The following is a 115,343-nucleotide window of genomic DNA, read 5'->3' on the forward strand; positions in this document are numbered from 1 at the left end:
AGCTTATTGTTGTGGACCCTCGTGTTATTCCACTGGCTCGCACCGCTGATCTGCATTTGGATATTAAACCAGGCACGGATTCAGCTTTGTATGGCACCATTCTTAAATACATGGCTGATCACGATATGTTGAATCAGGAATTTATTCGTGAACATACAAGTGGATTTGAACAAACACTGGAAGCGGTAAAAGACTACACATTAGAATGGGGTGAAAAAGTTACAGGAATTGATAAAGAAAAAATCCGGACCGCTGCTGAATGGTGGGGATCGGCTGCTACCAGCTTTTTATTACACGCCCGAGGCATTGAACATCACTCAAAAGGTGTGGATAATGTTGTTGGCTGTATTAACCTGGTACTGGCAACCGGAAGAATTGGTAAACCGTATTGTGGTTATGCGACCATAACTGGACAAGGAAACGGACAAGGTGGTCGTGAACACGGACATAAATGTGATCAATTGCCAGGAAATCGCGATATCAGTAACCCTGAACATCGTAAATACATATCTGAAGTCTGGGGAATTGATGAAAAAGAGCTTCCTGGAGTGGGTTATACTGCCTATGAGTTGATTGAAGCTATTCATCGCGGTGAGGTGAAAGGCTTGCTTTCCATTTGCTTTAATCCGCTGGTTTCACTGCCCAACAATAATTTCGTACGTGAGGCGCTTGAAAAACTTGAATTTTATGTAGTGATCGACTTCTTCTTAAATGAAACTGCTCGCCATGCTGATGTTATTCTGGCAGGCTCTTTACACGAAGAAGAAGAAGGAACCGTTACTACAGCTGAAGGTCGTGTAACAAGAATTCGTCAGGCGGTTACGCCTCCGGGTAATTCAAGACAGGATACTGCCATTTTATTGGAAATAGCTGATCGATTAGGTGCCGGTGATAAATTCAGGTATAACTCTAGTGAAGATATTTTTAATGAACTGCGTGTGGCCTCAAAAGGTGGAACGGCAGATTATTATGGAATTACCTATGAAAAAATTGAACAGAACATGGGTATTTTCTGGCCTTGCCCTACATTAGATCACCCGGGTACACCACGCCTATGGGAAGATTACAAGTTCAAAACGAATGATGGCAAAGCTCACTTTAATCCCGCACCTTACCGTGATCCGGGAGAAGTAACGGACGATGAATATCCAATTGTTTTAACAACAGGGCGTGTGGTATCTCAATACTTAAGTGGCACACAAACCCGAAGAATTGGAAAACTGGTAAATCAGTACCCTGAGCCATTGGTAGAAATCCATCCTGAGCTTGCTGCTAAGTACGGCATAAAAGAACGTGATTTGGTAAAAGTGGTAACACGTCGAGGTGAAGGACTTTTTCCGGCAAATATTGTTGAGACTATTCGGAAAGACACTGTTTTCATTCCATATCACTGGCCTGGAAAAAAATCCGCAAATCAGTTAACTCCAGGCACATTAGACCCAATTTCCAAAATACCTGAGTTTAAGGTATGTGCTTGTAAATTAATTCCAATGGGCGTAAAAGCTCCTTCATCTGAAGAAGCAGCGGCGTTCGCAAGTGAGTAATGATTTTAATTTGATTAACAAAGCAAGATAATTAAATGGAAACACCTTCTTATTATAAGATCGACCAGGAATTTTTTGTTGACATGCAAAGATGTATTGGTTGCCATGCCTGTGAAATGGCTTGTGCCGAATGCGAAACCAATGGTCAGGAGTCCATGATCCATATACATTATGTAAACAGGGCTGTTACGGTTCAAACAACTGTGCAGGTCTGTATGCATTGTGATGATCCGGTTTGTGCAAATGTTTGTCCTGCTGATGCTATCACCAAAGATGAATTTGGTGTGGTGCATACCGCTAACACTGCAAGGTGTATAGGTTGTTCCAACTGTGTAATGGCCTGTCCGTTCGGCGTACCTATCAAGGAAGAGAAATACGATTTGATGATGAAGTGCAATATGTGCTACGACAGAACCAGTGCCGGGAAAAAACCAATGTGTGCAACCGTTTGTCCGAGTGGTGCTCTTTATTATGGAACCAGAGAAGAGATCAGTAAAATGAGACCATCAAGCACGCCGGTTAATACTTTCTATTTTGGAAAAGAGAAAGTAACTACAAAAGTTAATCTAATGATGCCTGCTGGAAGTACCTCCATCCAGGTTGATTAACTAATAGTTGATTTAAACATTATTCCATCGATCACAAAATAATAATACAATGACGGACGAGAAAAATAATCCGAATTGGAAAGAAGATTTTCCCATCAGCAGACTTGAAGCAACCAATGTTACCAGACGTGAATTTGCTAAATTCCTTTGTTTGGTTTCAGGTGGATTAGCTGTTGGCAACTTATATGTTTTAGCAAAAGGAAAAGAAAAAAGAGATCGTTCAGATAAGGACTTCTTTGTTTGTAAAAAGGAGGATTTACCTGTTGGCGGTACCAAAACTTTTGTTCTTGAAGGAAGTACTATTCCTTATATTCTGATTCATTTGGAAAGTGGTGATTTTAAGGCCTACGAACAAAAATGTACGCATCTTTCCTGCGCCGTTTTTTATAAACCCGGAACCGGAAAAATAGAGTGTCCTTGCCATAATGGCTGGTTTGATGCCCTTACAGGTGAAGTTTTACAAGGTCCGCCTCCCCGCCCGCTCCCACACTTGGATGTTGTGGTAAAAAACGATGAGGTATATGTTAAATATCCTGTTGAGTCTAATGTTTGATAAGTAAATAGTATTATCATGAGTAATTTTAGAGACGCCCAAAGCCAGGCCCATCCCAATAAAAGGAGCACCATATCATCTGCAATCATGATGATATTGATATTAAATGTAACCTTGCAGATTTGGCTATTATATACCGGACTTAACAATGCACTTAGCAACAATACCGACATTGGTTTCCCAATGCTGATAGCTTCTTTAGTGATATTTTTAATCAATTGCGGGCTACTTTATTATTTACCAGGAAGAAAGAAAAGATAAAATTTGAGATATGGGATTTGAGATGTTAGCTTTGATGTTATTAGTATAACCCCGTTTGATAGTTATGAGGGTAATATAATCTTTTTTGCACATCCGTGTAATCTATTTAATAATCAAACCTAATCCTACAAAAATGAAAATAAGGATAAAAGCCGACACCATTCGATTTCGTTTAGATAAAAATGACATTCAATGCTTGCAAGACAGTGGTCATACAAAAGAAGAAACTACAATTGCAGGTGGTAAACTTCATTTTTGTATTAAAGCTAAACCCATTGAAGAAGCTGTAATTAAATTAGACCCTTTTGCTGTTCATCTTCTGTACCCTGAGCAAAAATTAATGGAATGGACCTCAAATGATGATAATGGTATTTATTTTTCTATTACTAATGCAGATGGCTCTATACTCCAAATAACATTAGAAAAGGATTATAAATGCTTAACAACAAGAGATGAGGACGAATCAGCGTCTTTTGATAACCCTTTAACTGCCCACAACTGTTAAAAATGTTAGTCGATAAATTCGGACGAAAAATAAACTATGTAAGAATTGCCGTTACAGACCGTTGTAATTTGCGATGTAGTTACTGTATGCCCGAAAATCAGCATTTTTTGGAAAGAGAGAATCTTTTAACTTATGAAGAAATAAGTTATTTGCTTAATATACTATCCCGTGAAGGAGTAAATAAGGTTAGAATTACCGGTGGAGAGCCTTTTGTTAGAAAGGATATTTCCTTCCTTTTGAAAGAGATTGCTAAAATTGATTCGATCGAAAAGCTAACTATAACCACCAATGGTGTATTAACCTCTTCCTACATTAACGAGTTAAAAGATGCCCATATTAAACAGCTTAATCTCAGCTTAGATACATTAAACAGAGACAAATTTCTTTTGTTAACTAAGCGCGACGAGTTTGAGGCAGTGCAAACATCTTTTCACTCATTAGTGAAGAATAATTTTTTAGTTAAACTGAACATGGTGGTAATGGATGAGTTTAACACAAACGAGATTTACGACTTTGTTGAACTAACCAGAAACTTGCCGATAAGTGTTCGATTTATTGAAGAAATGCCTTTTAATGGTCAGGGGAATTCATATTCGGGCATTAAATGGAATTATCAAACGATTGTTTCTCACATACGGGAAAAATATCATCTTCGCAAGCTCCAGGACCCGACAAACGCGATTGCCTTGCATTATAAGATCAACAATTTTGCCGGCAATATTGCTGTGATTCCGGCCTACTCAAGAACGTTATGCGGAACATGTAATCGCTTAAGAATTACTGCTACTGGAGATCTTAAATTGTGCTTATATGGCGACCCTGTTTTAAATGTCCGCGATCTTCTTCGGTCCGGAATCAGTGAAGAAAACTTGATTAAGACCATTCAAAATGCTGTACTTAATAAACCTTTAAACGGGTTCGAAGCAGAGAAACAAAAAACATCCTCCTTCCATGAAAGTATGTCAATAATTGGAGGATAAAAAAAGTCCTTGCTTAATGGCAAGGACTCCTATATTGTCTGTAAAGAACCACAAAACTACATGATCGTTTCCTGCGATTCTTGTTGAGCCTTAAATTTATACCCAATCAATTTACCTGTTTGATAACCAGAGTTTGCAAACTCAAGCTGCTTTTGAATTAAAGTAATTTCATCCACTTCATTAAATGGCGGAACCTGTAATTCAAACTCGAAACAATAGTTGATGGCAATTTTAATGATCTGGCTAATATTCTCATCTGTTATTTCCTCTTTCACCAAATTGTCAAACAAGAATCCTAACTGACTTTTACCTTCCGTATAAAAATGACGTTCTTTATTTACAAACACTCGTCCAAGTAAATACCCAATATCATTTATCCGGTTATATTTTAATGAATCTGATAAAAAATTGTGAATGTGAATAATGCCACAATAAGATCTCGACCTATCCTCTTTCACATAATTACTTTTGAAAATCGGATGCTCAAGCGGGAAGGTAAAAATGTTGGTGTGCATAGTAAACACCAACACGTCCCCACCGAAACGAATTCTACATTCAAACTTACTTACATCAACATATTCAATCTCAACACTAGGGTCAATATTTTTAAAGTCATCAGCCATCGCATGCGCCAAATCCTTTAATTGAGCTTTAAACTGTTGAAAAACGGAACAAGTTGTTCTGTATATCTCTTGCTTAATGGATGAATGATTTTTCAGTCCATTTAATATCTGTTGATAATTTTCGTCCTTTTCCATTGATTTAGATATGTGATTTGAGATGTGAGATAGGAGACAACTTTTCAAAATCTTTAGTTAATCTTCAAAACTCTAAACGATAAGGAGACAAGAGAAGTATCTTTCTCAAATCTCATATCCCATATCTCACATCTAAAAATTAATACGCTATTGCAAACAATACACGTTGTGTAGATGGATTACCGGTTAAGATACATTTACCATCTTCCAAAGGGTTATCCAAAGGAATACAACGAATAGTAGCTTTTGTTTCTTCCTTAATACGTTGCTCGGTTTCGTCAGTTCCATCCCAATGAGCGGAAACAAAACCAGCTTTAGTTTCGAGTACTTTTTTAAACTCTTCGTAAGTATCTACTTTTGTGATATTATCGCCACGGAAAGCCTGTGCTTTTTTATAAATATTATCCTGAATCTCTTCCAATAAGTTTTCAATCTTATTAGCAAGATCATTCATCTGCAATACCATTTTTTCCTTAGTGTCGCGACGAGCAACTTCCACCGTTTGATTTTCAAGATCACGTGCGCCAATTGCGATGCGTACCGGAACTCCTTTTAACTCCCACTCCGCAAACTTAAAGCCCGGACGTTGTGTATCACGGTTATCATATTTAACCGAAATGCCTTTTGCTTCCAGTTCTTTTTTAAGACTGTTTACAACAGCTGAAATTTTATCAGCTTCTTCATCGCTTTTATAGATTGGCACCACAACTACCTGTATTGGCGCTAATTTTGGAGGAAGCACCAAACCGTCGTCATCAGAATGAGCCATTACCAACGCACCCATTAAACGGGTTGAAACCCCCCATGAGGTAGCCCAAACATAGTCTAATTTACCATCCTTACCAGTAAACTTAACATCAAATGCTTTAGCAAAATTTTGTCCCAAGAAGTGTGATGTACCAGCTTGTAATGCTTTACCATCCTGCATTAATGCTTCGATACAGTAAGTATCCAAGGCCCCTGCAAAACGTTCATTTGGTGTTTTACGACCTTTTACAACAGGTAATGCCATCCAATTTTCAACGAAATCGGCATATACATCCAACATTTGTTCTGTTTCTGCAATTGCTTCTTCCGCAGTAGCATGTGCGGTATGACCTTCTTGCCATAAAAACTCAGCCGTGCGTAAAAATAAGCGGGTACGCATTTCCCAACGAACAACGTTTGCCCACTGGTTAACCAAGATCGGAAGATCACGATATGACTGAATCCAACCTTTATACGTGTTCCATATAATAGTTTCAGAAGTTGGACGAACAATCAATTCTTCTTCCAGTTTGGCATCCGGATCTACTACAACTCCCCCATTTTCAGGATCATTTTTTAAACGATAATGGGTTACCACGGCACATTCTTTGGCAAACCCTTCAACGTGATCAGCCTCTTTTGATAAAAATGATTTGGGGATAAATAAGGGGAAATAAGCGTTCGAATGTCCGGTGTCTTTAAACTTTTTGTCTAAAACGGCTTGCATCTTCTCCCATATAGAATATCCATAAGGTTTAATGACCATGCAGCCACGAACCGATGAATGCTCCGCTAAGTCTGCCTTCATTACCAATTCATTGTACCATTGAGAATAATCTGCTTCTCTGCTCGTTAGGTCTTTTGCCATAAAAAATGTTACTTATACTTTTAATTGTTACCAATACGTTATGTATTGTAAATACTCTGTTAAAAATTCTTGTTTGAGCAACCAAAAATAGAAATTTGTCATCTAAGTATAGAATGATTAATTTTAGAATCTAATTTTATTGGCCATGAAAAGTAAATTATTTCTCGCAATTGCCGCCTCAGTGCTACTGGGAGCGTGTTCTTCTTCGAAAATGGCTCAAAACTCACCCAAAGAATCTGTAGATAATGACCTTTATTTTACGAATGTTAAGGTGAGTGAACCAATCACATATGCTTCAAACAATACTAATTCTTCTCGTACAGAAAATAATGACGGTCCGCTGACACGTTACTATGATCCAAATGATGATGAATATTATTACTCAAACAGAATAAATAAGTTTTATTACCCAGGAGGTTATAGCACTTATTTTGATGATTATTATAATCCTTATCGTCCGTACACTTCATTTAATTACGGAATGGGGTATTATGATCCTTTCTATAGCAGTTCTTATTACTGGAACCGCCCTTATTATTGGGGAATGCCTTCTAATTATTTCTCAATGTCATTTGGTTTCGGTTGGGGATATCCTTCATATGGTTACGGATACGGTTATTCTCCTTACTGCTATAACAATTACTTAGGATATTATTATAATACTCCTTGGTACGGAGGAGGTTATTATCCTGGTTATTATGTGTATAACGTGGCTCCAAGCCGTACATACAATAATTATGGACCTCGCAATGCCAGTGGTGGTACTAATATAAACCGCCCAAGAGGAACTACTCGTCCGGGTACTGATGCTTACATTCCAAGAGGTAGTGGTTCATCAGTAGGATCAACTCGTCCAGCATGGCGCCCTGAGAATACCGGAGGTACAAATAATAGTGGAAATACTGCTCGTCCTCGCGATCGTTCAAACGGATCTGGTTCGACAGAAACTACTCGTCCTACAACAACTCGACCATCTTATGATGGAGGCTCGCGCGGCACAGAATCTCGTCCTTCTTATACCCCTCCTCCTTCTCGCTCAGGTGGCGAAAGTAGAGGTAGCGGTGGAAATAATGGAGGAAGTGCAAGACCACGTTCAAGAAATTAATCATTCAATACAATATTAAATACTGCATACTCTTTCTACATTCTTGTAATCAGATATGCAGTATTTTTTTGTCCAAATCTCAGTAATCAACAATTCATTAAAAGCGATAAAACTCTCTTACAAATGAAAATCAAGAATTTAATATATTTCGTTCCTTTCTTAATAACACCCTTCTCTTTAAAAGCCCAATATGCTTCAGATGGACTTAAGTTTTCTCAACCTGCGTTAAATGGCAATGCAAGATATTTATCAATAGGCGGTGCTCAAGGCTCACTTGGGGGCGATTTAGGTTCTTTAAGTGGTAATCCAGCCGGTGTCGGAATGTTTCGTAAATCAGACATCTCCTTTAGTTTACAGTATAATAACAATTCTGCAGAAGGCAGCTATTTAAATTCACCTTCACAAAAAGAAAGTGCAAACAACTTTAAACTAAGCAATTTCAGTGCTGCATTTCCTATTTACATCAATAGGTCAAAAGTTAATGAAATTAGTAATGAATGGGTAGGTGTTGTATTTGGTGTAGGCTATAACCGAACGAATGATTTCTATGCTAATTTTAATTTTAATGGAAGAAACGCCAATAACTCTATTACACAATCCTATGCGCAAGAAGCTTCTGCTATTGGAACTACAAATGATTTACTTCCAAGTCGTTTAGGGTACGCTTATGATAATTACTTAATAGACGAAGAAGCTAATGACCCAGTAACAGGCAAAGTATTATATACGCCTATTAGTACGGGAAATGTAGATCAATGGATCAATAATAAATATGATGGTAGCCAATCGGAAACCAATGTAAGTTTGGCAACGAATTACGGAAATAAGCTTTATTTAGGAGGTTCATTAACTTTTACCAACCAAAAATATAACATGGAAGGTTTTTTCCGTGAAAGTGGTATTCAGAGTATTTTCCAGAATCCAAATACTAGTGTGGTTTCAATGGATGAAAAACAAAATCTTTCTGTAAAAGGAACTGGTTTTTCTGGAAAATTGGGTGCTATCTATCGTCCGGTTGATGAATTGCGACTTGGAGGAACAATCTATTTCCCTACTTCATGGAATATGCAAGAAGATTACGTATATGATCTTAACTCAACAGCAAAGGATGGCACAGTCCGTCGACCTTCGCAATTAGATCCAAGCTATTTTGAATATACCTTAACGACCCCATTTAAATTTAATATCGGTGCTTCTTATTTTATTGGAAAGTCGGCCTTTATTTCAGCTGATGTTGACTTTATTGATTATTCGAGCATGAAATTAAGTTCAAATGATATCGATCTAGACAATAATTTTAAAACAGAAGTTAGACAAAACTATAGATCAGCCATCAATGTTCATTTGGGTGGAGAAGTTAAATTTGATCAATTAAGTGTTCGTGCCGGATTTGCGCAATATGGTAATCCATTCTCCGAAAATTCAGTAAATGATGGAAAACGTAACTATTATACAAGCGGTATTGGTTATCGTATTAATAACTTTTATGTGGATGCTGCTTATGTAAATTCCTCGTTTAATACAACTTATCGTCCGTATTTACTAGATGATTTCTCTGAACCAGTTATCAACATTAAACAAAGAACAAACTCTGTTGTATTAACAGTTGGTACACGTTTTTAAGGAATCAGAAAATATAGCTTTTTTAACACAAAGGTTACGGTAAATCACCGTAACCTTTGTTATTTTTGAACCTGATATGCGTATTCTCTTTACTATACTTCTTCTAACGAAAACCTTCACTTGCTTTTCACAGGAAACTACTGTTTCTCAATCTTATAAAGGAACCATCAATAATAAATATGCTGTTATAATGGACCTTACGACCAAAAAAGATAGGGTAACAGGATCCTATTATTATGTTTCAAAGCAACAGCCTATACCCCTTAACGGTTATCTATCTGGTAATAAGCTGATTTTAAGAGAATTCAACAGTAATGACAGCCAAAAAACATTGGCTACTTTTGAAGGAACTGTTACATCAACTTCCATTCAAGGCACCTGGAAAAATGCGGACGGAACTAAGAGCTTTCCTTTCCTGCTTAATATAACAAAAGGTGATGAAAAGGTATTCGCCTATAATTTTGTTGTAAATGATGGATCGCCAAAATATACCATTAAGTTTAGTGTAGAAACTTGCGAAGGTGACGAATGCAGAGGGAATGCCTCTATTAAGCTAATAGATAAAACAACCCACAAACTAATCCAGGTTCTTTATTCTGAAGATTTATTCTTCTACATGGATAAAAACAAAAAACCAACTACCAACATTATTGAATTATATGGTGAACAGAGTCCATTTATTTTTGATGATTTCAATTTTGATGGAAATACAGAGCTCGCTGTAAGAAACGGCAACAACAGTGGTTATGGAGGGCCATCATATGATGTTTATTTATTCGCTCCTGCTTCAAAAGAGTTTGTGCTTAACGATCAGCTTACTACAATGGCAACCGAAAACCTTGGTATGTTTTCTACAGACCACAAAAACAAGCGATTAACGACTTTTACAAAATCGGGTTGCTGTTGGCATCAAACAAGTTCGTATGTTTGGCGTAATAATAAACCTATTGAGGTTTACAAAGTAACAGAAGACGCAACAGGTGCCGGTGAGTACATGAGTGTGATCACAGAAACGCTTGTAAACGGTAAATGGAACAAAAAGGTTAAGACATACAAAACCAGCGATTATTATAAAGAATAATGTACTTATACCTTCAATCTGATATTAGATATTAAAAGGAAATGGCATACAAAAATCTTCAGCACTTCATAGAAACCCTAGAGAAAAACAATCAACTAGTCAGGATTAAAGAATATGTAAATCCGGAGTTGGAAGTTACGGAAATAACCGACCGTGTATCAAAAGTTTACGGCCCTGCCCTACTATTTGAAAACACTGGAACTGATTTTCCTTTGCTAATCAATTCAATGGGTAATTATGAGCGCATGTGTATGGCTTTAGGCATAAATCACATGGACGAAATTACACATGATATTGAAGCATTATTTAAAACTCTGACAGGGCCAAAAGAAGGTTTGTTGGATAAGCTAAAGATGCTACCTAAACTTGGTCAGATTGCTTCGTGGATGCCTAAGGTTGTATCCGGCAGAGGAGAATGCCAGGAGGTAGTAATGACTAATCCTGATATCACTAAATTCCCTGTATTAAAATGCTGGCCGGAAGATGGCGGTCCGTTTATCACTTTACCCGTTATTCATACAAAAGATCCAATTACCGGTATAAGGAATGTGGGTATGTACCGTATGCAAATTTTCGGTCCGCAATTAACCGCTTTGCATTGGCATAAACACAAGGTATCAGCCCGTCATTTTAATGAATATAAAAAACTAGGTCAGAAAATGCCTGTAGCAGTAGCACTAGGTGGAGACCCTGTTTATACATACGCTGCTACGGCTCCACTTCCAGATGGAATTGATGAGTACATGTTGGCAGGTTTCTTACGCAAGAAAAAGGTAGAACTTGTACAATGTTTAACACAAGATGTTCAGGTTCCGGCAGATGCTGATATTATTATTGAAGGATATGTTGACCCAGAGGAAGACTTCATTTGGGAAGGTCCGTTTGGAGATCATACTGGTTATTACTCTTTAGCCGACTGGTATCCTCGTTTCCATATTACTTGCATTACCCATCGTAAAAATGCTGTTTATCCTGCTACCATTGTAGGTATTCCTCCGCAAGAAGATGCATGGATCGGTAAAGCCACAGAACGCATTTTCCTTGCTCCTATTAAAATGACCATGGTTCCTGAAATAGTAGACATGGTGTTGCCAATGGAAGGGGTGTTCCATAACCTGGTGATCGTTAAGATCAAAAAAAGTTACCCGGGTCAGGCCTTAAAAGTAATGAATTCGATGTGGGGAGCCGGACAAATGATGTTTACCAAAATGATCATTGTTGTTGATGGTGACGTAAATATTCATGATAATGCTGCTGTAGCGAAGTACATTTCTGCTAATGTTGATCCTGAGTCGGATATTCTTTTCACTCAAGGCCCGATGGATGTGCTGGATCACTCCTGCTCGAAAATGGCTTTCGGTGGCAAAATGGGAATCGACGCAACTCAAAAACTTCCGGAAGAATTAAGAGGAAACGGAGAATTTGCATCAAAAGCAACTCCTGATTCAATTAATAAAGAGGAAGTGAAAGCGAACTTCTCTGAAATCATTGACATCAATGATGCTTTATTAAAAATTGGCATTTCGCTGGTCATTGTTTCTGTTGAGAAAAACCGTAAAGGTCATATCGAAGAATTGAACAAACAATTATTCAATACTGCTCCATTTAAAAATGTGAAGGTTGTGCTGTACCTGGAGCATACAATCGACATTTCAGATATCGCAGATGCAGTTTGGCGTTTTTCAAACAATGTAGATCCTCGTCGCGATGGCTTTATCATTAAAGCTGAAAATAACCATGAAACTTCTCACGTTGGATTGGATGGAACACGTAAAACAAAAGAATTTGATGGTTTTGAGAGAGACTGGCCAAATATCCTGGCCTCAACCACTGAAACCATTGAACATATTGATAAACTGTGGGATAAATTAGGATTAGGCAAGTTTATTACTTCTCCATCATTAAAGTACCAAAAACAGCTTTATAAAGGCGGTGCAGTTGCTGAAGAATAAGTAACCTTAGCCGCTAATTTTTCGTTAAAGTTTTAAGAATTAAATGAAATTATAGTAATTTAATTCTTAAAACTTTTTTACTTTATAACTAACCTATTATGATCAAAAAAATTTTAGTGAGCTTAGTATCGCTTGTGATATTGTTGCTTATAGTTTCATTCTTTTTACCTTCTAAGTACGAAGTATCACGTTCAACAGTGATCAACGCTCCTGTCGAAAAGGTATTTGCAGAGTTTAATGATTTTAACAGCTGGGCTCAATGGAATACTTTTGATGATATGTATACTGATATTAAGTATAATACGTCAAATCCTAGTTTTGGAGCCGGAGCTAAACAATCGTGGACAAGCAAAAAAGGCAATGGTGCTATGGAAATAACAGAAAGTATTCCAAACCAAGAAATTAAAATGACTTTGAGATTTGAAGGTTTCGACGAGCCTATGCTTGGAAATTTTCAGTTTGAACAAGCTGGAAATGGAACCAAAGTAACCTGGACCGATAAAGGATCAATGGGCAATAATCCGATTTATAAATATATGGGATTAATGATGAACTCAATGATCGGTGGTAACATGGAAAAATCATTCGAGAACGTTAAAAAGATTTGTGAATAATTTTTGAGATTTGAGTTGAGGGATATGAGATTTGAGACCTTTCTTATATCCCATACCTCAGATAAATTCTTTTCGTATTTGTCATGCTGAGGTACGAAGCATCTGTTTCTTTTAGGCACCCATAACTAACAGATCCTTCCTTCGTCAGGATGACAAGATTATGTTAGTTTTTTGAGGGTCAATCCTTAAAGGACATTGCCGATAACCCTTGTAGTTACTTGTTACCGATGACTGAACTCTATCCTTATGTTTCGTTTTTTATAGGAACAACATTATTGCTTTACACCCTATTTTATCAATTTAAAAGTGATGAATTAATAAAAACTGGTATTTCAGTAGAGGGTATTATTTTCACAGTTGAAGAAATCAATTCGTTTAATACTCATAAAACATATTACCAGGATATTACTGTTAGATTTCTAACAATCGATAATGAATGGATAACAGCTAAATACAACCCTGACCTGCAATTATCTTACAGCGGACAATACTTTATTGGAGAAAAGATTTCAATAAAATACAATCAGGAAAACCCTCAGGAATTTATTATACTCTCAAAGCAATCAAACAAATTGTCAAAGATAGGATTAGCTACTATAGGAGTTATTTTAATGAGTTATGGAATTTACCTATACCTCTATTCTTAATTCTCCAATTAGTTATTAACTAACATCTGACAATTGACTTATTTTCAATTACCCAGTGTCTCAAATCTCATATCCCATTTCTCACATCTAAATTACACCCAGCGTCTCAAATCCCACATCTCACATCTAAAAATCATGCCTCATTCAATATAGCACGCATATCCTCAAAGCTATTCTTTCGCAATAATTTCCAATGCGAGATCATTGCTTCTCCTAAACTCATGCTTTGATAAGTAATTCCAAAGTCAGCTGCGGTTTGCCTTACTATTTTGGTAAGAGTAGGGTAATGAGAGTGAGAAACAGTTGGAAATAAATGGTGAACCACATGCAAATTAAAACCGCCCATTAATGAAGTAACGATCTTACTATTGGGTGCAAAATCAGAGGTAACGATCAGTTGATGTTCAGCCCAGGTGTGGGACAATTTGCCCTCATCATCTGGCTGCGGAAAAACTGCATTTTCACCCACATGAGAAGATATCAGTGCCAACAAGGCAACTAAACTTGAAATAAGATGCATCACAATAAAGGCCCCGAATATAGTCCAAAAACCGACAGGTAGAATCATTGCCGGCAAAACCAGCATATAGAAAAAGTAAAACAACTTAGCTCCTATTAAAATGATCACCTGAAATACGGGATGTTTCACTCCTTTCTTGGGCCCCATTTCATTATCGAAAATATCTTTAAAATCTCTTACCAGCGTCCAATTCAATGTATAGGAGAAATACAGCAAAGGCATGTAGAAATGCTGGAATTTATGATATTTAAGATAAGGGCTGTTATCGGCTATACGAACAATCGGCGACTGCTTTATATCAACATCATAGCCAAACATATTTGGATATATATGATGAGATTCAAGATGCCTCATTCTCCAGATGTAATTATTTGTGCCAAATAATTCAAGGAAATGCACCAGCACTCTATTGGCTTTTTTATTTTTAAATATGGCTTCATGCGCAGCATCATGCACCACATTCAGAAAAATTAATACCACTAGTACTCCTATTACTCCGTACGACAGATAAATAGCCCAAGTGCTTTTTACATTAACCAATAAGTTAAAATACAAGCCAAAGTATAAAACTACCAGCAGAATGATTTTTACAAAATACGAACCTTGGGCATGTCGAGACAGCTTATTATCCTCAAAATACTGGTTGACTCGCTTTTTAACAGTTGGGTAAAAATCTTCGTTTCCTTCCTTTTTAAATTTGACAGATTGGGTATGCATGAATATTGAGATTGTAATTTAAATTCAAAAAGCAGCATTTATTATTAACGCAATCTTTCAGAAATCTTATTCCAACTTCAACGCCTCACATCACACAAGTTTTCTCACAAAGATTGAGATGGTTTCATGTTTTATTACGACAACTTCTGTGCCTTTTATAATAAACTCTCCTTCGGAAAGTGCATCGTATCGTACATTGTCGATCAATATTTTTCCTGAAGGGCGAAGGTCTGTAAGGGCAAATCCAGTTTTTCCGGTGAGATCAAGTTTTGTTGCAGAGCTTATATAACCTTCCGACGCACGTTGTTCATCTTTCAATACAACACGTTGAAACAAAGGACTGTTAAATAAGTTTCGACCGAACACTAATGCTAAAATAACTGAAGCGAACATCGAAACAATTACAATTCCAAAAGCACTCATTAAATTTCCTCCGGTAAAACTAAAATCAAATAAATTATTGGCCACCAGGCTAAAAGCCAATCCACAAATTATGCATATTATACCTAGTATGCCGGCCACTCCAAAGCCGGGAATAATAAAGATCTCGGCAAGTAACAGTAATATACCAATAACAAATAAAAGTATTTCCCAGTTTGCCGCTAATCCTTGCAAATAAAGTGGTGCAAAAAATAAAGCGGCAGCAATTACGGCCACAATTAAAGCAAAACCAATTCCTGGTGCTTGTAGCTCAAAATAAATTCCACCAATAATTAACAGAATAAGAATACCACTAATAGCGGGTTTTGTAAGAAAATCCAATGCATAGTCAACCCATGTTAACTCCTGCGTTTTCGATTCGTAGTTATTAATATTCTCCTGCTTCAATATTTCGGCAATACTCTCTGCACGTCCATCACAATACTTGTTTTTTATAGCCTCTGAGGTCGTAAATGTTAAAACGGTTCCACGCGCTTTAACACCTGGAACAATTATATTTGAATCCACAAACGCTTCAGCAATCCGCGGATCACGGTTATTTGCTTCTGCTGTTGCACGCATAAGCGAACGCATATACGACTGATACTTCTCAGGCATTACTTGTCCTGTTTGGTTTACAACACTTGCAGCGCCAATACTGGCAGCATTTCTCATGTATATTTTATCACACGCAATGGCGATCAATGCCCCTGCCGAAGCAGCATTATTATTTATAAAAACTACCGTTTTAATCGGTGACTCCAGAATGATCGTACGAATAGAATCAGCCATATCAAGCATCCCACCATAAGTATTCATGTCAATTAGAATCACATCGGCTTTATATTCATTTGCCTCCTTGAAGGCCTGTTTTGTTTTTCGCCATGCAGCCGGAGCTATTTCTTCACTTATTCGAAATTGATAAACTTTTATTTTTGAATTCGATAATTGCGTAGTATCCTGCGCATTAACTGAAAAACAGATCGAAATAATAGCTAAAAAAAGAAAGTAAATACGTTGAATCATAGATTTTGATAGGTTCTTTTAACTTTGTGTTAATTATTACAGTTAAAAGTTGTGATTAAAGATAAGGTAAATACTCATTTTTCTAAAGAATTTAATGGATTTGTGTGGAAGATCATGGTCGACGAAAAGAAGGATATGCTTGCTTTAGAGATCAGAAATGCCGAATTAAAAACGACTTCATTCACCTGTATCAATATTAATAATCAACAAGTTACTATTAATAATTTACAACTTGAAGAATCTTGGTTCTGTGGGATGGAAATTATTTCTGATGGAGTTTTATTGTTGCATTATTATATAAATGAATCTTCTCCTGAACATAAAGGAATGATTGCGTTTGATGCTTGTTCAGGCAAAATGTTATGGGAAAATTATACGCATGCCTATTCCGGAGAAAAATGGAATGCTTTTATAGCTTACAACACCCGAATAGAACCTAAACGTTTTGTTTATCTCGATAAAACTACGGGTCAGGTTGTTCAACCTATTCCTGACGATGAAAAAGCTTCATTACAAAACTCCTTCTTCACATTTCCTGAACTTGTTGACGCAAAAGTTTATGAATCTTATTTGAGTCCACATACGCCCGAGGGGATTGTTGAATTAGCACAAACAGATAACACAACTATTATTTCATTCTATATAAAAGATAATCAAGTAGTTACAAATTACATAAGAGTTTTCAACAATATGAATGAACTTGTTTTGGAAGACAAAATGCTTTCAGACATACAAAATCAAGGTTCTGATACGTTTTTTGTCTACAAAAAGTGCTTATTGTACATAAAAAACAGGTCAAAAATTGTCGGTTATTTCTTATAATTGCGGCTGCTTACAATTAACGTTTATGAAGAGATTAGGATTATTATTTATGTCGGTTTTTGGCGTTTTGTCGATTGCCAAAGCAACAACTATTGATTCATTGGGAATTAGTGAATACAAAGGTAAAGCGGTAATTCTTCACCTTGTTGAATCAAAGGAGAACTACTATTCCATCAGTCGTAAATATCATGTAAGTCCTTCTGAATTGATGGAATTTAATGATAATGCTCCAATCAGAATCGGTGATACATTAAAGATCAACAAAAAAGGGTTGACATTAAAAAAAGGAGCTACAGCTGTGGCTTCAGGAAAAACCATTGAACATACAGTTGCGACAGGAGAAACATTATTTGCCATTTCAAGAAAATATGGAGTTTCTGTTGAAGATATCATTAATTTAAACGGTTTAACAGATAATAGCGTTAAAATTGGTCAAAAATTAAAGATCAACTCGGGAGGAAAATCAGCAGCTACCGTTGTAGTTACTCCGCCTGCTAAACCAACTGAGACTGTTGTAAAAGTAGAACCGAAACAAGAAGAAGTAAAGGTTAAACCAACAACAACACCCGTAAAAACTGAACAGAAGCAGGAAGTGGAAACGGATGAAAATGCAGCAGTTGTAGATACATCTGTACCGGCAAAAGTAGGTCGTGAAATTCATGAAAGCGGTATGGCCACCTGGATCAGTGATAATGATTTAAACCAAGCTAAAAGCGTTGCATTGCACCGTACAGCTCCAATTGGAACAATCGTTAAAATAACCAATCCTATGACTAACAAAAGTGTATATGTGAAGGTGGTTGGTAATTTCCCGGAAAGTGCAGATACCAAGAATGTTTTGATTGTAATATCAAAATCGGCGGCGAACTTATTAGGTGTACGTGATCAGAAATTCAGAATCGATCTGGCGTACGCAATGTAATCATTAAGGATGAGTAACAGACCTTTTGTAATTGGAGTTGCCGGGGGGAGCGGATCTGGTAAAACCTATTTTTTGCGCTCGCTGCTTAACCATTTTCAACCTGAACAAATTTGTATTGTTTCGCAGGATGATTACTATATTCCTGTTGGAGACTTAAGTCCTGAGGAGAATAAACTTTACAACTTTGATCTTCCACGAACAATTGACAACGATAAGTTTCATCTGGATGTCGAAACGCTTATAAAAGGAGAATCGGTTTTCAAAAAGGAGTATACGTTCAACAACCCAAATGCGATTCCCAAAATGCTGGAATGTAAACCTGCTCCAATTTTAGTTGTTGAAGGTTTATTTATTTTCCACTTTGAAGCGATTAATAAGCTCCTTGATATGAGGATATTTATTGATGCACACGAAGAACTGGCACTTAGACGTCGCCTTAAACGCGATCAGGAAGAACGAGGTTATTCTCACGAGGATATCATGTATAAATGGGAACATCACGTAGTTCCTGCCTATAACGAGTTCTTATTGCCACATAAATTAAACGCCGACATTGTTGTTGATAACAATGAAGTACAGGATATTGATTTTATTGGTTTTAAACATGCTGTAGAAGAACGATTGATCAAAAAGAATATGTAATCTTCTAAAAGATACAAAACAAGAGCGGCTTTATTAATATAGAGCCGCTTTTGTTAGTTTATTACAGGATGGATCAATCCCAAAAAGGAGAATAACCTTAGTTGTTATAGTCTAAAATATAAAAAAAGCTGACCCGCATTGGATCAGCTTCATTATAATAAGGGCTAACTGAATAGCCCGAACACCAGTCTTTCTTATTATAAAACCATTTCGGGAACTTCACCCTCAACAATTAATTTACCTGCTGTTGAGTTTTTAATATATTCAACAGAAATACCGGGAGCACGCTCTAATAATTTAAAACCTCCTTCAGGAAGTACGTCAAAAACGCCCAGCTCTGTAACTATCTTTTTTACACAACGCGTGCCGGTTAAAGGTAAAGTACAAGCAGGTAATAACTTAGATTCTCCGGCTTTATTAACATGCTGCATAGCTACTATGATGTTCTTCGCAGAAGCTACCAAGTCCATCGCCCCTCCCATTCCCTTTACCATCTTACCTGGAATTTTCCAGTTAGCAATATCTCCATTTTCAGATACCTCCATTGCCCCTAAAATAGTCAGGTTTACTTTCCCAGCGCGAATCATTCCAAAACTTAGCGCCGAATCAAAAATTGATGTGCCCGGTAATGTGGTGATAGTTTGCTTGCCCGCATTGATTAAATCAGGATCCTCTTCTCCTTCATAAGGAAAAGGGCCCATACCTAATAATCCGTTTTCAGATTGCAGGGTAACAGAAATTCCTTCAGGTATATAATTGGCCACTAAAGTAGGAATACCAATTCCGAGGTTTACATAATAACCATCCTTTAGTTCTCTTGCTATTCGTTTAGCTATGCCGTTTTTATCTAACATTTTTCTTTTTTTTGATTACACCGATTGATTTTCGATGACTATAAATGATTACACCGATAGAACGTCTAATGATTAAAGACTCAAAACTCAAGACTAAGATTACCCTTCTCTCTTCCGAACGGTACGTTGTTCAATCCTCTTTTCGTAATTAGAACCTTGGAATATACGGTGAACATAAATACCAGGAGTATGAATCTGATCAGGGTTTAATTCTCCTGCAGGAACTAACTCTTCCACTTCTGCAATGGTAATTTTACCACCCATTGCCATTAAAGGATTGAAATTTCTTGCTGTTGAACGGAAAATTAAATTGCCATGTGTATCACCCTTCCATGCCTTTACAATCGCAAACTGAGCATCAAAAGCATATTCTAATAAGTAATCTTTACCGTTAAAATTCCTGATTTCCTTTCCTTCTGCAACCTCGGTGCCCACACCCGCAGGTGTAAAAATTGCAGGCATCCCATAACCGGCAGCCATACACCGCGTAGCCAGGGTTCCCTGCGGAATTAACTCTACTTCAAGCTCTCCACTCAACAACTGACGCTCGAATTCGGCATTTTCACCTACATAAGATGAAATCATTTTTTTGATTTGCTTATGCTGCAATAATAAACCCAATCCGAAATCATCAACGCCTGCATTATTAGAAATACAAGTGAGATCCTTCACGTTTTTTTTCACTAAAGCTGAAATACAGTTTTCCGGAATACCACACAAACCAAAGCCACCCACCATAAGTGTTAGTCCATCAGTTATGTCTTTAACCGCTTCGTCGGCATTAGCAACAACTTTGTTCATAAATATTTAACTATCGTTTATTGATTAAAGGTTCTCAGAATTTGAGGTACCAAGCCGGCGACTCACAATACTGATAAATTGGTCTTCTAAAATACTACTTTACCCGCACTATTGTTAATGTTTGCTTCCTTAAAGTTTAGATTAACAGCAATTTTTCTTACTTAAAGTTTATTTAAAATTTGTCTAAATATTATTTGTATTCAATCTAAATATTGCTTTATATTTGCAGCAGTTTATAACGAGATGGAAGAGGTAAAGTTTTTAGATTCAGCTGTTTTTAAGTCATCTGTTAATCCAACAGATCCGGAATTAGCAAAAGGTTTAAATATTTATTTAGGTGGATGTTGCGCATTTAAAAAATGCTGCAAGAAATATAAAAAAGGTAAAGCTTGCAAAAGCTGCCCTAAACATTAATGATTTGGTAATCGTTTTTACGATTATCTATTTGAATATACAAAAACGGTCCGGTTAAAATTAACCAGACCGTTTTATGTTTTAATAGGAAGTAATCAAAATATTGACCTATTAGTTAAGGTAGTAAACATCTCGAGGACATGAATACCTGCTACTGAATTACCAAATTTATTAAGTCCAGGGCTCCATGTAACTACACTCAATTCTCCCGGCAAAAATGCGGCAATACCGCCTCCCACACCGCTTTTCCCTGGTAATCCAACACGGTAAGCGAACTCTCCTGCTTCATCATAGAAACCACAAGTGAGCATTATCGCGTTTAAACGTTTTGCCTGACCCGAAGTTAAAATTTGTTGGCTGTTTACAGGCAGAACTCCATGATTGGCAAATAGTAAAAATGCTTTTGCAAGCTGTTTGCATGTCATTTCAACCGAACAAACATGGAAATATAGATCCAGAACTGTTTCCACATCATTATGAATATTTCCAAATCCTTTCATAAAATTGACGAGGGCCCGGTTATTAAAGCCATGTTCGCTTTCCGAAGCCACCACAGCTAAATTGAAATCAATAGAAGTATCTCCTGCCAGCGTTCGGATAAAATTTAACACCTCTTTCTTAGGGTCGTTAAAATTTGAAACAATTACATCGGCTATTACCAACGCACCTGCATTAATGAACGGATTTCGTGGAATGCCTTTTTCAAATTCAAGCTGCACTAATGAGTTAAATGGATTCCCCGAGGGTTCTACTCCTACTCTTTTCCATAATTCCTCTCCTAAAACTGAAACAGCCAGGGTAAGGGAAAATACTTTAGAGATACTTTGAATTGAAAATTTTGTATTTACATCTCCAACACTAAAATTTTCTCCCTGCAAAGTATCAACAGCTATACCAAAATGATTAAGTTCAACTTTGGCAAGTTCAGGAATATAATCCGCTACTTTACCTTTATTAATAGAACTTTGTCCGAAAATAGCAACTTGCTGTAAGATTGACTGATAATCGATTCGCATTGAATATTGTTCCAGATTACTTCAATTTTACAATAGTTATTCCATCGCCACCTCTGTCAGGGTGTTCATCTTCCATTTGATCAACGGCCGAATATTTTTTCAGGTAATCGCGAATAAGTTTTCGCAAAATACCGTCACCTCTTCCGTGCAAAATTCGTAATGAACTTAATCCCATCATTAACGCTCTGTCCATAAACTTCTCTAACTCGTAAAGCATTTCTTCACCACGCATACCCCGTACATCTATTTCCGGACTAAATGAAGCCCGCTGCTGAATCTGATAATCGGCATACCCACCTTTGCTTTGTTTTACAGGTTGATCTTTACTTTGAATTTTCTCCAACCTGTTAACTTTCACAACCGACATCAGCTCTCCAATCGCAATAACTGCATTGGTTTTATTCAACTCAATGATTTTTCCAGTAGTATCACTATCGATTAGTTTTACCCAATCGCCCACAGCCAATGGTTCTGCTTCTTTTTTACGTACAGGCTTATCCGCTTTCAGTTTCAGCTTCTGTTGTTCTTGCTCCAACCGCTGGCGTGCCTGTTTCGTTTGCTCTTTATCTGCTTTTGCTGTTCTAATTTCAGCAATGGTATTCTCTACTAATTTATTGGCGCCTTTAATGATATCCTGGGCCTGTTGCTTAGCATCATTAACCAATTTCTTACGATTTTCATCGAAGTACTCTTTCAGTTTTTTATTTTCTTCGAGCAATTCATTCAATCGTTTCTGGCGCTTCTCAATCTCTACTTTGGTATCGTAAACCTGTTTCTTTTCACGCTCCAGATCTACCAACAAAGTATCTACCTTCTTCTGCTGATCACCAATCTTTACTTTTGCCAATTTGAGCACTTGTTCAGGCAAGCCTATTTTTTGCGCAATTTCAAAGGCGTATGAGCTACCTGGCTTACCTATTTGCAAAACATACATCGGCTGCATATGCACATTATCAAACAACATCGATGCATTTTCAAGTCCTTCCGTATTATTGGCGAAAAGTTTAAGATTAGAGTAGTGGGTGGTGAGCACACCCTTTACTTTCTTCTGATTGAGCACCTGTAACACCGCTTCGGCAATTGGCCCACCAAACTGCGGATCTGTTCCTGTACCAAACTCGTCAATCATTACAAGCGTGTGAAAATTAGCCATCTCCACAAAGTTTTTCATTTTGGTAAGATGCGCGCTATAGGTACTCAAATCGCTTTCAATTGATTGATCATCTCCAATATCTACCAGGATTCTGCGATAAAGGCCCATTTCAGAATGACTATCAGCAGGAATCAGCATACCAGCTTGTAGCATTAATTGCAACAAACCTACTGTTTTCATGCAAACCGACTTACCCCCTGCATTTGGACCTGATACCAGTATTATTCTTCCTGTTTCGTCAATTTTGATATTTAAGGGAACTACCGTTTGCTTAGTCTGCTTAAAGTTTAAATACAAAAGCGGGTGACGAGCATTGCTCAGTTTCAAATAAGGCTCATTCTTCAATATTGGCATGCTTGCATCCAGCTTAATGGCCAATGAAGCTTTAGCACGAATAAAATCGATCTTAGTTAGTAATCCATGATAAGCAATTAATAATGGAGAATAAGGTCGAACTTCATCTGTTAAGGCTGTCAGTATTCGGATGATCTCCCGTCTTTTTTCAAATTCAAGGTCACGAACTCTATTATTTAAATCGAAGACTTCTGCTGGTTCCAGGTAAATAGTTTGCCCCGTGGCGGATTCATCATGAATAAAGCCTTTCATTTTTCGCTTATGCTCCGCTAAAACGGGAATCACTAAACGGCCATCTCGAATTGTCAGACTCCCATCGGCACTCCAACCCTCTTTAATGGCGTTACGAAAAATAATATCCAGCCTTCTGCGCGATTCGCTTTCAGCGGCAGCTATTTCACGAATCACCTTATTCAACTCCGGCGATGCATTGGGCCTAATTTTACCTTTAGGATCAATTACCGCATCAATACTTTTCAATATCTTTTGCTCAATCGCCATTCCTTCAAACAATGCCTGAAGGTTGGGATATTGCTCTTCGCGATCTTTGAAATAGCGAATTGTTTGAAAAACTGTTGTTAACGCTAAAGTGAGGGAATAAAAGTCTTCTTCCGAAAGAAAAGCACCTTCTATCCTAATTTTGTTAACAAGATATTGAATATCAATAAAGTTAGCTGAAGGAAATGGCGCATCATTCATCAATATTTCCTTAAATTCAGCTGTTTGAGAGAGCAGTTTATTAAGCAGTTCAAAATTTGTAATGAACTGCATCTTATCAACCAGGTTTTTACCCATCAAGCTTAAGCACTCATTGCGCAAAAGCTCTTTTATATCATTGAAACCTAATTTTTCTCCTACGTTTTCGGGATATAACACTATTTGTATTTTTAATCAGGTTAAATCAACCTTTTTTGATTCAACCATTCTATTGAACAGGGTGCTTCTTTAAATCTAATTTCCTAAAAACGGAGTCTCTCACCCTTTTTAACGAGTCTCTGTTTATAGTTTTTTTGTTTACCGTTTTACCCGCAAAAGGTTTTTCAATTGAAGCTGGTCGATCAGTTTTAGACAACTCACTTTGCCTTTTCGATAAGCTATCAATCATCTGCTCATACATTACATCCATTATTTCAGGATTATTGAGGTAGTATTTCATGCTTCTGCTTAATGCAGCAGTATCAATACCATACTTTTTGAATACAAACTCGTATGAAGCTTTTGTAACACGTTTAGCAGAGTCGTCTTTAGGAATCCGGTACGATCGTGACTCTATCAAATGTAAATCGGTAAGAATATTCTTCATTTTTTCTTCCGGAATTACATCTGAGGGACGGCTATCATTTTTACAGCCGACAACTAAGACACTTAAAATAAAGGAACTAAATAAACATATCTTTATTATTTTTTGTTTTCCAACAGTTGGAAGCTTTACATTAAACATTATTATCCTTATGATTTTATTGAACATGCTCGTTTCATATTGTAAATTTGCGAACCATTGAAAAGCCAGATGGTTTTTCTTTACATTTTTCGTTTTTAATAATCTGTAAAATTATACATTAATGAGCATCTCTGCCAATATCAATGATTTTAAAAAGCAATTAGGCGCAGTAAAAGTTAAACTTATAGCCGTTTCCAAGACTCAACCAGTAGAAAAAATTCAGGAAGCTTACGATGCGGGGCAACGAATTTTCGGTGAAAACCAGGTTCAGGAAATGGTAGATAAGTATGAACATTTGCCCAAAGATATTGAATGGCATTTAATTGGACACCTTCAAACGAATAAAGTTAAATACATTGCTCCGTTTGTAAACCTTATCCATTCTGTCGACAGTCTTAAATTGCTTCAGGAAATCAATAAGCAAGCGCTCAAAAACAACCGAGTTATTGACTGCTTGTTACAAGTTTATATTGCCGACGAAGAGACTAAATTCGGTCTCGGATATGATGAACTGATAGAATTACTTCGCTCGGAAGAGTTTTCTACATTGAAAAACGTAAGCATTGTTGGAGTTATGGGCATCGCAACTAATACCAACAGTCAGAAACAGATAAAAGAAGAATTCTACGAGCTCTCCACCTTATTTAATGGTTTAAAAACTGCATTTTTCCGAAACAACCCGACATTCAAAGAAATATCAATGGGCATGTCAAGCGACTACTTGATCGCCATAGAACAAGGCAGCACCATGATCAGAGTAGGAAGTGCCATTTTTGGAGAAAGAACGAAGAAACCGATTTCCAATAATAATTTATAGTATTTAGTTCATAGATAATGGATCATAGCATCCCATAAACTATGATCCATGAACTATGAACCACCTAACAACTTATGTCAATTACAATACGAGAAGCACAAAAAACGGATTGCCCGCGTTTGCTGGAATTAATAAAAGAATTAGCGGTATATGAAAAAGCTCCGGATGCCGTAACCGTTACGCTTGAGCATTTTGAGGAAACCGGTTTTGGGCCTAATCCGGTTTGGAAAGCATTTGTAGCCGAACAAGACGGTATTATAGCTGGTTTTTCCTTGTATTATGTACGCTATTCTACCTGGAAAGGAGCTCGGATGTACCTTGAAGATATTTTGGTAACAGAAGAAATGCGTGGCAAAGGCATTGGAAAACTATTATTCGACCGACTTATTGTTGAAGCCATGGAAAAGAACTTTAACGGTATGGTTTGGCAAGTGCTGGAATGGAATGAACCGGCAATTAACTTTTATAAAAAATATGCTGCCAATTTTGATCCTGAATGGATAAATTGCAGCCTTGAATTTTAATACTGAATGGAGTACAATCAACGACAGAATGCAATGTAACTTAACCTAAACTATTCATTCTCTCTCACTGCTATCATTCTATAAAAAACACGCTTTACATGCAGATATTTAAGTTTGGAGGAGCATCAGCCAAAGATGCCAATGGAATACGGAATATTACCAAAATTGTTAAAGAATACGGTTCTCCTCAGAATTTGTTGATTGTGGTTTCGGCTATGGGAAAAACAACCAATTCCCTTGAAGACCTTACCAAAGCTTTTTTTAATCGCCAGGATAATACACATGAAATCTTTGAACAAATAAAACAGTATCATTTTGATGTTATTGATGAGCTGTTTGAAGGTGCTGAAAAAGAAAAAGTGGCTGATGATATTTCGAATCAATTTGTGGAAGTCGATTGGATTATTGAAGATGAGCCACACGACGAATTTGACTATGTATACGACCAGATCGTTTCTATTGGTGAATTAGTATCCACAAAGATTGTAAGTGCTTACCTAAACGCTAATCAGGTACAAAACAAATGGATCGATGCCCGGGGATATATCCAAACTGATAACACCTACCGTGAAGGTAAAGTAGATTGGGATCTTTCTGCTACATTGATTCAAAACGAACTTCCGGCAATATTAAAAAATGAGATCATTGTAACCCAGGGTTTTGTTGGAGGAACATCGGAAAACTTTACTACGACATTAGGACGCGAGGGTTCCGATTATAGCGCCGCCATTTTTGCATATAGTTTAAATGCTGAACAGATGACTATATGGAAAGACGTACCCGGAGTACTAAACGCCGATCCTAAATGGTTTGACAATACGCAGAAATTAGATCAGCTATCTTATCTTGATGCCATTGAATTAGCTTATTATGGAGCAACGGTTATCCACCCGAAAACCATCAAGCCTTTGCAGAATAAACAAATTCCATTATACGTTCGTTCGTTTATCAAACCGGAAGAAAGTGGAACTGTAATCAGTAATGAGGCTCCCAAAAAGATCATACCTTCATTTATTTTTAAAATTAAACAGGTGTTGATCTCCATCTCTCCTACAGATTTTTCTTTTATTGTAGAAGAAAATTTAAGCGATATTTTTGAAGTATTTCATGCTACGGGTGTTAAAATTAACACCATGCACAATTCTGCAATCAGTTTCTCTGTAAGTGTTGATTTTGATGAACGTAAAACTCCGGTATTAATTAGCAAGTTAAAAGAATCCTTTAAGGTTCGCTATAACGACAACCTGGAACTCATCACCATCAGACATTATAACCAGGAAACAATTGATCGCGTGTTGGTTAACAAAGAGACTCTATTGGAGGTTCGTAGCAGACATACCATTCAAATGGTTGTGAAAGATCTTAGCAATTAATACATTATTCATAAAATAAGAAAGGCATTTGGAATACTCCTTTCTAAAGGATTTCCAAATGCTTTTACTTTTATAGCTGTTATATACTTTATTTCTTTTTCTCTACTACAACATTTTTGACTTTACCGAACGGTAACATATAGCTTAATGTATAATTGAAGTTAAAGATGAAATCCTTTTTAAAACCTACCCCCGGAATATAAAGGTCGTCAAATGATTCATCCATTGAACTTGATAAAGGAAACGCACCTCTTATAGTCCAACCCATAATAAAGTTTTTAACCATTTCCACTTTCATTCCTACAACCAAATCTAAACTGACTACCGTTGAGTTAGGTGGAGAAAAAGAGCCTGTGGAAGAACCCGTCCAATAGTCGTCACGAATCTTATAATTGTTAACGTCCGTGCTTAACATACTATACACTCCACGCATACCTACGTAAAATGAGTTATTGGTAGGTTTACTAAATTTGATGATATTGTAATTAAAGCCCAGTTTTAAATACGGGCCTTTAATAGAATAATCAAGGAAATCATTTACTTGCGTTCCATGCCCATATCCTGCTTCAGCCGCAATATACCAGTTATTGTTAAGTCGAAGATCACCTACTACCTCAAAAGCCTTTATATCCTTGTCAAATGCATAGCGGATAGGGTAACTAATATCAACACCTAAAGTAAAAGCTTTAGGTAATTTATAGGTTACAGTATCCTTTTTAGATTTAACCCTGGTTGAATCTTGAGCAACGGCTGCTGATGAGATAAATAATAAACTACTTAAAGTAAATATAAAGAGCAGTCGAAGCTTCATTCGTAATATCAGTTTGTTGTGTTACACTATTTTTAAAGCGATTTTGAGTGGCCGTTGCATTTTTAATGGTGAAATCAAATTTAAAACCACATTCTTGAGAAACAAACGCTCTCCGACCTTCATAATCAATCTTTAAGGTATCTTTCGTTATTTCCCGTTTTTTAGAGGCAGGATTCAACTTATTTATTACAAAAGTAAATGTGCTTGTCTGTGCATTGTTATTCAATGGCAAAACAATTCGTTGAACACTTCTTAATGAATCCACTACTAGAGAATCGGTTCCAATTCCTTTCACAACAAGTGTATCAGGTAGTGAAAATTTAAAGGTATCCAGTTCACCGGTTTTCTTATTTAGTGTATCTCTGTAAAACTCTACTACTACTCCAGGGCTTGGATTAGTATCGCTACAAATTTTATCGGTATTGCAAGCAATGACTCCAAAAACAGTAACTACTATTAAAAGGGTACCTATTAATTTCATTCAATAGTTAGATTAATTGCCAAACTTAGAAAAATAAGAAGCAAGATACAAGGTGATACTTTTAACTAAATAAAAATGAGAACTTTAGAAAAATCAACTTAACACGGCTAATCATAATGAAAACGGCATTTTGCAATAAGTATTTCATCATCCTTAACTTTATATATAAGCCTATGCTCATTGTCAATCCTTCTTGACCAAAAGCCTTTATACTTATGTTTCAAAGGTTCCGGTTTTCCAAGACCAGTAAACGGCGTTCGTGAAATATCTTTTAATAACTCGTTAATTTTCAACAAGTACTTCTTATTTGTTTGTTGCCAATATAAATAATCCTCCCAGGATTCATCTACAAATACATATTTCATTCTTCAATTAAACCCTTTTCAAAAGAGTTTCCATTATTAAGCTTTTCAATAGCAGCATCCAGACGTTTTTCATTTATTTTAGAAGATAGCTCATGGCTTGTAGCCAACAACGAATTATATTCGGCTAACGACATAATAACGATACCATTATCCTTTCCTCTATTAATGATAAGTGTTTCAAGATTTTTAGATACTTCGTCAAAGTATTTTTTAATATCTTTTCTAAAATCTGAAATGGTTGTTGTTAACATCATGTACATATTTATGTACAAATATAAGTACAAATTTCAATAATTAATACGTTTTAATTAGCTAAATCATATCCCATAGAATGAAAAGAATCACTAATTACAATGATTACATCAGCTAAAAACCAAATGCAACAACCATTTAAATAGCTTGTACATACTTTTTTAGCGCTTACTCTCCTTAAATTTCTTCAAAATCGAATTACCCTTAAGCTGAACCGCTTTAGGGAGTTTTTTCCAGTTTTCTGAATATTCTACATGGTACTTGTCATCTTCATTTCCAGAAGGAAAATAGGCTGTAGCTTTATACTTATCAAAATCCTTGTCATAAACAATTACCTTTAAAGGTTTTGCATCCAATCCGTCACTTTCTCCATAATAAACAAGGTAGAATTCAGGTTTTCCGTCGTTATCTTCATCTGCAGCAGCGCAATAGTCGTACTGAAACTCGGGCCAGTAAACCTCATTGCCGAAATCCTGAAATTTGCATTTCTCTACATACCCCCCGTGATCTTCCAGCAAAACATAGGCAAATAAATTCTTTACAGTTAACTGATAAGGTTCATTAAAATCTTTCCGAACAACACCATATTCACCATTTTCTTGCTTTTCATAAACATCAGTACTGTCGCCGCCAAAATGCTCCTCCTTTATGATTTTCTCTTTGAAAACAAACTTAAAGTATCCCCATTGAGGGGCTTCAACATTGATAATCAAAGCAGTATTCCCTTTGTCCCCATAATCATAGGAAACATCTTCATTCAATTCGTTAAACTGATCATCCGATGGACGGATATAATTAACGCTGACTTCCTTACTCCCTATTTTTCCTTTGGCTTTATCATTTATTGCCTTGCTTTTACTGTGAGAGTGCTCACACGAAGAAATAAGTACGGTAGAAAATAAAAATAATAGATAATAATATTTCATATTAGTAGATAAGAGATGTAATAAAACGCTTAATTAGCAGCACTTGTTATAGTTGGCATGTATTCAATTATAACCGGCTGATTGTTAACAAATAAAAACTCAGGTATTTGTTCTTTTGGAAATAAAAAAACTAGTTTTCGACTTTTGGTCGAATTCTCTTTAATGGAGGATTCAATATTCCCCCACATGTTTACCGGATCTGTTAGCATAGAAAACTGCACTTTATATTTTGTTTTACTTTTAACGTCTAGCAAGTAAAAATTATCAAAATTCAGGTCCTGTTTCCGGTCGCTTTTGTTAGTTATTGTTAGGTAAATAATACAAATTTTTCATTTTTTCCCGCTCTATAATAACCACTCCCTGTTGAGATAGTACTTCCTTCTTCAACTCTATCGATAGTTAAATTTATATCACTATTATATTGGTAGTTAGTAATTTTTGTTTGACGGGTGGTATAGCAAGATGTTAAAAAAACACCAGTAAGCATAAAAAGCAGATATTTCATTTGATTAATATCTATCATATTAAACTTTAAACTAATTACTGTTGTTACAAAAACAATAAAAAAGCCTGTTAGAGAATTCTAACAGGCTTTATATTAATTTTAAACTTGAATTACTTCACGGCGTCAACAACTGCCTTAAAAGCTTCAGGATTATTCATAGCTAAGTCAGCAAGAACTTTACGGTTCAAACCGATATTTTTAGTGTGAATTTTACCCATGAAAGCAGAGTATGACAAACCATGCTGACGAACTCCAGCGTTGATACGCTGAATCCATAATGCACGGAATTCGCGTTTTTTAACTTTTCTGTCACGGTATGCATATTGCAAACCTTTTTCTACGGTGTTTTTAGCAACCGTAAATACTTTACTTCTTGAACCCCAGTAGCCCTTGGCTAATTTCAGGATTTTTTTTCTGCGACGGCGAGCCGCAACAACGTTAACCGATCTTGGCATTTTTTACGTTTTTTAGTAGTCAGCGTCCTTTGTGGAACTTATGTCAACTCTCGTTGACGAGCTGAATCCTTGGTTAATTAATTAATTTAATAAATCTGGATAAGATCAACTTATTTACCAATACAAAGCATGCGTTTTACGTTACCCATGTCTGCTTTATCAACTAAAGCTGCTTGAGTAAGGTTACGTTTTTGCTTAGTAGTTTTTTTGGTCAAAATATGGCTTTTGAAAGCACATTTTCTTTTGATCTTACCTGTTCCAGTTAAGCTAAAACGTTTTTTAGCGCTGGAATTGGTTTTCATTTTCGGCATTACTCGTCTTTATTTAGTTTAAAATTATTTCTTGTTTTTAGGAGCAACGATAAGGAACATACGTTTACCTTCTAATTTAGGTAACTGTTCAACCTTACCAACTTCCTCTAAAGCCTGAGCGAATTTTAATAATAAAATTTCTCCTTGCTCTTTGTAAACAATCGCGCGACCTTTGAAATGTACATAAGAACGTACTTTATCTCCTGCCTCAAGGAATTTAATCGCATGCTTTAATTTAAACTCAAAGTCATGATCATCCGTATTCGGTCCGAAACGGATCTCCTTAATAACAGTTTTTTGAGCGTTTGCTTTAATTTCCTTTTGTTTTTTCTTCTGCTCGTAGATGAATTTATTATAATCTGTAATTCTACAAACAGGAGGAACAGCATTAGGTGAAATTTCAACAAGGTCAAGTCCCAACTCCTCAGCTAGCTCTATGGCTTTTGCTAAGGTATAAACACCTTGTTCAACATTTTCGCCTACAAGTCGAACTTCATCGACACCACGAATATGTTCGTTAATTCTGTGTTCTGCCTGTTTTCTAACCGGCATAGGACGGGCACCACGTGGGCCTCTGCCAAAACTTTGCTGTGCTATAGGTTTAACCTCCTAAATTAAATTGCTGTTTCTGTTTTAATTATCTCAACAAACTGATCAAGTGTGAGTGAACCTAAGTCACCGGCACCGTGTTTACGCACTGAAACGGTATTTTCTTCTTGTTCTTTCTCTCCTACGATCAGCATAAAAGGGATTTTTTTAATCTCGGCATCTCTGATTTTCTTGCCAATCTTTTCATCCCTATTATCGATTAAGCCGCGAATATCGGAAATATTTAAGTTTTCTGAAAGTTTTTTTGCATAATCAGCGTATTTTTCACTGATCGGCAAAATGATATATTGTTCTGGCGTTAACCATAATGGGAAGTTTCCTGCGCAATGTTCAATCAATACGGCAACAAAACGCTCCATTGAGCCGAAAGGTGCACGGTGAATCATAACCGGACGGTGTTTTTGATTATCACTACCGGTATATTCCAATTGGAATCGTTCCGGCAAGTTATAATCTACCTGAATGGTTCCTAATTGCCATTTTCTGCCTAAAGCATCTTTCACCATGAAATCTAGTTTAGGTCCGTAAAACGCTGCTTCTCCTAACTCAACAACAGTTTTAAGTCCCTTTTCAGCAGCAGCTTCAATAATTGCAGCTTCTGCTTTTTGCCAGTTTTCATCAGAACCTATATATTTTTCTTTATTCTCTGGATCACGTAATGAAACCTGGGCAGTATAATCTTCAAACCCTAAAGCTTTGAAAACATACAGTACCAGATCGATTACCTTTTCAAACTCTTCTTTTACCTGATCTGGACGACAGAATAAGTGCGCATCATCCTGAGTAAAGCCGCGAACACGGGTTAATCCGTGAAGCTCTCCGCTTTGCTCATAACGGTAAACTGTTCCGAATTCAGCATAACGCACCGGAAGATCTTTGTAAGAACGAGGTTTCGACTTATAGATCTCACAGTGATGCGGACAGTTCATGGGCTTTAACAAGAACTCTTCGTCTTCGTTTGGCGTATGAATCGGCTGGAACGAATCTTTTCCATATTTTTCATAATGGCCGGAAGTTATGTACAAATCTTTATGAGCAATATGCGGAGTGATTACTTGTTCGTAACCAGCCTTCACTTGTTCCTTTGATAAAAACTGTACTAAACGCTCTCGTAAAGAAGTGCCTTTTGGCAACCATAATGGTAACCCGGCCCCTACTTTTTCCGAGAAAGTGAATAACTCAAGCTCCTTACCTAACTTACGGTGATCGCGTTTTTTAGCTTCTTCCAATAAAGTTAAATAATCTGTTAACTCACTAGCCTTAGGAAATGTAACTGCATATATACGAGTTAATTGTTTATTTTTCTCGTCACCTCTCCAGTAAGCGCCTGCAACACTCATCAATTTCGCAGCTTTAATAAATCCGGTATTCGGAATATGTGGACCACGACAAAGATCTGTGAAGTTACCCTGCTGATAGAAAGTAATACTGCCATCTTCAAGGCCATCAATCAGCTCCAGTTTATACTGATCTCCTTTTTCAGTAAAATACTTGATTGCGTCAGCTTTAGCAACATCAGAGCGTTTATATTCCTCTTTCGTTTTAGCCAGTTCGATCATTTTCTTCTCTACTTTATCAAAGTCGTCAGAAGAAAACTGGTGATCGCCGAAATCAATATCATAGTAAAAACCCGTTTCTATAGACGGACCTATACCTAATTTAATTCCTGGATACAAGGCTTCTAAAGCTTCGGCCATTAAGTGTGCCGATGAATGCCAAAAGGTAGATTTACCTCCCTGATCATTCCATGTTAATAATTTTACGGTTGAATCAGTGTTAATCGGACGAGATGCGTCCCAAATTTCACCATTAACCTCGGCAGCCAAAACATTGCGGGCCAATCCTTCACTAATGGATTGTGCTACCTGCAAGCTGGATGTGCCCTTTTCGTACTCACGGATTGAACCGTCGGGAAGTGTAATTTTAATCATTAATCTTTTCCTATTTACCTACAAACGTAATTTTGAAGAATCGCAAATTTAGCTTTTCAACACCAAAAGAAAAAGGTGAATATGAAGGTATTTACTTCTTTTTTTCGCCGTTTGCAGTAAATCATCCTTAACGCAACTTTCTTAAAATTGTATACATAAAAAAACTGGCAGTTTATTTGTGATGATAGCCTGAAAGTTACGCTCTTAACTGAATTTATGAAAAAAATCGTTATCGATACTCACTAATTACGCTTTGTTATGAGCCAACTAACTTTCCCTAATTTCAACACTGAATTCTCGTCAGTTTTGAAGCCTAAGTTATTGAGTAACTCACAAAAAGAGATTCTGGATCAGATTCCATTCGCCATTTTCTATATTAATTCCGTCGGTCATTGTTACTATGTAAACAGCCATTGTGAACGACTTACCGGTTATCCCAAGAGCATGCTCATCAATGAAGGATGGAAAACAAAGGTGCACATGGATGATCGTGAAACTGTACAGCGTACTATATCAGAAAGTGCAGAAAAAAAGACAAGTTACAGTCATACCTACAGAATCATTCAACCCAACGGAAGCACTAAATACATTCATGTTCAGATGTGTCCGATCATTGAGGAAGAGTCTAACATGCTTCATTTTCTTGGAACCGCCATCGATGTTACCGACCAGAAAACCAATGAAGAAAAATTCAGAAAAAACGATGCACAATTACAGGCCTTAATACGCTCATTAAATGATATTGTATTTGAAGTAAACGATAAACTGGAGTATGAAAATGTTTGGGTGAATGATGAATCCATTTTGTTTACTTCAAGAGAAGAAATATTACATAAAAAGATCAGCGAAGTAATCCCTAATGAGTTTAGTAGACGGATGGAATTATTCGCACAGCAGGTATTAGATACCGGAGAAACCATCAACTGTGAATATCCTGGTATACATAGTGGTGCTAACGTTTGGTATAATGCAAAGATCTCACGGATACAAGATGAAGATTTAAATACAAAACGACTGCTTATAACCATACAGGATATTACACTCCAAAAGAATTTTGAAAAAGAACTCATTCGTGCTAAAGAAGAAGCAGAACAAGGTGCTAAAGCCAAAGAAGAATTTCTTTCGGTTATAAGTCATGAAATAAGAACACCCATTAACTCGGTCATTGGAATTGCCCATTTATTATTAGATGAATATAAGGATCTGGCTCAACTTGAAAATCTGATGATCCTTAAATCTTCAGCCGAAAATCTTTTGGGACTTGTAAATGCCATCCTTGATTTTAACAAGATCGAAACAGGCAAAATTGAGTTAGAAAAAGTAAGCTTCAACCTAAGTGAACTTATTCAAAACTCTTGCAAACCCTTTGTGCTGAAATCACGGGAAAAGAATATTGCTTTTGAATGTGTTATCGATGAAAAAATTCCGGGAATAATTATTGGGGATCCAATTCGTTTAAACCAGATCATTAACAACCTGATTGGCAATGCAGTAAAATTCACACTGGAAGGATCTGTGACGCTCTCCGTTCAATTGATTTATGAATCGGAAAACGATGTTGAACTGTATTTTTCAATCAAAGACACTGGGATTGGCATAGCTGAAACTGATTTGGAACGAATATTTGAAAGTTTTACACAAGCAGAATCTTCAACAACCCGTAAATATGGTGGTTCTGGCCTTGGATTAGCCATAACTAAACGATTATTATTACTACATAACAGCACAATACAATTGAATAGCGAACTCGGAAAAGGCTCTGAATTTAGTTTCCAGATCAGGTTCTCTAAACTTTATTATGCGTTAACCGAGCACGAAGAAGAAAAAAGGAAAAAGAAAATATATAATTTATCAGGGATGAAAGTTTTATTAGTGGAAGACAATCAAATGAATGCATTGGTTGGCCGTAGGTTTTTAACAAAATGGAATATTGATGTGGATATGGCCGAAAATGGTTTGATTGCAGTTGATAAGTGCCGTGCCAATCAGTACGATATGATCATTATGGATTTGCAAATGCCTGAAATGGACGGCTACCAGGCAAGTATGGAAATAAGAAAGTTTAATTCAGAAATACCAATTATTGCATTTACGGCTGATGTGATGCCGCATATAACAGAAAGAATTGAAGAATGTGGTATGAACGATTACCTGGCTAAACCATTTATGCCGGATATTCTTTTTAGCAAGATTTCTAAATATTATAAAATAATGTGCCAATGAGCATTACACACTCATTAGCACTACTATTTATTATTTCATATTTGAATCTACCGAGTATTTTCCAGGACCAGTAAAAAACAGTCCGATGAAAGCAACCAGGTAAAGGAATGCCATTTCTTTATCTCCAAACGGATCATTACCATGGATGTAGAAAAATGCTATGCCCATTGTAACAATCAAAAATACAAGTGCAAAACGGCTGGCTAAACCTAAAATCAATAATGCAGCACAAAATAATTCTGCGAAAATTGCCAAGATCAATGAAGTTTGTGAACCAATTCCGAAGAGGCTCGGGAACTTATTTACCATTCCTGAATAACCATTTAGCTTTTGCAAACCATGTGTAATCATAGCCGCACCAAATCCAACTCTAACTAATAATAAAGCCAGGTCAAGTGCTAAAGGTTTAGCAGAGAATAAAGTTTTTTTCATAAATTGTTTTTGTTTTTTGGTTAGTGTTTTATTGTTTTTATGCGATTTATTACCATCCACTTGCCAACACATCTGCAATATGCATTGTTTGAATAGGGAGATTATTTTTTTCAATATATCCCTGTAAATGCATCAGGCAAGAAGTATCTGTTGATATAATATAATTTGCTCCGGTCGCCAAGGCATTGTTTACCTTTTGCTCTGCCATTGCTGAAGAAATAGACTCAAATTTAACGGCAAACGTACCACCAAATCCACAACAAACTTCCACATCATTCATTTCTACTAGCTCCAATCCTTCTACGTTTGCTAACAAAGTCCGGGGTTCCGTTTTTATTTTACATTCACGTAGTGCACCGCATGAATCATGGTAAACAGCTTTACCTTGAAGTTTGGCTCCCACATTTTCTTTCTTCAATACATTTACGATAAAGTCGGAAAGCTCGTGAATAGCATTCTGAACATTCCTGCATTTATTGTGTGATATTGCATTAGTAAACAGATCGTTATAATAACTCTTTACCATACCAACACATGATCCGGAAGGACCAACAATATAGTCGTGTGCTGAAAAATCGTCCAGAAATTTCTGACCAACTTCTTTGGCTTCATCCCAAAAACCTGAATTGAAAGCCGGTTGTCCACAACATGTTTGATTAGGATTGTATGAAACTTTACACCCTAATTTTTCTAATACTTTTATGGTATTAAAAGCCGTTTCCGGACTTATTTGATCGATAAAACAAGGAATAAATAATTCGACTTTCATGGAGAGTATTAATTTTAATTATTTGAATTCATTACACGCGAAAGCGCTTGCAATGATGGAATTTTAACTAAACGGACTAATAAAAGCAATCCAACTATAAATATCATGGTAATGAATAATATGGATCCTCTCATACTACCAGAAATTACCTCAATATAACCATACAAAAATGTGCCTATGACTAGTGATATTTTTTCTGTTACATCATAAAAACTGAAATAAGAGGCAGTGTCTTTAGTTGCAGGTAATAATTTGGAATAAGTCGACCGTGAAAGTGCCTGTATCCCTCCCATTACCAAACCAACGAAAAAAGCCAAAGCCATAAACTGAAGGGAGGTTTGAAGAAAGTATGCACATGTACCTATTCCGATCCAGATCATTACAGCAAGAATCAATGTTTGAATATTCCCAACCTTAGATGATAACCATGCAAAAATATAGGCTCCTCCAATGGCAACAAGCTGAATGATAAATATAGTGGCAATGAGTTGTGCGTCTTGCATATGAAGTTCTTTAGTTCCAAAAAGCGTGGCCACATACATAATGGTTTGTACACTCATATTATAAAAAAAGAATGCCAGTAAAAATCGCTGTAAGCGCGGTAACGACTTAAGTTCATTCCAAACTTTTAACAGCTCCTTATAGCCATTGAAAAAAACATGTTTTGTAACACTTTTATCAATGGTAGATTTAGGTAAACGGGCAAAGGTTATTTGGGCGAAACCGGCCCACCATAATCCAACCGATAAAAATGATAATCGGGCAGGCATATCATTGTTCTCGAGACCAAAAAGGCCAGGAAACTGGATCATTGCGAGATTAATTACTAGCAGAATTGTACTGCCAATATATCCGTATGAAAATCCTTTGGCCGAAACAGCATCTTGTTCTTGTAGTGGGGCAATCTCAGGTAAATAAGCATTATAAAAAACAATACTTCCAGCATAACCAATGCATGCAATGATACTGCAGATGATTCCTAACTCAAGGGTATTTTTATTGAAAAAGAATAAACCGATGCAAGCAAGTGAACCCATATAGCAGAAAAACTGCATAAATGTTTTCTTTCTTCCACTGTAATCAGCAATTCCTGATAGCAACGGACTGATCAATGCCACTACTAAAAAAGCAACAGAAATAGCATAGGAATAAAGAGCTGTGTTCACAAACTCCATCCCAAAGATATAAACCTTATCGCTTGTAGCACTCGATGTTACGGCATTATAATAAACAGGAAATATCGCCGAAGTAATCGTTAATGAATATACCGAATTAGCCCAGTCATACATTGCCCAGGCATTTACAACTTTCTTGTCAGATTTAATCAACATATGCTGGCTAAAAGTAATATTTTTTAAGTAAATCTACTTAGCCATTGAAAAAGCTTATAAACAAAAAATCCTTCCTGAGCTATCAGAAAGGATTTATATAAGTTATTAAATCAGCTTACTCCACTTTTTTTACTGATGAAGCTCCGCTTGAGTTTTCAACAACTTTGGCAGGAGCACCTTTGTAAGAAACCTTACTTGCACCACTTGCAGAAACATTAAGTTCCGACAATACATTTACTTCTGAATCAGCAGCTCCACTAACATCAACAACACATTTATTAGCAACCAGATCGAAAGCCTTAATTTTTCCGGCGCCTGAAATCTTGATGTTTAATTCAGCAGCTTGTCCACGCAATGCTATCTTTCCGGCACCACTGATTCTTGTACTTAATGTATTTACATTCATCATCAAATCTGATTCTGTTGCTCCAGAAGATTTCAATTCAAATGATGGCTGTTTAAACTCATTAGTGGTTTTAACATCTACAGCACCAGAAGCCTCAATTTTTGATAACTCGTTAACATGGATTCTTATCAGTACATTTTTTGTAGCACAAAGATTTTTTTCACTCTTTATTACCAGTCTATCACCATTTACGGTGGTTTTTACATAATCCTGTAAATTATCGTCTGTAATTATTTCTACTTTTTGAACAGAATCCTGAGTAAGTTCCAATTTAAAAGCTCCACTCATATCAAGCTCTTTAAAGTGAGTTAGCACACGCTCTTTGGTAACAACGTTGCCAGACCCTTTCACGCAGATCTTTTTACATGCGCTTAAACCTAAAATAGCTAAAAAAAGTATCGCAAAGGTAATTTTTGGTTTCATAAAATGTTAGTTCTTATTTATTGTATGTTTTGACGTAGTTGCTTAACTAAAGGTTACAGTTATGTTCAAATATAATATCCTTAAAGAAAGTTTCCACGAATAATAATTTAATACCACTCTATGCTTACTAATTATAATTCATTAATTTAGAGAGAAACCCTTATAAAACACACAATTAATCTTAGAAAAACAATACGCTCTCTTTATGACATGGTTTGTTACTACGCTGCAGCAATACCCCGAACTTTCGGTATTCCTTGCGCTCGCCCTCGGCTTTTTTATTGGAAACATTAAAATCGGCAGTTTTAGTTTGGGCTCCGTTACAGGGGTACTGTTGATGGGAGTTTTAATCGGACAATTAAAGATTGATGTTTCTCCTACTGTAAAATCTGTTTTTTTTCTCATGTTCTTATTTGCAGTTGGCTACAGTGTTGGCCCTCAATTTTTCAGGGGATTAAAAAAAGATGGTTTACCGCAAGTCTATTTTGCAGTCATTATTTGTATCCTGTGTTTACTTGTTCCTTATGCTATTGCTAAATTTTTGAATTACGATGTTGGAACTGCCTCCGGCTTCCTTGCAGGAGCAAATACAATTTCGGCAGTAATTGGTGTCGCTTCCGATTCAATAAATCAGTTAAATATATCTGCTGCTGAAAAAGCAGCGTTAACTAATAAAATTCCCATTGCATATGCTGTTACGTACATTTTCGGAACAGCCGGAACAGCTTGGTTTTTGGCCTCTGTTGGACCAAAATTATTGGGAGGAACTGAAAAAGTGATTCAGGAATGTAAAGAACTGGAAGCAAAGTTAGGACAATCAGTTTCTGACAATGATCCCAGCCTGCGTTCTGCTTTAAACAGAGTAATTTTTAGGGCATTCACAGTAGAAAATGAATGGTTCAAAAACAGCAAAACCGTAAATGAAACAGAAGAGTACCTGGAAAGTTTTGGGAATAGGGTATTCATTGAACGTATTAAATCAAACGGTAAGATCATTGACGCTACTCCTGATCTTAAAATCTCATTTGGAGATTCAATTGTTGCAGGTGGTCAGCGTTCTTTTTTCCTTACCGATCAGGATCATGTTGGAAAAGAAATAAATGATCCTGAGTTACTAAATTTCACCATTGAAACAGTAAGTGTATTAATTACAAATAAAGAGGTTATTGGTAAAACATTAGCTGAAATCATCAAAAACGACGAGCTTATCAGTAAAAACTTCCATGGTATTGGTGTTAATCGAGTTACACGTGCGGGTGTTGAAATGCCATTAAGTGGCGGGTTAAAAATTGAACGTGGAGATCAGATTGATATTACAGGGCTCAAACATGAAGTGGACAGATCAGCAAATTTCCTCGGTTATGCCGATCGTCCCACTACTTCAACCGACATAATGTTTGTTGGTGTTGGAGTTTTGCTTGGTGGATTATTCGGTGCTTTGACTGTCCATATTGGTCATGTGCCCTTCAGTTTAAGTACAAGTGGTGGTGCTTTAATTGCCGGATTAATATTCGGTTGGCTACGATCACAGCACCCAACATTCGGTCGCATCCCCGCTCCTGCATTATGGATCATGAATAATCTGGGTTTAAATACTTTCATTGCAGTTGTAGGTATAAGCGCCGGACCAGGCTTTGTTGAAGGATTTAAGGAGTTAGGATTAAGCCTGTTTATTGCCGGGATTTTCGCTAGTCTAATTCCTATGTTTCTGGGGTTGCTCATTGGTCGCTATATCTTCAAATTTCATCCGGCCATTAACTTGGGTGGCTGTGCGGGAGCCAGAACCACCACTGCGGCATTAGGCGCTATTCAGGATGCTGTTAAAAGCAATACCCCTTCCCTTTCCTATACAGTAACCTATGCAGTCGGAAATACTTTATTGATTATCTGGGGTGTGGTAATTGTACTATTGTTTTCATAAAATCGCTAACTAATAAATCTAAATATGAGCTCTAAAATTGAAAAAATTAAGACATCGAGGGCTAAGCAAGAAGTTCTTCAACAACTTAGTCCTTTTGAGTTAAAAGACAACCTGATCGCCTTAGCAAGCGCAAAAGATAAAAAAGAAACCGATGTAATGCTGAATGCCGGGCGCGGAAACCCAAATTGGATAGCGACCACTCCGCGCGAAGCTTTTTTTGCATTAGGGCAGTTTGGCTTAGCAGAATGCCGAAGAGCAATGGACTTTCCGGGATTAGCAGGTATTCCGGAACTTAAAGGGATTGCTAAACGATTGGAAGAATTCATCAAAAACAATAAAAATACCCAAGGCATTGGGCTATTGGAGGCAACTTACCAGTATGGATTAAAGAATCACCAATTTGATCCTGATTCATGGGTACATGAAATGGCTGGATCAATCATTGGTGATCAATACCCTGTTCCTGATCGTATGCTTGATCATTTTGAGCCAATTGTTCATGATTATATCGTACAAGAAATGTGCGACAATAAGCCACCAAAAGGCAAATACGACATATTTGCAGTAGAAGGCGGAACAGCGGCCATGTGCTATATCTTTGATTCATTGCAAAATAATGGCTTATTGAATAAGGGAGATACGATTGCCCTAATGGTTCCAGCATTTACACCATACCTTGAAATTCCGGAGTTAGAACGTTTCAGTTTTAATGTGATTAAAATTGAAGCCGATGAAATGAGTGCTGATAATAGGCACACCTGGCAATATTCAAATGAACAAATTGAGAAGCTGTCTGATCGTTCTATAAAAGCTTTATTCGTCACCAATCCAAGTAACCCTCCGTCTGTTGCTATTAGTCAGGATAGCATAAAACGCTTGATTAAGATCGTCAAAAACATGAATCCAAATCTGATGATCATTACTGATGATGTATACGGAACATTTGTTCCCGGGTTCCGGTCTTTAATGGCTGAATTACCGGAAAATACAATTGGCGTTTATTCATTTTCCAAATATTTTGGCTGTACGGGTTGGCGTTTAGGCGTTGTGGTAATCCATGAAAATAATGTATTTGATAAAATGCTTTCAGCATTACCTCAAAAGCGTATGGATGAGCTAAACAGACGTTATTCGACACTTACCCTACATCCCGAAAGAATTAAATTTATTGACCGGATGGTGGCTGATAGTCGCTTGGTGGCATTAAATCATACAGCAGGTTTATCACTGCCGCAACAAACGCAAATGATGCTTTTTTCGGCGTCCTGCTTACTCGACAAAGAAAATAAATACAAACAACTAACCAGGGATATTGTCCTGAAACGTCTGAACTTACTATGGGATAACCTAGGTATTCCATTATTTAAAAACCCAGATCGTGCAGGCTATTACTCTGAAATCGATTTATTAGGCTGGGCACAGATGAAATACGGAGATGGTTTAGGCGATTATCTTCAAAAGAACTTTGAGCCTACCGATATCTTATTCCGTTTAGCCGAAAAATCTTCAATTGTATTGTTAAATGGCGGTGGATTTGACGGACCAGAATGGTCGATCAGGGTTTCGCTTGCCAATTTAAATGACGATGATTATGTAAAAATTGGAAAAAGCTTAGCCGAAATTTTTGATACTTATGCTGAAGCCTGGAAAGCTGAAAAGAAAAAATAATTTAATAACCAAAAGGCCAGTGTAGAGTACTGGCCTTTTACGGTAAAAACAAAAAAGACCAATCTGTTGGTCGATTGGTCCTTCTTAAAACTAAAATAATGATCTGTAGAAAAGCTACAAGTGTTATGTTTTATTGATTCAAAAGTATCGAACCCGAAAATTAATCACTAATCGCAAAAGACATTATTTTGTTCAGTTTGTATCAAATTACATCAATCATTTTTAATTCCGGCAGTTCTGATATCATGGGAAGAAGCCCATAATCCAATATCCTGTTTACTTAATGCCGCAGCCATCAGATCTGGAAACAAGTTAGGAGTGCATGCAAAAACGGGAATTCCTAATGAGGCGAAATACGCAGCATTTCTGCTGCAATACGACGGAGCACCGTCATCATTCAAGGCTAATAAAGTAATCACCTGAACTCCGCTACTAACAAGATTTAAAGCTGTTTTCCTCATTTCTGCTTCATCTCCTCCTTCATACAGGTCGGTAATTAATACACAAACCGTATCCAAAGGCCTCGTAATAATTTGCTGGCAATATGTTAAAGCTTTATTAATATCGGTCCCACCACCCAACTGCACACCAAAGAGCAGATCGACCGGGTCTTGCAGCTCTTCGGTAAGGTCTGCAACAGCAGTATCAAATACAACCATTTGGGTTCGAATAGCTGGAATTGACGCCATCACCGCACCAAAAATCCCTGAATAAACTACTGAAGTTCCCATTGATCCGCTTTGATCAAGGCAAAGAACAATGTCTTTCATTGCCTTTCTCTTTTTTCCATACCCAATCCTTACTTCAGGAATGATCGTTTTATATTCTTCCTGATAGTGTTTCAGGTTCTTTCTTATGGTTGTATTCCAGTCGATTTCATTATGACGTGGGCGGCGGTTCTTTCTTGCCTTGTTCAAACTACCCGAAACTGCCTGTTGCATTGGAGATGCTAATTTTTGCATCAATTCATCCACAACCTTCTTTACTACCTGCCGGGCAGTATCTTTAGTCTTTTCCGGAATTACTCTTCCCAATGTCATTAGGTTAGCCACCAGGTGAACATCCGGAACCACAGCTTCAAGCATTTCAGGTTCTGTAAGCATTGATGTCAGGTTAAGTCGCTTTAACGCATCTTGCTGCATCACTTTCACCACTGTATTGGGAAAATAGGTTCTGATATCACCCAACCACCTTGTTACATTAGGCGATGAGCTTCCTAATCCTCCTTTGCGATCTCCGTTATACAAAGCTTCAAGTGTTTTATCAATACTAACCTCTCTCAATGAAAGCTCTACAGGCAACTCATCTTTCGTTTCATTCCCTAAAATCAATCGCCATCGTTTTAAACTTTGTTCACTCATACTAATTAATACCCATTAATTGATTTAAAACAGGAACTATCTTTATAGCTCTTTCGGTATCGAAATCTCGGTTAATTACAGGTGTTACATGACCTGAAATGCCCGATTTTGCCTTTATGGCAATTTTTTGTTTTTCAGGAGATGTATATGTTGCAAATGTCCGCCTTAGTAAAGGAATCAATTGCTGAAAAATTTCTTCGTCCAAATCTCCAACCCAATTATTTATAATACCCCAAATGACATCATCCAATAACAATGTAGTTACATTTCCACTTAAAAAGCCCTGCAGCCACATCGCCGAATAAGCAGGATCATTCGCTATCGATAAGGCCTTATTAAACTCAGCAGCTATTATTTGGCTGTCTGTCGCTTTCCAATCAAATAACAACTTACAACTTAGGCCGTGCAATAAAGCAATTGAGTTGTTGCTATTAATAATTCTGAACAATGTTTGTATCCATTCCGCCTGCAGCTCATCCTCCAACAACATCATGGATTGATTCATTTCGTTAATGAGCATATCAAATTGTTCAGCCGTATCTTCATCAATTCCCGAACAAGCAGAAGGAAGCCCTATGCAAATTCTGCTAAAAAGCGTATCTGTTATTAACTGAATGATATCCAGATCTGTTTTTCGAACATTCCCATAACGTTTAATCTTTACCAACGGAATAAAAGCCTTTATTAATGAATGAACATCAGTTGTGTTAGCCGCCAGTAAATCCATTCGATTCATTACGCTGAAAATACCTTCGTGAAGGTCTGCCGGTATCGCAAGTTCCAATAATAGTGCTACATCCGAAAGCTCATTAGTTTCAGAGGCTTTGTAAGAAAGATAGTTATTGGCAGCCAGTTCAAGCGTATTTCCCCAAACTGCTTTTTCCAATAGTTGTATGGTATACTCAGGTTCCCATTTAATCACCCATTCCTCTTTAAAAGTTCCTTTCCCTGAGGCATACCCTTGTCTTCCCCATTTTACGCCAATAACATTTAAACGATGAAGCAGAATACTTTTAGCCAGATCGTTTTCCTCGCGAAGGTCAAATGTAATCGACTTACTCTCATTGAGTTGTTTTAAACGAAGTTTTCGGATAGCAATTTCAAGGTCTTTTTGTAATGGAACCTGAGGAACATCTTCAGGAACTTCTCCCATTTCCAGCCCGACAATAAGTTGATCCCACACCAATCGCATCAGCACTTCTTCTCCGTTGCACATCACTGATTGAACAGCTTCATTCATCTCTTTTAAACCGGGCCGATGCAAGTTTCTCATCGCAGCCAGTGACTGAGCCAGTCGGACCGACTCAATTACATGAGCAGAAGATACATCCATGCGGTTATTTCTGAATAAACGGGCTACATGAGTTAACCATATCACTCCGTTATCGTCGGGATTAACCCAAAGGTGCTGGTACCAGCCTGGTGAATTTACCCCAGCTCCGTAACCACTCTCAAATGACAAACGATCATTCGTCCAGGGAATCCATGTCGTATCTACTTTAACTTTATTTAAGTTCTTTAATAACTGGTCGTCCTCTTTCTGTGCAGGCATTGTTTGCAATGCAGGAACATGCCATGCACCACAAATAACCACTATACGGGAAAAACCTTCTTTTTGAGCTAAACGAATGTTTTTTCGCATAAAGGCTTCACGAATCATTTCCTTTTCACTTTTATCCGGAAAAGTTTCGCGCAACGAATGCATTAAATGTGATATAGCTTCAAAAGCCTGAAGTGGCTGATGATTAATTTCAAACTGATGTTCCCACCATTCTTCAGCATCTTCAAATCCAGCAATTTCAGCCAAATGCGCAATTGGCTGTTTACCAATGTTAGTCGAATCCGAATTTTCTTCTGCTTCTTTTTCAAAAGCCAGTTTATTTACCAATGGCATATCAATAAACCTGACCGGAATATTATTATAGATTCCATAATAGATGGCTTGCCACTCTGGAGAATAAACTGCAAAGGGATAGAAAACAGCATTTTGCGGATTATCAGGAACATAGCCCAATAAAGCAACCGGCGGTTTCATTTCCTTTCTGATCACCCATTGCAACATTTCCTCTCCTTCGGGAGGACCTTCTACCAGGATAATATCAGGTTTTATCTGTTCAATAGATTCTTTAACATGCCTCGCCGAACCTGGTCCGTGATGGCGTATTCCTAAGAAATGTAAATCAGGCATTCTTGTTAAACATGATCCCTACATGCGCGATAAATGTCTTTCCATCCATCACGTTGCTTCACCACTGTTTCAAGATATTCCTGCCAAACAATTTTATCCTGAACAGGATCTTTAATAACCGCACCAATTACCCCCGAAGCAATATCATCTGCTTTTAAACTTCCGTCACCGAAATGATAAGCAAGTGACAATCCACTATTCATTACAGAAATTGCCTCAGCCGTACTTAGTGTACCTGAAGGGGATTTAAGTTTGGCCTTTCCATCTATGGAAACCCCTGCTCTAAGCTCACGAAAGATGGTTACAATACGTTGTATTTCTTCCAGAATTGGTCTTTCAATAGGAAGTTCCATCGCTTTACTAAAGCCCGAAACACGCTGTTGCACAATTGCAATTTCTTCGTCCATTGAAGAAGGAACCGGAAGAATAACGGTATTAAAACGGCGTTTTAATGCACTTGATAACTCATTAACACCTTTATCCCTGTTATTAGCTGTTGCGATCAGGTTAAAGCCTTTTACAGCCTGTACTTCCGTATTTAACTCAGGTATGGGCAATGTTTTTTCTGAAAGAATGGTAATTAACGTATCCTGCACATCGGAGCTGATACGGGTCAACTCCTCTACCCTCACGATTTTACCATCTTTCATTGCCCTCATAACAGGTGTTTCGACAATTGCATCGATTACCGGACCGGCAGAAAGTAACCGCGCATAATTCCACCCATACCGAACAGCCTCTTCTCCTGTACCTGCTGTTCCTTGTACAACCATTGTTGAATCGCCCGCAATTGCTGCAGCAATATGCTCCGATACCCATGATTTCGCTGTACCAGGCAAGCCATATAACAACAGGGCCCTGTCGGTAGTCAGTGTAGCTACCGCGATTTCCATCAGTCGGCGACTTCCTATATACTTTGGTGTGATTTCAAATCCGTTACTCAACTTACCGCCTACCAAGTACGTTACAACAGCCTGAGGTGATAGTTGCCAGTTTTGAGGTTTAACGTTTTTATCTTGTTTTATAAGTTCTTCTAATTCTGATGCAAACTGCTCTTCAGCGTGCTGACGAAGTATTGATGACATAAATAGTTGTTAATTATTACTTAAATAATCTTTTATTTTCTCTCTGATTTCAATGATACGAAGCATTGCTGCCGACTGGGTTGAAAGGTATCTGTCATGTGCCTGTTCATTTCCAGTATTGTAATATCGTTCCAATGTACCACAAACCGACTGAGGTAAATGCATTGCAAGCAAAGCATAACCATTCTGATAAACAGTGTAAGGTTCTTTTTTTAGCTTTAAAAGAAGTTTTTCTGCGAATGCAGCTGGTATCAGTTCGTTTTCATCTAAATCACATACCAACTGGATAACATAGCTTAATTCGTTTTCAAGCAGCTGCTCCAGGTATTTATAACGATCAGTTACATTCATCAAATGAATTAAGCTTTTTCCGTCTACCTCTTTTTGATCAATTAACTTATCGAGCCAGCTGGTATATCGATAAGTATTTACAGCTTGAATCAATGACGGAGTGAAAAGCTTTTTTTGTGGATGATCCAAAAATAGCTCTAATGCTTCTCCGACAGTTGTACCCAACAAACTGGCAAGATCTTCCGGATGAACATATTGAATCAACTCGGAAACCCAAAAATCACTATCATCAACTCCTTTCTGGGAGCTGATCTTTCCGATTCCTGACTCAAATAATTCCTTATCAGGAGTAAATTCTTTACTAATCACCAACGATTTCTTTTTAACAATGATAAAAGCACGTTGTTCCTGTACAGACAAAACCTTTTTAAGAAATTCGATATAAGAAAGGTTAAGAGCAGAACCTCTTAACGATCTTAATAAATTGTAAACCGTTTGTTTAATCACTTTACTTCGGTCAGCAATAAACCCTGTCAGAAAAGACTCATCGTCTAGGCTTAAACCAATGGCAAATATTTCAAGGAACTCCTGACGATTGGAAGCAGTTTCTTCTGCAATTGTTTTTTCCAGTAATGGAATTACAGCTCGAAGATCTTGTTCACGAAGTTGTTTAAGGTAACTTTTACGCTGCACAAAGCTCCCTGTTTCCCATATATCAGTACCCTGAGGATTGAATAATTGGCTCCATGATTCACTCAATCCGGTTAGCCATTTACCTGTTTCGCCACAAACTTCAACTAAACTTAGAGCGCTTTCTTTATTTTTATTGACAAATGCTTTATCAAGCAGTTCCGGTACAAATTCTGGAGTTACCACCTTTCCTTGCTCCCAGCATAAATTGATAAAATAGCTAAATAAAAGCTCTTCCTTGGTTTGTAGTAATTGATTAAGTAATGAGGTTGCCTTTATTGAAATATATTCTTTCGTTTCACAAGGGCAAACTGTACCTACATCTGTTACCTTAACCGGATCGGTTCCTAACTCATCAAACAGTAGGGCACCGACAGCTAACTTTAGAAAATAATCCTCTTTATCTTCTTTTGTCGCTTGCAGGGAACTATCCCATTCCGTCAATGCAGAGGGAGCATTGGGAATATACTTATCAGTCCCTAAAAGAGCCGACTTAATTATATCTTCTGAATGCATTACACTATTGAGTAAAAGTTAGCTTTTGTCCACATGGACAGGATCGTTAATTTCTCGTTTTCATAAACAGCAAATGCCGAAAATGGCAATCCTTGGCTAATTGCTAAGGCTTTCCAACAAGTGTTTTCCGTATTATTCAACAAGTATGATAAATTATCAGCATCCATTAGCAACCATTTTTTATTTGTCAGGTTAATCTTAACATTGGACAAAAGACACGGAACTTTTTCAGCAAAAGGTAATACCGATAACGTTTGGGCAACCAGCTCAGTTATCGACTTAAAACTTCCAAAACCTGTTAATGAAGTAAAAGGTGCAATAGCTGTTTGATCCTTTATAATGGCCCTAAGTGGCAATACAGAAGGATAAAAAGCTAACTCCGCATTTACAATAGCACCGGAATAAAGGGTATGCTGGGCAGTTTGTCCACCTCCATAAAAATTAAGCAGCAAAGCAAAACACGCTGATTCTTGTCCATACATCCAGATTCTTTCTGTGGTTACCTTATCATCCTCTTCTGTTGTAATGGATAATACCACCCAGTTATCGTTAACCGAATTACCTGCCAACACCTCTTCCTTGGAGGTTGTCCACCCTGTAAGCGATCTGACATCCTGCGCTAATAATGGAGGCAAATTATCAAGTTGCCTATACCCTTCTGTTAAAAGATAGATTTTGCTTAGTTTTTTAAGAAATACTTTTTCCCATCCTTCATGATAGAAATCAACTGACGACAGCCCTTTTGCCATGGTGGCTAAACCGGATGCTTGTGCATCAACCATACGTGCAGCAATGGTAGTTGTTAAATTGTAAGCTTGTTGAGGTACATTCACAATTCCGGTACGCACAGTGTCTTTAAGCCAAGTTCTCAGTTCTTCAATACCGTTCTTTACCTTTTTTTCTCTTGCTTCAACACGTTTCTTCTGAGCAGCTTCATCTACCGGTTTTTCTTCTTTTTCTTTCTTAACCTCGGCCTTTACTTCACGTTTACCTATCCATTCTTCAACCAGTTCTGCTAACGTAGTTTCTACTTGAAAATCGCCGGGATTCTTCGCATATAAAAGGCCAAGTGCAATACCATGCTTACAAGGAAATTTACGGCTTGGGCACGAACATTTAAAAGCCAGGTTAGCCCGATCGATCATGGTCTTATAAGGTTCTTTCCCACTACCCTGACAATATCCCCATATGGCTTTTTCATGTACATGACGTTTCACCCATTTAGCTACTGTGGCTAGTTGTTGTCCGGCTTTTAAAGATGATGTATCAGGAGCTAATTGTATAACTTGTTCTTCAGTAATATTCACATTGCAAACTAATAAAATACACCTTCATTCACTACTCCAATTGTTCTAAAAAAGATCAATTTATACTTAAATAAAGGCATTTCAGCTTATTATTCTAACAATCAAAAGATTACTAACATAAAAAAACGGTTACCTTTCGGATAACCGTTTTAGTATATAGCGCATGAAGAAAGTATTTCTTATTAATGGACCTAATAAAGGCTTGAAATGGAAACTTCTTGTCCGGCCAAACTCATTTTAGCAGGTGTTCCATTTTTATAGTTGAACTGATCTTTAACAACTGCCTTAAAATCGCAGATGCCATTTAGTTCAGCATTGTAATTATTTACAATGAAAGATGAGCCGTCAATACAAGCCGATTGATCTGTTTTAATATTGTGCACTTCAGCAGAGCCCTTTACCATTAATTTTGAGCCAAGAGTTACCTGAGAATACAGTTCGTAGACATCAATAGTTAAATTAGCGGAACTTTCCTGATCGAGTGTTATGCTCAATTCTATTGCATTAAATGTGCTTAATGACTCAATTTGAACATTTTTGCAAGCTTCAATTGCTTGCAAGTCTTTCGCAAAAACCACAATCTGAGGAGTTCCTGCAAAGCGACTCATTGTTGATTTAATGCTTAATACACCATCCTTAACTTCAACTTTAATTTGCTTAGAAGTAAGATGTTCTTTAGAAAGCATCAGGAGTTGGTCATTATCACCATTACTGATAATTAATCTGACATTTCCTTCCACATTAACTTTAGTAAAATGTTGCAATGAACGGGTAAGTTTTGGTTTCTTAACCTGATCGGCTGCCTGAGCATTACCAACCCACAAAATGCTTGTTAAAGCAACCCATGCAACAGCGATTAGTTTAGAGAGCGTTTTCATCGTTGTGTTTATTTAGTGTTAGTTATTTGTTTTTCTGACGCTATAAGTTTGATGAATGTTGCACTTTGAAAGTGTTTTTTTTTAAAATAAAAAAATCAATCAACTGTATCTCATTCACTTAGTCAAATTTCACAATAAAACAACTTGCTAATCAAGCGTATATTTACCTGAATATGCTCGTTAAATTACAAGTACATGTACCATGATTATAAAACAACAAGGCCGTTCCGGTTAAAATCGGAACGGCCTTGCTATAGATTTCAGCAGAATTTATTCTTTTACAACTTTAACATCGCCGTAGGTGCTGATATTATGGATGTCTTTTAAGGTAATCCAAAGTGTTATTTTTTTCTTAACAGCATCTGTTGTATAAATATTCAATTCGTTTTCAGACACAAATGACTGAACAGCGTTTGCCATTTCTTCTGGTGCTTCAATGATAATTTTTTGCTCATTACCTTGTGAAAGCATTACTTTAAAGTTTCCACTTACTTTTACAGTTTCAAAAGCGGCAACCTGCATTTCTTTACGAACTGGAGTAGTTTCTTTTTTGGCTTTTTTAGTTTTGCTATCGTCATTAACTGTGGTAAATGACATTGTGCTTATCATAAGTAATGCTGCTAATGCAAATGCACCGATACTTTTAATAGTTGTTTTCATAATCTCGTGTTTAGTGTGTTATAAGTGTTAGTGATTGGTTAATGAAAACCAGTGGTTAGCTGCTGATTTTCAACACACCAAAATTGCAAACAGAACGACAAATATTCTGCACAAATCAAGTAACATGCTAACGACGAAGATGTAAAAACGGGGCTACTGAGAAATAGAAAAATTACATTTAATTAAGATTTTTTAACATTTAAGAAAGGTCAATTTTACCTTGTTTCTTAAATTGAAAAAGTTACAATTTCTACAATAGGCTGATTTCATTATTCTCATTTACTTTTAACGTACCTTCATCCTGTAACAACCTTATAAAATTTGTAATTTCCTCTGCCGGATAGCTATTAAATTTTGTTTGTAAATCCAAAAGCAGCACGGGACCATCCGAAAGTTTTGCAACAATTAAGTTGCGAAAAACATCCAAACCGTCTTCTTTTGTTACATGTTTTTTAAATGCTAAACATACATCGCAAACACCACATTCTTGTGCGTTTTTCTCATCGAAGTAATGTAACAACATAACACTACGGCAAACCTCCTTTTCTTCAGCATAACTCATCATCGATTCAAGCTTTGCTCGCTGGTCTCTTTTTCGCTCTTCTATATAAACTTTATTGATAAACATAGACTTAGCATCAGCTCTTGGAGTTAGAAAAGTTACTCTCGGCAAGTCCGTTTGAGGGAAATAATAGATGATCCCCAACTCGTTTAATTTATTTAGTACCTGGAGGTAAGTTTTGTAATCTGTATGAGTACGAGAAGCCAATAAACGTTCATCTATGGAAACATAATTATCAAACAAGCTTCCGTAAGAACGTAAAATTATCTTAATAGGAATATCAAATACTGAGTTAGCAATCTGGAATCGATATAACTCATCATTACTAACCGCAAATTTCATCCGGGATGGTAAAAATACGTTTTCTGAAAAACTCAGGTATCCATCCTTTTCCAAAAATTTTAAACAGTTCAGAACCTTTATAGCCTTTAAATTAAATCGATTACAAAGCTCATTTAAATCCAGGTCGAAACTTAAGCCCTCACCAGCACCAACTGCCAGTTGAAGATAATTTCCTAATGCCTGGTAAACAGCCCTGATTTCTTCTACTTCCGGAAATGCCATCTCCTGCTTTTGGAGTGCTTCTATCTTATCCGTTTCATTATACAACAGCACTGCATAGGCCTTCTTTTCGTCGCGCCCTGCCCTGCCTGCTTCCTGGTAATAAGATTCCAGACTTTCGGGAGCTTCTAAATGGATTACAAAACGAACGTCGGGTTTATCAATACCCATTCCAAACGCATTTGTCGCTACTATTACTCTCAACTGATTTCCGATCCAGGCGTTCTGTTTCCTAAACCGATCAACCGTTGGTACACCTGCATGATAAAAGTCGGCCTTTATATTATTTGTCCATAAAAAATGGGCAATCTCCTGGGTTTCTCTTCGATTGCGTACATAAACAATACCGCTGCCAGGAATTTTTCGCATAATTTCCAGCATCTTTTCATGTTTATTTTCTCCATACCTCACCACATAGGTGAGATTAGGGCGTTCGAAACTTTTTTGAAATACCTTACCGTCTTTAAAAAGTAATTTATCATGGATGTCTTGCTTTACTTCTGCTGTAGCCGTGGCTGTTAACGCCAAGAAATGAATATTGGGGAGTAATTCTCTTAGTCCGGCAATTTTCAAATAGGAAGGCCTGAAATCATACCCCCATTGCGAAACACAGTGCGATTCATCTACTGTCACAAAACAAATCTTCATTTTTTTTATCCGCACCTTCACAATTTCAGTTGACAGGCGTTCGGGCGACATATACAAAAACTTAACATCACCGTAAACACAATTATCTAATGCTGAATCAATTTCTCGGTAACTCATCCCTGAAAAAATGGCAACAGCTTTTATGCCTTTGCTTTTCAGATTTTCCACCTGATCTTTCATTAAAGCAATTAGCGGAGAAATTACAATGCAAACGCCTTCCATTTGCATAGCCGGCACCTGAAAACAGATTGATTTCCCTCCTCCTGTAGGCATTAATGCAAGTGTATCATTACCAGCCAGCACAGATTCAATAATTTCCTCTTGCAACGGCCTGAATGATGAATAACCCCAATATTGTTTTAATACTTCGTGATTAGCAGACATAGCGTTTTCAAAAATCGAAAAAGACACAACGATGCTAAGTTATGAAATGTTAAACGTATCTGGCATCACCCTTACCCAACTCCATCTTAACGGTAAAAAATTTAGCTATCTTTACGTATATGAAAACTACGCTCCAACAGGCACTCTCTCAAGTGCTAAATGCAGATGTAATCATTGATGATTTTCATCTCGTAGAAGGAGGTTCTATTAGCAGCGCTGCTAAAGTTGTTACCAATTCCGGTACATTTTTTATTAAATGGAATGATGCTTCTTTCCATAAATTGTTTGAAGCCGAAGAAATCGGGTTGAATGTATTAAGAACGGCTTGTCCTATTTTGGTTCCTAAACTAATTGGCTCTGGAGTTATTGATTACACCGCTTTCCTTATTTTAGAATGGATTGAACCACATGCTCCTGAAGAAACTTTTTGGGAAGATTTTGCCAAACAATTAGCCATCATACATTCAAATACAACTACATTACATGGCTTGGCTTATACTAATTTTATAGGAAGTTTACCTCAGTACAATCATCATTACACTAATTGGGTCGATTTTTTTGTTGCTAATCGCTTACAGGTTTTAGTGGAAGCTGCTTTTAACAAGGGTTATCTGACCAATTCGCATCTTAAGAAATTCTATGGTTTCTATTCAAAGCTCTATACTCTTATCCCCGAAGAAAAACCATCTTTACTCCATGGCGACTTATGGAATGGAAATATGATGTGTGGGTCTGACGGTAAAGCACGCATTTTTGATCCTGCAATTTATTACGGAAACAGAGAAATGGATCTTGCTATGAGTGCTTTATTTGGTGGTTTCAATTCAAAATTCTACAAAGCTTACGACGAATATTATCCATTGGAAAAAGGATATGAAAGTCGCTTTCCAATCCATAACTTATATCCTTTACTTGTTCATTTAAACTTATTTGGCATGAGTTACTTAACTGATATTGAAGCAATTTTAAAAGAATATAATTAAAGAAATTCAATTTTCCGGGCAATTTAATCTACAAAAAGCTGTTATAATAATATCCTGCGTACTTTGAATGCCCATTATTCTTGGGTACAGAACTTGTCTTATTTAATCATTATTAGCACTAGTATATGAATAAATCTAAAACAATTATTGTCTCCAATCGATTGCCTGTTAAAATCACCTTTAACAGTGGGCAAATTGCGTATCAAAACAGTGAAGGTGGCCTTGCTACTGGTTTAGGAAGTATTTACAGAACAGGAAACAATATTTGGATTGGATGGCCCGGAGCAATCATTGAAGATGATATGCTTAAAGAACAGGTTTCTGTCGATTTAAAAGAAAAGAGCCTATTTCCGGTTTTTTTATCCGATGAAGAGATAAACAAGTATTATGAGGGTTTTTCTAATGAAACGCTCTGGCCACTGTTTCACTACTTTCCTTCCTATGCCCGCTACTCTGAAGAAAACTGGGAAAGCTATAAAGCGGTAAATCAAAAGTTTGCTGACATTGTTTTAGCTAACCTTAAAAACGGAGATCAAGTATGGATACATGATTACCAGTTAATGCTCGTTCCTCAAATGATCCGGAGCAAAATGCAAGATGTTAGCATTGGATTCTTTTTACATATTCCATTTCCTTCTTTTGAAGTTTTCAGGCTGCTACCCTGGCGAGCTGAACTGATAAAAGGAGTAATTGGAGCCGACCTCATCGGATTTCATACATTTGATGATTCTAAATATTTCATTAATTCTTGTCAACGTATATTAGGATTAACTTCTATTAATAACCAGCTATATGTAAACGACCTTCCGGTTATTGTGGATGCATTCCCGATCAGTATTGACTATGTAAAATACAACGAGCTGGCCAGTAATAAAGTACTTAAACAGCATGAAGATAATATCATAAGACGAAAGGGTGAAGCCAAATTAATGATATCGGTTGACCGGCTTGACTACAGTAAAGGACTAATAAACAGACTAAAAGCATTTGATCAATTACTTTCACAATTTCCGAAGTACAAAGAAAAAGTGGTGTTTGTGCAATTGGTTGTACCCTCTCGTGATACGGTAAAACAATACAGTGAACTAAAGGAAGAGGTCGACAGGCTGGTAAGTGATATTAACGCCCGCTATGGAACCTTAAACTGGCAACCTATCCAATATTTCTATCGCTCATTTTCGATTGAACTACTATCCGCATTGTATAAAACTGCAGATATTGCCCTTGTTACACCTATGCGTGATGGTATGAACCTGGTAAGTAAGGAATACGTAGCCAGTAAAATCGATAAGAAAGGCGTTCTGGTACTAAGTGAAATGGCGGGAGCATCAAGAGAGTTAAATGATGCCATTATTATTAACCCTAATGATCAGATAAGTTATGTAAATGCATTGGTTCAGGCCCTTGAAATGCCAGATGAAGAACAATTACGTAGAATGACTGCAATGCAGGAAATCGTTGCCCGGTTCAACATTTTTCACTGGGTAAAGGTTTTTATGCAACGCTTGGAAGATGCTAAAACACTGCAACGCCGGCTTTCTGTAAGAGAGATTTCTCCATTAATTCAAGAAATGATTGGAGAGCGATACCTGCGTGCCGAAAAACGATTATTGTTTTTAGATTATGACGGAACACTGGTTGATTTTAATAACAATCCATTACTCGCCTGGCCCGACTGGGATTTACTTCAATTGTTGGAAATGTTAATTGCCGATCCGAAAAATACGGTTGTATTAATAAGTGGCCGCAAACAGGAAACGTTAGAAGAATGGTTCGGCAAACTGAATATGAACATTGTTGCGGAGCATGGTGCATGGATAAAGCGCAAAGGCAAAGATTGGACACACCATGAGATTGATGTAGCATGGAAAGAAGATGTATACAATATCATGCAGGCGATAAATGAACGTACCCCTCGTTCGTTTATTGAAGATAAAAGCTATTCGGTAGCTTGGCATTATCGCAATGTGGAAGTTGGACTGGCTGAATTGCGGGCTAAAGAACTGGTGGAGAATTTGAAATACTTAACAGCAGATAGAGGCCTTCAGATAATGCATGGTAATAAAGTTATTGAGGTTAAAAGCGCCGAAATAAATAAAGGCAAGGCTGCTAAAAAATGGACTGATCGTCATAGTTATGAATTTATTTTAGCCATTGGCGACGATCATACGGATGAGGATACGTTTAAAGCAATGCCTAAAAATGCCGTTAATATTAAGGTAGGTAGCACCAGTTCTGTAGCCGCCTTTTACTTACATTCACCAAATGATGTAAGGCTTTTGCTCAAAAATTTGGTTAAAGAGCAAATACAGGAAAACGTAGAGTAAGCGATTGCTAAATGCTTGTTATTGATATTTTGGAAAGAGGCGTCAGTTAACCAACGCCTCTTTCCAGTTTAAAAAGATAAAAAATCCGGTTTATCAATTTTCTTCGCAATCCGATAGGCTGCATTCATTAAACCCACATGGCTATATGCTTGTGGAAAATTACCCCACTGGCTGCCATCTTCCCATAGCACATCTTCACTTAATAGGCCCAAATGATTTGTATACTTCAGGAGATTTTCAAACGCTTCTGTAGCCTCTTTAATACGACCCACACATGCAAGTGCCTCCACATACCAAAAAGCAGTAATCAAAAAAGTAGTCTCAGGAATACCAAAGTCGTCCTTGTGTTTATACCTGTAAAACAAACCTCCAGGGGCCTTTAATTCATCCTCAACTGCTTCCAAATGTTTCCTTGCTTTTTCACTTCTATGATCGAGATAACCCATCATTATCAATTGTAATGTGCTTGCATCCAAATTACTTGTTCCTTCAGCCTGCGTATACACCTCACGAACCGGATCGTAACAAGCCTCAATATGCTTTGCGGCTCTATCGGCAAGTTCCATTGCCTTCTTCTCCAACGGGATATTATTAATGTGTGCTGCGATCTTCATCGCTGCCTGACAGCCGGCCCATTGAAATAAATTGGTATAGCAATGGCGTTGAGCAATATGCCTGAATTCCCAAATACCAGCATCTTCTTCGTCGATGGTATTTTCAATTTTCAGTAACATGTTTTCTACCCATTTAGCAGAATCATGACGTTCTGAATATGTAAAGCGTTTATCGGTGTAAAGCGGTAATAAGGAAAGGAGCATTTGACCGTAGGCATCATTTTGAATATGTTCTGATGCCTGATTGCCCACCCTCACCGGTTTGTTACCAAGATAACCGTACAAATCAACCTCACGTTCCCTTAAATTGGCATCACCGCTAATGCTAAATAAAGGCTGATAACGTCCTTTCTCATTTTCAGAAATATTAGCGAGGTAATTAAAATACCCCTCCATTTCTTCAAAGTGACCAATATTGTTAAAAGCCTGTAGAATATAATAAGCATCCCTTAGCCAACAAAATCGATAATCCCAGGTGCGGCCACTCTGATCAAATTCGGGTAAACTAGTGGTACTTGCTGCAACTATGGCACCCGTATCTTCAAACTGATGTATTTTTAAAGCAAGAGAAGATCGTATTACCTGCTCCTGGTACATATTTCCGATACCCGTATTCTTAACCCACTGTTGCCAGTAAACAGTCGTTTTTCGTAAAAAATCTTCCGCCGTACTTTCCAATGGGGCTTCTAATGGAGTTCCAAAAGTTAGCACGAGATATTTGGTTTCATTAAGTGCCGAATACTTTCCGGCAACAATATGGCTTAAAGGAAAATTACTGGTAAGTCGGATAGGATTGGCAAGTCCGCTATATTGAACATGGTTACTGCCCACAAATCTTTCAAGCTCGCTTTCACCATAATTTTTTGTAGGCCTACATGTAATCTTTACACGTGGATTGCCCGACATTACCTGTATTTTACGTACAAGCATCAAAGGCTTATAATACCGTTCATATTGGTAAAATCTTGGGGCAAAGTCGATAATGCGATAAATACCCTCCGAACACTCTACCTCTGTACAAAGCACATTGGTGTTTTCAACATAAAACTGACGGGAGGTAAAAGAGCCTTCAGGTAAAATCGTAAATGATCCGCCTTTTTCCTGATCGAGTAAACTTCCAAAAACAAAACTACTGTCGAACCGGGGCCAGCATAACCATGAAATATCTGTATTCTTGTGTACATGCGCAATAAACGCACAATTCCCGACTATGCCGGATTGATAGGTGTGTTTCTGCATAAACGTAGGTTTTAAAAGAAGAACGTTTAGACATTAAGTTAGCGTATATTTATGAGGAAATGAAGTGGTTTTTCCTGAAAATCTTAATCTACTAACACCTGTTCGGCTATTGGTTCCTTAGCTGCTTCTAATTTGTTTTTTAACATCCAAAAACCGGCAAATATTACAAGCGACAAACCCGATATCACATACCAGAGAGTTGTAAAACCATAATTCTGGACAATGCGAGATCCCAAAGTTGGAGATAATACTTGGGCTATTGAATAGGCTATGGTATATAATGCTGCGTACTGACCTCGATTATTTTCTGAACTTCTGCTTATCCAAAATGAATTCATAAAGGGCATTGATAACATTTCGCCAAAGGTTATGGCCAACATTGATATAACCACCACCATAGCTGAAGGTCCCAAAATATTAAACATCAGAAATGACGAACCGAGTAATAAGGTACCTTTGCTAATGTAAACCAATGGCGATCGCCTTCCTTCCAGTTTATACACCATAACCATTTCAATAATGGCAATCAAAATACCGTTCATTGCCATAACCAAGCCTATTTGCCACTCTTTTAAATGCACTACCTCTTTATAATATACCGGAATGATGGTAAACATTTGAAAGAAACAAATAGCATACAGCGTTACAAAAAAGATAAATGATAAATACACTTTATCCTTGTATGCCGATTGGGTATTTTCTGTTATGCTTTTTTGGGCAACTTCTTTTTCCGGTGTTTTGGTAACCCTTGGCAAAAACATTCGGAGTAATATCGCCGCCACAATACACGTGATACCATCTACCCAAAACAACAGGTTGTAACTGATACCCGCCAATAAACCTCCGATTGCAGGACCAACGGAAAATCCTAGGTTAACCGCCAACCGGTTGAGAGAATAAGATCGTGTGCGATTTTCAGGAGCACTGTAATAAGCAACTGCTGCTGAGTTTGCCGGACGGAATGACTCTCCAATAACACTTAATGCAAAGAAACAAGCTCCTATTGCATAGATTGAGTGCATTTGTCCCAATACGATGAACATGAAGCCGTTCAAAAACAAACTCCAAAACTGTAAATTCGAAAAGCCGAATTTATCAGTTAATCTTCCTCCAAAATAGGCTCCAATAATCGCTCCTGCTCCAAAACAAGCCATTACAACACCAGCCTGTGCAATTGAATAATGAAGTTCCTGAGTTAAGTATACAGTCATAAATGGCAGTACCATCGCCCCTGCTCTGTTAATCAGGATTACGAATGATAATAACCACGTAGGACGAGATAGACCGCTGTAAGCGTTCTTATAAAGTGTTAAAGTTTGTTGAAGCATTAGTTAAGGTTGGCGAAAACGAATATCCGAAATTGTAGCTTCTGTTGAAAGGAAAATTGAAAAAGTGGAAAACTATTTAACAAAAAAGCGTTAGTTGATTGGCTAACGCTTTTTTGTGATTATTTAACTCTCGATCTCTTCCGGAACCTGTACAGATTGAGTCGCTTGGGTGTCCGTATTATTCATGTAATCCGGATGTGTAAAAACAAATGTTTGCTTTACGCGTGAGGATAGAATAAAATAAGGAATAAAGATAGCAACCCTTAATATCACCAAGAAAATCTCTTTACCCACCTGATAAGAAACAGGTGTATTATTAACCCATGATGCTAGTAACATATCACTGGTAAACCAGACCGCATAAACCGAATAAAAAATTACCATGAGTTTCGGAACTGTATTTCTCCTCTTAAAGAACATGATAATTAACAATACCGAGAAGACTATAAAACCAATATTGATTGCATATTCAAGAATCACCATTACTGATACAACCGGTTTAAGATTAAACAAATTTGCCCATAAAGCTTCACTGAAGAAACCTCCAGTGGTCAGTGTGGCAAAAATAAGTAAAGGTGAAATACACAAGCCAATAGCTACCAAAATTAACCACCCACCGATAGGCAATATGTCTTCATATTCATCAACATGATACGGCAAAGAATACCTATATATTTTTTTTGCCCCAAACACTAATCCTCCAATTAACAATAAAGTACAAAACAGAGTCAGCCAAACCGGGCCATTACTCTTAGGTTTCCCATCAATACTCCCATCAGACGTAAGCGTAAACTCCAATTGTTCTTTGATACTATTCACATCCTTAATAAACTCGGGAGCTTTAATGGCTGAAACGCTTTCTTGTAGAATCTCATATTCATAATAAAGGTTTACTGATTTTTGAGTAGATGTAGGTCTTGAAATGAACCGGTACTCAGGTTTAACCAGTTCATAATCCATACCTCTAACACTAATTGGCGACGGAGTTTGAACATTGATTTCATAACGTAAATAGTAAGGATAATTTAATCCAATTGGAGCAACCCTGGCTTTTCCAGGAATTTGGATTAACATATTTGCTAATGAATGAGCTCTTATAGACGTTTTTAAGAGACTACTTTCTTTATCGTTTTTCCAGAAATTCTTAATACTATACTTCTCCAAAAACCTGATAGTGTTCTCCTCCTCGTTATCCTCTATCTTCACTTCTTCCAAACTTTCAACATCGCCGTACACTTTACTATAATAATCAAGATTACTTTTCTCAAGTTCTTGAATACCAACATTCGCCAAACGATATCTCACATCGTCTGCCACATTTAATGTATACTGAGTAGAAACACTAAGAACAACATCTTTTTTATTAGGAGCTAATTCAAAGTCTTCCGTTAGCCAAACATACCCAGGCGTGTTCATTTTTATTGGGGTTAGGCTATAGGTATTATTCTTGATTACCAGTCCTTTTTCATAATTTGGAAAAGCCAAAGCATGTGCAGGACCTCTTTGATGAGAAATTGTTGGATCAATCCAGTACTTTTTACCATTAATAACCGCATTAACCACCGCATGATTAAATACCGAAGCACTTGGCAAAAATTCATCTGTTCTAGCTTTAGCATAGGTATTTACATATACCATATATGCATCAATGCCATTAGATTTAAGCATGGTGCATAGCAAAAGTGATTTATCCTTACAATCACCATAACGTTGTTTGAATATTGCAGCTGTTGTATTGGGTTTATGTGAATAAGCGCCCATTTCAACACCCATGTATCTTATTTGATCCTGAACAAAGCGAACAACTTTCTGAAAATAATCATACTCATCTTTGCTTTCCTTTTTATATTCATCGATCTTTTTCTGAAGATCGGGAGAAATTACAACGGATGGCTGGTTTAATTTTAATGCCCAACTTACCACTTCATTCCAGTTGGCAAATTCTGTTATTTGTACATGTGGATAATTATTAAACCAACTTGGTTGATAATCCTCAATGTCGGCAGCTTTAACAGAATAGAGATTCCATTCATAGCAATTCAATCCATTTTTCTGAGAAACTATTGCCTGTGGAGCATTATGGAATGACTTAAAATTGAGTTTTCTTTTGGGATTAAAAATGACAGTTTCATAAATATGTCCAACAGGATCTGAAGTTTGGAAATAAATATCACTTTCATATTTATCATTAAAAACCGGATTTCTACCCGTAACTGTATAAGAGAATTCGATTTGATCGCCCTTTCTTACATCATCTAGTATTAAATAGGCTGTATGATAGCCATAATACAAAAACCTTGAAAGATCTTCTTCATTTTGGATGATCTTGAATTTAGCATTAGGCAATTTATTGATCATCTCCCCTTGTCGTTTTATTACTATACTATGAAAGGCAATACTTTCATAAACAGGATCATAAGACACCTGAATTTGCGAACCATGCTGAACACCCGTTTCAGATATAATTTCTCTGACAACTCTCCTATAACAAGCTTTTTGTTCAACGTGATGCTGTTCCTCATATAATGAAAGGTAAAAACCATCTCTAACTTCTTTAAAATTGATTTTATTATTGCTTTCTTTAATTGGAAGCAACCAAGAAGGTTTAGGCTTAATCTCTACTTTTTTTGAGAAGGCGGATACATCATCGAAAATAAAAATAGCAGCTAAGAGTAAAAATAGAAATGTTAATGATTTAGGCTTTACAGTAGACATACATGTTTAAATATTCCCGAAAAATAGAAATATTTCAGCTTAATTAGTATGACAGGCTAAGAATGTGGAAATGTTGAAAACACATTCTACTCTATTTCCAATGCAGTTTCATGTTTGATTTCCTTTAGCACAAAACTACTCTGCAAATTCGAAATATTAGGGATAGTTGATAATCTGTTCATTACAAATGAGTGATAATCATTTACATCTTTCACGGCTATTTTGAGCAGGTAATCATGACTCCCGGCCAAACATAACACTTCCAGAACTTCTGTAAACTGCTGAATCGCTTCTTCAAAATTAGTAAGCGTTTCCATCGATTGTTGCTTTAGAGTTACGGTGCAAAGTACAAGCAACTGCTTTCCTAATTTCTCCCGGTTTACCAACACGACATACTTTTCAATAAAGCCTTCTCGCTTTAGCCTGTTAATGCGCTCATAAGTAGGCGAAGGACTTAACCCAATTGCGTTGGCAATATCCTTTACGTGTAAAGAAGCATCTTTTTGCAGCAGATTTAAGATCCGGCAATCGAGTACATCCAACTTTTCCATAGTTACTTTTCCTGTTTAAGTTTTATTAAATACAAAAATCAGCAAAATATTCTACCAAACCACATAATAACAGATGATATTCCCGAATTAATTAATTATCAGACAATATATTTTATGATACCATAATTTTGCAAAAAATTAACCTGATGAACTATAACTTAAAGGAAGATGATCATAACCGCTTGCATGACTACATGCAAAAGGCTGAAGAACGTGCTAAGCACTTCATTGGATATCCGATAGCCCGTGATTTTGACTATTCTGAGTTGTATCCATTATTAAGCTTACCATTAAACAATGTGGGCGATCCGTTGGTAGATTCTACTTACGATCTTAACTCACGTTCATTGGAGCAAGAAGTTTTGGCTTTTTTTGCAGAACTGTTTAATGCTCCCGAAAATAACTGGTGGGGATATGTTACCAATGGTGGTTCAGAAGGTAATTTATATGGACTATACGTAGCCCGTGAATTATTTCCGAATGGTATCGTTTATTATTCTGAAGCTACGCATTACAGCGTTCAAAAAAATATCCAATTACTAAATCTTCGCAGTATTGTAATCCGTACCCAGGAAAACGGGGAAATGGATTATGAAGATCTTCGACAGATGTTGCAAATGCACCGCGATCAGCCTGTAATTATGCTGGCTAACATCGGTACTACAATGACTGAAGCAAAAGATGATCTGGGTGAAATTCAGAAAATCTTAAGAGATTTGGCCATTAAAAACCATTATATCCATTGTGATGCTGCTTTAGCCGGAACTTACAGTGCCTTGTTAAAGATGAAACCTGGATTTGATTTCACTTATGGTGCAGACAGTATAGCTATCAGCGGACATAAATTTATTGGTTCTCCTATTCCTTGTGGTTTAGTTCTGGTAAAGAAAAACTATAAAGAACGTATCGGAAGATCAGTTCCCTATATCGGCACTGTCGACACAACAATCACAGGAAGCCGAAACGGACATAGCCCGATCTTTTTGTGGTATGCAATTAAAAAATTAGGGAAAGAAGGATTAAAACATCGTGCGTTAACATGCCTTGCATTAGCGGGTTATGCTATTGACCAGTTACAGGCAATTGGTGTAAAGGCATGGAGAAATCCGGATGCACTGACCATTGTATTCCCTAAGCCTTCTATTAAATTACGCAATCGCTGGCAAATTGCCACTGAAAATGAGTGGAGCCACATTATCTGTATGCCAGGCATTACCAAATATCAGATTGACGAGTTTGTAGCAGAACTTGCGGCTGATATAGAAGAACAAAAAAGCCTGGCACTTGCGCAACGTGAGTTGCAGGAGGTTTGAACAATATTTTCTTCATATAACTAAGTATATTGGTTGTTACCTTCGGTGGCAACCGATTGTTTTTATGTACTTATACATCTCTTTTACCCATTTCTTTTACCTCTTTCGTATCTTCATTTTTCTCCTGCAAATTCTTTATAAAAACATCCTGTTGAGGGAAAGGAATTTCAATATTATTCCCTTTAAACTCTTTATCAATGGCAATAATAATCTCACTTTTAATCAGTGTCCAGCTGTTGAATTCTGCAGTCCAAAATAAGATGCGGTAGTTGATTGAACTATCACCAAAACCTGTAACCAGTACAAGCGGAGGCGGATAAGTCAATATTTCTTTTCGATTATTCAGTATTTCCAGCAAAATTGCTTTAACTTTTTCAAGGTCGCTGCCGTATTTTACTCCAACAAGTATTTCTACCCTTCTGTTATTATTACTAAGTGTCCAGTTAATTAAGTGTTGATTTAACATATCACCATTGGGTATAACAATTTCTGCCCCGTCAAATGTGACCATTTTGCTACTACGAATTCCAATTTCTTTTACGGTACCGGTATTCGTTCCTACTTCAATCTGATCGCCTACAGAAATAGGCTTTTCAAACGCCAGAATAACACCACTTACCAGATTATTCACAATGTTCTGTAAACCAAATCCGATACCTACACCCAAAGCTCCAATAATGATGGTAACCTTATCTAATGGAATACCGGCAGCTGCAATTGCTACCAGGAAACCTAAGGCTAATATGGTTAATCGCAAAATAAGTCCGATGCTGCCAAATCTCGACTTTCTGATCTTTTGTCCTTGTGAAGCCCCCAACATATAGGAAACAATACTGGCTATTATGCTGGCTACCCAAATGATAATAAAAAAGATGAGCACGCTGCCAAGGGTAAAATCAATGCTTCCCACTTTACGTTCTTTGGATAAAAAGTTACTGATATCCTCGATAACAAGATCGTAGACATCCAGATTTTTTGCCAGAATCAAGAACCAACCAATTAAACCCAATATCCCCAACATCGGACGAATCACCTTTTGCAAGTGATCAAAATTGATATAAGCCGTTAGCTTTTCATTCGACTTATTTGCTTCTGTTTGAACAAATAGAAATTCACTAACTAACCTAATCCACCATACCAGACAAATTCCGGCAATAAGGTTAAAGTAGCTTCCATCAACCATAAGTTTGGCTAACGAATACCTGCCTAAGGGATTAGCGATCACTCCGATAGCCAGTTGTATAAAGAATACCCAAATCAGTATTTTATATTCTGATTTAAGTACAGTGCTAATGCGTATCATGTAGATACTTAAAATTAGGCCTGCGCAGCCCATAACAAATAAACCCCAACGTTCTTGTCTTGATACCTCCAACAGTAAATTATCTAGTACCGCCAAACCAAACAGTAGCAAAATAAGCGGCCAGATTGCCCTGTATTGAGGCCGGGCATCTCCCCAAAATATGTATGATCCTAACAACACCATCACTAACCATAAAAACTCAAGGTAAATCATCGGACTGTCCGAATAAAAAAACTGAGCCGGTACAATCACAATGAAAATTGCAGAGGTAATTTGATGTAGATAAATATGCTTTACTTGTTTGGAGATTTTCTTTAAAACCGTTGAATCAATTAACCTGAAAGCTCGAATAGTAATAAAGACCATTAAAGCGATCAAAAACAAAATAAACATGTGCGATGGCCAATTGCTTTCGAGGTAGTAATTAGCAATCAGTTTATTTTTCTTAACTGAAAACTTCATCACTTTCATCAGGGTTTTCGACTGCATCGAAGTTGGTTCCCACAGATAAGGTGCTTCCTTAGAAAAAATGATCTTTTTAAAATTACGAATCTGATAGTTGATCTCGTCAAGGCGGTCGTCAACATCCAAATTTAGTCGCACAACCCTACCCTGCAGTATCCCAATTCTTATGATTGCTTTGTTAATATCAGCATCAACCGCTTTATAGCGTAATACAAAATCCTGCATCTGCCGTAAATACTCTGCCCTTAAAAAATTGTCTTTGGGCATCTGAAACATCAACGGATCGTGTTTGATTGATTCCCTGAAAACTTTATATTGGATTAATCGTTCCGAAGCTTCGGTAGTTATTATCTGCCATCCATCCAATTGATTACCTACAGCAATTAATAATACTTTACTGGTATAAAGATTCCGAAGATTTAGTCGCCCCGATGAATGATAAATACCTTCTTCTGCAACCGCCATCTGATCTTCCACCTTGTCCAGCTTTTTACTCATATCAGTAGTATCAAATCCGCGGCGCAAGGCATTTTGAATTTGGGTCATCTTTTTGGAATACTCTTCAAGACGACTTAACTGATGGGTTACAATGGTATCGCTACCTTGATATTTACGTGCAACCGAATCAGAAAAACGTTGGAGTCGTTTTAAAGCTTTTTGCTGCTTAACCTGAACTTTGGAGGTATCTTCAGCCTGAATGGTATCTTTCTTTTGTTTTATTGAGTCTTGCGCAGGTTTGATCGATGTTTGTCCATAACAAGTAACAGAAAATAAAACAAATAGCAATAAGTACCTGAATGCTGTCATTCCAAACATAAGGGTTCATGATGATCATTAATATACGAAAAAGAAAACACTAAGAAATGGTTCCCAATTAGCAATTGCATGCAATTGTTCGTATAAAAAAGTATTATTGCAGTTATAGATTACTTAATATGAAAAGATTGCTACTTACCCTGACTCTTTTATTGACAGGTATTTGTCTGAAAGCTCAAACCAGCTATATAGAAGAAATAAAGCATTATCAGAAAGAACTGAACGAGGAATTTGCCAGTCCAGAGAAGTCGCCGCTGACAGAAGAAGACCGGGCAAAGTTCAAAGAGTTGCCTTTCTTTCCGATAAACGAAGCATACAAAGTTGAAGCGAAATTTATCCGAACACACAATTCGGTTCCTTTTGAGATGCCTACTACCACTGCCCGTAAGCCGGTTTATGAAAAGTACGGAGAAGCTCATTTTAAGTTGAATGGGAAAGATCTTGTGTTGAGCATTTATCAAAGCCACTCATTGAGAGAGAAAGCGGAATATAAAGATCATTTATTCCTGCCCTTTATGGATTTGACCAATGGAGAAGAATCATATGGCGGAGGGCGTTTCCTTGATCTAACCATACCCGAAGACGATACCATTGTGATCGATTTTAACAAAGCATACAATCCATATTGTGCCTATAATCACAAATATTCATGTCCAATACCGCCTAAAGAAAATGATATGAATACGGAGATAAAGGCTGGCGTTAAAAAGTGAAGATGATTACACCTATTATTGAGCGGATTACACTGATTAGTGAGATGATTATACAGATGATAAGAATTGGATTCTATCTGTGGTAAATCAATTAATCCCAAACTATCGGTGTAATCCCAAAAAATCTAAATCGGTGTAATCACTTTCAAAAATCAGTGTAATCCCCATCAATTACATACGTTCCGGAACTTCGATTCCTAAAAGCGCCATACCTTTTTGAAGTACATCTGCTGTTAATGAAGATAACCCCAAACGAGATTTCTTTAATTGCTCGTCTTCTGCTTTTAAGATTGGCGTTTCATGATAGAACTTATTATATCCTTTAGCTACTTCGTATAAATAGTTGGCGATAATTGCCGGACTGTAACTTTCTGCGGCGTCAGCAATAATTATTGGGAATTTATCCAGTTGTTGAATTAACTCACGCTCATCCTTCGTTAAAACAGTCGGAATTACATTTGTAAACTCAATTCCTTCACTTTTACGGATTACCGAACGGATACGAGCATAAGAATATTGAATAAACGGCCCTGTATGTCCCTGAAAGTCGATTGACTCGTTAGGGTCGAACATGATACGTTTTTTAGGATCTACTTTTAGCAGGTGATATTTTAATGCACCTAAACCAATCTGACGGAATAATTCTGTTTTTTCAGTTTCTGAGAAATCATCCACCTTACCTAACTCTTCGGTATGTTGGGCAGCTGTATCGATCATCTCCTGAACCAGGTCATCCGCATCCACAACGGTTCCCTCGCGTGATTTCATTTTACCACTTGGAAGGTCAACCATTCCGTATGAAAGGTGGAATAAACCTTTTGCCCATGATTTTCCTAATTTATCCAAAATCAGGAATAATACTTTGAAGTGATAATCTTGTTCGTTACCAACCACATACACCGATTTATCCATTTGAAAATCGTTGTATTTTAGCTCGGCCGTTCCTAAATCCTGGGTCATGTAAACAGAAGTACCATCTGAACGTAAGACTAGTTTTTCATCCAAACCATCAGCAGTAAGGTCAATCCACACAGAGCTATCAGGTTTGCGGAAGAAAACACCTTTAGCTAGTCCCTCTTCGATCAAATCTTTACCCAACAAATACGTATTAGACTCGTAATAGTATTTATCAAAGTTTACGCCTAAGTTTTTGTAGGTAACGTCAAATCCTTCATATACCCAGCCGTTCATCATTTTCCAAAGGTTAATCACATCGGTATCCCCTTCTTCCCATTTCTGTAACATCTGCTGAGTTTCAACCATTAATGGAGCTTGTTTCTTTGCGTCATCCTCACTTACACCCTGCTCTTTTAATATGTCGATTTCTTTCTTGTATTCCTTATCAAAAATAACGTAGTACTTTCCTACAAGGTGATCACCTTTCATTCCACTTGATGCAGGCGTTTCTCCGTTACCAAATTTCTGCCAGGCCAGCATCGACTTACAAATATGGATACCTCTGTCGTTTACCAGGTTAGCCTTAATCACTTCATATCCTGCTGCCTCAATAATTTCAGCAACTGAATAACCTAATAAGTTATTACGAACGTGGCCTAAGTGTAAAGGTTTATTGGTATTCGGTGATGAATACTCTACCATTACCTTCTTACCATTTGATGCTGATACTCCAAAATTTGGTGTAGCAGCATTTACTTTATATCGGTTGATCCAGAATGAATCGTCAATAACAATATTTAAAAAACCTTTGATTACATTGAAATCAGCAATTTCAGCAACATTTTGTTTAAGGTATTCACCGATTTCTTGTCCGGTTACATCCGGAGATTTCTTTGAAAATCGGGTAAAAGCAAATACTACCACAGTAATATCACCTGCAAATTCTTTTCTAGTTTCTTGTAATGAAATGTCTGAAGCGGTGATCGTTTGATTGTAGAGTGTCTGAACGGCTTCAATGGTTTTTTGAATAATAAATTCCATGCGGCAAAAGTATCAAATCTGTTGAAAAAACGAGGATATTTTTTGATTGAGCCGCTAAGAAATGGAGACACAAAGTATAGAATATCATTACCACCGCATTGCCATGGTTCAATTAATGACCGGCTAAAATGCGACAGCTTCTTTTTTTTACTTTTTTTCCTCCTCCTTTATTCATCCCCAAAACATAGTTTAAATGATTTAAACTCGGAAAATAGACCAAAACCTTAAGCTATCTTTAGGTAGAATTGCCCCTCACAGCTTCACAAGGGCTTTTTTATGTGGTTTTTTGATATAGCTTTGTATATCAATCAACCTCCACGAAGTGAACTCTTCAATGAGATTAAATTTATTTTTATGAGTTTCAAAAATGTAGAAAACAAAGTCAATGTTACCTCTGAAATTGGCACACTCCGCCGATTATTAATTCACAGTCCTGATAGCGGATTAGGTAAAGTAGTACCATCAAAAGCGCAAGACTGGCTTTTCGAAGATATTGTACACCTCGATACAATCCGCAGAAAAGAATACGATTTTTACGTAAAGATCTTACTCTATTTTCTTGATCCTGAAAAGATCAAAGGCAAATTAGCTGAAATAGACGCTGAAGCATCGAGACGTGCTTTTTACAAACCCGACAATCCAAATTTCCATAATTCCGACAAGGTAATTGAAATTCAGGTTTTACTTTCAGACATTCTAAAAGATAAAGAAACCAAATTACAACTTGTCGCTTCGGTATGTTCATTAGAGAACTGTACTTATGAACTACAAGCAGAATTAATGGCTTTACCTGAAATTAAACTGGCTAAAGTGCTTATTTCCGGTTCCATTGATGATGAACGAATGATCTTCCCTCCGATTCCGAACTTCATTTTCACACGTGATATTGGTATTACCATCAATAATCACATCTTAATGAATAAAGCAGCCAAACAGGCCCGCACACGCGAATCGGTTTTAACAAAATATATTTTCTTCAATCACCCGATCTTTGCTGATTACAAGAAAAACATTATTGAAATTTCCGACAACGCCCATCATTTCTTACTACCTTATAATGAGATTGAAAATCAGAAGGTAACGCTTGAGGGTGGTGATGTGATGGTGGTAAGTGAAGACCACCTTGTAATTGGTTGCAGTGAACGTACTTCATTGTTTGCCTGTAACCAGGTGATCAAGACGTTATTCAAAAAGAAAGTGGTGAAGAAGGTTACAGTTGTTAAAATTCCGAAAAAACGCGACTATATGCACCTTGATACCGTTGTTACGCAGGTAAAACGTAACATGTGGATTATGTTGGGTTCATTAGGAAGAATGGCTGAAACCAATAAGATTCCGGTGGCTGATGTAATTGTTGAATTGCAGAATATTAAGGAGGAAGAAAAAACAAAAATCATCCAGTTTAAAATTGAAAATCCTCAACAACCTGTGTATTTTGAGTATCTTGAAGATTTACTGGAAGATATCAGCAAAAATGATTTGGGCTGCACCGAAGAAGTTAAATTTATTTATTCGGGTAACAATAAATTTCCTTATGACACCCGCGAACAGTGGACAGATTCCTGTAATTTAGTATGCATTAAGGAAGGTGTTGTTTTAGGCTACGACCGCAATGAGAAAACGCTGGAAGTGCTAAAAGAAAATGGTTTTTCAGCAATTGAGGCACATGAACTAGTCGCAAAAATGGAAAGCGGAGAGATTGACCCTGAAAAACTAAGCAACACAGTGGTTTTAATGCCTTCTGCTGAACTATCACGTGCGCGAGGAGGTTTCCATTGCATGAGTATGCCGATATTGAGAGATAACCTCACTCCGGCCCTCTCTTAAAAGGAGAGGGAGGTAACGCACTTAACTTAGTGTTACGCGTTATTCTAACAAAGGTGTGATCTATTTCTTTTCTAAGAGATTCATTATTTAACTTGTATAACCATAAAAGAAATCCCCGCAGCCAAGCGCTCCCTCTCCTTTAGGAGGGGGCTGGGGTGAGGTATTATTATGCAAACTACCAATCATATCATGATGATCCGCCCGGTTCGTTTTGAATTTAATGTTCAAACAGCCGTTAATAACGCTTTTCAGGATCCTAATGCACAAACTGCAGATACCCAACAAAAAGCGTTAATAGAGTTTGACAATTTTGTAAACCTGTTAAAAGAAAACGGTCTGGATGTAACTGTAATTGAAGATACGACAGAACCTCATACTCCTGATTCTATCTTTCCAAATAACTGGATTTCATTTCATAACGACGGAACAATTGTATTGTATCCGATGCAAGCCGAAAACCGTCGCTTAGAACGTCGTTCAGATATTCCTGAGTTATTAAAGAAAAAGGGATTCACAGCTACCAAAACGCTTGATTTTAGTCATTACGAATCTGAAAACAAGTTTTTGGAAGGAACCGGTAGCATGGTATTAGATCGGGTTGATCGTGTAGCCTATGCCTGCTTGTCGCCGCGCACCGAAATGAGTGTGTTGGAAGATTTCTGTAAGCAACTTAATTACGACTTTGTTGCTTTTGATGCCATCGACAAATCGGGAAAAGCCATTTATCATACGAATGTAATGATGTGCTTAGGTACTGATTACGCAGTAATTTGTTTAGATTCTATTCCGGATCCGGAAGAACATGAATCTGTGGTTAATTCATTAATCGCTTCGGGTAAGGAAATCATTGAAATTACGCTGGAGCAAATGAATGAATTTGCCGGAAACATGCTTGAATTAAAGAACAACAAAGGCGAAAGTTTATTGGTGATGTCGGAGCAAGCATACAAATCTTTAGCTGCTTCTCAGGTAGAAAAATTAAGCAAACATAGTAGGCTTGTTTATGCTCCAATTTACACAATTGAAGCGAACGGAGGAGGCAGTGCAAGATGCATGATTGCCGAAGTACATTTGCCAATGGAAAATCAGTAAAAAATTACATAAAACTGAAGAAATTCACTTTTGCTATTTCAGACTTACAATTAACTCATTTACAATATTTTACAAACGGACATTTTTCAAAAAAATGTCCGTTTTTTTTGAAATTCCCCCGAAGTAAAAAAAATCACACTTTTAGGTAAGTTTTTTGTTCTAAAAATTACATTTTTGCAAAAAATTTAAATAGATGCAGAGCTACCAGGAATTTCTTGACTTAAGTGTGGGTTTTCCACAGGAAGGTTTCGACATTATTGACGATGAATTATTCTTTCATGATCTTAACCTGATGGAATTAATTGAGACGTATGGCACGCCCCTACGGTTTACTTATGTTCCTTTGATCTCTAAGAAAATTCAACAGGCTAAATTATTGTTCCAAAAGGCAATCCTTAATAATAATTATCGCGGAAAATACATTTATTGTTATTGTACTAAAAGCTCACACTTCCGTCACGTAGTTGAAGAGGCATTGAAAAATGATATTCACCTAGAGACTTCTTCAGCTTTCGATATGCCAATGATCGATGCGTTAGAGAAAAAAGGCGTGGTCGACAAAAGTGTGTATGTAATCTGTAACGGATATAAAACATCGCAGTACAAACAGTACATCTGTGATATGATCCATGATGGCTTTAAAAACATTATGCCAGTTCTGGACAATAAAGAGGAGTTTTTCTTTTACGATGATGAGCTGGAAGAAGAATGTAACTTGGGCGTACGCATTGCATCTGAGGAGCAACCAGATTCTCAGTTTTATACCAGTCGTTTAGGTATTCGTGCGGAAGATATTATTGATTTTTATCATCAGCGTATCGAAAAGAACCCGAATTTCAACATTAAAATGTTGCACTTCTTTATCAATTCAGGAATTCAGGATTCTCCATATTACTGGAACGAGTTAGAGAAGCATGTAACTTTATACTGTAAATTCAAAAAAATTAACCCGGCTTTAACTATGCTGGATATCGGTGGAGGATTTCCGTTTAAAGATTCGCTAGTTTTTGATTTCGATTATGAATACATGACTAATGAGATCATCAAACGTATTAAAGAAATCTGTGCTGAACATGAAGTTGAAGTACCGGATATTGTTACCGAATTTGGTAAATACACCGTTGCTGAGGCTTCAGGTATTATTTATAAAGTGTTAGGTCGTAAACAACAAAATGACCGTGAAAGATGGTTAATGCTGGATGGTAGTTTTATTACAAACTTACCTGATGTTTGGGCTTTAAATCAGAAATACATTCTATTACCCATTAACAACTGGGATGCAGAATACGAACGAGTAAACCTTGGAGGCATTACTTGTGACGGACAGGATTATTATAATCAGGAAGCTCACATGAACTCTGTATATATGCCTAAAACACGTAAAGTTCAGTACCTGGGTTTCTTCCATACCGGTGCCTATCAGGAAGTGTTAAGTGGTTACGGAGGTATACACCATTGTTTAATGCCAACTCCTAAACACATTCTGATTCGTCGCAACCGTGATGAAACATTTAACTTTGAGGTATTTGGTGAAGAACAAAACTCTAAACAAGTATTAAAACTATTAGGATACGTCCAATAAGTAAAAAAAATCCGGTTAATGAACCGGATTTTTTTTTAAGCTGGTAGCTAGTAGCTAGTAGCTAACGGCTAACACAAAAAAAATCATCTTATTTTCATAATTGAATTTTATCTTGCGCCGACCAAATTCCGAAAATATAAGATGAAAAAAATTTTGTTGATGGCAATTGGCTGCCTGTTTTTAGCTTCATGCACTAAAACAGTGGTAGTTGAAAAAGAAAGAAAAGGCCCTCCTCCTCATGCCAAAGCTTGGGGACACAAGAAAAAACACCGTACCTATTACTATTACTATCCTACTTCAAATGTTTACTTCGATATTACATTTGGACAGTATGTTTATTTTAGTGCTGGCGCTTGGGTTAGGATGAATACCTTACCTTCAGGTGTGACAATTGGATCGGATCGTGTAAGAATTGATTATCAGGGTGACGATGTTTATGTCTATAACTCTAATCATAAATCAAAATATAAATCAGTTCCTCCAGGACAAGCTAAAAAGATGTCTTATGGAAATGATGATAATGGCCGTGGGAATGGGAATGGGAATGGGAATGGTAAGGGAAAAGGCAAAGGTAAAAAGGGTCATTGAGAATAAGTAGGTCTGTCAATAGTTTATTGGTGAAAGGCTCGACAATGTCGAGCCTTTTTTATTTTAGCAACCTTTTTATTGAAGGTAGTTTATCCATTAATTAGATTTGATTGACAGTCAGCAGCTTTCATCGCCTATTATGCATCAAACTTTTCCAACAACTTTAAGAAGGTAGCAAAATCTTTAGGGTATGGTGCATGAACCGTTATTTCCTCTCCATTCAATAATTTAAAGGAAACTTCATACGCATGTAATGCAAAACGTCTGATTAGTGGTTGCTCCTCTTCACCTTTCGACAATCTGTACCCTCTTTTAAAAGTTGAAAGCATTGGGTATTTACCTCCATACATTTCGTCAGCAACAATTGATGCACGTTGCGTTGCAAGGTGAATACGAATTTGGTGCATACGTCCCGTTTTAGGCTGACATTCAACCAAGGTAAAATGTTTGAAGAATTTTATAGAATTGAAGGTGGTCTCAGCACGCTTACCTTCGTACTTATCGATCACCACATTGCCTTTACCAAAATTAGCAATTGGCAAGTCAACTAATTTATTATCGAAAGCATGCGAACCATCAATAATTGCATGATAGATTTTCTTAACCTCGCGATGCTCAAACTGCATGGAAACTGAACGGTAAGCTTCAGGAGTTTTTGCAAAAATCAACGCACCGGAAGTTTCTTTATCTAAGCGATGACAGATCTGCGCATCATCCCAATACTTTTTGGCCAATCTTAGCATATTTAATTCACCACCAGTACGCTCATCAACAGAGGCAACAAAAGGTGGTTTATTAACTACAATTACATCATCATTTTCAAAAAGTATCAGGTCTTTAAATGCAGGAATCTTCATGCTAAAATTAATATCGAACTTAAAAGTCGACAAAAGTACTAAAAAGAATTAGCTATTGGCTTTTAGCTGTTAGCTTTTAGAGCAGCCAATGACAAAAGACTGAATACTCAGGCCCTCAAGACTCTGAACTCAAGACTCCGAACTAACAACTATCCTTTTCTCAATGTAAAGCCAAACGTGGTACCCACACCTATACTGCTCCTAACATTAATGGTTTGATTATGAGCCTCAATAATGTGCTTCACAATGGCCAAACCTAAACCGGTTCCACCTTCAGCACGTGAACGGCTGCGATCAACACGATAAAAACGCTCAAACAAACGCGGTATATGCTCAGGTTCCACACCTATTCCGTTATCGGTAATTTCAACCAGAGTGTTTTCATCCATATCATACAATCCTACAATTGTATGACCATCTTTATTACCGTATTTGATAGAATTAGAAACTAAATTAACGACCACCTGCCGAATACGCGACTTATCAGCTTCAACAATAAACGGTACATCACAGCCTTCCTTAAATCCAAAGGAAATATTTTTGTCATGAGCTATAAACTCCATCGAATCAAAAACATCCTTTATGAGATCATGCACATCAAATGTTTCCATCTCCATGGTAAGATAGCCTGACTCTAATTGAGAAATAGACTCTAAATCTTCAACCAGAGAAGCTAAGCGATCCGCACTTTTCGAGGCCTTGGAAAGAAAATGAAGATTAACCTCCGGATCATCCAATGCGCCATCTAAAAGGGTATTTATATAGCCCTGAACATTAAAAATTGGTGTTTTAAGTTCATGAGAAACATTGCCCAAAAACTCTTTCCTAAAAGTCTCGTTCTTCCGAAGCTGTTCTATTTCAACGGCCTGATCTTTAGCCCAATTTAACACATCTTGCGTAACACCGGCAATAGGATCTTCCGTAGATCCGAACAGTGGAGGAAAAACCGGATCTGATTTACCCGTTTTTAACTGATGAATGCTTTTATAGACAAGTTTTATCTTCCTGTAGATGAAAAACTCAAGTGCATACAAGGTTAATACAAAAGATACGATGAAGTTTAGTGTAACTTCAAGTAATATCTCTACGAATGAAGATTTAAAAATTATGGAAATCAGCCCTACAACACAAGTTAAAATGGTAGCTGTTAAAAAGGCAATTATACGAGGCGTAGGGTTTTTTATCATAGTTCAAATTTGTATCCAACTCCTTTTACGGTGGTTACGTAATTTTCGCCTAACTTTTCGCGTAATTTTCTGATGTGAACATCAATTGTTCGATTGGTAACCACTACCGAATCCTCCCAAATATTTTTAAGGATAATTTCGCGGGTATAAACTTTTCCAGGTTTTGAAGCCAATAAATACAGTAATTCAAATTCTTTTTTGGCTAAAATTACCTTATTACCGTTTTGAAAAACGACAAAAGCTTCACGATCGATAACCAAGTCACCTATCTCCAGTTTATTTTCGAAATTATCTTCGTTGTAAACATTTCTACGTAAAATGGCATTAATACGACTTATAAGCGCACGAGGTTTAATCGGCTTAGCGATGTAATCATCTGCACCTACATTAAAACCTGCGATCTCTGAGTACTCTTCACTACGAGCAGTTAAAAACACCATAAACGTATTTTTAAACTCCGGCATACTTCTCATTAAACGGCAAGCCTCTATACCATCCATTTTAGGCATCATAATATCAAGGATGATTAAATCCGGCATTACTTTTTTGGCAATAGTAACCGCTTCTTGTCCATTGTTGGCAAGAAAAACCTGATATCCTTCTTTCTTTAAATTGTACTCGATTAACTCCAGTATATCCGGTTCGTCGTCAACAATTAGAATTTTTTGTTTCGGTGTAGTCATATCTGAATTTTCCATAAAAGTAAAACGCTAATTGAAGCAATTTGTTAATCCTATATTAAGAATTTGTTAAGAAGTAAAAAAGAGTTAATATGAGATAGTTGTTAATTCAACAATTTCTTTAAAAAATCTTCTAATTGAGTGCCGTGTAAGTCTTTAGCAATTATTTTCCCTTCCTTATCAAGGATAAAATTTGCTGGAATTCCTTCAATTCCATAGCCTTCAACAGGCTGAGAACCCCATTTTTTCAGATCCGATACATGAATCCATTGCATTTTGTAATCTTCAACGGCCTTTAACCATCGATCTTTATCCTTATCTAAAGATACTCCATAGATTTCCAGGCCTTTATTTTTATACGCTGAATATAATTGAGTAAGATGCGGGATTTCGGCCCTGCAAGGTGGACACCATGATGCCCAAAAGTCAATCAATACATATTTGCCTTGCAATGATGATAATTTTACTGGAATTCCTTCAGCTGTTGGCAATTCGATTTCAGGCGCCATAAATCCAACATCTTTGCCAATCGGCAACCCATTGGCAGCTAACACTACAGCGGATGATTCTTTTTTAGGAGCGGTATTACAGGAAGCAAGAAATAAAGCGATTACGAAAGCAAAAAAGATTTTTTTCATCATATACAAATGTACAAGACTTTCTGGTTGTAAAAACCGGAAAGTCTTGTAACAATTTATTTAATAAACTCAAGTTGTCGCTGTTAGCAATTAGCTGTTAGCCATTAGAAATTAGCTCAAGTGCCAGTTCAATAGGATGTCCCAGCGGGACAATAGATCGGTAACAATATCTTGATTGCATTATGCTGATAGCCCTGTTAAGGGCTAAACAATTATTCATTTTCTATTATAACTGACAACTTGGGTTAATAAGTAAAATCGGTTTATTTAAACCTCCTTAAAGGCTTCTAAGCGTTCTACCACTAGTTTATTTGCAGATTTAGGGTCAATTTTTCCTTTGGTAAGCTTCATCACATCGCCCATAAACATCCCTACCAAATTCTTTTTGCCTTTATGGTACTCTTTAACCTTATCCGGATATTTTGACAACACCTGATCTATAAAACCAATCAGCTCGTCATCATTTGATTCAATCAATACACCTAAATCATGCGCTAACTGGCTAACTTTTTTTAACGGGTCATCCAACAGCGCAGGAAATACTTTTTGTGTGGCTACAGAGTTATTAATTTTCCCAGCGTCAATTAAGTTAATAATTGCGGCAATCTGTTCAGGCTTCAATGCAAAGTCTGTAATTTCCAGCGACTGGTCATTCAGGTAAGATTTGATTGCCCCCATCATCCAGTTTGCAGCTGATTTATAATTGCTCGTATGAACAATTATGCTTTCGAAAAACTGCGCAAACTGTTTATTTTCCGTTAAAACTCCTGCGTCATATTCTGATAATTCGTATTCGGAAGTATACTTTGTTATCAACTGCTCTGGCAATAGCGGCAACGATTCTTTAATGGATGCGATATATTCATCCGATAGTACTACCGGCAAAATATCCGGTTCAGGAAAATAACGATAATCATTCGCCATTTCCTTTGTTCTCAACACCGAAGTAGATCCACTAACTGTATCAAAGTTCAGGGTATTTTGAGAAATGGTTCCACCTGCTTCTATTACATCTATCTGGCGCTTAAACTCGTATTCAATCGCACGCTGTACATTTCGGATCGAGTTCATATTTTTTACCTCACAACGGGTTCCATATTCTTCGGCTCCCTTTAAACGAACGGAAATATTAGCATCACATCGCATGCTACCTTCCTCCATATTTCCATCACATATCTCAAGGTATCTCAAGATCTTCCTAAGCTCCGTTAAATATTGAGTTGCCTGCTCAGCGCTTCTCATATCGGGCTCCGAAACAATTTCCAATAATGGAACTCCTGCCCTATTTAAATCGATGTAAGAGTTATACGGATCCTGATCATGCATACTTTTCCCGGCATCTTCTTCCATATGAATATGGTGCAAACGTAATTTCTTGCGAGTACCATCTTTCAGTGCTACATCAACATACCCACCAATACTGATTGGTTTTGTATCCTGACTGATCTGATAACCTTTTGGAAGATCAGCATAGAAATAATTTTTGCGATCAAAGGCATTAAATTTATTAATAGTCCCGTTTGTTGCCAATCCAAGTTTTACAGCATATTCTACTACTTTACCATTTAATCGTGGTAGAGTGCCTGGATGGCCCAAAGTAACAGGGTTAACATTCCGGTTAGGTTCTGCGCCAAATGCGGCCGAATCACCGGAAAATATCTTCGTTTGAGTTGACATCTGCGCATGCACCTCAAGTCCGACAACCAATTCGTATTTATCGTATATCGTTGTATTCATAGCTTAATCACAAAAATATAACTTAATAACATTTTGTCAACAGATTAAGACTTTTTAAATAAATTTATTAACATAAATGCGATTTTGTTTAAACAATTTAAAAACAATAACAAATTTCAGGTCTATCACTACAACATTGATTTTTAGGTAAATGAATCCTCTCAGAAAATAATTATATTGCAAGCAGTAGGACCAGCACCGAATTCTTTTAAAACTTAAATGTTAAGCAGATTTTTTAACCAATTCTTTAACGCCATATCAGGTGAAAGCAAACGTTTTTCTCTTGAAAATCGGATTTTCAATATTACCTGTATCGTTACCATCTTAATTGCGTTTGGGGGAATTGTCCTGAATGTTATTAATCAGATCGATTATAGGCTTAATATTGTGATCATTATTGCCGAATGTGGATTGCTTATCTTGTATTATTTCTCCCGGTTTAAACAGCAATTTCAGTCTACTTTAATTACTTTTTTAATAATTTGTTATATAAGCTTAGGCTTGGGTTGGTTTTATAATGGAGGTGTTGATGGGCCAGTGATTTATATTATTACTTTCTTCCTGATCGTTTTTATCAGCATTATCAATGTAAAATATCAATACTTATGGATATTCACCTGTATTGCATTTACACTATTATTGTTTTTACTTGAATACTTGCATCCGGAACTTGTTGCACCTTATTATAGCAGGAAAGCCCGCTTCCTTGATCTTGCCGGAAGCTACATCATTGTGATTGTCAGTATTCTAACCATTGTTTTGGCCATAAAACGAAACTATGAATACGAAAGAAAAAAGCAGAAATACAGAGGACAGAAATTACGCAACAAAACAAACTCATTAGTAAACAATACAAAAATCTTGAAAACCAAGATTTAATTAAGATTAAGGTATTTTCGATTATTTCACATGATTTGCGTGGCCCACTAACATCCTTGCAAGGTCTGTTGAATCTTTTTAACGATCGTTTAATAGAGGTTGATGAGTTTAAAGAATTATCGATGGAAGTAACCGAACGCGTACGTCATAACCTTCAGCTGCTTGATAACCTACTTTATTGGTCGAACAGCCAAATGTTGGGTTTACGGGTTGAAGCCAAACAAATAGAGTTGAACAACTTAGTGGATGAATTTTTACACTTGCTAAGACCTGAGGCTGACGCCAAAAATATTATCATTGAAAATAAACTTTCTGAGAACAGTATCGCTTATGCCGATATTAACATGATAAAGGTGGTAATCAGAAATTTACTTTCGAATGCAATTAAGTTTACGAGACAAGGTGGACGCATAAAAATTAATTCGCGAAAAGACGGCGATGCAATGGTTTTTTCAGTTGAAGATAATGGGGTTGGTATTAGTCGCGAAAATCAAATGAAATTGTTTAGCATGGATCATTTTTCAACCAAAGGTACGGCTAATGAGGTTGGCACCGGTTTGGGACTTATTCTCTGCAAAGATTTTATTGAACGCAATGGCGGAAAAATATGGACGATGAGTGAACTAGGTAAAGGCAGTACATTTAGCTTTTCGTTGCCTCATCATAAACTAACCTAAGGGTTTCTACCTAAAAAGAACTGTTACCCTCATGAAAATAGAAAAAGATCACTCCTTCAAAGCTCGCCTGAAAAGTTTTGGTTATGCCTATAAAGGATTGAAGTTTTTGTTTTTAAATGAACCCAATGCTAAAATCCATCTTTTAATTACCATTATCGTCATTATTGCAGGTTTCTATTTCAATGTTAGCTCCATTGAGTGGTGTATGTTACTCTTGGCAATTGGATTGGTTATTTCTGCTGAGATGATAAATACAGCTATCGAAAAAATGGCCGATGTTGTTAGCCCGGAAAAAAATGCAAAGATCGGTTTAATAAAGGATATTGCCGCAGGAGCGGTACTGTTTACAGTAGTTATTGCAGTACTTATAGGCTTAATAATATTTTTATGATTACACTGATTATTGATTACATTGGATTGATTACACCGATTTTTGAATAGATTTTAAGATTAGTTGATCTTTAATTGATTCAAGAAATTACTAATCGTAATCATTAAATAATCCGTCGATAATCTATAAATACCTGAGTAATAAAAAATCGGTGTAATCAATCCAATAATCAGTGTAATCCAAAAAAACTATTTAGTAAACGAAGCCAATAAGTCGCTTCCTTTAAACAGCTGTAATTTTTCACCGTTTAATTTTACGTCAGTAGCGTCATTTAAGGCTTTAGAAAGAGCGTCTTCAACGGCCATTTCAGTACACATCATTTTAGTGCTTGCTAACGGGCCAAATTTCAGTTTTCCTTCTTCAAACTTATATCCACCGGTAAAATTATTGCAGCCTAATGATCCGCTTACCCTGCTATCGTCTTTATTAAATTCAATAAAGGCTGGCTTTCCTTTTGAAATATCAATGGCACTACCATTCGACATTAGTTGAGATAAGTTCCATTTGCTGCCAACTAATTGGTTTACATTTTCAGGGGTTACTAATCCGGAACTTTTCATCGTGTTACATCCAAATCCTAAAAAGGCAAAAATTGCAAACATTGCAACGAGCGTGAATTTTACTTTCATAATATTAAGTGTAAATAAATTTTCGACTTGATACTTACTAAATTTAAGCAATGACTGCATCAAATAAAAAAGTAGTCTGGGTAAACCGGACTACCTTATACTTATTACTACGATCGTATTACCAGATATGTAACACTCGATGTGGTTATTTTTTAAGAAAGATATTGCTTGGCTTTTTCTAGCGCTCTATCTAAGCCTGATGCATCTTTACCTCCTGCAGTTGCGTAGAATGGCTGTCCGCCCCCACCTCCCTGGATCTCTTTCCCTAACTCGCGAACGATCTGAGAAGCATTTAATTTTTTATCTTGAACCAGGCTATCAGAGATAATTACTGAAATACTTGGCTTTCCGTCAATTTCAGCAGCTATAACAAGGAACAAATCATTTAACTTCTCACGCATTTCAAACGAAAGATTCTTAATCGCTTCGGCAGATGGAATATCTACTCTAGTAGCGATGAAGTTTACTCCATTGATGGACTCTGCTTTTTTAACAAGATCATCTTTAAGCATTGACGCTTTCTGAATGATCATTTGCTCCAGTTCTTTACGCAAACGATTATTTTCTTCTAAAACATTTTCTAATCCTTTGACAACATCTTTAGGATTTTTCAATAACGTTTTTACTTCGTTAACGATCGCTTGCTGCTGATTATATAATTCTTCTGCTTTGGTGGCAGTAATCGCTTCAATACGACGAACACCTGCAGCTACAGCGCTTTCGGCAACGATTTTAAACGAACCAATTTGACCGGTTGCCGGCACGTGAATACCTCCACAAAGCTCTTTTGAATAAGAAGGATCAAAGGTAATCACACGCACAAAATCACCATATTTTTCACCAAACAAGGCAGTTACACCAGAATCAATCGCTTGTTGGAATGGAACTTTTCGTTGTTCGTCCAGCTTTATGTTCTCGCGAATTTTTTCGTTTACAATTTTCTCAATTGCGGCAATTTCTTCATCAGTTACTTTAGCGAAGTGTGAAAAGTCAAAACGCAAATATTCTTCATTCACCAATGAACCTTTTTGATTCACGTGATCACCTAAAACGCGTTTTAAGGCAGCATGTAGTAAGTGCGTTGCAGAGTGATTATTAGCCGTATCTCTACGTTTATCTGTATCAACCTTAGCAACAAATGCCTTCGTTAAGTCTTCCGGTAATTCGTCCGTAAAATGAACAATCAGGTTATTTTCTTTTTTGGTGTCATTGATTCGAACCAATTCATTTGCATTTTCTAATACACCGGTATCTCCTACTTGTCCACCACCTTCAGCATAGAAAGGAGTTTTATCCAATACTAACTGGTATTGCTCTTTACCTTTCGCTTTAATCTTACGGTATTTTAAAATATGCACTTCAGTTTCTAACTGATCATACCCTAAGAATTCCGTTTCTTTATCTTCACTTACTAGCACCCAGTCGCCGGTATCAATTGCAGTAGCTGCACGAGAACGATTTTTCTGCGCTTCCAATGCTTTATTGAAGCCATCCATGTCAACGTTTAGCTTACTTTCGCGAGCCAACAATTGAGTTAAATCGATAGGAAAGCCATACGTATCATATAATTCGAAAGCGAATTCACCTTCAATCTCTTTATGATCAGCAATGTATTTTTCAAAACGTTGGATACCTCCTGCAAGTGTACGTAAGAAAGATGCTTCTTCTTCTTTTACCACCTTTTCAACAAATGATTTTTGCTCTTTCAATTCGTTGAAAACCCCGTCAAACTGTTCTGCCAATAATGCAACCAGCTTGTACAAGAAGGGCTCCTTAAAGTTTAGGAATGTATAAGAATAACGAACCGCACGGCGCAAAATACGACGGATTACATAACCTGCTCCTGTATTTGACGGTAATTGTCCATCGGTAATGGTGAAGGCGATTGCACGAATATGATCTGCCATTACACGCATAGCAATATCCGTTTTTTCGACTTTACCATAAGCAATTCCACATTGTGACGCGATGAACTGAATCATTGGCTGGAACACATCGGTATCATAGTTTGATCGTTTTTGCTGCAACGCCATACATAAACGTTCAAAACCCATTCCGGTATCCACATGTTGAGCAGGAAGTTTTTCCAATGAACCATCGGCTTTACGGTTAAACTCCATAAATACGTTGTTCCAAATCTCAACAACTTGCGGATGGTCATTATTTACCAGTTCCTTACCATCCTTCTGAGCGCGTTCTTCCTCACTTCTTAAATCGATGTGAATTTCAGAACATGGGCCACAAGGTCCCTGGTCGCCCATTTCCCAGAAGTTATCTTTTTTATTTCCGTAGAGGATACGATCTGCGGCAATATATTTTTTCCAAATTTCTAAGGCTTCGTTGTCGGGCGCTAAGTTTTCTTTAGCATCACCTTCAAAAACAGTCACATACAAACGATCTTTAGGTAACTTATAAACTTCCGTCAATAATTCCCAAGCCCACTGAATAGCTTCTTTTTTGAAATAGTCGCCAAAGCTCCAGTTACCCAACATTTCAAACAACGTATGGTGATAGGTATCGATACCTACTTCTTCCAAGTCATTATGTTTACCAGAAACGCGAAGACATTTTTGCGTATCGGCGACACGAGGAAACTTAACCGGAGAAACACCTAAGAAAATATCCTTAAAAGGTGCCATACCTGAGTTAACGAACATTAGGGTCGGATCGTTTTTAACCACCAATGGTGCCGAAGGAACAATTTTATGTCCTTTACTTTCAAAAAAGTCTAAAAATGCTTTACGTATAGATCTGGAATCCATGAAATGTATAATTTGATATTTTTAACCGCTAAGGCGCTAACACACGAAGGCTATTGTCTTTGTGTGTTAGCGCCTTTTTCGATTTTTAATAAGCCTCAAAAATAACTGTTTGAATTGGAAGGCAAAAGCTAAATGAAAAATAATAATCTTTGCCTTTTGACAACAATTGAACTGAAAATCTCTTAGCGCCTTTGTGCCTTTGTGGTTAATAAAATTTTTAGCATGAATTTAGTTAAACGTGACCTTAAAGCCATATGGCACCCATATACTCAAATGAAAACCGCCTCTGCCCCTATTCCAATTGTAAGAGGCGAAGGATTATATTTAATTGATGAGCATGGAAATCGTTACATGGATGTGGTGGCTTCATGGTGGGTAAATATCCACGGACACTCACACTCTTATATCGCTCAAAAGGTTTCTGAGCAATTACATACCTTAGAACATGTGATTTTTGCTGGATTTACACACCCTACGGCTGTTGAATTAGCTGAACGTTTATTGGCGATAATTCCTGATAATCAGCAAAAAATATTCTATTCAGATAATGGTTCAACCGCTGTTGAAGTGGCATTAAAAATGGCCTTTCAATACTGGCATAATTCGGGAATTTCTAAAAAGAAAGTACTTGCTTTTAACAACTCCTATCACGGCGATACATTCGGTGCTATGTCGGTAAGTGCCCGAAGCGCTTTTACCAATGCGTTTGAAAGTCTTTTATTTGATGTAGAATACATTGATCTTCCTACTCCGGAAAATCTCTCCAATCTAAAATCCCATATCTCAAATCTAAGTGATCATATCTCCTCTTTCATTTTTGAACCTTTAGTACAAGGTGCAGGCGGCATGATCATGTATGAGGCGGCTCCTTTAGATGAATTAATTCGTTTTTGTAAAGAGCAGAATATTCTTGTAATTGCCGATGAAGTAATGACCGGCTTTGGTCGTACTGGTAAGCTGTTTGCCTGCAATTATTTGACCGAACAGCCTGATATGATATGTTTTTCAAAAGGGTTAACTGGCGGAACTATGCCTTTAGGAATTACTTCGTGTTCGCAAGCTATTTATGACCGTTTCTTATCGGATGATAAATTAAAAACACTTTTCCACGGACATTCCTTTACAGCTAATCCTGTTGCCTGTGCAGCTTCTTTAGCAAGTTTGGATCTTCTTTTAAAAGAAGAAACTATGAAACAAATTGAAATGATCTGCGAAAAGCATTCGGTGTTCAAAAACAAGATAGTTGGGCATGCTAAATTATTTGACATACGCCAACAAGGAACCATTTTGGCGATGGAGTGGAATTACGGTGAAAACACTTCCTATTTCAATGAAGTAAGGGACAAGCTGTACAACTTTTTTCTTGAAAACAAGATCATTATGCGCCCAATGGGCAATGTTCTTTACCTATTACCTCCCTACTGCATTACAACTGCTGAACTTGATTTTGTGTACGGCAAGATTGAAGAGGCATTAGAAAAATTTTAATAACCCGCAAAGACACGAAGGCACAAAGTAAAAACTTCTGATTTGTAAAGAAAAAACTTAGCGTCTCTGCATCTTAGCGGTAAAAAATACTTTAATAAACCGCAAAGACACGAAGGCGCAAAGTAAAAACTTCTGATTTGTAAAGAAAAAACTTAGCGTCTCTGCGTCTTAGCGGTAAAAAATACTTTAATAAACCGCAAACACACGAAGGCACAAAGTAAAAACTTCTGATTTATAAAGAAAAAACTTAGCGTCTCTGCGTCTTAGCGGTAAAAAATACTTTTAACTTTGCCACCCTAAACCAATCTTTTATGCAACTCGAAAAAATTGTATCCAAAATAACACAGCAACCTGAAGTGCACGCCAAATGGTTAAACACACTTTCGATGATGGAAAATACCGGGGCACGTAAAATTTCAGCTTGTGAACATAAAAAGGATGTAACGCTCATTGTTTTAAAACATGCTGCTGAAGAAGCTCGTCATGCTTATTACCTTAAAAAGCAAATCGGTAAAATTGATGAAGCGCTTTGTCCAGACTATAATAATGACCATTTATTAGCGCCACAAGCAAGCTATACTTACCTAAATTCATTGGATATCGAAGTTTGCAGGTACCTAAAGGATGAATTGAGATTAAAAGGTGAAGAACTAAAATTTGCAGCTTACTTATTGGTAACCTATGCTATCGAAGTAAGAGCGGATGAAATTTATCCAATCTACCAGGATGCATTAGATCTTACGGGTAGCAAAGTAAATGTGAAATCAATTATTTTAGAAGAGGAAGGACATTTGGAAGAAATGATCAATCAACTGAAAAAGTTCTCTGACGACTGGGAATCGCATGGACAAAAAGCTATTGCGATTGAATCGGCACTCTATCAAAATTGGTTAAATGAGTTGGAAAAGGAATTAATTTGATAGTATTGGAAAAATCTGAGCAATATTAAATTATGCAATCAAACGCTAAAACTCCACAAGAATATATCGAATCCCTACCGGAAGATCGTAAAACAGCACTTTCAAAATTAAGAGCTGCTATTCATCAAAATCTTCCGGCAGGTTTTGAAGAAGCCATGTCCTATGGCATGCTTGGCTATATAGTTCCACATTCGCTATATCCAGCCGGGTATCATTGTGCACCAGAACTGCCGCTTCCCTTTATGAGTATTGCCTCACAAAAAAACTTTGTGGCCATTTATCATATGGGAATGTATATGGATAATGAATTATTAGACTGGTTTACAAGCGAATATACTAAACATAGTACACTCAAACTGGATATGGGCAAAAGCTGTGTCCGTTTCAAAAAAATGGATCAAATTCCATTTGAATTGATCGGTGAGCTAGCATCAAAAATGACAACTGATCAATGGATCGAACTTTATGAAAAGAAACTGATGCGTTGATAATGATTCTTTTACCATTTTAGCTTAGTTTTTGTCAAGAAAGAATTAACACCTTTTTTAAAATCTTCGGTTGAACGAATATGAGCATTGGTTTCTGCGGCATAAACTAATGCTTCTTCTGACTTCATTTGCTGAACCTTCTGAATAAGATCTTTGGTGTAGGCAATAGAATTTGCTGATGTTTCGTTACTCAGTTTTTCGGCAAAAAGTCTGACCTCTTCAGCTAACTGATGTTTGGTTACTAAGTAATTAATCAGTCCAAACTCTTTGGCTTCTGAAGCCGTAATCAGCCGCCCACTTAATAATAAATCGCGAGCTTTGCCTTCTCCAATTTTCCTGATCAAAAATAAGGCAACTATAGCCGGAACAAAACCTATTTTAACTTCGGTGTAACCAAACTGAGCTTCAGGAGCTGCAAACACAAAATCGCACACGGTTATCAAGCCACATCCTCCCGCAATGGCATGTCCTTGTACCTTTGCAATGGTTATTTTTTGTGAAAAGTAAATCGCTGCAAACAGTTCGCGCAACTGGTGACTGTCGGCAAGGTTTTCAGCGGCAGAATTCTGTTGAAGTTGCTGAAGATAGGCTAGGTCTGCACCTGCACTAAACACATCCCCTTCCGCTTCTAAAACAATAATCTTTACATCCTTATCTTTTTCTGCTTTATAAAATGCTTGTTTTAACTGCTGAACCATTTCCTCATTTAACGCATTGCGTTTTTCAGCACGGCTCAACGTAATAAAAGCAATTCTGTTTTCGACTTTATAATTGATCAGTTCCATTAAATAGAAATTCTTAATGCTTGAGATTGATGTATATTAACTATATCCTTACCCAGTATTTTACATTGTTCCTGAATCTGAGTAGCCCTGTATTCCGGAACCGAATTATCGATCACAATACATTTTGTATCAAACAGTTGCAATAGCTGTTTAGGATCAACTTTATGTTTACCGGATATTAACAGGTAATCGACTTTTAATTTCTTGTTTACTTCATAAGGTCGAAATTTAGAATCAATTACTCCGATACGCAAATTATAAAATTGAATGAAATTATATTGCTTTAATAAATGAACATTCTCGCTCTTCTTTTGGAGATACTGAACCGATTTTATTCCTAAATGTAAAATGTACGGTTGAATTGAAAAGTTGAACTGTTTTTCGGGTAAAACGCTGTCGGCATAAAGATATAATGTTTGACCATCCGTAAATCCCATTGCCGTTGTACTCTTTAACGCAAAAACGATCATTTCTTTTTGTTTTGATGAATGGTAGCTTTTAAACGCAAACGAACAACATAACGCAGTCATACAAGCTAAAAAAGAAAGTTTCAATAGCGTTTTTCTTGAAATCATTAAATAACCTAAAATGACTATAGCTACGACCATAATGGTCAGCTGAAACTCATCAATCATTAAGTTTTGAAAAATAGCAAAGGGTAAATGACTCAATTTATATAGTATGAGATTCATTAGTGAAATCACATTTGAAAGAGCCCACCCTACTCCCGACCCCAAAATTGAAACGGGTGAAACGAGCAATAATAAAATTCCACCATAAAGAATAATACTTGCCAGAGGAATTATTAAAATATTAGCAACCAGAAAATAATTAGGGAATTGATGAAAATAGTAAACTGACAATGGAAATGTAACCAATTGAGCAGCAATGGAAACACTCGACATTAACCATAGTTGATTCAGCAGCCAATTGTCAAGTTTTATCCATCGATAAATCTTGGGTTGAAAATAGATAATGCCCAAAACAGCTAAGTACGATAACTGAAAACCCACATCAACCAATAAATAAGGATTGAATAACAGCAAAAAGAATAATGAAACTGCTATTGAATTATAAATATTGGTATACCTGTTAAATCCCTGAGCTGTTGCAATGATACTGATCATAAATGCTGCCCGACAAACTGCCGGAGAAAACCCGGTTATTGATGCATAAAACCAGGTAAGTAGCAGTGTTAAAAGAACTTTTATATACCTACCTCCTTTGACTTTATCCAAAAAACCAAGCAAGTAATTAATTACTATGTAGATAATGCCAACATGTAATCCGGATACTGATAGAATGTGAACTGTGCCTGTATTGGTAAAGGCATTTACAATATCGGGACTTAAATCGGCTCTGTAACCCAATAAAAATGCGGAAACAATTCCAGCATTTTCCCTTTCAGTAATGTATTTATTAAATCGTTGTACACATTTTTCGCGAAGCTTTAAGGCATAATAGGTTAAGTTGTGTTTGGGTTCTACCGGAATAATCCTGAACTCACTTTTCTTTAAATAAGTTTGGTAATGAATGTTTTTAAAACCCAGGTATTGTTTGTAGTCAAATTCATATGGATTTTGGGGAGGATCCATTAATTTATATTTGGAAGGGATTAACAAATAGGTACCGTAGCCAACAGAATCAGTTGTTTCTAAAGTTACCAGCAAATTGCCAGAACAATCTGACAGCCTTTCCTTCTTATTTACCTTAACTACTTTTGCATTAAATTTCACCTGCTTCCCTTTTCGTATTGGGACATCATTTACATAAATTACAAATGAGGTGGCAGTTTTCTTGGTAAAATGCTCCGAACTCATCAGTTCATTATGCAATCCAGTTCCCACCAAACCAACAATAAAAAAGGATACGTTTATCAGTTTTCCTTTATATTTCTTCCAGGTTGTTTGATTGATCTGCTTGTTATTAAATGTGATAAAACCCAAAACAACCAAGGCTATTAATAATAGCAGTACATTAAAAGATATCGATAGTGAGCTAAATAGACTTACTGTGACTCCTGCTAAAAATGGGAATAGTATTCTTAAAAAAGTTAGCTGTCGGGTTTGGAGACGTAAACTGCTCATTTGTTTGATTTTATTCTTATCGTATAACACACCCCTAACCCCTCTCAAGAGGGGAACCTTGAATCAACTTCGTTGATTTAATATTCTTAAATCGCATAACAATTATGTGTTAAAACTATGAGTAAGCACTGTCGGAGTTCCCCTCTTGAGAGGGGTTAGGGGTGTGTCTTTTATTTATTCATTTTATTGCATACATTTTCCTCAATCCATATTTCAATCGTTCTCACAACATTTTCAATATCCTTTAGCACCTCATCATCATCAAACCGAAGTACTTTAACCCCTACTTCGTTTAATTCTATTTCTCTTTTAACATCATGTGCTAAAGAATGCTCATGATAATGAGAAAATCCATCCACTTCTATTGCCAGATTCAATTCATGACAATAGAAATCTACTATATAACACAGCAAAGGTTTCTGTCGATGAAAATCATAATTATATGGCCTTAACTTGAGTTCATTCCACAATAACACTTCAGCCAAGGTGCTGTCGTTTCTAAGCCTTCTGGCTAATAATTTCAACTTAGGATCATAAGGAATAATTTTTCTTTTCATTTACTTAAAATGCATACCTCATTTGTGCTTTAACCTCCGATTTTTTATTCCCATCAATTACATCATAGCCAGATCCCAATTGTTCAACATTTCTATAAGAGTAGACACTATACCTTAGCCAAAAGGTTAAACTCTTGATTGGAATAGCTTTTAAATTCACATAAAAACGAGTTCCGGCATTTTGATACATGGCCGAAGAATAAGAATATAAAATGTCCTTTTCCGCAGCATACAACCTGGAGTTATAGGAATCTGTATCAAATAGTGTGTACCTTGATTCAATCCCTAAACGCTTAGTACGGTTTTGGAGGGCCAAATTAAATGACATGGCAAAACCACTTTCCAATGGGTTCTTCGATTCTTGGAAAGTGACATAATCAATTTTATTCCCCAAACTAAAGCCCTGACTGATATCGTACTCAAATGAAAATCGATAATTTTTTCTGGTGTCGGTTACAACCGAAGTTATTGTTGATTCACTTTGGGTTTGATTAATATCCTTTTCTTGCTTAGTAAACCTTAATTCAAATTTTGCTTTTCTATTGGGTACATAACAGATCATTGAAAATAGTCCATAGCCATTTGTTGGAGCATCAACCCTGTATTTAAGCCAGGGAAAATTGAAATGATCTGCATAGCCAGCCCACTCAATCTTAGGAGTTAGCTTAATATTAATACCCGAATAAAAGCCTCTTTCATTGTTATTGTTTCCGGATTCTCCAAATGCTTGAGAAAATGGATTTGAAAAACTTCGTTGATAATTTCTATAGAGAAAACTCAAAGTTGAATTGGGGCTAATTGCCACCAATACGCCATTTATAGTTCCTGTGCCACCATTAATCAATTTGGCTTCTTCTCCATAAAAATAGAACCTACTTAAGTTCAGTCCATAAGAAAATGAAAGTGCACTTTGTTCTTTCCCCGTAAATTCAAACTGATTATATAAATGAGCAGTCTTAATTAGCGGCTTATCATATTGAAAATGAAAACCTGTAAGTCCAATTGTTAGTTTTCGGAACAGTTGAGCCGATAAATTTCCTCCGTAAAGGAGTTCCTTTAACGATTTTTGATTAGTTAATTCGGTTTCCGTTCGATGATACCCTGTAGTCAATAAAGCTGAAACGAACGATAAAGAATCTGACTTATGGAGAGTTGCATCTAAACTTCTAAATGAGACGAAGGGTGTAAAACTTAAATTCTTATTAAATGCTAATTTTCCAGCTACTCCTCTTAAATAAGCATTTTCATTGGAAGATCTGAAAGCTCCAACACCTGTTCCAATTCTAGCTGTGTTAACAGTCATTGCACTTTTTCCCATTGCATAGCCCGTCCACATTGCTACGCCCTGGCCAAATTGCAAACTATAATCTCCTATAACCAATTGCTTTAATCTCCCGGCATCTTTAATAAACAAATTGCCTGTATAGAAATCGAACCCCTTTAATTTTGTATTAAAAAATGCTTCTCCGGCATCCTTATGTGCCTGAAAAGTCATTTTGATTTTATCTGTATAACTATAGGACAAACGGCTATACAAACGGATTTTATCTCCTATATATTTGTGATCTTTATACCCTCGAGCATCCTCTAGTATACTTGCGGCCGTAACAACAAATTCATTATCCGACAAATGAACTAAATCGCTGAATTTATAGGAGGTGGCACCTGTTACTGCCATAACAGATACAAATGGTTTTAACTGAAGAATGGTTGATTTATCAATCAGATCAATAACTTGTAATTCGGCAACATCTGCTAACGCTCCAAACTTTTGAATGTGCTCCTTTATCGCACTGATCTGCAAATCATTTAATAGATAAAGTGATTTAAGCTCCTCATTTGAAGCTGTATTTAGGTTTAATGGATGCCTTTTATAATAATAAAGCTGATTGGCAAGGTCATTTATATCTAATTCTTCTGTTTCATGCTGAGCAACCACAGATTCTATGATAGTATCAACTATATTAACTTCCTGTTGTTGAGCGTATAAAGAGATTGGAATTGCAAATAAACACCAAAACAAGGTAAACAACCCTAATTTAGAATGCATAAGCAAGATTCATTTGTGAAGAAAACCCTAAGGTTGGATGACTTATTGCACCAAGGTCCATTGCAAAATTTGCGGTATGCAAGCCTAAACCCGCTGTTTCCCTGAATGGGTTAGTGAGAACCCCGCCTCGCAGTGATAATGCATTAAGTAAACCATATTCGATCGCAGTTTTAAAAACAGGAGCAAATGATAAGGTTTTTTCAATCTCAGCAACCCAAAATGTCCGCTGACTAAAATTATATCGCCCTCCGACTCTTAAAATGGTGAATAATGGATTTTGTAATTCGTTACCAAACTTTTCCCTGGTTGGATTAACGATATGCGTCCCTAAGGTTAATTCGGGGAAAACCTTCACTTGCATGCCTACTTCTATTGTATAGGCTGCTACATTACCGTAATCAAGTATGGAAACAGTGTGGTAGTTAAATTTTAATCCTGCTGAAAAATTGGGACCGAAGGTTTTAGCATAACTCAGCGTAGATGTTGTTTCGGTATATGGTTGTTCTCCAAAGGAACTAAAGCTTAAACCAAAATAGTTTGATTTTACCGGAAATCCGATAATAGCTGATTGAGTGCTAAATTCTTTGCTTAAAAAGCGACTTTCGTACCCAATTGAAGCGGAAAAGGAATGGATAGAAGTAAATCCTGCAGGATTTCCCGAAATATTCCAAAGATCCGATATACTCGCCCCTGCATTCGCCAACGCTCCGATACGAGACCCCTGAAAATAGTTTTGTCCGTATACTTTTGCGCAAATGAAGGATACGGACAAAACACCCAGTATGATTTTTCTGATCATGTATAAAAGAGTAGATGTTGACGTATCAATTAAATTACAAAAAAACTTTGAAAATCAAGTAGTTGAATGATTAAATAATAAAATTAACCTTATTGATTTCAACTATTTGAAATGGTAATTACGAATCTGTTTTAATAGTTAAATTAGATGTAGACATTGTTTGTTCTTCGTTTAAATAGCAGCTACTAATAAATCACAAAGTGATTTTTAGAAATTAAACTTTCAAACAATTGAAAAGTTACCGGGGAATGTAAAATAAATGAAAAAAATTGTCATTGGATAATGGAGCGTATCCAATGACAGTATAAAATTGTTATTCCTTTAGCTCGTCGCCAAGTTTCAATAAAAAGGATTTCAAACTTGTTAATGACTCGATAACCTTTTGTTTATCAGTTTCAACATTTTTGTTTCCTTTTAAATAATCTTTGGCTCCCTGAAGGGTGTAGCCTTTTTCTTTCACCAAATGATAAATGATTCTTAAATTTTCTAAATCTTCTGGTGAAAAGAGGCGATTTCCTTTTTTATTTTTCTTTGGTTGAAGAATATCGAATTCCTTTTCCCAAAATCGAATTAAAGAGGTGTTCACATTGAACAAAGCAGCGACTTCGCCAATGGTGTAGTAGAGTTTGGTTATTTCACGGTCTTTGTATGGCATAGTTTAATCGAAGGATTGGTTATTTCGTGATGATAATTCAAGCATTTTTTCGTACTCTGCCGGACTCAAATCATTAAAGTAAAAATTAATCGGGTTTACAGGTTGTCCGTTTTTATGAACCTCGTAATGGCAGTGCGGACCTGTTGATGCCCCTGTACTACCTACATAACCAATCACCTCGCCCCTTTTAACCCTGTTTCCAACCCTCACCGCTATCTTACTCATATGGCCGTAAAGCGTTTGATAGCCATAGCCATGATTTATTTTCACTTCATTTCCATATCCACGTTCCTGTCCTGCAGTTATTACTACACCATCGCCGGTTGCATAAATAGGTGTTCCGGTAGGTGAAGTAAAATCCATTCCCGCATGAAATTTACGGGTTTTATAAATAGGATGAATTCTGTATCCATAACCCGATGCCATTCTTGTTAAATCTTTGTTAGACACTGGTTGTATGGCTGGCACTGATGCCAGTAATTTATCTTTATTTTTAACCTCTTTAGCAAGGTAATCGTAAGACTTGGATTGAATGTACATTTTTTTAGCCAATTCATCTAGTTTACGGGTAGTTTCTATCATCAAGGCGCCAAAATTTGCCGACTCGAGTGCTTTATATCTATTAATGCCGGCAAATGTAGTTTGCCACTCATCCGATGTAATTGGCTCCGATTCAAAAACGGTACGGTAAATATTATTATCACGCTCTTGCAGATCACTTACCACCATATCCATTTGTTTTATCCTTTTTTTTAGGATATCATACTGCATATTAAGCTGTGAAATGTCTCGCTTAAGTTTCTTCTCTTTCGGTGAATCAATTACATTATAGGCAATAGTTACGGCAACTACAGAAAAAACAGTTACTGTTGCTAAATACCCAAGTACTCTAAGAACTTTTTTCTTAACGCTTAGTTCTACTTTTTCGTACTTTAATGTATGCGAGTTATAGAAATACTTTACCTTTTTCGCCATGACATAGGCAAGTCAAAAATTAAAAAATCGATGAAAAATGCGTGAGACCGGGAAAAATAAAGCTTGGCTTTTAATGGTTTGGCTCCTGGCTTTTTACGATTAAAAAACGCATTGGTTACATGAAAAACTGCAAAAGTGTTGTTTAATTATTTATTCAAAAAACTAAACATCATAAGTAACACCACTTAACCTATTAACAAACAAAAGAATATGAGAATCTACTTAAAACCATTACATTCCGGTTGTTAACACTTTCTTTACAGTTTCACATGAATTTAAATCTAAATTTAGGCCTTGAAACTATCCAAACTTGAAAATTTATATTGTTTCTCGAAACCATTGGTAGCAAATTTTGCCCTTTAAATGGATGATTATACTCATAGGAAATATTAAGTAGAAAGGAATAGATAATTTTGTTGAGCCGAGGAATATTTTGAGAATATTACGAGAAAAATAATAGTTAGAAAGACTTTGGGCTTCAAACAGAAAACAAAAAAATTCAATAATAGCTAATGCTGTATAAGGAATTAAACTTTAAGGAACCAGAAAAGTTAACTTAAAAACCCAACTAATCTATTTTAGCTGGTCGATAACACTCCACATTTTCTCCCGGGCAGTCTTAGGGCTACCAGTAAAATTATTTACGATGAAAGAGAAAATATAGGTGTTTCCATCCTTTGAATTCACATACCCGGCATAGGAACGAACGCCATTAATATAGCCATCTTTCATTTTCAATCCATTTATATCTGGAAGTGAAGTATTGAATGTATTAAACCAAGGTTGACGATAAGCATATTGCAATACCTTAGTCATCACCGAAGTAGTTATCCTGTTACCAGGAGATAAACCGCTTCCGTCTACAATATTTAATGCATTTTTATCGATACCCTGCTTAGTCCAGAAATCTTGCTCAACTGAAATACCATTTGTAGTTGACGCCTCTTTACCTTGCATCATAGCAATCGTTTTAACAAGATGCTCACCATAAAGGTTTACGCTTTTACGATCGAACCAGTATATTATTTTACCTAAAGAAGGTGATTGAATTTCTGTTAGTACCTTACTAATTGCAGGAACCGATTTCTCTTCAATTTTCAATCGTCTGGCAGTGGTAATGTCTATTTTAAAATCAAGTGCATTTTGCTCAAGGGCTGCTTTAATTCTATAAGCACACTCATAAGCAGGATCTGGCAATGAACCTGAAATTGTTAAGCCTTTTTCATCAATGCCAATCTCTCCTCTTAAATATCCAAAATCACAGTATGGGGGTAAAAACACATAAGCATCATCTCCGATACCTTTGGAACCCGTTTTAAGTTCATTTTTAAACTTAAGATAATCCATTTTCGGTTTTGAACTTATTAACTGAGCATCACTTCCCACAGATATTCCCGGTTTTAAAACAAGGTCATATTGATTTTCACGCCATGATAATCCGGATGCTCCTGCTCCATAATAGTTACCTATATCTTGCCAAATCCAACCGTCAGGCAAAGTTTGTGATGGAAACAGGCTATCATCAGCTACTAAGCGGCCATTTATCCGTTTAATACCTGCTTGTTTAACAGCTGTAACAATTATACTTATGATTACGTCTTCTTTGGTATCTTCATATCGCCAGGAAGCCAGTGTAGGATCTCCTCCACCTTTAATAATTAAATCACCATTTAACGTTCCGTTATGATCTATTGTGCCTGAATAGCCTATTTGTGTTTTATAACGAAAATCTTCTCCCAATAAACTTAATGCCGTTACAGAAGTTATTGTTTTCAGTGTAGATGCCGGAGCCAAACCCATATCAGGGTTCCGCGAATAGACAACTTCACTGGTTTTAGCATTCAACACTGTAATTCCTACTGAGGCATATTTCAACTGTTCATCTTTCATAAAAGCCGACAAGCTATTATCAACCTTTTGGCGGATCGTTTGGGCTGTTGATTGAAAGTAAGAAGGTAAAAAGAGAAGCAGAATGCAGATTTTCTTCATCAAAAGTTTAATTGGAAAATGATTGGATTCTTGTTAAAAGCATTGAAACTACATGTTTATCAATAGGAAAAGTCATGTCTTCAGGACTGATTTTTTGTAGTGAAAGCCAACGAAATGATTGTGATAGTTCAATTCTTTCCTTAAAATCAAAAGGCGTTTGTGAGATTCGGACGGCTAAAGGAGAGCTATTTCTAACTAAGTAATAAATGCTGATCAGTTGTCCGCTGCCAAACATTGATTCCTGAAAAAAGTCGGTCGTATAAAAATGATCCAGCACTTCAATTTCACAACCACATTCCTCCATAAACTCACGTTTTAATCCGTCAATTGTTCCTTCTCCAAACTCCAATCCACCTCCGGGAAACTTAGAGAATTCAATGCCATATTCAAATTCATCGCTTACCAGTACTTCATTATTTTCATTTATGAGGATTCCGTAAACTCTTACGTTGAATTTTTTTACCATTTCTAATTAATTACGTTTTTGGGGTTGCGGGTTATTAGTTGAATATTAATCTAACATTTCAATATTAATAAAACAATCGAGAACTCGCAATGCGTAACTCACAACTCTCCATTTTCTAAACAGCAAAATGTTTCTGATTTTCCATTAAAATATCAACAGTCCATTCAATTTCCTTACGGTATTCTTCCGTTCTAACAGGACAGTTTTCTACTTTACAGTAATGACAACACTGAGGTAAACATGGATCAGCATGAATAAAGAATTCTACCGTTCCTTCCGAATCTTTCGCAACCATTTTATCAATGCATGAAACTTCTTCATGCACACGCTGAAGGTCAAAATACCAAGGCAAAGTAACATGACAGTCGACATGAATATCAGCTCCGTATTGCTGTACACGAAGGTTATGAATGTCAATCCACTCCTTTCTTCGATTTACATTTAACTGGGCTACTACTTTTTCGAGCAAATCAAAATCAGCTTCATCCATCAATCCTGCTACGAATTTTCGCACCAGTTTGTAGCCGTTAAAAATGATATATCCACCAATCATCAAAGAGAGAACACCATCAATAATTAAGACATTGGTGAAATAGATAAGCGCTATACCTATTATAACTCCCAAACTGCTAAAAGCATCTGTTTGTAAATGTTTTCCATCGGCTTCGAGTGTAAGTGAATTAATTTTTTTACCATTCTTAATTAAAATATAGCCAAGAATATAGTTAACCAATCCGGTTGATGCAATAAGTATTGAACCCAAACCAAGCTCTTTTATCGGTTGCGGAGCCACAATCGCAAAACAAGCTTTAACACAGATTAATATACCAGCCACAAAAATGAGCACACCCTCTACTCCTGCGGCAAAAAACTCTACTTTACCATGACCATAAGGGTGATTTTTATCTCGGGGTTTCGACGAAAGGTAAATGCTGTAGAACGCAAACCCGCTTCCTACAATGTTAACGATACTTTCAGCGGCATCTGTTAAGATTACGGTTGATCCTGTTAAAAAATAGGCCAAAAATTTGGTCACCATTAATACCACAGAAACAATAATTGCAACTATTATTAAGCTCTTAGGTGTTTTCAATTTAAGGATTATTGAGCCTGCAAAAATATTGATTCGACAAGATTTAAACTAATTGTTTATTTTCATTTTGATGAATACAGAATTACTAGTTTGTCATTTTAACAACAAAAACAATAATTAATTATGAATTAAATAATTAATAAAATGAAAAATTTTAATTCAGTTAACACAGAAATATAAATTTCTATATATTTGTAATCTAAGGATATTTTAAAAACCGGCATGAGTTTTCAACTTACCAATAACAATGAAAGTTAGTTAGCCGGTTCTAGATGACCAAATAAAACAAATCAACTTTCAGAAAAAATGAGCGTACAACTGTCAGAGCGTATTAACCGACTTGAAGAATCTGCCACCATCTTGATGGCAAAAAAAGCACGTGAACTGGCTTCACAAGGTGTTGATGTTATTAATTTAAGCTTGGGTGAACCTGATTTCACTACTCCAAAACATATTCTTGAAGCAACAAAAACTGCGTTAGATGGTGCTTATACCTTCTACACTCCTGTTGCAGGTTATTTAGACCTTCGTCAGGCAGTTGCCGCTAAATTAAAGAACGAAAACGGATTGGATTATGCAGCTGACCAGATTGTAGTTTCAACAGGTGCAAAACAATCATTGACTAACGCTGTAATGGCATTGGTTAACCCAGAAGAAGAAGTAATTATTCCTACTCCATACTGGGTTTCGTATTCTGAAATGGTGAAGCTGGCTGAAGGAGAAAGTGTTTTCATCCCTAGTTCTGTAGAAAGTAATTTCAAGATCACTCCTGCACAGCTTGAAGCAGCTATCACTCCGAAATCAAAACTATTCATGTTCTCTTCTCCTTGTAACCCAACAGGTTCGGTTTACACTAAAGAAGAATTGGCTGAATTGGTTAAAGTATTTGAAAAACACCCTCAGATCTATATCATTTCTGATGAGATCTATGAGCATATTAACTTTGGTGCAGCCCACGCAAGTATTGCTTCTTTTGAGAGCGTAAAAGACCGTGTAATTATTATCAATGGCTTCTCAAAAGGTTTTGCAATGACCGGATGGCGTTTGGGTTACCTTGCGGCTTCTAAACCAATTGCAGCTGCTTGTGATAAATTGCAAAGTCAGATTACCTCAGCTACTTGCTCTATTGCAAAACGTGCGGCTTTAGCAGCATTAACCTCTGATATGACTCCTACTTACGAAATGCGCGAAGCATTCCGTAAACGTCGTGATTTGGTTTATAACCTGATTAAAGACATGAAAGGTTTAAAAGTAAATCTTCCTGAAGGAGCATTTTATTTCTTCCCTGACGTAAGTTATTTCTTCGGAAAGTCTTATGAAGGAAAGGCGATCAATAATTCAAGTGATTTGAGTTTATTATTGTTAAGCGAAGCTCACGTATCAACTGTTAGTGGCGATTCATTTGGTGATCCGAATTCGATTCGTTTCTCTTATGCTACTTCGGAAGACAAACTAATTGAAGCAGTTAGACGTATTTCTGCATTTTTAGAAAAAGTGAAATAAGTATCCTAATACTATTAACAAAAACAGGCCGCTTTAAAAAAGTGGCCTGTTTTGTTAATATACCGTTTCAACATGCACTCTTATCATTAAAATCTTTATTTTTGGGCCGTTTCAAACAATACCTTTAATGAAGGAACTATTCAAAAAACTTGAACACCAAACGATATTAATTATTGGCGATGTAATGATCGACTCTTACTTATGGGGAAATGTTGAACGTATCTCGCCAGAGGCTCCAGTTCCAATTTTATCCGTAACAAAAAGAGAAAATCGCTTAGGGGGCGCAGCAAACGTTGCCCTTAATATTTTAGCGATGGGTGCAAAACCTGTCATTTGTTCTGTAATTGGTGATGATGAACATTCAACCACATTTCTGAATTTACTGAATGATCAGAATATCAGCAGTGCTGGCATTGTTAAAAGCCAAAATCGGGTTACTACAATTAAAACGCGATTAATCGGTCATCATCAGCAAATGTTACGTGTAGATACCGAAATGACCAAAGACGTAACAAAGCATGAAACTGATGAATTGATTTCAAAAATTGCACAGCTAATCGGTACCCAAAAAATCGATGCTATTATTTTTGAAGATTATGATAAAGGCGTAATTACGCATCGTCTTATTGAGCAAATTGTTGAATTGGCTCAAGAGCAAAATATTCCGACGATTGTTGATCCTAAGAAGAAAAACTTCCTTCACTATAAGAATGTAACGTTGTTTAAACCTAACCTGAAAGAATTACGTGAAGGTTTAAAGATTGATGTGGACGCCAGGGATAACCAGCAGCTTACGGAGGCTATTGAGCTCTTAAAGCAAAAATTAAATGCCAAAATGGTGATGGTTACACTTTCTGAATTAGGCATCTACATTAATAGTAATGAAGAAAAAGTATTAATTCCTGCACATATACGTGATATTTCGGATGTTTCGGGTGCTGGTGATACGGTAGTTAGTGTTGCAGCATTAGGTTTAGCCGCTGGCTTAACTCCTTCAAAATTCACTGCTTTGGCAAACCTGGCAGGTGGCCTGGTATGTGAGAAATTAGGCGTAGTCCCAATTGATAAAGAGCAATTGTTAGCAGAAGCAAAAAAACATTTATAGGATTACACCGATTAAGATTGATTACACAGATTTAGATTTGATTGCAACGATTAATGTGTAATACTCAGATTATTTAGGTGATTATAGGAGGATTTGAAGATTATACAGATTTTTTGTGCCTCATATAAAAAACAAATACACCGATAAATTGATTTTAATCGGTGTATTTATTTTAATATCGGTGCAATCACACAAAAGATCGGTGTAATCTCAGCAACTATTATTTAGATCTTATCGCTTCTACCGGATCTAATCTTGATGCGGTAAATGCAGGGATAAAACCTGCTAGGGTTCCTATTCCCAATGAAATGCCTACCCCTGTAAGAACATTTCCAATATTTACGCTAAAATCTATACCCAGCAGACTTGTTGCCACGGCGCTAAGTCCAAAAACGATGGCCATTCCAATCAATCCGCCAATTAAACACAATGCGATAGATTCAACCAGAAATTGCAACAGGATAAAGAAATTTTTGGCCCCTAAGGATTTTTGAATGCCAATGATGTGAGTACGTTCTTTAACAGAAACAAACATAATATTAGCAATACCAAAACCACCTACCAAAATAGAAAAACCACCTATCACCAAACCTGCCATATTCATTACAGCAAATAAACCATCTATTTGGTTGGCTAACACTGTGACCTTATTCACAGCAAAATCATCCTCTTGTTGTGGATTTAATCTTCTGATCGAACGCATTACACTTTTTAACTCTGCTTCAACCTCTGATTCCGGAATGTCTGTTTTTCCCTTTAACATAATCCTTGGATCGTTGCGTTCGTCTTTAGGATTGATCATGTTCTTGGCAAAATTCAACGGAATATAGACACAGTTATCATCTTCCGTGAAATTCAAAATTGATGTTCCTTCTTTCTTTAAAACACCAATAACTGTTGCTTTAAAGTTTCCTATTTTGATTTCTTTTCCAATTGGGCTTTCATTCTTAAACACACCGTTGGCAATTTCATGGCCTAAAATGGCCAGTGCTTTTCCACTCTGAGCTTCATTCTGGGTAAAATAACGGCCCTGTTCGATTTCTAACGTATAAACTTTATCCATATCATACGTTACACCCAACATATAAGCACCTTCGGCAGTGTTGCTTTTATATTTAATTGTCTTTCCTCCGGTAACAGTATAAAATGCAGCTGCATCGACTGTTTTAACCCGAGGCATCAATGCATTATAATCCTTTTCATCTACAGGCTTCCGATTGATAAACTTCCACCAAGGGTAGTCATCTTGAAACAACATTGGCCATTTTTCTATAATCATTGTATTGCTGCCCAACTTATCAATGCTGGCCCGAACATTACGTTTTAAGGCATCAACAGCCGTTAAAATGGAAATGATTGTAAGAATACCGATGGTAATACCCAAGAGCGAAAGAAAGGTACGAAGTTTGTTTGTCCTAAGCGCCTCAAAGGCGAAGGCAAAACTTTCTTTAATTAAACGCAGATAGATCATTCATCAAATCTAAATAAATAACCATGTCTTCCACCTAATTAATTGTAAAATTTATACTAATAATTGTTACAAACATTACGTAAAATGCACCTCAAATTGTGCACGATAATCTTTAACATTTTTTCTATCTTTGCCAACATTTTATTGTACAAAATAATCATCATATAACATGAAATTATCGCAATTTAGTTTCCACTTACCGGAGTCATTAGTTGCCCACAAACCTTCCGAAACCCGCGACGAAGCACGCTTGATGGTCTTACACAAAGATTCAGGTAAGATTGAGCATAAAATTTTTAAAGACGTTTTAGATTATTTTGATGATAAAGACGTAATGATTCTTAATAATACCAAAGTATTTCCTGCCCGTATGTACGGCAACAAGGAAAAAACCGGTGCCCAAATCGAAGTTTTTTTATTACGTGAATTAAACAGGGAAATGCGACTGTGGGACGTATTGGTTGACCCGGCACGTAAAATCCGTGTCGGTAATAAATTATATTTCGGTGATAACGATTTATTAATCGCAGAAGTTGTTGACAATACTACTTCACGCGGTCGTACTATCCGTTTCCTTTTTGATGGAACTGATGAAGAATTCCGTGAGGCAATTGAAATCTTAGGAGAAACACCTCTTCCTAAATACATTAAACGTAAAGCTACTGCTGAAGATAAAGAGCGCTACCAAACAGTATTCGCTAAGAATGAAGGTGCTGTTGCAGCCCCTACTGCCGGTTTGCACTTTAGTCGTGAGTTATTAAAACGTTTAGAATTAAAAGGTGTTGATTTCGCTGAAGTAACCTTACACGTTGGTTTAGGAACTTTCCGCCCGGTAGAGGTTGAAGACTTAACTAAACACAAAATGGATTCAGAGCACTTTATCATTGAACAGAAAGATGCTGATATTGTGAATCATGCTTTAGAACAAAAGAGAAGAATTTGTGCGGTAGGTACCACCAGTATGCGTGCTATTGAATCTGCTGTTTCGGCTAGCAGAACGTTGAAAGCAGCTAACGAGTGGACTAGTAAATTTATCTTCCCTCCTTACGATTTCAGCATTGCAAATACAATGATTACCAACTTCCATACGCCTGAATCAACATTATTAATGATGGTAGCAGCATTTGGCGGTTATGAACATGTAATGAATGCTTATGAAGTGGCTGTTAAAGAAAAGTATCATTTCTATAGCTATGGAGATGCAATGTTAATTATATAATATTTTATTACGGGTTACGAGTTATTAGTTGCGAGTTTATTACCCGTAACTCCTAACCCGTAATCCGTAATTTCATTTATGACCTATTACGCAATTATCGTTGCAGGCGGAACGGGCTCACGTATGGGAGCACAAGTTCCTAAACAGTTTCTTGAGTTAAAGGGCTTACCTATTTTAATGCACAGCATTAAAGCGTTCTATCAATGGCCCTTAGTTCCTAAAATTATTTTAGTAATGCACCCCGATTATCACGAGCATTGGAAAAAGCTTTGTGATGAACATAAATTCACTACTCCACATACACTTATCTCCGGCGGAAAAACTCGTTTTGAATCTGTAAAAAATGGACTTTCGGTCATTAGTTCTCCTGGAATTGTTGCAGTGCATGATGCGGTAAGACCTCTAGCCGATCATGAATTTATTACCCGACTATTTCAGCAAGCACAACAAAATGGAAATGCTATCCCGGCAGTAAAATGCCGCGACTCCATCCGTAAGGTTGAAAATGGTGTTTCAGTAAGTTTAAATCGTGAACATTATTACTTAGTGCAAACACCGCAATGTTTTACCACAGAGCTTCTTTTACAGGCTTATGAACAACCTTTTAGAGAGGAATTTACAGATGATGCAAGTGTGGTAGAGGCTATGGGGACTAAAATACTATTGGCTGAAGGAGAATATAAGAACATTAAAATTACTTATCCTGAGGACCTGATATTTGCAGAAGCGATAATGAGAGGATAACCAGCCTTAAGATGATACAAAAGAAATACCGGTGAGTTTTTGAAAATAATGAAACTCAGCAACAAAACTTCTTAGTTTAAACAAAAATCCCCACCGGTTAGGTAGGGATTTTTTGTTTAATATTCATCTTCGTTGAATAAGAAGTCGTCTTTTGTTGGATAATCAGGCCAAACCTCTTCGATTGTTTCGTAAGGTTCGCCATCATCTTCCAATGCCTGTAAGTTCTCAATCACCTCAACCGGTGCTCCTGAACGGATAGCGTAATCAATCAATTCATCTTTGGTTGCAGGCCATGGAGCATCTTCCAGGTGCGAAGCTAATTCTAGTGTCCAGTACATAGGCAATAGATTTTAATACGTTTAACAGAAATTGCTAATTTTTTGCGAATATATAATAAAAACGATTACTTGAATAAAAAAGTTTTTTTTTACTAATAATTAATTTCTTGTATTAAAAAACCATTAATTCTCAGCTAAATTAAACTCTCGGTACCCAAATATATTCTTCTGCACTCAAATCTTTTGCCAGTTTTCTACCTAAAATAAATAAATAATCAGACAATCGATTTAAATATTTAATGACCAACCCATTAACAGTCCCATCTCCTGCCAATTCAACCACCAAACGTTCGGCTCTGCGACAAACAGTTCTGCCTAAATGGCAAAATGACACAGTTGTATGTCCACCAGGCAACACAAAATGGCGCAATGGGGGTAATTCATCGTTCATTTTATCCATTTCTTTCTCCAGGAGCTCAATATCACTTTCATGAAGATCTGGAATAGTCATCTTTGACTTTTGTGGATCTGATGCCAATGATGCGCCAACCGTAAACAAACGATCTTGTATTTCCTTTAATATCGTTTTATACTGTTCATCTATTTGCTGATCGCGGATAAGCCCGATGTAAGAGTTTAATTCGTCTACAGTGCCATAAGAATCAATTCTAAGGTGGTGCTTTGCTACACGTGTTCCTCCTATTAATGCTGTAGTGCCTTTATCGCCGGTTTTAGTATATACTTTCATCGATGTAGGTTTATTTTACTGCAAGATTGATTGCCTTGTATTGGGTTATAAAAAAATTAGGTCTAAGTTACCCATTTCAGGAAAAACTTAAACCTAATATAACTATCTATATTTTAAACGCAGTGCGATTAAAGCATTTCTGCTTCTTTTAATGCGCTGCGGATATTGGTATTCAGGTAGTCATCTTCAATCAAACCATCGCGCAAACGGATGATACGATGTGCATGTTGAGCAATATCTTCTTCGTGTGTTACCAAAATAATGGTATTTCCTTTTTTATGGATCTCTTCCATAAGTCCCATTATTTCAATTGAAGTTTTGGTATCAAGGTTACCAGTAGGCTCATCGGCTAAAATAATGGATGGATTGTTAACCAGCGCTCTGGCTACAGCAACCCTTTGGCGCTGACCACCCGATAATTCGTTAGGCTTATGGTCTACTCGATTACCTAACCCCACTCCTTCTAAAGCTTTGCGCGCCCGTTCATCACGTTGTTCTTTTTTAACTCCTGCATATACTAATGGGAGTGCAACATTGTCTAGTGAAGATGAACGAGGTAATAAGTTGAAGGTTTGAAATACGAAACCGATCTCTTTATTTCTTACTTCGGCCAGATCATCATCAGTCATGCGACTTACATCTGTACCATTTAAAATATAAGTACCTTTTGTTGGAGTATCTAAACAGCCCAAAATATTCATTAACGTTGATTTCCCCGATCCGGAAGGACCCATCAACGCCACAAATTCTCCTTTATTAATGGTTAACGTAACCGAGTTCAAAGCATGTATGACCTCTGAACCGATCACATATTTCTTACCGATATCCGTAATTGAAATTAAAGCCGACATATTTTTTCTGAAAGTTAATGTGTTTTTTATTGGCCATCAAGAACCCGCTAACTAACTTTCATTCCTACCATCTCATTCAGGCGTAGGCGGGTTTTCTTAACTGTGGCTTATCAAATGTACTTTAATTGTTAAGTTTTAGATGCTTGTATAAATAAAATTACAAAGTGGATTTATCCAATAATCTGAATGGATTAATGAATTATCTTTCAGATGAGTTATTGCTCAATTACCTTTGCCACTTTAAAGAAATTTTCATCCGCATCAGGCGCATTTTTCAATGCTTCCGTATGCGTAATTTCCTGTTTTACCACATCCGGTCTAAATGCATTCACTTCATCTGTTAAATACACTAAAGGCTCAACATTTTCGGTATCCAATTCGTTCAGTTTCTCCATAAACGTAAGGATCTTGTTCATGTCGGCCACACTTTCGTCCACATTTTCAACGTCTAACCGGGCTAAGTGCGCTATCTTTTCTACTACGTTTTTGTCGATCTTCATAATCTTTAATTTTACCATTGATTACATGGTACACCTGATTTTTCAACATTTCGTCATCATCTGGTGTAAGTCCGATTGTTTCAATGGGTTTGTGTACAAATATATCAATTACACCCGGACGAGAACCATAGAGTTTGCCATCATCAAAAAAAAGTTCCCAAACATTCGCTAGTGTAATCGGAATAACAGGAACCTGCTTTTCAATTGCCAATCGGAAGGCTCCGTTTTTAAAATGATGCAATTGCGGCGGGTATCGTTCTAATATTCCTCCTTCCGGAAAAATAACCAAACTCATCCCATTTTCAATGTTTTCTGACGCCCTTTTAAATGCCCTGTACGACGAAAGCTTGCTTTCCCTCTTTACAGTAATATCAATCGTCTTAAAAAACAGTTTTAGCACAGGAACTTTTAGCAGTTCTTCCTTTCCAATAAAATGATGATTGCCATTACATAAAATCAGTAATAACGGACTATCTAAAAAGGATGTGTGGTTAGGACAATAAACATACACTCCATCTTTCGTTAGTGTATGCTCAGCATGTATACGCCATAACATTCCACTTAACAATAATGGAACAGCTGCATTTATCTTTCTGAAAAAGTTAAGTACACGGTATCGTTTAGGTTTTCTGGATGTATAATAAAATATGGGATACAGAAAATAATATACGAGTACTGTGAGCGACAAATAATAATAAAGATGAAGCTTTCTCAATAGGATTTTCACGGCTCAAATTTATAGATTTTTTTTATTAGCTGTTAGCTTTTAGCCATTAGCTATTAGCCTTCTGACGGTTTCATATTATTAGCTGTTGGCTTTTAGCCTTAGCTATTAGCTTCCGGCGTTCATTGGATTAAATCAAATACCTAATGGCTCATTGCTATCAGCTAACTGCTACTAGCTAACAATCAACAAAAAATGCAAAATCAATTTTTTGTCAGCATGTTTTCAGACGGATTTTTTTACTTTCGTGCAATGGAAACAGTAGTTAGCGGTATACGTTCTACCGGAAATTTACATTTAGGAAATTATTTTGGTGCAGTTAAAAATTTCGTTCAAATGCAGAACGAGTATAACTGCTTCTTTTTTATAGCTGATTATCACTCATTAACAACACATCCAAATCCAGCTAACCTTCATGGAAGCGTTCGTCAGGTAATGGTTGAGTATTTAGCAGCCGGTATTGATCCGGAAAAAAGTACTATTTACATCCAATCGGATGTACCTGAGGTTACTGAACTTTACTTATTGTTAAATATGAATGCTTATTTGGGTGAGCTGCAACGAGCAACTTCATTCAAAGATAAAGTACGTGCCAATCCGGATAACGTAAACGCAGGATTATTGACCTACCCTACCTTAATGGCGGCAGATATTTTAATTCATCGTGCTACTAAAGTACCTGTAGGTAAAGACCAGGAACAGCACCTTGAAATGACCCGTACATTCGGTAACCGTTTTAACAAAATGTATGGTCAGGATTATTTCCCTGAATCTTTTGCATTTAACTTCGGTTCAAAATTAATCAAAGTTCCAGGCTTAGATGGTAAGGGTAAAATGGGTAAATCTGAAGGAGAAGGAAATGCTATTTTCTTAGCAGATAAGCCAGATGTGATCCGTAAAAAGGTAATGCGTGCACTAACAGACAGTGGACCGGCAGAACCAAATGCTAAAAAGCCTGATTACATACAAAATCTGTTTGATTTGATGAAATTGGTATCAACCAAAGAAACCGTTAAACATTTTGATGATGCATGGAAAGATTGCACCATTCGTTATGGAGATTTGAAAAAACAATTGGGAGAAGATATGGTAACGTTCCTTACTCCTGTGCGTGAAAAAATTGAAGATATTGCTGCAAACGAAAGCTATTTACGTCAAGTTGCTCGCCATGGTGCAGCTAAAGCACGTGAAAGTGCTCAAAAGACAATTCAGGATGTTAGAGAAATTATTGGTATTAAACGATTTTAATTAATTACGATTTGACTAATTTCCAAATTTTTCAAATTCATAAATTCCCAAATTCATAATTATGCATATTGCGATCGTAGGAAATATTGGAGCGGGTAAAACCACGTTAGCTGAATTGTTGGCAAAGCACTACAATTGCGAAGCACTTTTTGAAACAGTGGATGACAATCCTTATCTGGAAGATTTTTACAACGACATGAAACGTTGGTCGTTTAACCTCCAGATCTATTTTTTAAATAGTCGTTTTAATCAAATTTTAGATATTGACCGTAATAAACGATTTGTTGTTCAGGATCGTACGATCTATGAGGATGCTTATATTTTTGCAGACAACTTGCATGATATGAGCCTGATGACGGCTCGTGATTACGAAAATTACCTGGCAATTTTTGATTCGATCAAACAATTTATCAAACCGCCTGACTTGTTGATTTACCTCAGAGCTTCGGTGCCTACTTTGGTTAGCAACATTCAACGTCGTGGCCGCCAATACGAGGCAGGTATCCGCTTAGATTATCTGAGCAGTTTAAATGAGAAATACGAAAAATGGATCGGTGGATACAACGAAGGTAAATTAATGATTGTCGATAAAGACAAAATGGATTTCACTAATAATCCTGAAGATCTGGGACAGATCATTAATAATATCGAAAAAGAGTTTCACGGGTTGTTTAAGTTTTAAATAACCAAAGTTTATGTACAAAACATTCTTATGATCCTACATTGTAAGAATGTTTTTTTATTTAATACCAATGCCAACACACGAAGATCAAACCTTTGAAAAAGCCAGCTTTTCAGAAAAAGTTATAAAACAGGAGAGCTTTGAGAACTGCACATTTATCAATTGTGACTTTTCGAATGCTAATGTAACCAATAGCCGTTTCACCGAATGTTCATTTATTGGTTGCAATATGGGTATGATGAAGGTAAAATCAACCACCCTGAACGATGCAAAATTTAAAGATTGTAAGTTAATGGGTATTAACTTTAGCGAATGTATTGATTTTCTTTTTAGTGTGTCTTTTCAAAATTGCATTCTTGATTATTCCTCATTTGAGGGAAAGAAAATGGTAAAAACCACTTTCGCTGATTGTTCACTAAAAGGTGCTGTATTCGCGAATACTGATTTGAAGGGTTCAAAATTTGATAACTGTAACCTGGATTCAGCCCAATTTGAACGGACGAATCTAAGAGAAGCGAATCTTTCTACTGCGATAAATTACGCGATTGATCCTGAACTAAATGATATAAAGAAAGCTCGTTTCTCAATACACGGAATTCCCGGTTTGCTAAATAAGTATGATATTAAAATTGAACAGTAAACTTTTGTTTTCCTTTCTTTAATATTAAAAAACAACTAATAACCAATCAGTTAGCCATATTAAAATTCACAAAAGTATTGTAACTATTAATTATTTTTTCTTAACTTAATGTAAATCAACCAATTTGCTACATTAGTTATGAAAAAACACAAATTTTACCTACTGGCAGCAATTATAATTTCTGCCGCAGGTCTCGTTTATTGTTCAAAGCAAAAGGACAATCTTAACAATTCAGAATCCGAAAAAACAGCTTCGTCCCGAAGTACAGAAGCTGTTGGAACTACCTCCACTCCCATTCAGATTTATGGCGTATGGCACGCAGGAAACGAAGCCTGCGGCTGGTCGACTGAGCGAAACATGACAGAATTTGATGCCGCCAATCATTGGCTTATTGATCGAGGTAACGGACAACCATCAGTTAACCTTGTTGTTTTAAGCTTTGTAAATCCTCTGAAATTATTAAACAAAACCACAGATGCTCAAACCTTAAATGGTTTGCCAAGAGGCATGACACAAGCTGTTGTCAATTATTTTAAAACAAGAGGAATCAGAGTAATGCTTTCAATTGGAGGTATTACCTATACTAACGACTGGAATAGTGCATTAGCCCAGAATGCTACACAATTGGGATTAAATGCAGCAGAGGTTGCTGTTAACATGGGAGTTGGGATTGAAATTGACTATGAACAAAGCAACGCACCTAATCTTACCGGTTTACAGAGCTTTATTACCGCATATCGTTCCGTATTACCATACGATGCTTCAGGTAATAATCATGCAGCCAGACTTACAATAGATCTTGCTGCAGGCGACAGGTGGTTAATCGACATTTGCCGTAAAGCTACTGCAGACTGGCTTCGTACGGATACCCCTGTTCTGGATTATGCAAATGCCATGGTAGAAGCCCGTCAGGCAAGCAGTGCAGCTGCGGCACAAGCTAACTGGCAGGAACATATTGATGGTAAATCAAACTACAGTCCGGTTATTCCTCCGTTGGCTCCATGTAAATTTACCGGCGCTGTATATCTTGTAACTGGCAAAAGTGCAGCACCTGAATGTAATAATTTCAACAATTCTTTAGCAAAAAGCACCGGAACTTATGTTCAATCAGTAGTACCTAACGGTGCCGGTACAAGTCCGGGAATGTTAGGTTATATGTATTGGGCCGCTGAATGTCCGTCGTCACGTCGTATATGTACCACTCCTCCAAACAGCTGTGAAAATGGGGTTGGGACAGGTGCTACCTTCTACAACATTCAAATACCAATGCCAACTTTACGGCAGCAATAGTTTTTCCAATAGTTTAACATATGCCATCCATGTCGGAAACTCCGGCATGGATTTTTTATTTACGAAACCTTTTCTTTTGTATTTTTGCTAAAGGAAATTATCATGAGTAAAATCCCACAGAAAATACTATTTCGTCAGCATGAGATAACTGCTGATTTTTTAAAGGAATTGGACAAACATTTGGCCGATATTCTTGATGAACGGACTATTGAAATGCTCGAAATCAGGGATTTTGCCTCGTTGATGCATATCCATCCTACTCATTTAAGTAATACCATTAAACTCACAACAGGTAAGGCTCCCTGCTTTTTCTTTGAGGAAAAGATCATGAAGATAGCAAAGGAACTGTTAAGTGATCCTTCTTTACCAATTGCTCAGATTGCTTTCAAACTAACTTTTGATCCTTCTAACTTTACGAAGTTCTTTAAACGATTTGAAGGAGTAACTCCAAAATACTATCGGGAGCAGGTGCTTTCAGCAAAGTATTCACCTCAATCGGAAACACTCACCATTAATACTGAAACAGTCACCATAAATTAAAGCTGAGAACCCTGCAATTTTGTGATCAACAAATCACAACAGAAATGAAATCAGAAAACAAAATAGCATTAGTAACAGGCGGTAGTCGTGGCTTAGGTAAAAATGCTGCATTGCGCCTTGCTGAAAAAGGTTTAGACGTTATCATCACTTATAATAGCAAACAGCAAGAGGCCTTAGCTGTGGTAAAGGCACTCGAAGATAAAGGGGTTAAGGCTGCATCTCTTCAGTTAAATGTTGGATCACTCAACAGATATGATGATTTTTCCTCTACACTTAATTCAATATTAACCGAAAAATGGGATCGCTCTACATTCGATTACCTGATCAATAATGCCGGTATCGACTGGGCGGCTCCATTTGCTCAAACATCGGAAGAACAGTTTGATAGTCTGATGAATGTGCATTTTAAAGGAACCTATTTCTTAACACAAAAACTTCTCCCCTTATTAGCTGATAACGGAGGTATTATTAATCTTTCAACCGGTTTGGCTCGTTTCGTAATTCCGGGTTATAGTGCTTATGCTTCTATGAAAGGAGCTATCGAAACATTTACCAAGTATTTAGCTAAAGAATTAGGCTCACGTGGTATCCGAGCCAATACTGTAGCACCCGGAGCAATTGATACTGATTTCAACAAAGCGAACTTTGACTCACATCCTGAAGTGAAAGGTTTTATTGCATCACAAACAGCACTGGGCAGAGTGGGTATTGCTGAGGATATTGGCGGTGTGATCGCTTTCTTATGTACTGATGACGCACGTTGGATCAATGCTCAACGCTTAGAGGCTTCTGGGGGAATGTTCTTATAGTCCTTCACCTAAAATTATTCCGAAGAACTCAATGAAGATGTCTGTGTTCTTCGGAATAATTTCCCGTTTGTCTACAGAAACCTTCACTTCTTCTCGGATTAGGCATTGTGTTTGACATAACCTTTGCAAAAAGATTACATTTGCAGACAGTCCAACATAAATGAAATTTTTAGGCATTATTCCATCCCGCTATCAA

Annotated in this window: 108 protein-coding genes (2 of these 108 running past the window's edge); 47 read left to right on the forward strand and 61 right to left on the reverse strand. The window is 36.8% G+C overall.

Going from position 1 to position 115,343, the window contains the following annotated elements; all coding sequences use genetic code 11:
• The 6 genes from SOLCA_RS09780 to moaA all read left to right on the forward strand — a co-directional run.
• Positions 1–1,544 carry the 3' portion of a molybdopterin oxidoreductase family protein gene (locus SOLCA_RS09780; protein WP_014680283.1) on the forward strand. The gene continues 673 nt to the left of window position 1, outside the view, so 1,544 of the gene's 2,217 nt are visible here — the last part of the coding sequence; its start codon lies off the left edge, out of view; its stop codon occupies positions 1,542–1,544.
• 35 nt (positions 1,545–1,579) lie between these two features.
• A complete protein-coding gene (locus tag SOLCA_RS09785) occupies positions 1,580–2,152 on the forward strand; it encodes a 4Fe-4S dicluster domain-containing protein (RefSeq protein ID WP_014680284.1) in 573 nt (190 codons plus the stop codon).
• A 49-nt stretch (positions 2,153–2,201) separates the two neighbouring features.
• The gene (locus SOLCA_RS09790; protein ID WP_014680285.1) at positions 2,202–2,705 is read left to right on the forward strand and encodes a QcrA and Rieske domain-containing protein; all 504 of its coding nucleotides are present in this window, start codon (positions 2,202–2,204) and stop codon (positions 2,703–2,705) included.
• Between the two features lie 18 nt (positions 2,706–2,723).
• A complete protein-coding gene (locus SOLCA_RS22785) occupies positions 2,724–2,966 on the forward strand; it encodes a DUF6755 family protein (protein WP_081479990.1) in 243 nt (80 codons plus the stop codon).
• Positions 2,967–3,099: 133 nt separating this feature from the next.
• Complete coding sequence (locus tag SOLCA_RS09795) at positions 3,100–3,471, forward strand: DUF7009 family protein (RefSeq protein WP_014680287.1); 372 nt, start codon at positions 3,100–3,102, stop codon at positions 3,469–3,471.
• 2 nt (positions 3,472–3,473) lie between these two features.
• On the forward strand, positions 3,474–4,451 hold the full coding sequence (gene moaA, locus SOLCA_RS09800) for a GTP 3',8-cyclase MoaA (RefSeq protein WP_014680288.1): 978 nt from the start codon (positions 3,474–3,476) through the stop codon (positions 4,449–4,451).
• Between the two features lie 56 nt (positions 4,452–4,507).
• On the opposite strand, the gene SOLCA_RS09805 is transcribed toward moaA, so the two are convergent.
• The gene (locus tag SOLCA_RS09805; RefSeq protein ID WP_014680289.1) at positions 4,508–5,209 is read right to left on the reverse strand and encodes a hypothetical protein; all 702 of its coding nucleotides are present in this window, start codon (positions 5,207–5,209) and stop codon (positions 4,508–4,510) included.
• 139 nt (positions 5,210–5,348) lie between these two features.
• Positions 5,349–6,824 carry a proline--tRNA ligase gene (gene proS / locus SOLCA_RS09810; protein WP_014680290.1) on the reverse strand — a complete coding sequence of 492 codons (1,476 nt, stop codon included), beginning with the start codon at positions 6,822–6,824 and terminating at the stop codon, positions 5,349–5,351.
• A 145-nt stretch (positions 6,825–6,969) separates the two neighbouring features.
• On the opposite strand from proS, the gene SOLCA_RS09815 reads away from it, so the two are divergent.
• The 6 genes from SOLCA_RS09815 to SOLCA_RS09840 all read left to right on the forward strand — a co-directional run bounded on the left by SOLCA_RS09815 (position 6,970) and on the right by SOLCA_RS09840 (position 13,846).
• Positions 6,970–7,929 carry a hypothetical protein gene (locus SOLCA_RS09815; protein ID WP_014680291.1) on the forward strand — a complete coding sequence of 320 codons (960 nt, stop codon included), beginning with the start codon at positions 6,970–6,972 and terminating at the stop codon, positions 7,927–7,929.
• A 123-nt stretch (positions 7,930–8,052) separates the two neighbouring features.
• A complete protein-coding gene (locus SOLCA_RS09820) occupies positions 8,053–9,552 on the forward strand; it encodes an OmpP1/FadL family transporter (RefSeq protein ID WP_014680292.1) in 1,500 nt (499 codons plus the stop codon).
• A gap of 76 nt (positions 9,553–9,628) precedes the next feature.
• A complete protein-coding gene (locus SOLCA_RS09825) occupies positions 9,629–10,633 on the forward strand; it encodes an XAC2610-related protein (RefSeq protein ID WP_014680293.1) in 1,005 nt (334 codons plus the stop codon).
• A 41-nt stretch (positions 10,634–10,674) separates the two neighbouring features.
• The gene (locus SOLCA_RS09830) at positions 10,675–12,585 is read left to right on the forward strand and encodes a menaquinone biosynthesis decarboxylase (RefSeq protein WP_014680294.1); all 1,911 of its coding nucleotides are present in this window, start codon (positions 10,675–10,677) and stop codon (positions 12,583–12,585) included.
• Positions 12,586–12,683: 98 nt separating this feature from the next.
• Positions 12,684–13,199: an SRPBCC family protein gene (locus tag SOLCA_RS09835; RefSeq protein WP_014680295.1), complete on the forward strand. Its 516-nt coding sequence runs from the start codon at positions 12,684–12,686 to the stop codon at positions 13,197–13,199.
• Between the two features lie 227 nt (positions 13,200–13,426).
• Complete coding sequence (locus tag SOLCA_RS09840) at positions 13,427–13,846, forward strand: DUF3592 domain-containing protein (protein WP_014680296.1); 420 nt, start codon at positions 13,427–13,429, stop codon at positions 13,844–13,846.
• Between the two features lie 133 nt (positions 13,847–13,979).
• Here the strand turns inward: SOLCA_RS09840 and SOLCA_RS09845 are convergent, their stop codons facing one another.
• A complete protein-coding gene (locus tag SOLCA_RS09845) occupies positions 13,980–15,083 on the reverse strand; it encodes a fatty acid desaturase family protein (RefSeq protein WP_014680297.1) in 1,104 nt (367 codons plus the stop codon).
• Positions 15,084–15,173: 90 nt separating this feature from the next.
• The gene (locus tag SOLCA_RS09850) at positions 15,174–16,529 is read right to left on the reverse strand and encodes an NfeD family protein (protein ID WP_014680298.1); all 1,356 of its coding nucleotides are present in this window, start codon (positions 16,527–16,529) and stop codon (positions 15,174–15,176) included.
• A 51-nt stretch (positions 16,530–16,580) separates the two neighbouring features.
• Here SOLCA_RS09850 and SOLCA_RS09855 point away from each other — a divergent pair, with 51 nt between their 5' ends.
• Genes SOLCA_RS09855 through SOLCA_RS09865 form a run of 3 tightly spaced genes read left to right on the forward strand, consistent with a single transcriptional unit; the run spans position 16,581 to position 18,915 of the window.
• Positions 16,581–17,351: a DUF4905 domain-containing protein gene (locus tag SOLCA_RS09855; protein WP_014680299.1), complete on the forward strand. Its 771-nt coding sequence runs from the start codon at positions 16,581–16,583 to the stop codon at positions 17,349–17,351.
• 25 nt (positions 17,352–17,376) lie between these two features.
• On the forward strand, positions 17,377–18,273 hold the full coding sequence (locus tag SOLCA_RS09860) for a LysM peptidoglycan-binding domain-containing protein (RefSeq protein WP_014680300.1): 897 nt from the start codon (positions 17,377–17,379) through the stop codon (positions 18,271–18,273).
• A gap of 9 nt (positions 18,274–18,282) precedes the next feature.
• Entirely contained in the window at positions 18,283–18,915 is a 633-nt protein-coding gene (locus SOLCA_RS09865) for a uridine kinase family protein (protein ID WP_014680301.1), read from the forward strand.
• 197 nt (positions 18,916–19,112) lie between these two features.
• Here the strand turns inward: SOLCA_RS09865 and SOLCA_RS09870 are convergent, their stop codons facing one another.
• Complete coding sequence (locus SOLCA_RS09870; RefSeq protein ID WP_014680302.1) at positions 19,113–19,769, reverse strand: CoA transferase subunit B; 657 nt, start codon at positions 19,767–19,769, stop codon at positions 19,113–19,115.
• A 99-nt stretch (positions 19,770–19,868) separates the two neighbouring features.
• The gene (locus SOLCA_RS09875; RefSeq protein ID WP_014680303.1) at positions 19,869–20,570 is read right to left on the reverse strand and encodes a CoA transferase subunit A; all 702 of its coding nucleotides are present in this window, start codon (positions 20,568–20,570) and stop codon (positions 19,869–19,871) included.
• 243 nt (positions 20,571–20,813) lie between these two features.
• Here SOLCA_RS09875 and SOLCA_RS23135 point away from each other — a divergent pair, with 243 nt between their 5' ends.
• Entirely contained in the window at positions 20,814–20,984 is a 171-nt protein-coding gene (locus SOLCA_RS23135) for a hypothetical protein (protein WP_014680304.1), read from the forward strand.
• Positions 20,985–21,079: 95 nt separating this feature from the next.
• Here SOLCA_RS23135 and SOLCA_RS09880 read toward each other — a convergent pair whose 3' ends face one another.
• The 3 genes from SOLCA_RS09880 to SOLCA_RS09890 are packed head-to-tail and all read right to left on the reverse strand — an operon-like array spanning position 21,080 to position 24,948.
• Entirely contained in the window at positions 21,080–22,000 is a 921-nt protein-coding gene (locus SOLCA_RS09880; protein ID WP_014680305.1) for a glutaminase, read from the reverse strand.
• A gap of 16 nt (positions 22,001–22,016) precedes the next feature.
• Positions 22,017–24,383: an endonuclease MutS2 gene (locus SOLCA_RS09885; protein ID WP_014680306.1), complete on the reverse strand. Its 2,367-nt coding sequence runs from the start codon at positions 24,381–24,383 to the stop codon at positions 22,017–22,019.
• A 49-nt stretch (positions 24,384–24,432) separates the two neighbouring features.
• Positions 24,433–24,948, reverse strand: a complete 516-nt coding sequence (locus SOLCA_RS09890) for a DUF4296 domain-containing protein (protein ID WP_014680307.1) — start codon at positions 24,946–24,948, stop codon at positions 24,433–24,435.
• A 121-nt stretch (positions 24,949–25,069) separates the two neighbouring features.
• On the opposite strand from SOLCA_RS09890, the gene SOLCA_RS09895 reads away from it, so the two are divergent.
• The 3 genes from SOLCA_RS09895 (at position 25,070) to SOLCA_RS09905 (ending at position 27,662) form a co-directional block, all read left to right on the forward strand.
• Entirely contained in the window at positions 25,070–25,765 is a 696-nt protein-coding gene (locus tag SOLCA_RS09895) for a YggS family pyridoxal phosphate-dependent enzyme (protein ID WP_014680308.1), read from the forward strand.
• 74 nt (positions 25,766–25,839) lie between these two features.
• A complete protein-coding gene (locus SOLCA_RS09900) occupies positions 25,840–26,289 on the forward strand; it encodes a GNAT family N-acetyltransferase (protein ID WP_014680309.1) in 450 nt (149 codons plus the stop codon).
• A gap of 98 nt (positions 26,290–26,387) precedes the next feature.
• Positions 26,388–27,662 (forward strand): aspartate kinase, encoded by a 1,275-nt coding sequence (locus tag SOLCA_RS09905; RefSeq protein WP_014680310.1) that lies wholly within the window; start codon positions 26,388–26,390, stop codon positions 27,660–27,662.
• An 88-nt stretch (positions 27,663–27,750) separates the two neighbouring features.
• Here the strand turns inward: SOLCA_RS09905 and SOLCA_RS22315 are convergent, their stop codons facing one another.
• The 11 genes from SOLCA_RS22315 to thrS all read right to left on the reverse strand — a co-directional run bounded on the left by SOLCA_RS22315 (position 27,751) and on the right by thrS (position 34,308).
• Positions 27,751–28,473: a DUF6048 family protein gene (locus SOLCA_RS22315; protein ID WP_014680311.1), complete on the reverse strand. Its 723-nt coding sequence runs from the start codon at positions 28,471–28,473 to the stop codon at positions 27,751–27,753.
• Positions 28,436–28,954 carry a DUF6452 family protein gene (locus SOLCA_RS09915; RefSeq protein WP_014680312.1) on the reverse strand — a complete coding sequence of 173 codons (519 nt, stop codon included), beginning with the start codon at positions 28,952–28,954 and terminating at the stop codon, positions 28,436–28,438. Before SOLCA_RS09915 ends, SOLCA_RS22315 begins: the two co-directional genes overlap by 38 nt.
• A 107-nt stretch (positions 28,955–29,061) precedes the next feature.
• On the reverse strand, positions 29,062–29,319 hold the full coding sequence (locus SOLCA_RS09920; RefSeq protein WP_014680313.1) for a Txe/YoeB family addiction module toxin: 258 nt from the start codon (positions 29,317–29,319) through the stop codon (positions 29,062–29,064).
• Entirely contained in the window at positions 29,316–29,573 is a 258-nt protein-coding gene (locus tag SOLCA_RS09925) for a type II toxin-antitoxin system Phd/YefM family antitoxin (protein ID WP_245536770.1), read from the reverse strand. Before SOLCA_RS09925 ends, SOLCA_RS09920 begins: the two co-directional genes overlap by 4 nt.
• Before the next feature lie 159 nt (positions 29,574–29,732).
• Complete coding sequence (locus tag SOLCA_RS09930) at positions 29,733–30,497, reverse strand: hypothetical protein (RefSeq protein ID WP_014680315.1); 765 nt, start codon at positions 30,495–30,497, stop codon at positions 29,733–29,735.
• A 29-nt stretch (positions 30,498–30,526) separates the two neighbouring features.
• Positions 30,527–30,823: a DUF4352 domain-containing protein gene (locus SOLCA_RS23950; protein ID WP_157604704.1), complete on the reverse strand. Its 297-nt coding sequence runs from the start codon at positions 30,821–30,823 to the stop codon at positions 30,527–30,529.
• Positions 30,805–31,020 (reverse strand): hypothetical protein, encoded by a 216-nt coding sequence (locus tag SOLCA_RS09940; protein WP_014680317.1) that lies wholly within the window; start codon positions 31,018–31,020, stop codon positions 30,805–30,807. The genes SOLCA_RS23950 and SOLCA_RS09940 overlap by 19 nt, the downstream gene beginning before the upstream one ends.
• 92 nt (positions 31,021–31,112) lie before the next feature.
• Positions 31,113–31,457, reverse strand: a complete 345-nt coding sequence (gene rplT, locus SOLCA_RS09945) for a 50S ribosomal protein L20 (RefSeq protein ID WP_014680318.1) — start codon at positions 31,455–31,457, stop codon at positions 31,113–31,115.
• 110 nt (positions 31,458–31,567) lie between these two features.
• Positions 31,568–31,768 carry a 50S ribosomal protein L35 gene (gene rpmI, locus SOLCA_RS09950; RefSeq protein ID WP_014680319.1) on the reverse strand — a complete coding sequence of 67 codons (201 nt, stop codon included), beginning with the start codon at positions 31,766–31,768 and terminating at the stop codon, positions 31,568–31,570.
• A gap of 24 nt (positions 31,769–31,792) precedes the next feature.
• A complete protein-coding gene (gene infC / locus SOLCA_RS09955; RefSeq protein ID WP_014680320.1) occupies positions 31,793–32,320 on the reverse strand; it encodes a translation initiation factor IF-3 in 528 nt (175 codons plus the stop codon).
• Between the two features lie 62 nt (positions 32,321–32,382).
• Complete coding sequence (gene thrS, locus SOLCA_RS09960) at positions 32,383–34,308, reverse strand: threonine--tRNA ligase (RefSeq protein ID WP_014680321.1); 1,926 nt, start codon at positions 34,306–34,308, stop codon at positions 32,383–32,385.
• Between the two features lie 258 nt (positions 34,309–34,566).
• Between thrS and SOLCA_RS22320 the strand changes: the two genes are divergently transcribed.
• The gene (locus SOLCA_RS22320) at positions 34,567–36,531 is read left to right on the forward strand and encodes an ATP-binding protein (RefSeq protein ID WP_014680322.1); all 1,965 of its coding nucleotides are present in this window, start codon (positions 34,567–34,569) and stop codon (positions 36,529–36,531) included.
• Positions 36,532–36,561: 30 nt separating this feature from the next.
• Here the strand turns inward: SOLCA_RS22320 and SOLCA_RS09970 are convergent, their stop codons facing one another.
• The 4 genes from SOLCA_RS09970 to SOLCA_RS09985 all read right to left on the reverse strand — a co-directional run bounded on the left by SOLCA_RS09970 (position 36,562) and on the right by SOLCA_RS09985 (position 39,892).
• Positions 36,562–36,963, reverse strand: a complete 402-nt coding sequence (locus SOLCA_RS09970; RefSeq protein WP_042481076.1) for a DoxX family protein — start codon at positions 36,961–36,963, stop codon at positions 36,562–36,564.
• A 49-nt stretch (positions 36,964–37,012) separates the two neighbouring features.
• Positions 37,013–37,732 carry a (Fe-S)-binding protein gene (locus SOLCA_RS09975; protein WP_014680324.1) on the reverse strand — a complete coding sequence of 240 codons (720 nt, stop codon included), beginning with the start codon at positions 37,730–37,732 and terminating at the stop codon, positions 37,013–37,015.
• Between the two features lie 14 nt (positions 37,733–37,746).
• Entirely contained in the window at positions 37,747–39,063 is a 1,317-nt protein-coding gene (locus SOLCA_RS09980; RefSeq protein ID WP_014680325.1) for an MFS transporter, read from the reverse strand.
• A 115-nt stretch (positions 39,064–39,178) separates the two neighbouring features.
• Complete coding sequence (locus tag SOLCA_RS09985; RefSeq protein WP_014680326.1) at positions 39,179–39,892, reverse strand: head GIN domain-containing protein; 714 nt, start codon at positions 39,890–39,892, stop codon at positions 39,179–39,181.
• Between the two features lie 205 nt (positions 39,893–40,097).
• Here SOLCA_RS09985 and aspT point away from each other — a divergent pair, with 205 nt between their 5' ends.
• Together aspT and aspD are read left to right on the forward strand one after the other, a co-directional pair.
• Complete coding sequence (gene aspT / locus SOLCA_RS09990) at positions 40,098–41,813, forward strand: aspartate-alanine antiporter (protein WP_014680327.1); 1,716 nt, start codon at positions 40,098–40,100, stop codon at positions 41,811–41,813.
• Positions 41,814–41,837: 24 nt separating this feature from the next.
• Positions 41,838–43,481, forward strand: coding sequence for an aspartate 4-decarboxylase (gene aspD / locus SOLCA_RS09995; RefSeq protein WP_014680328.1), 1,644 nt, complete (start codon positions 41,838–41,840; stop codon positions 43,479–43,481).
• A gap of 212 nt (positions 43,482–43,693) precedes the next feature.
• Here aspD and SOLCA_RS10000 read toward each other — a convergent pair whose 3' ends face one another.
• The 8 genes from SOLCA_RS10000 to SOLCA_RS10035 form a co-directional block, all read right to left on the reverse strand.
• Positions 43,694–44,842, reverse strand: a complete 1,149-nt coding sequence (locus SOLCA_RS10000; protein WP_014680329.1) for a VWA domain-containing protein — start codon at positions 44,840–44,842, stop codon at positions 43,694–43,696.
• Between the two features lies 1 nt (position 44,843).
• Positions 44,844–47,030: a DUF5682 family protein gene (locus SOLCA_RS10005; RefSeq protein ID WP_014680330.1), complete on the reverse strand. Its 2,187-nt coding sequence runs from the start codon at positions 47,028–47,030 to the stop codon at positions 44,844–44,846.
• A gap of 5 nt (positions 47,031–47,035) precedes the next feature.
• Positions 47,036–48,115, reverse strand: a complete 1,080-nt coding sequence (locus tag SOLCA_RS10010; RefSeq protein WP_014680331.1) for an ATP-binding protein — start codon at positions 48,113–48,115, stop codon at positions 47,036–47,038.
• A 9-nt stretch (positions 48,116–48,124) separates the two neighbouring features.
• The gene (locus SOLCA_RS10015) at positions 48,125–49,612 is read right to left on the reverse strand and encodes a DUF5691 domain-containing protein (RefSeq protein WP_014680332.1); all 1,488 of its coding nucleotides are present in this window, start codon (positions 49,610–49,612) and stop codon (positions 48,125–48,127) included.
• Positions 49,612–50,919: an SWIM zinc finger family protein gene (locus tag SOLCA_RS10020; RefSeq protein WP_014680333.1), complete on the reverse strand. Its 1,308-nt coding sequence runs from the start codon at positions 50,917–50,919 to the stop codon at positions 49,612–49,614. The genes SOLCA_RS10015 and SOLCA_RS10020 overlap by 1 nt, the downstream gene beginning before the upstream one ends.
• Before the next feature lie 191 nt (positions 50,920–51,110).
• Positions 51,111–51,797 (reverse strand): GIN domain-containing protein, encoded by a 687-nt coding sequence (locus SOLCA_RS10025; RefSeq protein WP_014680334.1) that lies wholly within the window; start codon positions 51,795–51,797, stop codon positions 51,111–51,113.
• Positions 51,798–52,067: 270 nt separating this feature from the next.
• On the reverse strand, positions 52,068–52,457 hold the full coding sequence (locus tag SOLCA_RS10030; protein ID WP_014680335.1) for a GIN domain-containing protein: 390 nt from the start codon (positions 52,455–52,457) through the stop codon (positions 52,068–52,070).
• A gap of 250 nt (positions 52,458–52,707) precedes the next feature.
• A complete protein-coding gene (locus tag SOLCA_RS10035) occupies positions 52,708–54,612 on the reverse strand; it encodes a RecQ family ATP-dependent DNA helicase (RefSeq protein ID WP_042479621.1) in 1,905 nt (634 codons plus the stop codon).
• A gap of 119 nt (positions 54,613–54,731) precedes the next feature.
• On the opposite strand from SOLCA_RS10035, the gene SOLCA_RS10040 reads away from it, so the two are divergent.
• Complete coding sequence (locus tag SOLCA_RS10040) at positions 54,732–55,595, forward strand: fructosamine kinase family protein (protein ID WP_014680337.1); 864 nt, start codon at positions 54,732–54,734, stop codon at positions 55,593–55,595.
• Between the two features lie 125 nt (positions 55,596–55,720).
• Entirely contained in the window at positions 55,721–57,922 is a 2,202-nt protein-coding gene (locus SOLCA_RS10045; protein WP_014680338.1) for a bifunctional alpha,alpha-trehalose-phosphate synthase (UDP-forming)/trehalose-phosphatase, read from the forward strand.
• A gap of 68 nt (positions 57,923–57,990) precedes the next feature.
• On the opposite strand, the gene SOLCA_RS10050 is transcribed toward SOLCA_RS10045, so the two are convergent.
• The 4 genes from SOLCA_RS10050 to SOLCA_RS10065 form a co-directional block, all read right to left on the reverse strand.
• Entirely contained in the window at positions 57,991–59,775 is a 1,785-nt protein-coding gene (locus SOLCA_RS10050; RefSeq protein WP_014680339.1) for a glycoside hydrolase family 15 protein, read from the reverse strand.
• An 83-nt stretch (positions 59,776–59,858) separates the two neighbouring features.
• A complete protein-coding gene (locus SOLCA_RS10055; RefSeq protein ID WP_014680340.1) occupies positions 59,859–61,103 on the reverse strand; it encodes an MDR family MFS transporter in 1,245 nt (414 codons plus the stop codon).
• 123 nt (positions 61,104–61,226) lie between these two features.
• Positions 61,227–63,818 carry a DUF3857 domain-containing protein gene (locus tag SOLCA_RS10060; RefSeq protein WP_014680341.1) on the reverse strand — a complete coding sequence of 864 codons (2,592 nt, stop codon included), beginning with the start codon at positions 63,816–63,818 and terminating at the stop codon, positions 61,227–61,229.
• Positions 63,819–63,904: 86 nt separating this feature from the next.
• Positions 63,905–64,369: an Lrp/AsnC family transcriptional regulator gene (locus tag SOLCA_RS10065; protein ID WP_014680342.1), complete on the reverse strand. Its 465-nt coding sequence runs from the start codon at positions 64,367–64,369 to the stop codon at positions 63,905–63,907.
• 146 nt (positions 64,370–64,515) lie between these two features.
• On the opposite strand from SOLCA_RS10065, the gene SOLCA_RS10070 reads away from it, so the two are divergent.
• On the forward strand, positions 64,516–65,682 hold the full coding sequence (locus SOLCA_RS10070; RefSeq protein ID WP_014680343.1) for a histidine decarboxylase: 1,167 nt from the start codon (positions 64,516–64,518) through the stop codon (positions 65,680–65,682).
• 70 nt (positions 65,683–65,752) lie between these two features.
• On the opposite strand, the gene SOLCA_RS10075 is transcribed toward SOLCA_RS10070, so the two are convergent.
• Positions 65,753–68,266 (reverse strand): mechanosensitive ion channel family protein, encoded by a 2,514-nt coding sequence (locus tag SOLCA_RS10075; RefSeq protein WP_014680344.1) that lies wholly within the window; start codon positions 68,264–68,266, stop codon positions 65,753–65,755.
• A 119-nt stretch (positions 68,267–68,385) separates the two neighbouring features.
• On the opposite strand from SOLCA_RS10075, the gene SOLCA_RS10080 reads away from it, so the two are divergent.
• The gene (locus SOLCA_RS10080) at positions 68,386–68,979 is read left to right on the forward strand and encodes a DUF1684 domain-containing protein (protein WP_014680345.1); all 594 of its coding nucleotides are present in this window, start codon (positions 68,386–68,388) and stop codon (positions 68,977–68,979) included.
• A gap of 171 nt (positions 68,980–69,150) precedes the next feature.
• Here the strand turns inward: SOLCA_RS10080 and argS are convergent, their stop codons facing one another.
• Complete coding sequence (argS, locus tag SOLCA_RS10085) at positions 69,151–70,917, reverse strand: arginine--tRNA ligase (protein WP_014680346.1); 1,767 nt, start codon at positions 70,915–70,917, stop codon at positions 69,151–69,153.
• Between the two features lie 354 nt (positions 70,918–71,271).
• On the opposite strand from argS, the gene SOLCA_RS10090 reads away from it, so the two are divergent.
• From SOLCA_RS10090 to SOLCA_RS10105, 4 genes are all read left to right on the forward strand, one after another.
• On the forward strand, positions 71,272–72,744 hold the full coding sequence (locus tag SOLCA_RS10090; protein WP_042481079.1) for an arginine deiminase family protein: 1,473 nt from the start codon (positions 71,272–71,274) through the stop codon (positions 72,742–72,744).
• Positions 72,745–72,912: 168 nt separating this feature from the next.
• Positions 72,913–73,836, forward strand: a complete 924-nt coding sequence (gene ctlX / locus SOLCA_RS10095; protein WP_014680348.1) for a citrulline utilization hydrolase CtlX — start codon at positions 72,913–72,915, stop codon at positions 73,834–73,836.
• A 193-nt stretch (positions 73,837–74,029) separates the two neighbouring features.
• The gene (locus SOLCA_RS10100) at positions 74,030–75,418 is read left to right on the forward strand and encodes a type III PLP-dependent enzyme domain-containing protein (protein ID WP_014680349.1); all 1,389 of its coding nucleotides are present in this window, start codon (positions 74,030–74,032) and stop codon (positions 75,416–75,418) included.
• Between the two features lie 141 nt (positions 75,419–75,559).
• Complete coding sequence (locus tag SOLCA_RS10105; RefSeq protein WP_014680350.1) at positions 75,560–76,006, forward strand: hypothetical protein; 447 nt, start codon at positions 75,560–75,562, stop codon at positions 76,004–76,006.
• Between the two features lie 137 nt (positions 76,007–76,143).
• On the opposite strand, the gene SOLCA_RS10110 is transcribed toward SOLCA_RS10105, so the two are convergent.
• The 5 genes from SOLCA_RS10110 to gatB all read right to left on the reverse strand — a co-directional run bounded on the left by SOLCA_RS10110 (position 76,144) and on the right by gatB (position 81,105).
• Positions 76,144–76,863 carry an RluA family pseudouridine synthase gene (locus tag SOLCA_RS10110; protein WP_014680351.1) on the reverse strand — a complete coding sequence of 240 codons (720 nt, stop codon included), beginning with the start codon at positions 76,861–76,863 and terminating at the stop codon, positions 76,144–76,146.
• Between the two features lie 149 nt (positions 76,864–77,012).
• Complete coding sequence (locus SOLCA_RS10115; RefSeq protein WP_014680352.1) at positions 77,013–78,050, reverse strand: sensor histidine kinase; 1,038 nt, start codon at positions 78,048–78,050, stop codon at positions 77,013–77,015.
• On the reverse strand, positions 78,047–78,733 hold the full coding sequence (locus SOLCA_RS10120; protein WP_042481083.1) for a response regulator transcription factor: 687 nt from the start codon (positions 78,731–78,733) through the stop codon (positions 78,047–78,049). Before SOLCA_RS10120 ends, SOLCA_RS10115 begins: the two co-directional genes overlap by 4 nt.
• A 101-nt stretch (positions 78,734–78,834) precedes the next feature.
• Entirely contained in the window at positions 78,835–79,368 is a 534-nt protein-coding gene (locus tag SOLCA_RS10125; protein WP_169313285.1) for a redoxin domain-containing protein, read from the reverse strand.
• Positions 79,369–79,635: 267 nt separating this feature from the next.
• Positions 79,636–81,105, reverse strand: coding sequence for an Asp-tRNA(Asn)/Glu-tRNA(Gln) amidotransferase subunit GatB (gene gatB / locus SOLCA_RS10130; RefSeq protein ID WP_014680355.1), 1,470 nt, complete (start codon positions 81,103–81,105; stop codon positions 79,636–79,638).
• 219 nt (positions 81,106–81,324) lie between these two features.
• Here gatB and SOLCA_RS10135 point away from each other — a divergent pair, with 219 nt between their 5' ends.
• The 3 genes from SOLCA_RS10135 to SOLCA_RS10145 are packed head-to-tail and all read left to right on the forward strand — an operon-like array spanning position 81,325 to position 83,052.
• Positions 81,325–81,984, forward strand: a complete 660-nt coding sequence (locus SOLCA_RS10135) for a hypothetical protein (protein ID WP_042479624.1) — start codon at positions 81,325–81,327, stop codon at positions 81,982–81,984.
• 20 nt (positions 81,985–82,004) lie between these two features.
• Positions 82,005–82,661, forward strand: a complete 657-nt coding sequence (locus tag SOLCA_RS10140; protein WP_407635815.1) for a sensor histidine kinase — start codon at positions 82,005–82,007, stop codon at positions 82,659–82,661.
• A gap of 31 nt (positions 82,662–82,692) precedes the next feature.
• Positions 82,693–83,052 carry a diacylglycerol kinase family protein gene (locus SOLCA_RS10145; protein ID WP_014680356.1) on the forward strand — a complete coding sequence of 120 codons (360 nt, stop codon included), beginning with the start codon at positions 82,693–82,695 and terminating at the stop codon, positions 83,050–83,052.
• Between the two features lie 188 nt (positions 83,053–83,240).
• On the opposite strand, the gene SOLCA_RS22325 is transcribed toward SOLCA_RS10145, so the two are convergent.
• The gene (locus SOLCA_RS22325) at positions 83,241–83,681 is read right to left on the reverse strand and encodes an META domain-containing protein (protein ID WP_014680357.1); all 441 of its coding nucleotides are present in this window, start codon (positions 83,679–83,681) and stop codon (positions 83,241–83,243) included.
• Between the two features lie 152 nt (positions 83,682–83,833).
• On the reverse strand, positions 83,834–86,443 hold the full coding sequence (gene alaS, locus SOLCA_RS10155; RefSeq protein WP_014680358.1) for an alanine--tRNA ligase: 2,610 nt from the start codon (positions 86,441–86,443) through the stop codon (positions 83,834–83,836).
• Positions 86,444–86,665: 222 nt separating this feature from the next.
• Here alaS and bioA point away from each other — a divergent pair, with 222 nt between their 5' ends.
• From bioA to SOLCA_RS10170, 3 genes are all read left to right on the forward strand, one after another.
• The gene (gene bioA, locus SOLCA_RS10160) at positions 86,666–87,931 is read left to right on the forward strand and encodes an adenosylmethionine--8-amino-7-oxononanoate transaminase (RefSeq protein ID WP_014680359.1); all 1,266 of its coding nucleotides are present in this window, start codon (positions 86,666–86,668) and stop codon (positions 87,929–87,931) included.
• A gap of 311 nt (positions 87,932–88,242) precedes the next feature.
• On the forward strand, positions 88,243–88,851 hold the full coding sequence (locus SOLCA_RS10165; protein WP_014680360.1) for a hypothetical protein: 609 nt from the start codon (positions 88,243–88,245) through the stop codon (positions 88,849–88,851).
• 32 nt (positions 88,852–88,883) lie between these two features.
• Positions 88,884–89,339 (forward strand): DUF1801 domain-containing protein, encoded by a 456-nt coding sequence (locus SOLCA_RS10170; RefSeq protein WP_014680361.1) that lies wholly within the window; start codon positions 88,884–88,886, stop codon positions 89,337–89,339.
• An 11-nt stretch (positions 89,340–89,350) separates the two neighbouring features.
• Here the strand turns inward: SOLCA_RS10170 and SOLCA_RS10175 are convergent, their stop codons facing one another.
• The 10 genes from SOLCA_RS10175 to SOLCA_RS10220 all read right to left on the reverse strand — a co-directional run bounded on the left by SOLCA_RS10175 (position 89,351) and on the right by SOLCA_RS10220 (position 100,795).
• Positions 89,351–90,124 carry an enoyl-CoA hydratase/isomerase family protein gene (locus SOLCA_RS10175; RefSeq protein ID WP_014680362.1) on the reverse strand — a complete coding sequence of 258 codons (774 nt, stop codon included), beginning with the start codon at positions 90,122–90,124 and terminating at the stop codon, positions 89,351–89,353.
• A complete protein-coding gene (locus SOLCA_RS10180) occupies positions 90,124–92,211 on the reverse strand; it encodes a ComEC/Rec2 family competence protein (RefSeq protein ID WP_014680363.1) in 2,088 nt (695 codons plus the stop codon). The genes SOLCA_RS10175 and SOLCA_RS10180 overlap by 1 nt, the downstream gene beginning before the upstream one ends.
• Positions 92,212–92,381: 170 nt before the next feature.
• Positions 92,382–92,768: an endonuclease domain-containing protein gene (locus tag SOLCA_RS10185; RefSeq protein WP_014680364.1), complete on the reverse strand. Its 387-nt coding sequence runs from the start codon at positions 92,766–92,768 to the stop codon at positions 92,382–92,384.
• Between the two features lie 4 nt (positions 92,769–92,772).
• Positions 92,773–94,818, reverse strand: coding sequence for a ComEA family DNA-binding protein (locus SOLCA_RS10190; RefSeq protein WP_014680365.1), 2,046 nt, complete (start codon positions 94,816–94,818; stop codon positions 92,773–92,775).
• Positions 94,808–95,617: a hypothetical protein gene (locus tag SOLCA_RS10195; protein WP_014680366.1), complete on the reverse strand. Its 810-nt coding sequence runs from the start codon at positions 95,615–95,617 to the stop codon at positions 94,808–94,810. The genes SOLCA_RS10190 and SOLCA_RS10195 overlap by 11 nt, the downstream gene beginning before the upstream one ends.
• Before the next feature lie 313 nt (positions 95,618–95,930).
• A complete protein-coding gene (locus tag SOLCA_RS10200) occupies positions 95,931–96,272 on the reverse strand; it encodes a MerR family transcriptional regulator (RefSeq protein WP_014680367.1) in 342 nt (113 codons plus the stop codon).
• 3 nt (positions 96,273–96,275) lie between these two features.
• Positions 96,276–97,247, reverse strand: coding sequence for a M23 family metallopeptidase (locus SOLCA_RS10205; protein ID WP_014680368.1), 972 nt, complete (start codon positions 97,245–97,247; stop codon positions 96,276–96,278).
• Positions 97,248–97,820: 573 nt separating this feature from the next.
• Positions 97,821–99,236 (reverse strand): D-alanyl-D-alanine carboxypeptidase/D-alanyl-D-alanine endopeptidase, encoded by a 1,416-nt coding sequence (dacB, locus tag SOLCA_RS10210; protein WP_014680369.1) that lies wholly within the window; start codon positions 99,234–99,236, stop codon positions 97,821–97,823.
• 7 nt (positions 99,237–99,243) lie between these two features.
• Positions 99,244–99,702, reverse strand: a complete 459-nt coding sequence (locus tag SOLCA_RS10215; RefSeq protein WP_014680370.1) for an NUDIX hydrolase — start codon at positions 99,700–99,702, stop codon at positions 99,244–99,246.
• A 115-nt stretch (positions 99,703–99,817) separates the two neighbouring features.
• Positions 99,818–100,795 (reverse strand): cation diffusion facilitator family transporter, encoded by a 978-nt coding sequence (locus SOLCA_RS10220; protein WP_042479634.1) that lies wholly within the window; start codon positions 100,793–100,795, stop codon positions 99,818–99,820.
• Positions 100,796–101,101: 306 nt separating this feature from the next.
• Between SOLCA_RS10220 and SOLCA_RS10225 the strand changes: the two genes are divergently transcribed.
• Together SOLCA_RS10225 and SOLCA_RS10230 are read left to right on the forward strand one after the other, a co-directional pair.
• Entirely contained in the window at positions 101,102–102,298 is a 1,197-nt protein-coding gene (locus SOLCA_RS10225) for a pyridoxal phosphate-dependent aminotransferase (RefSeq protein ID WP_014680372.1), read from the forward strand.
• Positions 102,299–102,425: 127 nt separating this feature from the next.
• Positions 102,426–103,403 (forward strand): bifunctional heptose 7-phosphate kinase/heptose 1-phosphate adenyltransferase, encoded by a 978-nt coding sequence (locus tag SOLCA_RS10230; RefSeq protein WP_014680373.1) that lies wholly within the window; start codon positions 102,426–102,428, stop codon positions 103,401–103,403.
• Between the two features lie 220 nt (positions 103,404–103,623).
• Here SOLCA_RS10230 and SOLCA_RS10235 read toward each other — a convergent pair whose 3' ends face one another.
• Entirely contained in the window at positions 103,624–104,874 is a 1,251-nt protein-coding gene (locus SOLCA_RS10235) for an ABC transporter permease (RefSeq protein ID WP_014680374.1), read from the reverse strand.
• A 169-nt stretch (positions 104,875–105,043) separates the two neighbouring features.
• On the opposite strand from SOLCA_RS10235, the gene queA reads away from it, so the two are divergent.
• Positions 105,044–106,093: a tRNA preQ1(34) S-adenosylmethionine ribosyltransferase-isomerase QueA gene (queA, locus tag SOLCA_RS10240; RefSeq protein ID WP_014680375.1), complete on the forward strand. Its 1,050-nt coding sequence runs from the start codon at positions 105,044–105,046 to the stop codon at positions 106,091–106,093.
• A 78-nt stretch (positions 106,094–106,171) separates the two neighbouring features.
• Positions 106,172–106,837, forward strand: a complete 666-nt coding sequence (locus SOLCA_RS10245; protein WP_014680376.1) for a 2-C-methyl-D-erythritol 4-phosphate cytidylyltransferase — start codon at positions 106,172–106,174, stop codon at positions 106,835–106,837.
• Between the two features lie 116 nt (positions 106,838–106,953).
• Here the strand turns inward: SOLCA_RS10245 and SOLCA_RS10250 are convergent, their stop codons facing one another.
• The 5 genes from SOLCA_RS10250 to SOLCA_RS10270 all read right to left on the reverse strand — a co-directional run bounded on the left by SOLCA_RS10250 (position 106,954) and on the right by SOLCA_RS10270 (position 109,902).
• Positions 106,954–107,175, reverse strand: coding sequence for a DUF2795 domain-containing protein (locus SOLCA_RS10250; RefSeq protein WP_014680377.1), 222 nt, complete (start codon positions 107,173–107,175; stop codon positions 106,954–106,956).
• 139 nt (positions 107,176–107,314) lie between these two features.
• Complete coding sequence (locus SOLCA_RS10255; protein WP_014680378.1) at positions 107,315–107,863, reverse strand: cob(I)yrinic acid a,c-diamide adenosyltransferase; 549 nt, start codon at positions 107,861–107,863, stop codon at positions 107,315–107,317.
• Between the two features lie 128 nt (positions 107,864–107,991).
• Positions 107,992–108,714 (reverse strand): ABC transporter ATP-binding protein, encoded by a 723-nt coding sequence (locus tag SOLCA_RS10260; RefSeq protein WP_014680379.1) that lies wholly within the window; start codon positions 108,712–108,714, stop codon positions 107,992–107,994.
• A 215-nt stretch (positions 108,715–108,929) separates the two neighbouring features.
• Positions 108,930–109,214 (reverse strand): Asp-tRNA(Asn)/Glu-tRNA(Gln) amidotransferase subunit GatC, encoded by a 285-nt coding sequence (gene gatC, locus SOLCA_RS10265; RefSeq protein ID WP_014680380.1) that lies wholly within the window; start codon positions 109,212–109,214, stop codon positions 108,930–108,932.
• Positions 109,156–109,902, reverse strand: a complete 747-nt coding sequence (locus SOLCA_RS10270; RefSeq protein ID WP_245536771.1) for a lysophospholipid acyltransferase family protein — start codon at positions 109,900–109,902, stop codon at positions 109,156–109,158. The genes gatC and SOLCA_RS10270 overlap by 59 nt, the downstream gene beginning before the upstream one ends.
• A 288-nt stretch (positions 109,903–110,190) precedes the next feature.
• On the opposite strand from SOLCA_RS10270, the gene trpS reads away from it, so the two are divergent.
• The 7 genes from trpS to kdsB all read left to right on the forward strand — a co-directional run.
• On the forward strand, positions 110,191–111,186 hold the full coding sequence (trpS, locus tag SOLCA_RS10275) for a tryptophan--tRNA ligase (RefSeq protein ID WP_042481100.1): 996 nt from the start codon (positions 110,191–110,193) through the stop codon (positions 111,184–111,186).
• Between the two features lie 61 nt (positions 111,187–111,247).
• A complete protein-coding gene (locus SOLCA_RS10280) occupies positions 111,248–111,868 on the forward strand; it encodes a deoxynucleoside kinase (protein WP_014680383.1) in 621 nt (206 codons plus the stop codon).
• A 70-nt stretch (positions 111,869–111,938) separates the two neighbouring features.
• Positions 111,939–112,508, forward strand: a complete 570-nt coding sequence (locus tag SOLCA_RS10285) for a pentapeptide repeat-containing protein (RefSeq protein WP_014680384.1) — start codon at positions 111,939–111,941, stop codon at positions 112,506–112,508.
• A 138-nt stretch (positions 112,509–112,646) separates the two neighbouring features.
• Entirely contained in the window at positions 112,647–113,798 is a 1,152-nt protein-coding gene (locus tag SOLCA_RS10290) for a glycoside hydrolase family 18 protein (protein WP_014680385.1), read from the forward strand.
• A 102-nt stretch (positions 113,799–113,900) separates the two neighbouring features.
• Complete coding sequence (locus SOLCA_RS10295; protein ID WP_014680386.1) at positions 113,901–114,338, forward strand: helix-turn-helix domain-containing protein; 438 nt, start codon at positions 113,901–113,903, stop codon at positions 114,336–114,338.
• A 44-nt stretch (positions 114,339–114,382) separates the two neighbouring features.
• Entirely contained in the window at positions 114,383–115,147 is a 765-nt protein-coding gene (locus SOLCA_RS10300; protein WP_014680387.1) for an SDR family NAD(P)-dependent oxidoreductase, read from the forward strand.
• Positions 115,148–115,307: 160 nt separating this feature from the next.
• On the forward strand, positions 115,308–115,343 hold the beginning of the coding sequence (gene kdsB / locus SOLCA_RS10305) for a 3-deoxy-manno-octulosonate cytidylyltransferase (RefSeq protein WP_014680388.1). Its footprint extends 690 nt past the window's final position; the window shows 36 of its 726 coding nt (coding positions 1–36); it begins with the start codon at positions 115,308–115,310; its stop codon lies beyond the right edge, outside the window.

Origin of the sequence: Solitalea canadensis DSM 3403, assembly GCF_000242635.2 — a bacterium.
GTDB lineage: Bacteria > Bacteroidota > Bacteroidia > Sphingobacteriales > Sphingobacteriaceae > Solitalea > Solitalea canadensis.

Coding starts and splice junctions, on each gene's coding strand:
- SOLCA_RS10280 (WP_014680383.1), top strand. CDS start 111,248: ATGCATATTGCGATCGTAGGAAATATTGGAGCGGGTAAAACCACGTTA.
- SOLCA_RS09920 (WP_014680313.1), bottom strand. CDS start 29,319: ATGAAATATGTATTTGTAGATGAATCCTGGGAGGATTATTTATATTGG.
- SOLCA_RS10245 (WP_014680376.1), top strand. CDS start 106,172: ATGACCTATTACGCAATTATCGTTGCAGGCGGAACGGGCTCACGTATG.
- SOLCA_RS10070 (WP_014680343.1), top strand. CDS start 64,516: ATGAACTATAACTTAAAGGAAGATGATCATAACCGCTTGCATGACTAC.
- SOLCA_RS10225 (WP_014680372.1), top strand. CDS start 101,102: ATGAGCGTACAACTGTCAGAGCGTATTAACCGACTTGAAGAATCTGCC.
- SOLCA_RS22315 (WP_014680311.1), bottom strand. CDS start 28,473: ATGAAGCTTCGACTGCTCTTTATATTTACTTTAAGTAGTTTATTATTT.
- trpS (WP_042481100.1), top strand. CDS start 110,191: ATGGAAACAGTAGTTAGCGGTATACGTTCTACCGGAAATTTACATTTA.
- SOLCA_RS10060 (WP_014680341.1), bottom strand. CDS start 63,818: ATGTCTACTGTAAAGCCTAAATCATTAACATTTCTATTTTTACTCTTA.
- SOLCA_RS10035 (WP_042479621.1), bottom strand. CDS start 54,612: ATGTCTGCTAATCACGAAGTATTAAAACAATATTGGGGTTATTCATCA.
- SOLCA_RS09785 (WP_014680284.1), top strand. CDS start 1,580: ATGGAAACACCTTCTTATTATAAGATCGACCAGGAATTTTTTGTTGAC.
- SOLCA_RS10000 (WP_014680329.1), bottom strand. CDS start 44,842: ATGAGTGAACAAAGTTTAAAACGATGGCGATTGATTTTAGGGAATGAA.
- SOLCA_RS10200 (WP_014680367.1), bottom strand. CDS start 96,272: ATGCCATACAAAGACCGTGAAATAACCAAACTCTACTACACCATTGGC.
- aspD (WP_014680328.1), top strand. CDS start 41,838: ATGAGCTCTAAAATTGAAAAAATTAAGACATCGAGGGCTAAGCAAGAA.
- SOLCA_RS22785 (WP_081479990.1), top strand. CDS start 2,724: ATGAGTAATTTTAGAGACGCCCAAAGCCAGGCCCATCCCAATAAAAGG.
- SOLCA_RS09905 (WP_014680310.1), top strand. CDS start 26,388: ATGCAGATATTTAAGTTTGGAGGAGCATCAGCCAAAGATGCCAATGGA.
- SOLCA_RS10285 (WP_014680384.1), top strand. CDS start 111,939: ATGCCAACACACGAAGATCAAACCTTTGAAAAAGCCAGCTTTTCAGAA.
- SOLCA_RS10165 (WP_014680360.1), top strand. CDS start 88,243: ATGCAACTCGAAAAAATTGTATCCAAAATAACACAGCAACCTGAAGTG.
- SOLCA_RS10145 (WP_014680356.1), top strand. CDS start 82,693: ATGAAAATAGAAAAAGATCACTCCTTCAAAGCTCGCCTGAAAAGTTTT.
- aspT (WP_014680327.1), top strand. CDS start 40,098: ATGACATGGTTTGTTACTACGCTGCAGCAATACCCCGAACTTTCGGTA.
- SOLCA_RS10090 (WP_042481079.1), top strand. CDS start 71,272: ATGAGTTTCAAAAATGTAGAAAACAAAGTCAATGTTACCTCTGAAATT.
- SOLCA_RS09830 (WP_014680294.1), top strand. CDS start 10,675: ATGGCATACAAAAATCTTCAGCACTTCATAGAAACCCTAGAGAAAAAC.
- gatC (WP_014680380.1), bottom strand. CDS start 109,214: ATGAAGATCGACAAAAACGTAGTAGAAAAGATAGCGCACTTAGCCCGG.
- SOLCA_RS09870 (WP_014680302.1), bottom strand. CDS start 19,769: ATGTTAGATAAAAACGGCATAGCTAAACGAATAGCAAGAGAACTAAAG.
- SOLCA_RS09985 (WP_014680326.1), bottom strand. CDS start 39,892: ATGAAACCAAAAATTACCTTTGCGATACTTTTTTTAGCTATTTTAGGT.
- SOLCA_RS10005 (WP_014680330.1), bottom strand. CDS start 47,030: ATGCCTGATTTACATTTCTTAGGAATACGCCATCACGGACCAGGTTCG.
- SOLCA_RS10030 (WP_014680335.1), bottom strand. CDS start 52,457: ATGAAAACAACTATTAAAAGTATCGGTGCATTTGCATTAGCAGCATTA.
- queA (WP_014680375.1), top strand. CDS start 105,044: ATGAAATTATCGCAATTTAGTTTCCACTTACCGGAGTCATTAGTTGCC.
- SOLCA_RS10075 (WP_014680344.1), bottom strand. CDS start 68,266: ATGTTTGGAATGACAGCATTCAGGTACTTATTGCTATTTGTTTTATTT.
- SOLCA_RS10045 (WP_014680338.1), top strand. CDS start 55,721: ATGAATAAATCTAAAACAATTATTGTCTCCAATCGATTGCCTGTTAAA.
- SOLCA_RS09805 (WP_014680289.1), bottom strand. CDS start 5,209: ATGGAAAAGGACGAAAATTATCAACAGATATTAAATGGACTGAAAAAT.
- SOLCA_RS10290 (WP_014680385.1), top strand. CDS start 112,647: ATGAAAAAACACAAATTTTACCTACTGGCAGCAATTATAATTTCTGCC.
- SOLCA_RS09860 (WP_014680300.1), top strand. CDS start 17,377: ATGAAGAGATTAGGATTATTATTTATGTCGGTTTTTGGCGTTTTGTCG.
- SOLCA_RS10205 (WP_014680368.1), bottom strand. CDS start 97,247: ATGGCGAAAAAGGTAAAGTATTTCTATAACTCGCATACATTAAAGTAC.
- SOLCA_RS22320 (WP_014680322.1), top strand. CDS start 34,567: ATGAGCCAACTAACTTTCCCTAATTTCAACACTGAATTCTCGTCAGTT.
- proS (WP_014680290.1), bottom strand. CDS start 6,824: ATGGCAAAAGACCTAACGAGCAGAGAAGCAGATTATTCTCAATGGTAC.
- thrS (WP_014680321.1), bottom strand. CDS start 34,308: ATGATTAAAATTACACTTCCCGACGGTTCAATCCGTGAGTACGAAAAG.
- SOLCA_RS09840 (WP_014680296.1), top strand. CDS start 13,427: ATGACTGAACTCTATCCTTATGTTTCGTTTTTTATAGGAACAACATTA.
- argS (WP_014680346.1), bottom strand. CDS start 70,917: ATGGAATTTATTATTCAAAAAACCATTGAAGCCGTTCAGACACTCTAC.
- ctlX (WP_014680348.1), top strand. CDS start 72,913: ATGCAAACTACCAATCATATCATGATGATCCGCCCGGTTCGTTTTGAA.
- gatB (WP_014680355.1), bottom strand. CDS start 81,105: ATGAATACAACGATATACGATAAATACGAATTGGTTGTCGGACTTGAG.
- infC (WP_014680320.1), bottom strand. CDS start 32,320: ATGCCGGTTAGAAAACAGGCAGAACACAGAATTAACGAACATATTCGT.
- SOLCA_RS09940 (WP_014680317.1), bottom strand. CDS start 31,020: ATGATAGATATTAATCAAATGAAATATCTGCTTTTTATGCTTACTGGT.
- SOLCA_RS09790 (WP_014680285.1), top strand. CDS start 2,202: ATGACGGACGAGAAAAATAATCCGAATTGGAAAGAAGATTTTCCCATC.
- SOLCA_RS10015 (WP_014680332.1), bottom strand. CDS start 49,612: ATGCATTCAGAAGATATAATTAAGTCGGCTCTTTTAGGGACTGATAAG.
- SOLCA_RS09850 (WP_014680298.1), bottom strand. CDS start 16,529: ATGATTCAACGTATTTACTTTCTTTTTTTAGCTATTATTTCGATCTGT.
- SOLCA_RS09915 (WP_014680312.1), bottom strand. CDS start 28,954: ATGAAATTAATAGGTACCCTTTTAATAGTAGTTACTGTTTTTGGAGTC.
- SOLCA_RS10230 (WP_014680373.1), top strand. CDS start 102,426: ATGAAGGAACTATTCAAAAAACTTGAACACCAAACGATATTAATTATT.
- SOLCA_RS10170 (WP_014680361.1), top strand. CDS start 88,884: ATGCAATCAAACGCTAAAACTCCACAAGAATATATCGAATCCCTACCG.
- SOLCA_RS22325 (WP_014680357.1), bottom strand. CDS start 83,681: ATGAAAGTAAAATTCACGCTCGTTGCAATGTTTGCAATTTTTGCCTTT.
- SOLCA_RS10255 (WP_014680378.1), bottom strand. CDS start 107,863: ATGAAAGTATATACTAAAACCGGCGATAAAGGCACTACAGCATTAATA.
- SOLCA_RS10100 (WP_014680349.1), top strand. CDS start 74,030: ATGCAGAGCTACCAGGAATTTCTTGACTTAAGTGTGGGTTTTCCACAG.
- SOLCA_RS10250 (WP_014680377.1), bottom strand. CDS start 107,175: ATGTACTGGACACTAGAATTAGCTTCGCACCTGGAAGATGCTCCATGG.
- SOLCA_RS10105 (WP_014680350.1), top strand. CDS start 75,560: ATGAAAAAAATTTTGTTGATGGCAATTGGCTGCCTGTTTTTAGCTTCA.
- SOLCA_RS09925 (WP_245536770.1), bottom strand. CDS start 29,573: ATGATGTTAACAACAACCATTTCAGATTTTAGAAAAGATATTAAAAAA.
- SOLCA_RS10055 (WP_014680340.1), bottom strand. CDS start 61,103: ATGCTTCAACAAACTTTAACACTTTATAAGAACGCTTACAGCGGTCTA.
- dacB (WP_014680369.1), bottom strand. CDS start 99,236: ATGAAGAAAATCTGCATTCTGCTTCTCTTTTTACCTTCTTACTTTCAA.
- SOLCA_RS10180 (WP_014680363.1), bottom strand. CDS start 92,211: ATGAGCAGTTTACGTCTCCAAACCCGACAGCTAACTTTTTTAAGAATA.
- SOLCA_RS09890 (WP_014680307.1), bottom strand. CDS start 24,948: ATGTTTAATGTAAAGCTTCCAACTGTTGGAAAACAAAAAATAATAAAG.
- SOLCA_RS10195 (WP_014680366.1), bottom strand. CDS start 95,617: ATGATCAGAAAAATCATACTGGGTGTTTTGTCCGTATCCTTCATTTGC.
- SOLCA_RS10110 (WP_014680351.1), bottom strand. CDS start 76,863: ATGAAGATTCCTGCATTTAAAGACCTGATACTTTTTGAAAATGATGAT.
- SOLCA_RS09975 (WP_014680324.1), bottom strand. CDS start 37,732: ATGAAAGTCGAATTATTTATTCCTTGTTTTATCGATCAAATAAGTCCG.
- SOLCA_RS10300 (WP_014680387.1), top strand. CDS start 114,383: ATGAAATCAGAAAACAAAATAGCATTAGTAACAGGCGGTAGTCGTGGC.
- SOLCA_RS09970 (WP_042481076.1), bottom strand. CDS start 36,963: ATGAAAAAAACTTTATTCTCTGCTAAACCTTTAGCACTTGACCTGGCT.
- SOLCA_RS10065 (WP_014680342.1), bottom strand. CDS start 64,369: ATGGAAAAGTTGGATGTACTCGATTGCCGGATCTTAAATCTGCTGCAA.
- SOLCA_RS10295 (WP_014680386.1), top strand. CDS start 113,901: ATGAGTAAAATCCCACAGAAAATACTATTTCGTCAGCATGAGATAACT.
- SOLCA_RS10115 (WP_014680352.1), bottom strand. CDS start 78,050: ATGATAAAAAACCCTACGCCTCGTATAATTGCCTTTTTAACAGCTACC.
- SOLCA_RS10120 (WP_042481083.1), bottom strand. CDS start 78,733: ATGACTACACCGAAACAAAAAATTCTAATTGTTGACGACGAACCGGAT.
- SOLCA_RS10135 (WP_042479624.1), top strand. CDS start 81,325: ATGTTAAGCAGATTTTTTAACCAATTCTTTAACGCCATATCAGGTGAA.
- SOLCA_RS10175 (WP_014680362.1), bottom strand. CDS start 90,124: ATGGAACTGATCAATTATAAAGTCGAAAACAGAATTGCTTTTATTACG.
- rplT (WP_014680318.1), bottom strand. CDS start 31,457: ATGCCAAGATCGGTTAACGTTGTTGCGGCTCGCCGTCGCAGAAAAAAA.
- SOLCA_RS10190 (WP_014680365.1), bottom strand. CDS start 94,818: ATGCATTCTAAATTAGGGTTGTTTACCTTGTTTTGGTGTTTATTTGCA.
- SOLCA_RS09930 (WP_014680315.1), bottom strand. CDS start 30,497: ATGAAATATTATTATCTATTATTTTTATTTTCTACCGTACTTATTTCT.
- SOLCA_RS09835 (WP_014680295.1), top strand. CDS start 12,684: ATGATCAAAAAAATTTTAGTGAGCTTAGTATCGCTTGTGATATTGTTG.
- SOLCA_RS09895 (WP_014680308.1), top strand. CDS start 25,070: ATGAGCATCTCTGCCAATATCAATGATTTTAAAAAGCAATTAGGCGCA.
- SOLCA_RS10010 (WP_014680331.1), bottom strand. CDS start 48,115: ATGTCATCAATACTTCGTCAGCACGCTGAAGAGCAGTTTGCATCAGAA.
- SOLCA_RS10260 (WP_014680379.1), bottom strand. CDS start 108,714: ATGTCGGCTTTAATTTCAATTACGGATATCGGTAAGAAATATGTGATC.
- bioA (WP_014680359.1), top strand. CDS start 86,666: ATGAATTTAGTTAAACGTGACCTTAAAGCCATATGGCACCCATATACT.
- SOLCA_RS10215 (WP_014680370.1), bottom strand. CDS start 99,702: ATGGTAAAAAAATTCAACGTAAGAGTTTACGGAATCCTCATAAATGAA.
- SOLCA_RS09825 (WP_014680293.1), top strand. CDS start 9,629: ATGCGTATTCTCTTTACTATACTTCTTCTAACGAAAACCTTCACTTGC.
- SOLCA_RS09815 (WP_014680291.1), top strand. CDS start 6,970: ATGAAAAGTAAATTATTTCTCGCAATTGCCGCCTCAGTGCTACTGGGA.
- SOLCA_RS09900 (WP_014680309.1), top strand. CDS start 25,840: ATGTCAATTACAATACGAGAAGCACAAAAAACGGATTGCCCGCGTTTG.
- moaA (WP_014680288.1), top strand. CDS start 3,474: ATGTTAGTCGATAAATTCGGACGAAAAATAAACTATGTAAGAATTGCC.
- SOLCA_RS09880 (WP_014680305.1), bottom strand. CDS start 22,000: ATGCGAATCGATTATCAGTCAATCTTACAGCAAGTTGCTATTTTCGGA.
- SOLCA_RS09980 (WP_014680325.1), bottom strand. CDS start 39,063: ATGTTGATTAAATCTGACAAGAAAGTTGTAAATGCCTGGGCAATGTAT.
- SOLCA_RS09875 (WP_014680303.1), bottom strand. CDS start 20,570: ATGAACAAAGTTGTTGCTAATGCCGACGAAGCGGTTAAAGACATAACT.
- SOLCA_RS10235 (WP_014680374.1), bottom strand. CDS start 104,874: ATGATCTATCTGCGTTTAATTAAAGAAAGTTTTGCCTTCGCCTTTGAG.
- SOLCA_RS09820 (WP_014680292.1), top strand. CDS start 8,053: ATGAAAATCAAGAATTTAATATATTTCGTTCCTTTCTTAATAACACCC.
- SOLCA_RS10185 (WP_014680364.1), bottom strand. CDS start 92,768: ATGAAAAGAAAAATTATTCCTTATGATCCTAAGTTGAAATTATTAGCC.
- SOLCA_RS10080 (WP_014680345.1), top strand. CDS start 68,386: ATGAAAAGATTGCTACTTACCCTGACTCTTTTATTGACAGGTATTTGT.
- SOLCA_RS23135 (WP_014680304.1), top strand. CDS start 20,814: ATGGAAGAGGTAAAGTTTTTAGATTCAGCTGTTTTTAAGTCATCTGTT.
- SOLCA_RS10125 (WP_169313285.1), bottom strand. CDS start 79,368: ATGAAAAAAATCTTTTTTGCTTTCGTAATCGCTTTATTTCTTGCTTCC.
- alaS (WP_014680358.1), bottom strand. CDS start 86,443: ATGGATTCCAGATCTATACGTAAAGCATTTTTAGACTTTTTTGAAAGT.
- SOLCA_RS09795 (WP_014680287.1), top strand. CDS start 3,100: ATGAAAATAAGGATAAAAGCCGACACCATTCGATTTCGTTTAGATAAA.
- SOLCA_RS09865 (WP_014680301.1), top strand. CDS start 18,283: ATGAGTAACAGACCTTTTGTAATTGGAGTTGCCGGGGGGAGCGGATCT.
- SOLCA_RS10040 (WP_014680337.1), top strand. CDS start 54,732: ATGAAAACTACGCTCCAACAGGCACTCTCTCAAGTGCTAAATGCAGAT.
- rpmI (WP_014680319.1), bottom strand. CDS start 31,768: ATGCCGAAAATGAAAACCAATTCCAGCGCTAAAAAACGTTTTAGCTTA.
- SOLCA_RS09845 (WP_014680297.1), bottom strand. CDS start 15,083: ATGCATACCCAATCTGTCAAATTTAAAAAGGAAGGAAACGAAGATTTT.
- SOLCA_RS10025 (WP_014680334.1), bottom strand. CDS start 51,797: ATGAAAACGCTCTCTAAACTAATCGCTGTTGCATGGGTTGCTTTAACA.
- SOLCA_RS10050 (WP_014680339.1), bottom strand. CDS start 59,775: ATGCAGAAACACACCTATCAATCCGGCATAGTCGGGAATTGTGCGTTT.